We start from the raw sequence: 114,813 nt of genomic DNA, 5'->3' as shown, positions 1-114,813 counted from the left end.
ACCGCGATTTCCCCGCTCTGGTACGCAATCCCGCTGATCGTGGTGGCGCTGATCGGCGGCCTGTCCACGGGAACGACGTCCCTCTACGGAACGGGCCTGGACTTCAGCTCGATCTTCCCCAGACTCTCCCGAGTCCAGGCAACGCTGCTGATCGGCACCCTGAGCGTGGCATTCATCTTCATCGGCAACTTCGCCCTGGACATGGTGTCGAGCATCAACGCGTTCGCGACGCTGATCGTCCTGTGCACCTCCCCCTGGATGGTGATCATGATGATCGGCTTCGTCCAACGCCGGGGCTTCTACGACGTGGAAGACCTCCAGGTGTTCAACGAAGGCCGCCGAGGCGGCCGCTACTGGTTCGCGAGCGGGGTGAACTGGCGCGCAATGGCAGCCTGGATCCCGGCAACAACCTTGGGCCTGCTGTGCGCGAACACCCCGATGATCACGGGCCCTCTGAAGGACATCGCAGGAGGAGTGGACATCAGCCTGCCGGCAACACTGCTGACAGCGGCGATAACGTACCCAGTACTGGTAAAGCTGTTCCCGGAGCCCGCAGAAGTCATCGCGACGTTCCGCACCCCGCCCCCAGCCCCGCTCAAGCTGGGCGGTCATCCCGTCGCCTGAGGCCGCCTCAATCCAGGCGACGGGATGACCACCCAGCGAACCGAGGGGTCATCCCAGAGCCTGCCCGTCCGGCGAGGACAGCTTTTCAGCTACGGTTGGCATCCTTACGCGCCGGTTCCTCCGTACTCAGACGAGAAGCCCACTCGGTAACCCGCCGAGCAACATCCTGAGCAGTCAGCCCGATACGAGCCAGCACCTCATCCCGGCTCCCCAGATCATGGAACGACTGCGGCACAGCAAGATCCCGCAACGGCACGTCACACTCCGCGTCCCGGAACATCGCAGCCAGCGCCGAGCCAAAGCCCCCATGCCGCCCACTGTCCTCGACAGTCACAACAAGCTTGTGCTGCGAAGCTAGAGCAACGAGCTCAGCCGGAACGGGCAACACCCACCGCGGATCCACCACAGTCACCCCGATGCCCTGATCCGCCAGCCGATCCGCAGCCGCCAGACCAAGCGTCGCGAACGCACCCACCGTCACCAGCAGAACGTCCGCACCTTCCGTCGGCCGCCGCAGCACATCAACCGTGCCGATCCGCTCGACAGCAGCGACGTCAGTCCCGACCTTGCCCTTCGAGAACCGCAAAGCCGTCGGCCCATCAGCCACATCGACAGCTTCGTTCAGCTCTTCCCGCAGCGTCGCCGGGTCACGAGGAGCAGCAACCCGCATCCCGGGAACCATCCCGAGCAGAGACAGGTCCCACATCCCGTGGTGACTGGGCCCGTCCGGCCCGGTGATCCCGGCCCGGTCGAGCACCAACGTCACCGGCAGCCGATGCAGCGCCACATCCATCAGCACCTGGTCGAAAGCCCGGTTGAGGAACGTCGAGTAGATCGCGACGACCGGGTGCATCCCACCCATGGCGAGCCCAGCAGCAGAAGTAACCGCGTGCTGCTCGGCGATCCCGACGTCGTACCACCGATCCGGGAACGACTCGGCGAACTTGTCCAGCCCGGTCGACCGCAACATGGCCGCGGTGATCGCGACGACGTCCTCGCGCTCGGCCCCGATCTTCGCGAGCTCCTCACCGAACACCCCGGTCCAGCTGGGCCCCTTGACCGGCGGCAGCCCGGTCTCCGGATCGATCGGATCGGTCTGGTGCATCTGGTCGTGCTCGTTGTTGACCGCGGGCGCGTACCCATGTCCCTTTTCGGTCACCACGTGCACGATCACGGCGCCACCGAACGCCTTGGCGCTCAGGAACGCCTTCTCCAGCGCCACCTGATCGTGCCCGTCAACGGGCCCGAGGTACTTCAACCCCAGATCGGAGAACATCGCCTGCGGGCTGAGCGCATCCTTCAACCCGGCCTTCGCAGCGTGCAGAGCGGCGTAAATCGGTTTGCCGACGACCGGAGTGTGCTTGAGGATCTCCCGCCCACCGTCGAGGAGCCGCTCGTAACCGGGCTGCAAGCGCAACGCGGCGAGGTGATCGGCCAGCCCGCCGATGGTCGGCGAGTACGACCGCCCGTTGTCGTTGATGACGATGACGACCGGCCGGTCCCGGTGGGCAGCGATGTTGTTGAGCGCTTCCCAGCACATCCCCCCGGTCAGCGCGCCGTCCCCGACGACGGCGATCGCGTGCCGCCCCCCGCCGTCCAGCTCGAACGCCTTCGCCAGCCCGTCCACATAGGACAGCCCGGACGACGCGTGACTGCTCTCGACCCAGTCGTGGTCACTCTCCGCGCGCGACGGGTAACCGGTGACACCGCCGGTCTGCCGCAGCAGGTCGAACCCGCCGGCCCGGCCGGTGACGATCTTGTGCACGTAGGCCTGGTGACCGACGTCCCACACGATCGCGTCACGCGGCGAGTCGAACACGCGGTGCAACGCCAGCGTGAGCTCGACGACGCCGAGGTTCGGGCCCAGGTGCCCGCCCGCGCGGCGGACCTTGTCGACGAGGAAGTCCCGGATCTCGGCAGCCAGTTCGCCGAGGTCCTCGACACTCATGCGCTTGAGGTCCGCCGGTCCGCTGAGGGACTCCAGCATCGTCACTCGTCTCCACCTCGCTCGTCTTCGGGCACCCCACGTTCCGGCCAGTCTACGGAGACCCGCCAGGGTGGTTCCGCCCGCCGCGTCCGGCATCACAGGCGGAGAGCGATCGCGTGTCAGCACGCGGGGTGAACCTCGTCTCCCGGCCGTGCTGTGGCGGTCACGCGGCGTGGCCACGAGAATGGTGTCCATGGCGGACTTCTTCATCGGCGGCGACTGGGTGGACGCGGTGGGCGGCGGCCGCCGGGAGATCCGCTGCCCGGCGGACGGTTCCCTGGTCGCGTCGGTCGCGGAGGGCACCGCCAAGGACACCGAGGCGGCCATCGCGGCGGCGCGGCGGGCGTTCGACGCCGGCCCGTGGCCCGGCACACCCGCGCACCTGCGCGGTGACCTGCTGCTGCGCACCGCCGACCTGCTGGATCGCGACGCGGAGGCGTTCGCCCGCGCGGAGTCGCTCGACACCGGCAAGCGCCTGGTCGAGAGCCGCTACGACATGGCCGACATCGCGGCCTGCCTGCGCTACTTCGGCAAGCTCGCGGCGCAGGACGCCGGGCGCGTCGTCGACACCGGCAACCCGGACGCGATCAGCCGGATCGTGCACGAGCCGGTCGGCGTGTGCGGGCTGATCACGCCGTGGAACTACCCGCTGTTGCAGACGGTGTGGAAGATCGCACCGGCGCTGGCGGCGGGCAACACGTTCGTGCTCAAGCCCAGCGAGCTGACGCCGCACACGGCGATCCTGTTCCTGAAGCTGCTCACCGAGGCGGGCCTGCCGCCGGGCGTGGGCAACCTGGTGCTCGGTGCCGGGGCCGAGGTGGGCGCGCCGCTGGCGGCCCACCCGGACGTCGACCTGGTGTCGTTCACCGGCGGCCTGGCCACCGGCAAGGTGATCGCCGCGTCGGCCGCGGCCACGGTCAAGAAAGTGGCCCTCGAGCTGGGCGGCAAGAACCCGAACGTGGTCTTCGCCGACGCCGATTTCGAGACGGCGGTCGACTACGCGCTGACGGCGGTGTTCCTGCACTCGGGCCAGGTCTGCTCGGCGGGCACGCGGCTGATCGTGCAGCGCGAGTGGCACGACGACTTCGTGGCCGAGCTGGTCCGCCGCGCCGAGCGCATCCGCCTGGGCGGCCCGTTCGACTCCCACGCGGAGACGGGCCCGCTGATCTCGGCGGCGCACCGGTCCAAGGTGGAGGCGTACGTGGCGGCGGCGCTGGCGGAGGGCGCGGTGCTGCGCACGGGCGGCCGCTGTCCCGACGACCCGGCGCTGGCCGAGGGCTTCTACTACCTGCCGACCATCCTGGACGAGGTGCGCCAGGGCTCGTCGGCGGTCGTGGAGGAGTCGTTCGGGCCGGTGCTGACGGTCGAGACGTTCACCGACGAGGACGACGCCGTCCGCATCGCCAACGACACGCACTACGGCCTGGCGGGCGCGGTGTTCACGCAGGACGCTTCGCGCGCGCAGCGGGTGGCCGGCCGGCTGCGCCACGGGACGGTGTGGATCAACGACTTCCACCCGTACCTCCCCCAGGCCGAGTGGGGCGGCTACAAGCAGTCCGGCTTCGGCCGCGAGCTGGGCCCGACGGGGCTGGCGGAGTACACCGAGGTCAAGCACGTCTACCAGAACCTGCGCCCGGGCCCGCAGCACTGGTTCGCGGGCTGAGTCGCCCGATCGGGATCATTCGAACGGCCCAGCGTTTTATGCTGCGGGTGTGACGCAGTGGCGCGTGCCGCGAGCGGTGCTGGTGGCGATCGCCGGCCTGGGGGTGATCGCGGGCTTGACCCTGCGCACGGCGGCGGTCCCGGCGGCGCTGCCACCGGGCACCCCGGACCCGGAACTGGCGGTCGGCCTGCGGCTGGTGTGCGCGGCGGCGGTCCTGCTGGCGGGGACGCTCACGTATTTGACCTTCGCCCGGCGCGAGGACGAGCCGCTGGCGATGGCGTGCCTGCCGGGCCTGGTGGTGACGGGCGTGATCCTGCGGCACCTGGTGGTGACCCTGCCGGGGGTGACGCACTTCCAGCCGGCGGCACGGGTGGCACCGGGAGCCGGGGCGTGGGTGCTGCTGGCGTCGGGGGTGGCGATGACGGCCGCGGGCCTGGCGGCGGCGTTCGCGGTGCGACGGGCCAGCTGACCTGCGGCCGGACCGCGCTCAGGACAGCAGCGCCACGCACTCCACGTGGTGCGTCATCGGGAACGCGTCGAACGCCCGCAGATCCGTCAGCGAGTACCCGTGCGAGGCGAACGTGGCCAGATCGCGGGCCAGCGCCGCCGGGTCGCAGGCCACGTACACGATCCGGTCCGGCGCGCCCGCCACGATCGACTCCACGACCGCCTTGCCCGCGCCCTTGCGCGGCGGGTCCAGCACCACGACGTCGACCGGCTTGGCCGCCGACTCCAGCACGTGCTCCACGCGCCCCGCCTGCCACGAGACCTGCGGGAGGTCCGCCAGGTTCCGCTCGCCGTCGGTGACCGCACGGCGGCCCGACTCGATCGCCAGCACCCGCCCCGACGTGCCGACCTGCGAAGCCAGCACCGACGCGAACAGGCCGACCCCGGCGTAGAGGTCCCAAGCCGAGCCGCCCGCCGGTGCCTCCGCCCACTCCGCGACGACCGCCGCGAGCGTGGGGGCCGCCGCCGGGTGGACCTGCCAGAAGCCGTGGGCGTCGAGCTGCCAGTCGCGGCCCGCCGCGTGCTGGACCGCCACGCCGCCGGACAGCTGGCGGGCGCGGACCTTGCCGCGGACCGTCGACAGCTCGCGCACGTGCCGGGTGCCGTCGCCGTCGCTGGTCACCTCCAGCTCGGCGCCCGGGCGCCAGCGGCGGGCGAGGACGTCGTCCAGCGCGCCCGGCACCGCGATGGGGCACTTCTCCAGCGGCACCACGCGGTGGCTGTGGTGGGCGCGCAGGCCCGCGCGCCCGTCCCGGCCGGCGACCAGCCGGACGCGGCTGCGCCAGTCCAGCGACCCGCCCTCCAGCGCCTCCACGACGACCTCGCGCTCGATGCCCGCCAGCCGCTGCAGCTGCTCGGCCACCACGGCGGCCTTCAGCTCGAGCTGGTACGACGGCGCCGCGTGCTGCCAGTCGCACCCGCCGCAACCGCCGGGCACCGCGAGCGGGCAGGGCGGCTCGACCCGCGCCTCGGCCGCCGTCAGCACCTCCACCGCGTCGCCGCGGCAGAACGAACCGCCGTTGTCCTCGGTGACCTCGACGCGGACCCGCTCCCCCGGCAGCGCGTGCCGGACGAACACGACGCGGCCCTCGGCACGCGCCACGCAGTGGCCGCCGTGCGCGACCGGCCCGACCTCGACCTCGAGGACGCGACCCAGCCAGCTCGTCATTCGGCCGGCTCCTTCGGCTTCGGTGCGGCGGCCCGCTTGCCGTTGGGCGAGAACCCGCGCCGGACGTCACCGGCCGCGGGCCGTTCGTTCCGGACGCGCGCGGCCGCCTTGGCCGAGGACTCCAGCTGCCACGGCACGCTCGCCACGATCACGCCGGACTGGAACAGCAACCGGCCCTTGAGCCGCAGCGCGCTCTGGTTGTGCAGCACCTGCTCCCACCAGTGCCCGACCACGTACTCCGGGATGAACACGGTGACCACGTTGCGCGGGTTGTCGCCGCGCACGCGCTTCACGTAGTCGAGCACCGGCTTCGTGATCTCGCGGTAGGGCGATTCGACGACCTTCAGCGGCACCTTGAAGTTGTGCGCGTCCCACTCGGCGGTGAGCCGGCGCGTGTCGGCATCGTCCACGTTGACCGTCACGGCTTCGAGGACGTCCGGGCGCATCGCCTTGGCGTAGGCCAGCGCGCGCAGCGTCGGGCGGTGCAGTTTGGACACCAGGACGATCGCGTGGTTGCGCGACGGCAGCACGGTCGGGGTGTCGCCGAGGTCCTTCAGCTCGTCGGCGACGCGGTCGTAGTGCTTCCGGATCGCCGTCATCAGCACGAAGATCGCCACCATCGCCGCGATCGCGATCCACGCGCCGAGCAGGAACTTCGTGATCAGGACGATCACCAGCACGACGCCGGTGCAGGTGAGACCGACCGCGTTGACCGTCTGCGAGCGCCGCATCCGCCGCCGCTTCGCGGGGTCGGTTTCCTTGGCCAGCAACCGGTTCCAGTGCCGGATCATGCCGGCCTGGCTCACCGTGAAGGACACGAACACGCCCACGATGTAGAGCTGGATGAGCCGGGTGACCTCGGCGTCGAACGCGATGATCAGCACGAGCGCGAACGCCGCGAGGAACAGGATGCCGTTGGAGAACGCCAGCCGGTCGCCGCGGGTGTGCAGCTGCCGCGGGAGGTAACGGTCCTGCGCCAGGATCGAGCCCAGCACCGGGAAGCCGTTGAACGCGGTGTTCGCGGCCAGCAGCAGGATGATGCCGGTGGAGAAGGAGATGTAGTAGAACGCCGGCGGGAAGTCGGCGAACACCGCGTGCGCGATCTGCGCGACGATCGTCTTCTGCTCGTAGCCCGCGGGTGCGCCGGCGAGCTGCTCGGCCGGGTCCTCGGCGAACTTGACGTCGGTGATCGTCGCGAGCGTGATGATGCCGACCAGCATGGTGACCGCGAGCAGGCCCATCATCAGCAGCGTGGTGGCTGCGTTCTTCGACTTGGGCTTCTGGAACGCCGGGACGCCGTTGCTGATCGCCTCGACCCCGGTCAGCGCCGCCGCGCCGGAGGAAAACGCCCGCAGCACCAGGAAGGCGTAAGCGACGCCGGCGAAAGTGCCTTCGGCGTTGAGCGTGAACCCGGCGCTCTCGGCCTTCATCTCGGTGCCGGTGGCCGCCTGCACCAGGCCCCACACGACCATGACCAGGATGCCCAGGATGAAACCGTATGTCGGGATCGCGAAGGCCTTCCCCGACTCCCGGATGCCGCGCAGGTTCAGCGACGTCAGCACGACGACGATGACGATCGACGCGAGGACCTTGTGCTGGGCCACCCACGGGACCGCCGAGCCGATGTTGGCCACACCGGACGAAGTGGACACCGCGACCGTCAGCACGTAGTCGACGAGCAGCGCGCTGGCCACGGTGAGGCCGAACTTGCCGCCGAGGTTGGTGTTGGCGACCTCGTAGTCGCCGCCGCCGCTCGGGTAGGCGTGCACGTTCTGCCGGTAGGACGCGACGACGACCAGCATGACCAGGGCGACCATGATGCCGATCCACGGCGCCAGCGCGTACGCGGAGAGGCCCGCGACGCTCAGCGTCAGGAAGATCTCTTCCGGCGCGTACGCCACGCTCGAGAGCGCGTCGGACGCGAAGATCGGCAGCGCGATGCGCTTCGGGAGGAGCGTGTGAGCGAGCCTGTCACTGCGGAACGGACGTCCGAGGACCAGGCGTTTCAGCACGGTCGGGAACTTCGACACCACGGAAGCGTAGCCGCAGGGGTGCACGGTAGGTTCGGCGCTGGTATGTCGGGGTAGGTACGGACGGGTGAACCCGCCGAAGAGGAGGCAGGGCGTGCACGTGGTGATCATGGGATGCGGCCGGGTAGGCGCGTCCCTGGCCGCTGCGCTGGAGCGGCTCGGCCACGAGGTGGCCGTCATCGACAAGAACCAGCAGGCGTTCCGCAGGCTCGGCAGTGACTTCCACGGCCAGCAGGTCGTCGGCGTCGGCTTCGACCGCAGGGTGCTGGTCGAAGCGGGCATCGAGCGGGCCGGCGCGTTCGCCGCGGTGTCCAGCGGCGACAACTCGAACATCATTTCGGCGCGGGTCGCGCGCGAGAACTTCGGCATCGAGCACGTCGTCGCGCGGATCTACGACCACAAGCGCGCGGCCGTCTACGAGCGGCTGGGGATCCCGACGGTCGCGACCGTGCCCTGGACCACCGACCGGTTCCTGCGGTCGCTGCTGCCGGACGGCGTGGCGTCGGCGTGGCGGGACCCGTCGGGCAACGTGGCGCTGCTGCAGCTGCCGCTGCACGAGGGCTGGGTCGGGCACTCCGTCCGGGCCCTGCAGGAGGCGACGGACGCGCGCGTGGCGTTCATCATGCGGTTCGGCACCGCCGTGCTGCCGGACCACAAGACCGTCGTGCAGGCGGACGACGTCGTGTGGGTGGCCGCGCGCTCCGGCACCGTCAGCGACGTGACCAGTGTGGCCCAGCGCGAACCGGAGGACGAGGCATGAGGGTCGCGATTGCGGGCGCGGGCGCGGTCGGCCGCTCCATCGCCGCCGAGCTGATCGACGGCAGGCACCAGGTGATGCTCATCGAGCGCGAGGCCGACCAGTTCGAGCCGCACGCGGTCGAGCAGGCCGACTGGGTGCTCGGCGACGCGTGCGAGGTGTCGATCCTGGAGGAGTCCGGGATCGAGCAGTGCGACGTGGTCATCGCCGCGACCGGCGACGACAAGGCCAACCTGGTGGTCTCGCTGCTGGCGAAGACGGAGTTCGCGGTCCGGCGCGTGGTGGCCCGGGTGAACAACCCGGCCAACGAGTGGCTGTTCACCGACGCCTGGGGCGTCGACGTGGCGGTCTCGACCCCGCGGATGCTCGCGGCGATGGTCGAGGAGGCGGTCAGCGTCGGCGACCTGGTGCGGCTGATGACGTTCCGCCAGAGCAACGCGAACCTCGTCGAGCTGACCCTGCCGGCCGAGACACCGCTGGCCGGGAAGCCGGTGAGCGAGCTGGCGCTGCCCCGGGACGCGGCGCTGGTGACGATCCTGCGCGGCGACCGGGTGATCGTGCCGCAGCCGGAGGACCCGCTGGAGCCGGGCGACGAGCTGCTGTTCGTCGCGACGGCCGACGTCGAGCCGGAGATCCGGACGGCACTGGGCTACTGAAGACGCGAAGAAGGCCCCCGGCGAGCACGCCGGGGGCCTTCTTCGCAGCTCGATCAGGCTTCGGGGGCCGCGTACTTCTCGCGCAGCCGGGCTTCGACCTCGGCGTCGGTCTCCGGCGCCGGCTCGGTCTCCGCCATCGCCTTCAGGCGCTTGTCCGACCGGCGCACCGCCCACACGACGACCAGCAGGCCCAGCGCGTACAGCGGGTACCCCATCGCGATCTTCGCGAAGGCCAGCCAGCCGGTGTAGTCCTCCTGGTACAGCCAGCGCTGCACCACGAACCGCGCCGCGAAGATCGCGGCCATCGCCAGCGTCGCGACGTCGTAGCCGTAGCGGGACGGCTTGTCCTTGCGCCACGCCTGGCCGGTGCCGTTCAGCATGTTCCAGACGACGCCCGCGATCGGCCAGCGGACCAGCACCGACACCACGAAGACGCCGCAGTAGATCAGGCTCGCGTAGATCCCGAACAGGAAGAAGCCCTTCGCGGACCCCGTGCGGTAGGCGATGAACGCCGCGATCGCCACGCCGAAGAACCCTGAGATCGCCGGCTGCAGCGGTTCCTTGCGGACCAGCCGCAGCACGGTGATGGCCACCGCGCTGCCGATCGAGGTCCAGATGGCCGCGGTCAGGCCGAAGAACGAGTTCGCCAGCACGAAGACGATCACCGGCAGCGACGAGTAGACCAGGCCGGACACGCCGCCCATCTGCTCGAGCAGGGTGGGCTGCGGCTCGTCGCCGTCGTCGGTCTTCTTCTCGCTCGGGGCGGGTTCAGTCACGATGGGTGATCAACTCACTGGGCTCTGGAGCTCGTAATAGGGGTTGTACAGCACCTTCTGGCCGTCACGCTCGGCCATCCGGCCGCGCACCTTGATCGTCCGGCCAGGCTCGATGCCCGGGATCCGGCGGCGGCCGAGCCAGATTAGCGTCACGCCCTGTGTCCCGTCGAACAGCTCGGCCTCCAGGGTGGCGGCCTCGTTCGTCGGGCAGAGCTCCACGCTGCGGAGTCTCCCCATCACGGTGACCTCTTCACCGGACCGGCAGTCACAGGCCCGCTGCGCCCCTTCGGCGCCCGACCTCATCGACATCTCGTCTGCGTCGAGATCCTCGACGTCGCTGGTCAGCTTGCGTACCAGCCGGCTGAAGTAGCCGCCGTCTTTGGCGGACATAGGTGCTCCTGTGCTCCGGGGCCCCCGACAAAATTGCTTGCGGCCCGTGCGATTCCAGCGTACTGCGGTCCCCGCCAGGGAAACGCCTTTGCGCAAAGATCGCAACGTGACGTCCGCGATCAGAGTTCCCGCCGCGGTGCTGCTGCCCGGCACCGGCTCGGACGAGGTGTTCGTCCGGGCCGTCTTCGGAGGGCCCCTGCGCGCCCTCGGTGTCCCGCTCGTCGCGCCACCGCCACCGCGGGGTGCGGCGCTGGCCGACGGCTACCTGGCGGCCCTCGACGCGCTCGCGGACGAACACGGCGAACTGCTCGTAGGCGGCATTTCGTTCGGCGCGCACCTGGCCGCGGAGTGGGCCGTGCGCAACCCGGGCCGTTGCGGGGGCCTGCTGGCCGCCCTCCCGGCCTGGAACGGCGTCCCGGGCCCAGCACCCGCGTCGCTGGCCGCGACGCTGTCGGCGGACCTGGTGGCCGGTTCCGGCGTCGACGTCGCCCTCGCGCAGACCGCGGGCAGCCCGGACTGGCTGCGGGCCGAACTGGACCGGGCGTGGCGCCGCCACGGCGACGGGCTCGCGGCCGGCCTGCGCGTGGCGGCCGGCCGTCCTTCGCCGACCCTGGCCGAGCTCTCGCGGCTGGCCGTCCCGGCCGGGGTCGGCACGTGCACCGACGACCCGATCCACCCGACGAAAGTCGCGTCGGAGTGGGCGAGCGCACTCCCCCGCGCGGCGCTCGGCGAGACGACGCTCACGGCACTCGGCGCCGACCGCGAGTCCCTGGGCCGGGCGACCGTCCTGGCCTTCCTGCGGGCCCTCCGAACGCCGTGAAGGCCACCGTGGGGAAGCACGAGTTCCTCACGGTGGCCTGCACGAACGTCGAGGTCAGCCGCGGTCTGCCAGGCGGGCCCGGACCGCTGCCGCTCGCAGTTCGGCGACGCCCCGCGTAAGGCTCGGCCGCGGTCTGCCGGACGGCTCGGACCGCCGCGGCCCGGGTTCCGTGGGCCGGAAGCCGTGCAGGCCACCGTGGGGGAACCACGGTGGCCTGCACGAACGTCCAGGTCAGCCCTGTTGCTGCTGGGCCGCGATGTGCTCGGCGACCGCCTCGGGCAGCGTGATGGTCAGCGGGGTGCGGACCGGCATCGGGGCGTCGCCGCGGTCGACGATCGTGCGCCGGACGATCTCGCGCAGCACCTCGACGGCCCCCGCGGCCTCCGACTGCGGGCCGGCGATCACGCCGCGCAGCATCCAGCGGGGCCGGTCGACGCCGACGAACCGCAGCGCGACGTCGCCGACGATGGCCGAGATCTCCAGGCCCCACTTGCCGCGGCCGATGTTGACCTTCGCGCCGTCGGCCCGCAGCTGCTCGGCGAGCTCGGTGCTCACCTCGCGCCACAGCCCGCCCGAGCGCGGCGCGGCGTACGCGCTGACCGTGATCTGGCCCTGCTCGGTGACGACGTGCACGGCGCGCACGCCCCCGGTCTCCGGGTCCATCTCGACCTGGACCTGGGAGCCGTCCGGCACCGGCACCTTCACCGATCCGAGGTCGATCCGCGGGACGCCGTCGTCGTCGAAGTCCGCGACGTCGAACGGGCCGTCGGAAACGTCCGAAAGCTCCGAGTCCTCGTCGTCGTAGGCTTCGTCCCCGATCGTGTCGTCGGCATCGGGCGCGGCGTGCCTGCCCGCGGAACCGCCCTCGGTCCGCCGCTTGCGTCCGAAAATCCCCACTACTTCTCCGTTCCTTCCCCCGCGCCGGTGCTCGTCGCGAGCGCCGGTGCTCCCAGTGTGGCGTGTCCGCCGGTGGATCCGTAGCCGCCGGCACCCCGTTCGGTGGTGTCGAGCTCGGCGACCTCGACGAACTCGGCGTGCTCGACCCGCTGCACGACCAGCTGGGCGATGCGGTCGCCGCGCGTGAGCTTCACCGGGTGCACCGGGTCGTGGTTGATCAGGCAGACCTTGATCTCCCCGCGGTAGCCCGCGTCGATCGTGCCGGGGGTGTTCACCACCGAGAGGCCGACCCGGGCGGCCAGGCCCGACCGCGGGTGGACGAACCCCGCGTACCCGGGCGGGAGCGCGATCGCGACACCGGTACCGACCACCCCGCGTTCGCCGGGTTCGAGCACGATATCCGAGGTGGTGACGAGATCGGCGCCCGCGTCGCCCGGTCGGGCGTAGGCGGGCAGCGGGACATCCGGGTCGAGCCGGGAGAGGAGTACCTGAACGCTGGACACGGGCGGCGAGATTACTCTCTACCCGTGGGTGAATCAGCGAAGACGGCCGCTAGCGCCGCGGTCCGGCACTCCGAGCGGCTCTACGTCCCGTGGTGGGGCTGGCCGCTGCCGGTGCTCGGCGCGATCCTGCTGGCGGCCGAGATCGACATGGGTTACCCGGGGATCCGGGCGTGGCTGCCGTACGTGATCGCGTTGCCGGTCGTCGTGGCGCTGCTGGTGTCACTGGGCCGGTCGAAGGTCCGGATCACCGGCGGTGACGAGCCGGAGCTGTGGGTCGGCGACGCCCACCTGCCGCTGCGCTACGCCGGCGAGGTGGAGGTCTTCGACAAGGAAGCCAAGCGCAAGGCGCTCGGGCGCGACGGCGACCCCGCGGCTTACGTGGTGCACCGCGGCTGGGTCGGCCCGGTCGTGCGGGTCCGCTTGACCGACCCCGAAGACCCGACGCCGTACTGGCTGTTCAGCACCCGGCACCCCGAGCGCGTCGCCGAGCTGCTGAAGAGCGCCTGACCTCCGCTCGACCCTCCTCAGGACATGGGAAGGGGGCCGGCCTGCCGGCCGGCCCCCTTGTCCCCAGCGCGCTTCGAGCCTCCCCCTTGGTGCCCTCGAGGCTCTCAGCCGCGTCTGTTCGTCCCCTGAACCCTGTCCGAGATCCCGCGTTCGTCAGGCGCAGTCGCGGCAGATCAGGCGTCCACCGCTTTCCTCGGCCAGCCGGCTGCGGTGGTGCACCAGGAAGCACACGGAGCAGGTGAACTCGTCCGCCTGCTTCGGCACCACCTTCACGGTCATGTCCTCACCGGAAAGCCCGGAAAGGTCGGCACCCGGCAGCTCGAAGTTCTCGGCGGTCGCGTCCTCGTCGACGTCGACGACGCCGGACTGGTTCTCGTTGCGCCGGGCCTTGAGCTCCTCCAACGAGTCTTCGGCCAGCTCGTCGGCTTCGCTGCGGCGCGGAGCGTCGTAGTCGGTAGCCATGTGTCCCTCACCCCTGCGATCAGCTTGTGTAGTCGTTATCCGGACCCCCGGGTCGCCCCGCGAGTCCGCCGTGCCGCTGGTCAACGTTCCAGGGCCCTCGTTTGTGCCCGACGGCCGAAGTGACCGAGGTCTCTTCTTTTCGCGCCTCTTCCTGCGGCCGGAGCCCGGGAAGGGTAGCTCACGCCCGCGACGGTTCTGCAACGAGTCAGACATTGCCGGGGATTCGTCACCCGACAGGGGGAACCCGCAGGTAAGACGCGTTGTCGTCCGTTCGGGTTGCGCGCAGGTGGAGAACCCCACACGCGGCCCGTCTCCGCTTGCCCCGCCCGTCCCGGCCGTGGTGCGATCGCCGCACGGGGATCGGGTGTTCCACCGGGGTGACCCGGGACGGTGCACGCCGGTCGCAGCGCCTAGGCTGATCGGCCACGACGGTGCCGCGTTCGCACGGTCGGGTTCGGTGTTCGGGAAGGGACGGGCAGGTGGCGTCGGGGAACGGCATCGGGGACCGTGGGGCGCGGCCGTATCGCAAGCACAAGCCGCTGCCGGCGCTGATCGTCATCGCCGTGCTCGCCCTCGGCGCGATCATCGTCTGGATCAACGCGGCGGTCGGCAAGGGCGACGTCGACGAGGCCGTGAAGTGCGACCCGCCCGCGAGCCCGCCGCCGGGTGTCACGTTCAGCACGCTGCCCCACGCTTCGCTCGACGACCGCGCGCCGGTCCCGCCGGACAAGGTCGCGGTCAAGGTCCTCAACGCGTCCAGCACGCGCGGCCAGGGCGGCATCGCCACGACGGCGCTGAAGGAGCTGGGCTTCACCGGCACCGGCGAACCGGGCAACGACCCCGCGTACGAAGGCCGCGTGGCCAAGTGCCGCGGCCAGATCCGCTTCGGCGAGAACGGCGTCACCGCGGCGCGGACGCTGAGCCTGGTGGTGCCCTGCGCCGAGCTGGTCCAGGACAACCGCAAGGACGCGAGCGTCGACCTGGTCACGGGCACCCTGTTCGGCGACATCCGGCCGCGCGCGGAGGCCCGGCAGATCCTCACGCAGCTCGCGGACTGGTCCAGGACCCACCAGGGCGGCGGCGGCAACGAGCAGTCGGCGGGCGCCAAGGCCCCGGTGATCGACCAGACGCTGCTGGCTTCCGCCCGCGACGTCGCCTGCTGAGTTCGCTCCCCCGGCGCTCTCCGGGCGGCCTGCGACATCACCTGCCGACCCGGCGGCCGCGGGGGCGCCCCCGTTTTCCACGCTACCGCCGGCCACCGACAGTTCCGGCAGCCCGGCGTCGCGAATGACTCATTCGCGACCTCCCGCTCAGACCTCCGCGGCGCCGCAGCCGGCCAGGAGCTCCCGCAGCGGGTCCGCGATCGACGGCGCCGCCGCGTAGGTCGCGTCCGCGCCCAGCTCCGGCACCGACCCCGGGAGCGACACCGCGGCGCCCGCCTCCGCCGCGATCAGCGCGCCCGCCGCCCAGTCCCACCGGTGCAGGCCGTGCTCCACGTACGCGTCCAGCCAGCCCGCCGCGACCGCGCACAGGTCCAGCGACGCCGCCCCGTTGCGCCGGATGTCCCGCACCCGCCCCAGCAGCTCCGCCGCGAAGCGCGACTGGCGCGTCCGGCGCTCCGCCGCGTACGCGAAACCGGTCCCGACCAACGTCAGCTCCAGCCGCGACGGCGACGACACCGCCAGCCGGCGGCCGTTCAGGTACGCGCCCTGGCCGCGGGCCGCCGTCCAGACGCGGCCGCTCACCGGCTCCACGACCGCGCCCGCGACCGATTCGCCGCCGACCTGCGCCGCCACCGACACCGCGAACCACGGGAGCCCGTAGAGGAAGTTGACCGTGCCGTCGATCGGGTCGACCACCCAGGTCACGCCGTCGCCGGCGACGCCGCCGCCCTCCTCGCCCAGCACCTCGTCGTCCGGGCGCAGCGAAGCCAGCCGGGCGCGCACCAGGCGTTCGGACTCGTGGTCGACCGCGGTCACCACATCCGTGTCCGCGGACTTGGTGCCCACGGCCACCGAACGACCGTTCGCCATCCCGTCCCAGGCTTCCCGGACCAGCTCGGCGGCTTCCGTCGCGACCTGCTCCGCGACGCTTTTCAGCAACGACTCGTCAACTCCCACGTCCGCCATGTCACCACATCCGGTTAAAGTCTCCGAGGCAGGCTTCTGAATCGTGCGAGAAGGGACCACGTCCGTGGTGGAGGCGACCCGCCGAGGTTTCGGCATCGACATCGGCGGCAGCGGGATCAAGGGCGCCTTGGTGGACCTGGACAAGGGCCGGCTCATCGGCGACCGGATCCGGATCGAGACACCGAAGCCGTCCACGCCGTCGGCGGTGGCGGACGTCGTGCACGACATCGTCACGCAGGCGGGCTGGGACGGCCCGGTCGGCGTGACGCTCCCGGCCGTCGTCAAGAAGGGCGTCGCGCACACCGCGGCCAACATCGACAAGCAGTGGATCGGCACCGACGCCGACGCGCTGTTCGCCAAGCGGCTCGGCCGCGGCGTCGACCAGGTCGCGATGCTCAACGACGCCGACGCGGCGGGCATGGCGGAGATCCGCTTCGGCGACCCGGTCGCGTGCAAGGGCGTCACGGCGCTGCTCACCTTCGGCACCGGCATCGGCAGCGCGGTGTTCCAGGACGGCAAGCTCGTCCCGAACACCGAGTTCGGCCACCTCGAGATCGACGGGCACGACGCGGAGAAGCGCGCGGCGGCATCGGTCAAGGACAACGAGGGGCTCTCCTACCCCGAATGGGCCAAGCGGGTGCACCGTTATCTGACCGTGCTCGAGAACCTGATCTGGCCGGACCTGTTCATCGTCGGCGGCGGGGTCAGCAAGAAGTCCGAGAAATGGGTGCCGCTGCTGGACATCCGCACTCCGGTGCTGGTGGCGACGCTGCAGAACAACGCCGGGATCGTCGGCGCCGCGGCCGCCGCGGCCGAGGGCATCCAGCACTGATCCGGCTCTGATCAGGTGCTCGCGACGGGGCTGAGGGTGATCGCTTCGCACCGCATGCGCGTACCGTCGTTACAATGGAACACGGCCCACGGCTGCGGAGGGCAAAACCGCAGGCCGAGGCGTGATCCCCGAATGTGAGGCAGCAATGGCCGCCAGGCCGTTGCTCGTCGTGATCGACCGCTGCGAAAGGGCGTAAGTGGCAGCCGCAAGAACCGCAACCCGAGGCGGGACGAAGACAGCGACCGCAGCCGGCGAGCCGGCCGAAGAGGCAGCCACCGGGACGGCGAAGCCTGCGGCCCGCAAGACCACCACCGCCAAGAAGGCCCCGGCCAAGAAGGCCCCGGCGAAGAAGGCCGTGACCAAGGGCGCAAAGACCGAAGACGGCGACCCGGACGGTCCTGGCGAGATCGACGAAGCCGAACTCGACACGCCGGATCTGTCGGACCTGGAAGAGGTCGAGGTCGACGTCGTGGACGAGACCGTCAACGACGAACCGGACGCCGACACGGCGGACGACGACGATGACGACGACGACGAGGAGACCCCGGCGCAGCGCCGCCGTGGCGCCGCCGCCGACAAGGCCGCCGCCGCCAAGAGCTCCGACAACCCGGACTTCGTCTGGGACGAGGAGGAGTCGGAAGCCCTGCGCCAGGCGCGCAAGGACGCCGAGCTCACCGCGTCGGCCGACTCCGTGCGTGCCTACCTCAAGCAGATCGGCAAGGTCGCGCTGCTGAACGCGGAGGAGGAGGTGGAGCTGGCCAAGCGGATCGAGGCCGGGCTCTACGCCGCCGAGCGCGTGCGCACCGCCGAAGAGGAGGGCGAGAAGCTCGTCACCCAGATGCGCCGCGACCTCAAGTGGATCGTGCGCGACGGTGAGCGGGCGAAGAACCACCTGCTCGAGGCGAACCTCCGGCTCGTGGTCTCGCTGGCCAAGCGCTACACCGGCCGCGGCATGGCGTTCCTGGACCTGATCCAGGAGGGCAACCTCGGCCTGATCCGCGCGGTGGAGAAGTTCGACTACACCAAGGGCTACAAGTTCTCGACGTACGCCACGTGGTGGATCCGCCAGGCGATCACCCGCGCGATGGCCGACCAGGCCCGCACCATCCGCATCCCGGTGCACATGGTGGAGGTCATCAACAAGCTCGGCCGCATACAGCGCGAACTCCTGCAGGACCTCGGCCGCGAGCCGACGCCCGAGGAGCTCGCCAAGGAAATGGACATCTCCCCGGAGAAGGTCCTGGAGATCCAGCAGTACGCGCGTGAGCCGATCTCGCTCGACCAGACGATCGGCGACGAGGGCGACTCGCAGCTCGGTGACTTCATCGAGGACTCCGAAGCGGTCGTCGCGGTGGACGCGGTGTCGTTCACGCTGCTGCAGGACCAGCTCCAGTCGGTGCTGCAGACGCTGTCCGAGCGCGAGGCGGGCGTGGTCCGCCTGCGCTTCGGCCTCACGGACGGCCAGCCGCGCACGCTCGACGAGATCGGCCAGGTGTACGGGGTGACCCGCGAACGCATCCGGCAGATCGAGTCGAAGACGATGTCGAAGCTGCGCCACCCGTCGCGGTCCCAGGTGCTGCGCGACTACCTGGACTGAGTCGCACTCACGGAAGAACCCCGTCACTCCGGTGGCGGGGTTCTTCCGTTTTCAGGCCTGGACCGCGCTCGAGCGCGAGACCAGCCAGAGATTGATTTGCAGGAGCTCTGTTGGACTCGGCTGCCGGACGGAATCCGCTCTCCTGCCGGTTTCGCGGAGCCACTCGCTCACTTCACTCCACAGCCACACACCACCACCGACGAGGTGGTAAGGCTTCGGGAAAGGATGTTCCGTCTCTTCCCTCATCCACTGACTTACAACGTCTTCTGCCACTTCGACGCGATCTGCGACATCGGCGAGGGTCATGAGGTCCTCGCAGCACCGCATGACGTGGATGTCGGAGACCGCCTCCAGATCTCTTACCGTCCGCCTGGCGACATCTACGACATCATCGCCGTCCGCGGTCACCGAGACCACCGTCAATCCGCCGAACGAGGCCGTGAACACAGCAAAATCCTCGTGGATGCGCAACACGGTCTCGTCAGGCAGGTCATTCACGGCAAAGATCAACTCGAACTGACCCATCCTCCGCCTTCCCGACTGCAACGCGGAGATTCAAGTTACCACCGCCGCTCGACCGTCGAGCGGTACGATCACCCGTTCCGGAGCTTGGGTCGCTTGTCCAAAGCGTGGCGACCCGGGCAGTACTTGACCATCCGTCGAACGCGGCTCGCTTCTCCCTCCGGATTCGGAGGTGTGCCGCTGACCGAGATCCTCATACCCAGCCTAGGCGGACACGGGCAGTGGAGGAGAACCGCATGGCCACCCTCCTGCACGGTCCACCCCCGCTCGATCGCGTCCTCGATGGCGCGGTTGATCTCTTTGTGTTTGTGATACTTGGCCACTCAACCCCCTTGAAGTGGGCTGCCCGGGCCCGCTGCGCGACCAAGGAAGAGGCGGCCTTCCCAGGGGGCATCGCCACAGCAGCGGGCACTGATGATGAAAGTGAGGTTCCGAAGCTCGGAGGGGCTAGGACTCGGCACTCTGAGCGTTACCACGGACAGCGCGACCGGCTTTTGTCTCCGGCTTCGTGACCGCTTGGACCGCGCGCGCGATCGATTCCTTGCCGGAGCCCGCGGACATGGTGGCCACCTTGTCCTTGACGATGACCTTGCCGCCGATGCCCTGCCACGCCTCGGAGACGACCCAGTTCACTTCGTTCAATGTGGACCGCGCTGCTGCGATGGCGGGCTCGTCGCCGCGGTAGAACGCCGAGCCAAGACTGGCGAGGGCGACCCGGACCGCGATCGTCCTGATCACCCGTGACCGGTCGGCAAGGACCTCGTGCCCACCGAAGTGAGCAAAAATCTCCCCGAACCAGGTCACCGCGGCCTTGTGCAGCCGGTCAAAGTCGACACCGTCCCAGGAGTCCGTTCGCTTCGACTTCACCAACGCCTGATTCGGGCCAAGGACGATCGCCTTGACCATTTGCTCAGCATGGGTGAGCAGAATCCACTCGCCCAGGTTCTGATGGGTCGCGGTCAGCTGCCGGCCCGTAGTCGCGTATTTGATACCCAGCTCGTCGAAGATCTTCTTCGTCGCGGCGATCCACTTGTTACGGGGATCGATGTTCGCTTTGGTGATGGTGTCGACCGGCGTGCCTTCGTAGTTCAGGTCGACGAACATCTGCGCGGCTTGTTCCTGGCTCACCCCGTGGTAGATCTCGACGGTGACCAGCTGGTTGAGCAACTTGTCCTTCAACGCGACGGAGACGTTCTTGTCGGCGTTGATGTAGAGACAGGCGAGATGACGGCTCTCGCCGTCCGCCAAAGCTCCTCTTCCCAGGTGCCCGTAGTCATAGGTGTACCAAGGGTTGTCCAACCCGTCGACGACGGTCGGGTTCGCCAGTTCTTTCATGCGCTGGGGCCAGATGGAGACGAAGCCAGGAAGAACACCGAACGCCTCCTCTGGGCTGACGGCGAACTGCTCCAGCATGTAGGTACGCAAGGCGCCGCGAGTGTTGTTCATCTTGGCCGTCGGGACGAATCGCTCAACCAGAACCGACTCGCCCGCAACACTGCGTCGCTCGAGCGCCTTCTTCTCGAAGGGACGTTGGATGTCTCGCCGGAACGTGGCCAGCTCCTCCGTATGCGGATCGACCGGGAGTTCGTTGTCGACATCTCGCAGAGTTTGCTCGAGAACGAGACCTGATATGTGCTGTTCCAGGACCCAGCCCAGCGTAGTGACAGTGGTGAAGTGAAATTCGCTTCGACGAATCCCGGTGATCATCTTTCGAACGAGCACAACTCCCGCTTCCCTCAAGTATGCGCGAGATAGTGCCGTACCAGCCTTGTGACGTCAAGCGCTCGAGAGACTCTCGAGAAGCAACTCGAGTCGCACTCTACTTGCACTCGAGTTTCGCACCGGCCAGTTTGCGCAGGTCAGGAGAACCGTTCATCATGCACAGGATTTTCCGAGACATGGGCTCAGACGACCGATTTCCACCCGATCGAGCGAGGGGAAAGCCGAACGCTGGGCGATCGATGGCCGCGTGTCGCGGGGCGCGCACACCCCGTTCAGGGCACGGCCAGCCCGCGCTCCCGCAGCGACTGCTCGACGCGCAGCCGCTCGATCTCGCGGTCCATCCCCTCGGGCAGCTCGGCCAGCCGGTGCGGGACGCCGACCTGGCGGCACGCCTGGGTCAGCAGCTCGTCGTACGCCTGGCGCGTGCCGAACCGCCGGGCGGCGGGCGTGCCGGACGGGTAGTCGACGAGCAGCCGGTGCACGCGCCGCAGGTCGGCGGCGACGCGCTCGATCGGGGGGCCGGCCGGCGCGGGCGCGACCCGCCGCGAGCGGATCCGGTGGATCAAGCGGGGAACGCGCAGCGCGCACCAGAAAAGCACCGTGGGGGCGATGCAGACCACGGCGAAGAGGATCAGGTTGACGACGACGCCGGAGTCGTCCATGCCCCCGATGGTAACGCCGGGACGGCACTTTCCCTATGAAAGTGCCGTCCCGACGGCGTTACGCGAGTTCGGGAGCCTGCTCTTCGAGCAGCCACAGGACGCCCGCCGGCGGGAGCTGGAGCACCGCCGAGGCCGGCTGCCCGTGCCACGGCTCGTCGGTCGCCTCCACGACCCCGAGGTTCCCGACCCCGGAGCCGCCGTACGCTTCCGCGTCGGTGTTGACGACCTCGCGCCAGCGCCCGGCGGCCGGGAGGCCGACCCGGTAGTCGTGGTGCGGGACGCCCGCGAAGTTCGCCACGCACGCCAGCCGCGAGCCGTCGGTGCCGATGCGCAGGAAGCTCAGCACGTTGCCGCTCGAGTCGTTCGCGTCGATCCAGCGGAAGCCGTCCAGGGAGGTGTCCTGGCTGAACAGCGCCGGCGACGACCGGTACACCGAGTTCAGCGACCGCAGCAGGTCCTGGACGCCGCGGTGCAGCGGCTCCTCCAGCAGGTGCCAGTCCAGCGACCGCTGCTCCGACCACTCCGAAGGCTGCCCGAACTCGCCGCCCATGAACAGCAGCTGCTTGCCCGGGTGCGCCCACATGAACGCCAGCAGCGAGCGCAGCCCGGCCGCCTTGTTCCAGGCGTCGCCCGGCATCCGGCCCCACAGGGATCCCTTGCCGTGCACCACTTCGTCGTGCGACAGCGGGAGCACGAAGTTCTCGCTCCACGCGTACACGAGCGAGAACGTCATCTCGTTGTGGTGGTACGCCCGGTGGATCGGCTCGTGCGACAGGTACCGGAGCGTGTCGTGCATCCAGCCCATGTTCCACTTGAAGCCGAACCCCAGCCCGCCCAGGTGCGTCGGGCGCGTGACGCCCGGCCACGCCGTCGACTCCTCGGCCACCATCACGATGCCCGGGTGTCGCTTGTAGACGGTCGCGTTCAGCTCCTGCAGGAACTTCACCGCGTCCAGGTTTTCCCGGCCGCCGTACTGGTTCGGCAGCCACTCCCCTTCGTTGCGGGAGTAGTCGAGGTAGAGCATCGACGCCACCGCGTCCACGCGCAGGCCGTCGAGGTGGAACTCCTCGATCCAGTACAGCGCGTTGGCGACGAGGAAGTTGCGGACCTCGTTGCGGCCGAAGTCGAACACGAGCGTGCCCCAGTCGGGCTGCTCGCCGCGGCGCGGGTCCGCGTGCTCGTACAGCGCGGTGCCGTCGAACTTCGCCAGCGCCCAGCTGTCCTTCGGGAAGTGCGCGGGCACCCAGTCCACCAGGACGCCGATCCCGCGCTGGTGCAGGCGGTCGACGAAGTAGCGGAAGTCGTCGGGCGAGCCGAAGCGGGACGTCGGCGCGTAGTACGACGTCACCTGGTAGCCCCACGAGCCGCCGAACGGGTGCTCCGACACCGGCAGCAGCTCCACGTGCGTGAAGCCGGTCTCGACGAGGTAGTCGCCGAGCTGGTCGGCCAGCTCCCGGTAGTCCAGGCCGGGCCGCCACGAGCCGAGGTGGACCTCGTAGACACTCATCGGCGCCGCGGCCCACTCGGTCGCCTCGCGCTGGGCGACCCACTCGTCGTCGTCCCACAGGTGCCCCGACGCGGTGACGACCGAAGCCGTCGCGGGCGGCTGCTCGGTGGCGAACGCCATCGGGTCGGCCTTCTCCTGCCAGTTGCCGTCGGCGCCGAGGATCCGGAACTTGTAGCAGGTGCCCACGCCGACGCCGGGTACGAACAGCTCCCAGATGCCGGACGAGCCGAGCGAGCGCATCGGGTGCCCGCGCCCGTCCCAGCCGTTGAAGTCGCCGATCACGCGGATGCCGCGCGCGTTCGGCGCCCACACCGCGAACGAAGTGCCCTCGACGACGCCGTTCGGCGTCTCGTACGACCGGACGTGCGCGCCGAGCGCCTCCCACAGCCGTTCGTGCCGGCCTTCGCCGATCAGGTGGAGATCCAGCTCCCCCACCGTCGGCAGCCAGCGGTACGGGTCGTCAGCGGTCGTGGTGTGCCCGTCGTACTCGACTTCCAGCCGGTAGTCGCCGGGGTGCTCCGGGACGGCGACGGCGAAGAGCGCGTCGATCACCGGCTCCATCGGGTACCGGTGCCCGCCCGCGTGCAGCGTGACGGCCTTGGCGCCGGGCAGCAGCGATCGCGCGACGAACCCTTTGCCCGCCGGGTGCACGCCGAGGACGGCGTGCGGGTCGTGGTGGGAACCGGCCAGCAGCCGGTCGATGTCGGCAGCCGGCGGGGCCGCGGCCGGGAGGCCTTCCGGAACGGCGTTCACGGTGTCATCCCCTCTCCGCTCGTGATCCGGGCGATCGAAGCGAGCGGCACGCCGAGCCAGTCGGGCCGGTTCGCGTGCTCGTAACCCACTTCGTAGACCGCCTTGTCCAATTCGAAGGCGCGCAGCAGCTCGCCCTGTTCACGCGGGTCCGGCGCGACCGCGGCGTAGCCCTCGCAGAACGCCGCCCGGTTGCGCTGCGACCACTCCAAGGCCCGCTCGACCAGCGCCGGCTCGTCGGGCTGCCCGACCAGCAGCTGCTGGGCCGCGTAGTCGAACGACCTCAGCATGCCCGCCACGTCGCGCAACGGCGAGCGCAGCGCGTGGCGTTCCTCCACCGGCGCCGCGGGCTCGCCCTCGAAGTCGATCAGCAGCCAGCCGCCGACGGTCCGCAGCACCTGGCCCAGGTGCAGGTCGCCGTGGATGTACTGCATGGTCACCGAGCCCGGGGGCAGCGCCTCCAGCTTCTCGAACGCCGCCCGCAGCGCCGGGGCGTGCGCGGCCAGCTCCGGGACCCGCCCGGCGATCGTGTCCAGCCGGGCGGCCATCGCCTTCGTCGTGCGTTCCAGCTCGCCGGCGTCGACGCTCTCCGTGCCGAGCGCTTCGGCCAGGTCGGCGTGCACCTCGGCGACCGCGCGCCCGAGCCGCTCGGCCTCGCCGGCGAAGTCACCGCCGACCTCCTCGGCGTGCAGCTCCGGCGCGGCCATCAGGTCGCGGACGCTGGTGGTGGCCATCGCCCAGCCGTCGACCGCGTCGGCGACGAAGTGCTGCAGCATGCCGACCGTGGTCGGCTCGCCGCCGAGATCGCCGGTGATCGAGCCGAGCACCGGCGCGATGTGCTTGCTGCCCACCCCCTGCAACGCGCGGTGCAGCAGCAGGTCCTTGTTCTTGCCCGGGGTCAGCTTGCGGAACAGCTTGAGGATGTACTGCCCGCCGTAGACCAGGGAGGTGTTGCTCTGCTCCGAGGAGATCGGCCGCGCCCGCAGGCCGGTCTCCAGCTCCGCGTCCGGCTCGTGCTCGAAGACCAGCGACCCCACGGTGCCCTCGCGGGCCATCAGGTCCAGCAGCACGCCGGTGACGTCGAGGTCGCCGGACGCCTCGTAGGCGTTCAGGTCGCCGACGGCCCCGATCCAGCTGCCCGACGAGATCTCCGGCGGGTGCGTCCGCCGGCCCACCAGCAGCTGGTAGGGCTCGCGCCGATCGTCCTGTTCGACCTCGACGACCACGTGCAGCAGCTGCGGGTCGCCTTCGACCAGCTCGGTCACGCCGAGCACCCGGACGCCGGTCACCGGCCGGTCCTTGCCGGCGAACCAGCGCTGCTCGGGCAGCCAGCGCTTCAGGTCGCCGGTCAGTTCGTCGACCAGCTCACGCGGGTCGGACAAGGGACTCACCTCGTTTCGCCTTCGTCTCCCGGGACCGTCAGCTGGAACCAGTAGAAGCCGTGCCCCGGCAGGGTCAGCAGGTACGACAGGTCCCCGATGCTGGGGAACCGCACGCCGCCGGTGAGCTCCACCGGCGTGCACCCGCGGTGCGCGGACAGGTCCAGCTCCACCGGCTGCGGGAACCGGGAGAGGTTGTTCACGCAGAGCACGACGTCTTCGCCGCCGTCCGGGCGCCGCCACTGGCGCTTGTAGGCCAGCACGCTCGGGTTGGACCCGCCCAGGTCGATGAACTCGCCTTCGGCGAACGCGTGGTGCTCCTTGCGCACCTCGATCATCCGCCGGGTCCAGTTGAGCAGCGAGGACGCGTTGTTCGACTGCGCCTCGACGTTCAGGCCCTGGTAGCCGTACACCGGGTCCATGATCACCGGCAGGTAGATGCGGCCCGGGTCGCAGGAGGAGAACCCGGCGTTGCGGTCCGGGGTCCACTGCATGGGGGTGCGCACCGCGTCGCGGTCGCCGAGCCAGATGTTGTCTCCCATGCCGATCTCGTCACCGTAGTACAGAACGGGCGAGCCCGGCAGGGACAGCAGCATCGCGGTGAAGAGCTCCTGCTGGTTGCGGTCGTTGTCCAGCAGCGGGGCCAGGCGACGGCGGATGCCGATGTTGGCCTTCATGCGCGGGTCCTTGGCGTACTCCGCGTACATGTAGTCGCGCTCTTCGTCGGTGACCATCTCGAGGGTCAGCTCGTCGTGGTTGCGCAGGAAGATGCCCCACTGGGACCCGCTGGGGATGGTCGGGGTCTGGGTGAGGATCTCCGAGATCGGGAACCGCGACTCGCGCCGCACCGCCATGAAGATCCGCGGCATCAGCGGGAAGTGGAACGCCATGTGGCACTCGTCGCCGCCGACCGCCGGGTCGCCGAAGTACTCGACGACGTCCGAGGGCCACTGGTTGGCCTCCGCGAGGAGGATGCGCCCGGGGTACTCGTCGTCGACGACCTTGCGGCAGCGCTTGAGGAACTCGTGCGTGCGCGGCAGGTTCTCGCAGTTGGTGCCCTCCTGCTCGAACAGGTACGGCACGGCGTCGAGGCGGAACCCGTCGATGCCCAGGTCGAGCCAGAACCGCAGGGTGTCGATCATGGCGTTCTGGACGTCGGGGTTCTCGAAGTTGAGGTCCGGCTGGTGGGAGAAGAACCGGTGCCAGTAGAACTGGCCGCGCACCGGGTCGTAGGTCCAGTTCGACGTCTCGGTGTCGACGAAGATGATCCGCGCGTCGGCGTAGCGGGAGTCGTCGTCGCTCCACACGTAGTAGTCGCCGTACGGGCCGTCGGGTTCGTTGCGCGACTGCTGGAACCACGGGTGCGCGTCCGACGTGTGGTTGAGCACCAGGTCGGTGATCACCCGGATGCCGCGCCGGTGCGCCTCGTTCAGCAGGAAGACGAAGTCCTCGACGCTGCCGAACTCCGGCAGCACCGCCCGGAAGTCGCTGATGTCGTAGCCGCCGTCGCGCAACGGCGACGCGTAGAACGGCGGCAGCCACAGGCAGTCGATGCCGAGCCACGCCAGGTAGTCCAGGCGGCCGGCCAGGCCGCGCAGGTCGCCGGTGCCGTCGCCGTTGGAGTCGGCGAACGCGCGCACCAGCACTTCGTAGAAAACCGCGCCCTTGAACCACTCCGGGTTGCTCGGCGCCTGCTGCGCCGAGCGGAAGTCCCCGGCCTGGGGTTCGACCAGCATCCCGTCGGCGGTCATCGCCTCACCGGTGTGCGGCACACCGTCCAGCCCCAGTGCCGCGTCGGGGCGGGCCTCTTCCGCCATGGGTTCCACCTCAGTCCCTCGATCCGTTCCTTCCCTGCTAACCGGCCAGCCGCCGCCGGACCGAGACCACGTGGGCCACGGCCCGCCACGGTTCGAGCCGGACGAAGTTCGCCGGTCCCCAGTCCCAGGTGTCACCGGTGACCTCGTCGTGCGCGATCAGCCGCTCGTGCGCCTCGAACCCGAGCGCCCCGGTGTCGAGCCAGAGCGTGCCCTCCTGGGGCCCGTACGGGTCGAGCGTCACGACCGTGACGACGGTGTCGCCGGTGGCCGGGTCCTGTTTGGAGTAGGCCAGCAGCGCGTCGTTGTCGACGTGGTGGAAGTGCAGGGTGCGCATCTGCTGCAGCGCCGGGTGCGCGCGGCGGACGGCGTTCAGCTTCGCGATCCACGGCTCCAGCGAGCGCCCTTCGGCGAGCGCGCGCTCGAAGTCGCGCGGGCGCAGCTGGTACTTCTCGGAGTCGAGGTACTCCTCGCTCCCGTCGCGGACCGGGACGTGCTCGAACAGCTCGTAGCCGGAGTAGACGCCCCACGTCGGCGAGATCGTCGCGGCGAGCGCGGCCCGCAGCGCGAACATGCCGGGACCGCCGCGCTGCAGCGATTCGTGGAGGATGTCCGGGGTGTTGACGAACAGGTTCGGCCGGCCTTCGGTCCAGTGGTCGCGCAGGTCGACGGCGAAGTCGATCAGTTCCTGCTTGCCGGTCCGCCAGGTGAAGTACGTGTAGCTCTGGGTGAAGCCGAGCCGGGCCAGGCCCCACAGCCGCGCCGGGCGGGTGAACGCCTCGGCCAGGAACAGCACGTCCGGGTGGGCGTCCTTCACCGACTGGATCAGCCAGGCCCAGAAGTCCGGCGGCTTGGTGTGCGGGTTGTCGACCCGGAAGATCTTGACCCCGTGGTCGATCCAGACCGTGATCACCCGGAGCATCTCTTCGTAGACGGCCTTGGGGTCGTTGTCGAAGTTGATCGGGTAGATGTCCTGGTACTTCTTCGGCGGGTTCTCCGCGTAGGCGATCGAGCCGTCCGGGCGGGTGGTGAAGAACTCCGGGTTCTTCAGGACCCACGGGTGGTCGGGCGCGGCCTGCAGCGCGAAGTCGAGCGCGACCTCCATGCCCAGCTCCTCGGAGCGGGCGACGAAGGCGTCGAAGTCCTCGAAGGTGCCGAGGTCCGGGTGGATCGAGTCGTGCCCGCCCTCGTCGGCGCCGATGGCCCACGGCGAGCCGACGTCTTCGGGCTTGGCGTCGAGGGTGTTGTTGGGGCCCTTGCGGTTCACCCGGCCGATCGGGTGGATCGGCGGCAGGTAGACGACGTCGAAGCCCATCTTCGCGACGCGGTCGAGCGCGGCCGCGGCGGTGGTGAAGGTGCCGTGCACCGCCTTGCCCTCGGCGTCGACCCCGCCGGTGGAGCGTGGGAAGAGCTCGTACCAGGAGCCGTACGCGGCGCGGCGCCGGTCGACCCAGACCTTGAACGGCTTGCCCTTGGTGATCAGTTCGCGCACCGGGAACTCGCGCATGAGCTGGCGGATTTCGGGCGACAGCGCGGGCCCGACGCGCTCGGCGAGGGAGCGCTCTTCGTCGCGCAGCGCGGTCACCGCGCCGGTCAGCAGCCCCTTCTCCGCGCGGCGGTCGGGACGGCGGGAGACGCGCTCCAGCAGCCGGGCGCCGTTTTCGATGTCGTTGGCGAGGTCCTCGGGCCCCTGCCCGGCGGCGACCTTCACCTCGACGGCGTGCTCCCACGTCGCCCAGGGGTCGCTCCAGGCGTCGATCCGGAAGGTCCACGCACCGGTGACGTCGGGGACGATCACGGCGGCGAACTCGTCGGGGTGGTCGGGTCCCCGCGGCACCATCCGCGTCTGGCGCGTCAGGCGGTCGCCGGGACCGCGCCACGCGACGGTGGCGGCGACGGCGTCGTGGCCTTCCCGCCAGACGGTCGCGGTGACCGGGATGTGTTCCCCCACAACGGCTTTGGCCGGATACCGGCCGCAGCTCACGCTGGGGGAGACGTCGTCGATGCCGAGCCGGCCGGTCATGGGCAACGCCCCTCGGTGTGTCGGTTGGAAGCGCAGGCGTCGTCAGTCTGCCTGACTCGATCAAGCACGATCGAGTCAGGGCTCCTTTCTTCTTTACCCACCTGGGCGCGACCGAAACGCTTTCGCCGCAACGAATTTCCGGCAGGTGTCCGTCAGGTTAAGCGCGCGCCGGACCCGGCCGGCGGCCCGCGCCGCCGGAGACCCGTACCCGAATGGACGACACCCCGCCCCGGTACCGGTCAGTAGGGCTCCGGCTGCGGGTCGGCCGCCAGCCGCGGGGCCCGCAGCAACAGCAGCGACCGCGACTGCAGCGGCACCCGGCTCTTGGCCTCCAGCACGCCCGGGTTGGCCGGGCTGCCGTCCGCGGTGCTCGTGTCGAGCGTCGGCTTGAACGTCTCGCCGTACTCGCGCCCCGGCAGCACCACCTCCGCCGGCGCGTCGCCCGCGTGCAGCCACAGCAGCCACGAGTGGTCGGGCACCAGCGCGCCGTCGCGGTTGCGGGCCTGGCTGTTCGAGCCGTCGATCCACATGCCGAGCGTGTGGCGCTCCTCGAACCAGTCGGTCTCGCCGAGCTCCTCGCCGTCCGGGCGGAACCAGACCAGGTCGGGCTTGCCGGTCGGGGTGGTCCGGCCTTCGAAGAACTCCGGCTGCCGCAGCGCCGGGCTGTTCGCGCGCAGCCGCACCACCCGGCGGGCGAACGCGAGCATGGCCTCGGCCTCGGGGTCCGCCGGCGTCCAGTCCAGCCAGGACGTTTCGCCGTCGAGGCAGTACGCGTTGTTGTTGCCGTGCTGGGTCCGCCAGAACTCGTCGCCCATGGTGAGCATCGGCGTACCGGTGGACAGCAGCAGCGTGGCGAACATGTTCCGGGCCTGCCGGGTGCGCAGCGCGCGGATCGCCGGGTCGGCGGTCTCCCCCTCGGCGCCGTGGTTCCACGAGCGGTTGTCGTTGGTGCCGTCGCGGTTGTCCTCGCCGTTGGCCTCGTTGTGCTTTTCGTTGTAGGACACCAGGTCCCGCAGCGTGAAGCCGTCGTGCGCGGTGACGAAGTTGATCGACTGCCACGGCCGGCGCAGGTTGTGGTCGTAGAGGTCCGACGAACCGGACAGCCGGTAGGCGAGGTCGCGCACGCCGGTCGCGCCGCGCCAGAAGTCGCGGACGGTGTCGCGGTAGCGGCCGTTCCACTCCGCCCACTGGGCGCCGAAGCCGCCGACGCGGTAGCCCTCGCCGGTGGCGTCCCATGGCTCGGCGATCAGCTTGCAGCGGGACAGCACCGGGTCGGTGGTGATCGCCGTGAGCAGCGTCGACGCCGGGTCGAACGCGCCGCCGCGGGGCCGCCCGAGCGTGCTGGCGAGGTCGAACCGGAAGCCGTCGACGCCCATCTCCTGCGTCCAGTACCGCAGCGAGTCGGTCACCAGCCGCACGACGGTCGGCGAGCCCGCCTCCAGGGTGTTGCCGCAGCCGGTGATGTCGGCCATGTGCCCGCGGTCGGTGTGCAGGTAGTAGACCGGCGCGTTCAGCCCGCGGAAGCTCAGCGTCGGCCCGTCCGGGCCGCCCTCGCAGGTGTGGTTGAACACGACGTCGAGGATCACTTCGATGCCCGCCGCGTGCAGGGCGGCCACCATCAGCCGGAACTCCTCGACCTCGTGGCCGGGCTCGCTGGCGTAGGCGGCGTGCGGCGCGAAGAAGCCGAGCGGCGAGTAGCCCCAGTAGTTGTGCCGCCCGGCGCGGACCAGCGACGGCTCGTCGAGGAACGAGTGCACCGGCAGCAGCTCCACCGACGTGACGCCGAGCCGGGTCAGGTACTCGATCGCGACCGGGTGGGCCAGGCCGAGGTAGGTGCCGCGCAGCGCCTCCGGGATGAACGGGTGCTGCTGGGTGAACCCCTTGACGTGCAGCTCGTAGACGACCGCCTCTTCGAACGGCACCTCCGGCTTGGTCCCGGTGTCCGGCCCGCCCGGTGAGGACACGACCGACAGCGGCACGCCGCCCAGGGAGTCCACAGTGGACATCGGGCCGCGCTCGGGGTCGCCGGTGAAGCCCTGGGCCGCGGCCAGGTCGGTCAGCCCGCCGGTGATCTGCCGGGCGTACGGGTCGACCAGCAGCTTGTGCGGGTTGCACCGCAGGCCGCGGGCGGGGTCGTACGGGCCGTGGATCCGGTAGCCGTAGCGCTGCCCCGGCGTCACCCCGGGCACCAGGCCGTGCCAGACGCCGAAGGTGCGTTCGGTGAGCGCGATCCGGCGTTCCGATCCGTCGGCGTCGATCAGGCACAGCTCGACGGCGTCCGCGACGGCGGACGTGATCGCGAACCGCACACCGCCGGCCTCGGGGTGGGCACCGAGCGGGAAGGGGCGGCCGGCGAGGACGTGGTCGGCGGAAGGTCGTGTGGCCATTCCTGAATCGTCCCAGATACCGGCCGCTTCGCGCGCGATGTGCGGTCCGGTTATCGGGTTTCGACCAGAACGAAACCGTCCGGCGGCAGCTGGGCGGCCCCGCCGCCGGCTTCGGCCCCGCCCCAGGCGAGCAGGGCCGACGTGGCCCCGAGCGGGAGCGTGACCTGGCCGGGACCGAAGTTGACCGCCAGCCGCAGCGTGCCGCGGTGCAGCACCAGCCAGGACCCGTCCGGGGCGCTGTCGATGCGCACGTCCGCGACGCCGGGGTCGGCCAGCGCGGGGTGCTCGCGGCGCAGCTTGATCAGCGAGCGGTACAGCTCCAGCACCTCGCGGTGCCCGGGACGCTCCACTTCGGTCCAGTCGAGCCGCGACCGGTCCACGGTGGCCGCGTCCATCGGGTCGGGCACGTCGGACTCGCCCCAGCCGTGCCGCGAGAACTCGCGACGGCGGCCCGTGCGGACGGCTTCGGCCAGCTCGGGGTCCGGGAAGGAGGCGAAGAACTGCCACGGCGTGCTCGCCGCCCACTCCTCCCCCATGAACACCATCGGCGTGAACGGCGAGCAGAACAGGAGCGCCGCGCCGCAGCCGAGCCGGCCCGGCGAGACCGTCGCCGAGAGCCGGTCACCGGTCGCGCGGTTGCCGATCTGGTCGTGGTTCTGCAGGTAGCCGAGGAAGCGGTGGCCGGGCACGGTCCGCGTGTCGACCGGTCGGCCGTGGGTCCGCTCCCGGAAGGACGACCAGGTGCCCGCGTGGAAGAACACCTCGCGCAGCACCCGCTCGAGCGCGTCCGGCGCGGCGAAGTCGGTGTAGTACCCGCTCGTCTCGCCGGTCAGCTTGACGTGCAGGGCGTGGTGGAAGTCGTCCGACCACTGGGCGTGCAGGCCGTACCCGCCGCGTTCGCGGGGCGTGACGAGCTTCGGGTCGTTGAGGTCGGACTCGGCGATCAGCGTCAGCGGCCGGTTCAGCGCCGCCGACAGCGCGTCGACCTCGGTGGCGAGCTGTTCGAGCAGGTGGACGGCCCGCCGGTCGAGCAGCGCGTGGACGGCGTCCAGGCGCAGCGCGTCGATGTGGAAGTCCCGGAACCAGCTCAGCGCGTTGTCGAGCACGTACCGCCGGACTTCGTCGGAGCCGGCGCCGTCGAGGTTGAGGCCGGGCCCCCACTCGTTCTGGCCGGCGAAGTACGGGCCGAACCGGTCGAGGTAGGCGCCGGAGGGCCCGAGGTGGTTGTAGACGACGTCGAGCACGACCGCCAGGCCGCGCGCGTGGGCGGCGTCGACGAACCGCTTGAGCCCGTCCGGGCCGCCGTAGGGCTCGTGGACCGCGCCCCACAGGACGCCGTCGTAGCCCCAGCCCGCGGTGCCGTCGAAGGAGTTCACCGGCAGCAGCTCGACGTGCGTGATCCCGAGGTCGACGAGGTGGTCGAGCCGGTCGATCGCGGCGTCGAAGGTGCCGCCTTCGGTGAACGTGCCGAGGTGCAGTTCGTAGACGACGGCGCCCGGGAGCTGACGGCCGTGCCAGGCGTCGTCGGTCCACTCGAACTCGCCGTGGTCGTAGACGCGCGACTCGTGGTGGACGCCGTGGGGCTGCCACCGCGACCGCGGGTCCGGCAGCGGCTTCTCGTCGTCGTCGAGCAGGAAGGCGTAGTTGATCCCGTCGGCGTCGGCGTGCCACCAGCCGCCCTCGCCCGCGGTCATCTCGTGCACCTCGGCGTCGACGGACACCCGGGCCCGCTCGGCGGACGGGGCCCAGACACTGAACCTCATGCGTCTCCTCGCACCAGCAACGCGACGGGGTAGCGGTCGAACAGGGTGGCCACGTCCGGCGTGGCGTCGCGGCCGGTGAGGACGTCGGTCCAGACGCCGTCCGGCAGCGGGAGCACGGTGTCGCGCCAGCCACCGGCGGCTTCGAGGCCGACCGGCAGCCGGGTGACCGCGACGGCCAGGTCCGCGCTGCGGGTGTAGGCCAGGCAGTGCTCCGCCGCGACGCCCTCGGCGCGCAGCGGACGGTAGCCGCGGAACAACGCGGGGTGCTCCTGGCGCAGCTTCAGCGCCTTGTGCACGACCAGCAGCTTCGCCGCGCCGGACGCGTCGATCTCCGGCAGCTCGCCGTCGGCGATCCGCGCGAGGAGCTCACGGCGGACCGCGTAGTCGACCGGGCGGCGGTTGTCCGGGTCGACCAGCGAGAAGTCCCACAGCTCGGTGCCCTGGTAGACGTCCGGGACGCCGGGCGCGGTCAGCTGGACGAGCTTCTGGCCGAGCGAGTTGCTCCAGCCCGGCCGTTCGATCCGCGCGACGAACGCGGCCACGTCGGGGTCGTCGACGACGGCATCGGGCCAGGCGGCGACGGCTTCTTCGAAGGCCTCGTCGTGGTCGGTCCAGCTGGTCCGGAGCTTGGCTTCCTTGGCCGCCTTGTCGAGGTAGTCCCGCAGCCGGGCGGGCTCGATCGGCCAGGTCGCGACGAGCGTCTGCCAGGCGAGCAGGTTGAGCGACGGCTCGTCGATCCCGTGGCTCGCGGTCCACCGCCGGACCGCGTCGGCGAACTCGCCCGGCACTTCGGCGAGCACCGCCATCCGGGCGCGGGTGTCCTCGGACCGCTTGGTGTCGTGCGTGGTCAGCGTCGTCATCGCGGCCGGGTACCCGGCTTCGCGCTCGGCGGCCAGCCGGTGGAACTCCTCGACGTCGAGCCCGAAGCGGTCCGGGTTGCCGCCGACCTCGTTGAGCGCGGCGAAGCGGGTGTAGCGGTAGAACGTCGTGTCCTCGGTGCCCTTGGCCACGACCATGCCGGACGTCTGCTGGATCCGGGTGGCCAGCTCGCCGTCCGGCTCGGCGCGGACCTGCGCGTCGAGGGCTTCGAGCGCGCCGGCGAGGTCGGGCCGGGCCTGGCGCGCCCCGGCGATCGCGGCCGCCCAGTGCGCCGCGCCTTCGGGCAGGTAGGAGCGGTAGACCGGGAAGGCGATCATGGTCTCGGCGACCGCCTGCCGGGCCTGCTCGGCGTCGACGTCGCGCAGCAGCGCCGCGATCCGCCGGACCTCGGCGACCAGGATGCGGTCGGTGACCAGGCGCCGGGCCTCGGCTTCGACGCGGTGGTAGCCGGTCTTCACGCCCAGTTCGTTCGCCAGCTCGGTGTAGGCGGGCTCGGCGGCCGGGCCGACGAAGACGCCGGCGATCTCGCGCAGGGCGTCGTAGCCGGTGGTGCCGTCGACCGGCCAGGTCTGCGGCAGCGGCTCGCCCGGGTGCAGGATCTTCTCCGCGACGATCCACGCGCCCGGGGCGTTCTCCCGCAGCCGCCGGAAGTAGCCGCCGGGGTCGGCGAGGCCGTCCGGGTGGTCGACGCGCAGGCCGGTGACGTCGCCGTCGGCGACCCAGCGCAGCACCTCGCCGTGCGTCTCGGCGAACACCGTCGGGTCCTCGACGCGGACCGCGGCCAGGTTCGTGATGTCGAAGAACCGGCGGTAGTTCAGCTCCGCGTTGCCACGGCGCCAGCCGATCAGGCGGTAGTGCTGGCGCTCGTGGACCTCTTGCGGCGTCCCGCTTTCCGTGCCGGGCGCGATCGGGAAGCGGTGGTCGTAGTAGGCGAGCTCGCCGTCCTCGACCGACAGCTCGGCGACGGCTCCATCCTCGCCCAGCACCGGCAGCAGGATCGGGCCGCGGTCCCAGTCGACGTCGAAGAAGGCGGCGTACCGCGAGTCGCGGCCGTGCCGCAGCACGTCCCACCAGAACCGGTTCGCCTTCGGGACCTCGACCGACATGTGGTTGGGCACGATGTCGACGACCAGGCCGAGCCCGGCTTCCTTCAGCTTCGCGCTCAGCTCGCGGCGGGCGTCCTCGCCGCCCAGCTCGGGCCGCGCGCGCGTCGGGTCGACGACGTCGTAGCCGTGCGTCGACCCGGGCGTCGCGTCCAGCACCGGCGACGCGTAGAGCGCGCCGATGCCGAGGTCGCGCAGGTAGCCGGCGAGGCCGGCCGCGTCCGCGAAGGTGAACTCCGGGCGCAGCTGCACCCGGTAGGTCGACTCCGGCACCGTCATTCGGGATCCGTCTCCGTCCGCTGCAGCACGATCAGGGACCGGGCCGGGAGGGTGAGCTGGCCGCCGCCTTCGATCGGCTCCGCGCCGGCGGGTTCCACCTCGCCGGTCGCGGTGTCGACGACGACGGTCCAGTGCTCGCCGTACCCGTTGCCCGGCAGCTTGGCGTCGATGTCTTCGTAGTGCGCGTTGAAGGCCAGCAGGAACGAGTCGTCCTCGACCTTCATGCCGCGCTGGTCGAGGTCCGGGATCGCCTTGCCGTTGAGGAAGACGACGACCGCCTTGCCGAAGCCGTCGTCCCAGTTCTGCTCGGTCATCTCCTCGCCGGCCGGGGTGAACCAGGCGATGTCGCCGAGCTTGTCGCCCTTGCCGACCGGGCCGCCCTGGAAGAACCGGCGGCGGCGGAACACCGGGTGCCGGTGCCGGAGCGCGCTCAGCCCGCCGGTGAACCTGACCAGGTCGGCGTTGTCCTTGGCCAGCTCCCAGTCCATCCAGGACAGTGCGGAGTCCTGGCAGTAGACGTTGTTGTTGCCCTGCTGGGTGCGGCCGAACTCGTCGCCGTGCAGGATCATCGGGACGCCCTGCGACAGCAGCATCGTGGCCAGCATGTTCCGCTGCTGCCGCTCGCGCAGCCCGAGCACCTCGGGGTCGTCGGTCTCGCCCTCGACGCCGCAGTTCCACGAGCGGTTGTCGTCGGCGCCGTCGCGGCCGTCCTCGCCGTTGGCCTCGTTGTGCTTCTCGTTGTAGGACACCAGGTCCCGCAGCGTGAAGCCGTCGTGCGCGGTGACGAAGTTGATCGACGCGAACGGGCGGCGGCCGTCGTCCTGGTAGAGGTCCGACGAGCCGGTGATGCGCGAGGCGAACTCCCCCAGCGTCGAGGGCTCGCCGCGCCAGAAGTCGCGGACGGTGTCGCGGAACTGCCCGTTCCACTCCGTCCACAACGGCGGGAAGTTGCCGACCTGGTAGCCACCGGGCCCGACGTCCCACGGCTCGGCGATCAGCTTCACCTGGCTGACGATCGGGTCCTGCTGCACCAGGTCGAAGAACGTGGACAGCCGGTCGACGTCGTAGAACTCGCGGGCCAGCGCGGAAGCGAGGTCGAACCGGAAGCCGTCGACGTGCATCTCGGTCACCCAGTAGCGCAGCGAATCCATGATCAGCTGCAGGGTGTGCGGGTTGCGGACGTTGAGGGAGTTCCCGGTGCCGGTGTAGTCCATGTAGTACTCGGGCTCCCCCTCCACCAGCCGGTAGTAGGCCTCGTTGTCGATGCCCCGCATCGACAGCGTCGGCCCGAGGTGGTTTCCCTCGGCCGTGTGGTTGTAAACCACGTCCAGGATGACTTCGATGCCGGCCTCGTGGAAGGCCTTCACCATGCCCTTGAACTCCTGGACCTGCCCGCCCTCGCCGGGCATCGCCGCGTACGAGTCGTGCGGCGCGAAGAACCCGATCGTGTTGTAGCCCCAGTAGTTCGTGAGGCCCTTCTCCTCCAGCCCGTGGTCGGAGACGAACTGGTGCACCGGTAGCAGTTCCACGGCGGTGACACCGAGCTTCTGCAGGTGCTCCACGACCGCGGGGTGCGCGAGACCCGCGTACGTGCCCCGCAGCGCCTCGGGCACGAACGGGTGATTCACGGTCATGCCCTTGACGTGGGCTTCGTAGATGACGGTCTCGTTGTACGGCCGCTTCGGCTGGCGGTCGTTGCCCCAGTCGAAGAACGGGTTCGCGACCAGCGAGTACGGCACCCGCCCGGCGGAGTCGGCGTCGTTGCGCTCGTCCGGGTTGTCGAACTGGTAGCCGAACAGCGATTCGTCCCACTTCACGCCGTGCGAGACGGCCTTCGCGTAGGGGTCGATGAGCAGCTTGTTCGGGTTGCAGCGCAGGCCGCGCTTCGGGTCGTACGGGCCGTGCACCCGGAACCCGTACCGCTGCCCGGGCCCGACGTTGAGCAGGTAGCCGTGGTGGACGAAGCCGTCCACCTCTTCGAGCGCGTGCCGCGTCTCGTTGCCCTCGGCGTCGAACAGGCACAGTTCGACCCGCTCGGCCACCTCGGAGAACAGGGCGAAGTTCGTCCCGACTCCGTCGTAGGTGGCGCCGAGCGGGTAGGGCGTTCCTGGCCAGGGCCGCACTGGGGTCTCCTCGAGCTTGGTCGTGCTTGTGCCGTCCGTGGTGACGGACGTGAGTCGTGCGCCGCGCGGTACCCGTTACCCGGGCAAGGGGCGTGCCGCGGCCAGCGGCGCGACCGCGGCGCGGACCCCCTTCGCGGTGAAGAAGCCGTCGACGCTGACGGGAAGGCGAATCCGCCAGTTAGGGTACTGGTCGACGGTTCCGGGCAGATTCGGCTGCCGCACTTGGCCCGCGACGTCGGCCGGCGACGTCAGCACGAGCCGTGACGCGGCCTTCGCGAGCAGCGTGTGCAAGGCGACGACCGGGTCACCGGCAGGAATCCCTTCGCGCGCAACAAGATCCATCAGCGCTTCGCGCTCGGCCGCGGCCGCTTCTTCTTCGGCGTCGGCACCGCGGTCCAGCAGCCCCAGCTCGGCGCGCACCCGGACGTGCTCGCTCTTCAGCCAGCCCGAAACGGTCGGCAGGTCGTGCGTGGAGATGCTGGCCATCGCGTCCGGATCCCAGCTCTCCGGCCGCGTGAACGGCTTGCCCGGCGCGTCCCAGTCGCGTTCGAACCACAGGACGGCGGAGCTGAGCATGCCCCGCTCGTGCATGGTTTCGGTGACGACGTCCTCGACGGTCCCCAGGTCCTCCCCCACGACGACGGCGCCCGCACGGTGCGCCTCGAGCGCGAGCACGCCGACCATCGCCTCGGCGTCGTAGTGCACGTACGTGCCGCGGTGCGCGGGCTCGCCCGGCGGGATCCACCAGAGCCGCCAGAGCCCGGCGATGTGGTCGACGCGGATGCCGTCGGCGTACCGCAGGACGCCCCGGATGACGTCCCGGAACGGCGCGTACCCGGCCTCGGCCAGCTTGTCCGGCCGCCACGGGGGCAGGTTCCAGTCCTGCCCCTGCTGGTTGAACGCGTCCGGCGGCGCGCCCACCCGCACGTCGGCGGCGAAGACGTCCCGCACCGCCCAGGTGTCCGCTCCGCCGGGGTGCACCCCGACCGGCAGGTCGTGCACGATCCCGACGGTCATCCCGGCGTCCCGCGCGGCCTTTCGCGCGGCTTCCAGCTGGACCCGGCACAGGTGCTGCAGCCAGCCGTGGAAGGCCACGCGGTCCTTCAGCTCTTCGCGAGCCTTTTCGACCTCGGCCCCGGCGGGGTCCCGGAGTCCTTCGGGCCAGTCCCGCCAGTCGGCGCCGTGCTGTTCGGCGAGCGCGCAGAAGAGCGCGAACTCCCGCAGGTCAGGGTCTTCGGGCACCTCCTCGGCCCGGTGCGGCCAGAGCAGTTCGAGCGCGGCCCGCTTCGCCGTCCAGACGGCGTCGTAGTCGATCAGGTCGCCTTCCCGGTCCGGCGCCAGCGACTCGACGGCCTCCCGCGTCGCCGCGTCGGCCTTCGCGAACGTCTCGGTGGCGGTGACGCGCAGGTAGACGGGATTGGCGAACCGCCGGCTCGCGGGCGAGTAGGGCGACCGCTCGACGGGGTGCGCGGGACTGATCGCCTGCACGGGGTTGACGAGCAGCACCCCGGCATCCAGCTCGGCGGCCGACCGCGCGGCGAAGGTGGCGAGGTCGGCGTAGTCCCCGATGCCCCACGACCCGGGCGAGTGCAGGGAGTACAGCTGCAGCATCCAGCCCCACGCGGGCTTGACGACCGGCAGCTTCGCGGGCACGACGGCGAGCACGACGTCCTGTTCGGCGGTCACCACCCGGTGCCAGCCGAGCGGCAGGTCACCGGGCAGTTCCCCGTGGGCCGGGCGCCGCGTCCCGTCCTCGAGAACGACCTCGGCGTCCCCGGGCAACGGCCGGGTGGCGCCCTCCTTGACGACGATCGTCGGCGGCAGCGCACCGGTCTCGGCCACGGCTTCGTCGCTGGTGGGATCGACCCCGAACTGCCGGAGAACGGCGGCGACGACCTCGTCGTCCACGTCGACCCAGATCTGATCGGCGTTCTCGTACCGGGTGGCAACGCCATACCGGTCGGCAAGCTCCTGCAGGACACGGCGGGCGGCAATCTCATCGGGCACGGCCCCAGCATTCCGGTACCGGGCCGTCCCCGCCATCCACACGGACGGACGTCACCCCGGCGGCCGGTCGGCGACCGGGGCCGAACCCGGTGTGCGCGCCCCGGCGCCGTGACGCGGCGGGCCGCGCCCCAGGTGTTCGGGCACCCTCGGCCGCGCCGTCCTCTGTGTCCACCGCACTCTCTCCTCTCACTCGGTTCCCGGCCGCGCTCACCTCTCTCCCTCACCCGCTCCCCTTCTTCGCCCGGACCGCGAACAGCACCACCGCCCCGCCGAGGACCATCACCACGCTCGCCGCCACGTGCAGCGAGGGCGGCAGCACGTGCAGCTGGACGAACCAGCTCGGCGAGCCCGCCCCGAGCAGCCGGTTCAGCAAGCCACCCGCGCCCTGGACCACCAGCAGGATCCCGAGCAGCTCGATCACGACCGCACCTCCTCGCGCTTCCCGAACAGCTCTTCCCAGACCGGGCCGGTGACCAGCCAGATCACCGTCACCGTGCCGAGCCGCGGGAACCACCCCCACAGCGGCGCGACCTGCTCCGGCGTGCCGATCGCCCAGATCGCCGCCAGCAGCGCCACCGCCGCGAGCCCGCAGGCCAGCAGGCACTTGAAGAACTCGCGCCACTCGTGCCGCGCCTTCTCCCGCCCTCGCCGTTTCGGTGGTGGTGGCGGCCCGCCGGCGAACCGGTGCGCGAACCGCTCGTCGGCCCAGCGGACCAGGCTCGGCCCGAACACGACGCTGAACCCCAGGTACACCGCCGCGAGGCCGTGGGTGAAGTTCGCCTTCGCCCCGCCCGCCAGGTCGGCGGCCGTCGCCACCAGCACTACGACGTCGATCAGCGGCACCGTCGCCAGCAGCACCGCCGACGCCCGGCGCGCCCGCAGCACGTACCGCACGGCCAGCCCGGCCGCGATGACCACCCAGAACCCGATCTCGCCCGCCGCGATCACGACCGCCATCGGGTTCTCCGCGAAGAACTCCCCAATTCCGTTCACCCCTCCACGCTCTCCCAGGCTGCGGCTCCGACGCGTCGTCGGAAGGGAGGACCGGGCGTCATCACTTCGTAGGACGCGGACCCGGCACCGGGTGTGCTGGGATGATCACATGCAGTTCCCTCGCCTTCGCTCGCTGCCGGTGTGGCAGCAGGACGCCCTGATCGCCCTCGCCACGGGGGCGATCGGCTTCGGCGTCTACGCGGCCGGCATCCACCGGGTGCTGGCGGGGTACGACCACGCCCCGCTGTGGGTGCGGCTGCTGGAGCTCACCGCGCTGTGCGGGCTGGAGCTGCTGCGGCGGTGGGTGCCGGGCGCGCTGCTGCTGGCGACGGCGGTGCTCGCAGCGGACATCTGGCTGGGCCCGTCGCTGCCGGTGCTGATCGTCTACACCGACTTCCTGTACGCGGCGACGCTGTACGGCTCCCGGCGCACCAGCCGGGTGATGATCGGCGTCGCCGCGGTGTCGGTGGTGGGCGTGCTCGCCGCGGTGCTTCTGCTGGCGCAGGAATGGCGCACGGCGGTGCTGGCCGCGGTGAGCGTGCTGCCGTTCGTCGTGACACCGGTGTGGTGGGCGGCGAACGTCCGGCAGCAGCGCGACATCGCCGACACCGAGCGGGCCAACGCGGCGCAGCTGGCGAAGATCGCGGAGCTGGATCGGCGGGCGGCGGTCGCGGCCGAGCGCGGGCGGATGGCGCGCGACCTGCACGACGTGATCGCCGGCCACCTTTCGGCCATCGCGATCCAATCGGAAGCGGCGCTGTCGCTACCGGATCCGAGGCTGGCGAGGACGGTGCTGGAGTCCGTACGGGAAAACAGCGTGAGCGCCCTGGAGGAAATGCGCACGATGATCGGGTTGCTCAAAACCGAGAGCGGGCGCGCGGCGGCGACCGTGCCTTCCCGGCTGGCGGAACTGGCCGGGCTGGTCGAGTCGGCGCGGGCAAGCGGCCTGGACGTCAACCTCGGATCCACTGTGGACACCCAGGTACCCCTGCCGGCGGCGGTCGACCTGACCGCGTACCGGATCACGCAGGAGGCACTGACCAACGCGGTCAAGCACGCCCCGGGCGGGAAGGTCGACGTCGACGTCTGCTACCTCGACGGCGTCCTCGCGGTCGAGGTCCGCAACGACGTCCACCACCCGAAGGACGGCAGCGGCACCGGAACGGGCCTGCTGAACATGCGCGAACGGGCCGACGCCGTGGGCGGCAAGCTCACCGCCGGCCCGGAGGGCGAGGGCTGGCTGGTCCGCGCGGAATTGCCGGTGAGCGATCCCCGATGACCGTCACCGTCCTCATCGCCGACGACCACGACGCGGTCCGGTTCGGCCTCAGCACCATCCTCAACCACGCCGAGGGCATCGAAGTCGTCGGTGAAGCCGCCGACGGCGCGTCCGCCGTGCGGCAGGCCCGCGCCCTCCGCCCGGACGTCACGCTGATGGACGTCCAGATGCCGGGCACCGACGGGATCACTGCCACCCGGCAGCTGGTCGCCGAAGGGCTCACGCAGGTCCTCGTGCTCACCACGTTCGACCTCGAGGAGTACGTGGACGGCGCGCTGCGGGCGGGCGCCGCCGGATTCCTGCTCAAGTCGGTGGCGGCGCCGAGGCTGATCGAGGCCGTGAAGCTCGTCGCGGCCGGGGAAGGCGTGCTCGCCCCGCAGATCACGAGGCGGCTGATCAGCGCCTTCGCCGCGGCCACCCGCGGCCCGGCCCCGGCACCCCAGGGCCTGTGCACCCTCACCGAGCGCGAACGCGAGGTGCTCGCCTGCCTCGGCGAGGGGCTGTCCAACTACCAGATCGGCACCCGGCTGTACATCGGCGAGACCACCGTCAAGACGCACGTCTCGCGTGTGCTGGGCAAGCTCGGCCTGCGCTCCCGGGTCCACGCGGCGATCCTCGCGCAGGAAAACGGGCTGGTCGTTGCCGATCTGCGAAAACCCCCGTGACCTTCTAACTTCTCCTCATGGGTGTGCGGAGAACGCTGAACGTGGACGAGGTCCTGGCCCGCCAGGACTCCGGTGAGCTCAAGCGGCGGCTGCGCGGACGCGACCTGGTCGGGTTCGGCGTCGGGATCATCATCGGCACCGGCATCTTCACCCTCGCGGGCGTCGAGGCGAAGACGCACGCCGGGCCGGCGGTGACGCTGTCGTTCGTGCTCGGCGCGGTCGTCGCCGGGCTCGCGGCGCTGTGCTACGCCGAGCTCGCTTCCAGCGTCCCGACGGCGGGAAGCGCTTACACGTACGCCTTCGCCACCCTCGGGGAGGTGTTCGCCTGGATCATCGGCTGGGACCTCCTGCTGGAGTTCGCGCTCGGCGCCGCCGTGGTGTCGCGGGGCTGGTCGGGGTACCTGGCGAACCTGCTCGGGCTGTCGCCGGAGTGGTTCGGCGAAGACGCGAAGGTCAACGTCGGCGCGGTGCTCATCATCGCCGTGCTGACCGTCGTCGCCGTGCTGGGGATCAAGGAATCGGCCTGGCTGACCAACCTGCTGGTGTGCGTGAAGGTCGCCGTCTGCGTGCTGGTGCTCGCGGTCGGCCTGTTCTTCGTCAAGGGCGCCAACCTGACGCCGTTCATCCCGCCGGCCCAGGCTCCCGAGGCCGGGACGACGGTGCTCGAACAACCCATCGTCCAGGCCGCGCTGGGGCTCGAACAGTCGGTGTACGGCATCGCCGGCATGGTCACCGCCGCGGCGGTCGTGTTCTTCGCCTACACCGGTTTCGAAGCCCTCGCGAACCTCGGCGAGGAGACGCTGAACCCGCGCAAGGACCTCCGGGTCGGCATCCTGGGCGCGCTCGGCGTGTGCGCGCTGCTCTACATCGGCGTGTCGATCGTGCTGACCGGCATGATCCCGTTCACCGACATCGACACGGGCGCGCCGCTGGCGGACGCGTTCGACCGGGTCGGCCAGCACTGGGTGGGCGCGCTGATCTCGCTCGGCGCGGTGACCGGCCTGACGTCGGTGATGATGGTCGAGCTGGTGACGATCGGGCGGATCGGGTTCGCGATGGGCCGTGACGGCCTGCTGCCGAAGGCGCTCGGCCGGACGCACCCGCGCTGGGGCACCCCGCACCGGATGACGATCGGCGGCGCGGCGCTGATCGCCGTGCTGGCCGCGTTCATCCCGATCTCCGAGCTGGCCGACATGGTGAGCATCGGCGCGTTGTCGGCGATGATCATCGTGGCGGTGGCCGTCCCCGTGCTGCGGCGCCGCCGTCCCGACCTGGACCGGCCGTTCTCGGTGCCGTTCTCGCCGGTGATCCCGATCGTGGCCGCGCTGGCGTGCCTGTACCTGATGCTCAACCTCAACGTGCTGACGTGGATCCGGTTCGCCGCGTGGCTGGTGATCGGCCTGGTGATCTACTTCGCCTACGGCCGGCGGCACTCCCGCTTCGCCCCCGAGGCCGCGGCTAGTCCCAAGGAGACGGACTGAGCCCGGCGACGCCCGCCGCCTCGCGCACCACGCCGGCCTGCTCGGCGTCGACGACCACGAGGACGCCGAGCCCGGTCAGCGCCGCCGTCACCCATTCGACCGGCTGGTCGTGGATCCCGTTGTCCCCCAGTGACGCGTAAGTGTCCACAACGGACACCAGGGTGCCTTCGGCGCCGATCCGGACCCCGGCCAGGAGCACGAAGTGGCCGCCGGGCGGGCGCCAGCGGGACGTCCAGAGGGGCGGGACGCCGGTGTCGAGGTAGTCGAGCAGCGCGCGTTCCGGGGTGTCGTGGGCGCCGAGCTCGGCGCCGTCGATCCGGGCGATCACCGCGACGCGCGGGACGTCCCACAGCCCGACCAGCAGGTCGAAGAGCGCCTCGGTGGTCCACACCCCCGTCACCGGCACGGCCGTGAGAGCGCCGCGCGACAGCGAGCCGACGGCCGAGGCCAGCCCGGAGACCCTCGTGCCGGCGGCGGACGGGTCGTCGACGCCCGGCAGCGGCAACCGGAACCCGGCCCGGCCCGCCTCGCCCGGCGGGCGCACGACCGGTCCGCGGACGGTGCCCGCGGCCGCGGCGACGGCGTCCTGGTCGAGCACGTCGAGACCGGCCGCCCGCAGCGCCGCGAGGCCGCAGAACGCCGCGGCCAGGCCGTCCTTCTGGGGCAGCTCCGCCTGGGCCACCGCGGCCAGGCGGGCCCCGCCCGGCAGCCAGCGCACCCCGGACAGGTCGAGCTGCCCGCCGTCGATCCCCGAAGACATCGGTCCCCTCAGTGGCTTCCCGGATTCCGTGGGGTCATCATCCCAGCCTTCAATAACGCCACAGGTGTGCGGCGACGATCTCGTCGGCCGAGCGTTCGGCCGCCCACGCCGCGTCGGACGCCCGGACGGCGCGGAAGGCGCCCAGCAGGTCGTCGCCGAGCACGCCGGCGATCCGCGGCGTGGCGAGCAGCGCGGCGTCCTGTTCGGCGGTGTCGGCCGGCAGCCGCCGCACCCCGCGCGTCTCCCGCTCCCCCGCCGTCCAGCCGCCCGGGTCTTCGGCGATCGGCTCGGGCAGCGCCGGCGCGTCTTCGATGCCCGCCATCCCGGCGGCCAGCACCACCGCCAGCGCGAGGTACGGGTTGGCGGAGGCGTCGGACGTCTTGAGCTCGACGTTCGCGTGGCCGGCGCCGAGCAGCGGCGAGCCGGGGACGTACCGCAGCGACGCTTCGCGGTTTTCGACGCCCCAGAACGCGTACGCGCCCGCGAAGTAGCCGGGCCGCAGCCGCAGGGTGGACGGAACGCTCGGCGCGGTGATCGCCGTCAGCGCCGGCAGGTCGCGCAGCAGCCCGGCGAGGTAGCCGGCCCCGTCGCCGGCGAGGTCGTCGAGCAGGTTCCGCCCCTTCCGCCGGACGGAGGTGTGCAGGTGCCAGCCGTTCCCGGCCGCACCGAGCCCGACAAGCGGCGCGAAGCTGACGACGAGCCCGTGCGCGTGCGCGGCGGCGTGAATGGTCTGCCGCGCGAGCAGCTGATCATCGGCGGCGGCCACCGGATCCGTGGCGGCGAGCGACAGCTCGACCTGCGCGACGCCGTACTCGGCGTGCAGCTGCCCGATCCGCAGCCCGTTGGCGGCGAAGTCGTGCAGCAGGGCGGCGACGAAGCCGTCGAGCCGCACGAGGGCGTGCGGGCTGTAGGCGGGCCCGGGGTGCCCGGGCGTCGTGACGACGTCGGCGCTGCCCGCGGGAGCGACGGCGAATTCGAGCTCGTACCCGGCCCGGAACTCGAGCCCCCGCCGAGCCCCCTCGGCAACCTGCGCTTCGAGCACGGCCCGCTGGCAGTAGGGCCACGGCTCCCCGTCCCGGCCGAGCTGCCGCACGGGCGCCCAGGCGAGCGCGGGCTGCCCGGCGAGCCGCCGCAGCCGCTCGACGACGGGCACGAGCCGGATGTCCCCGGACGGCGTGGCGAGCCCGGCGTGCCCGTAGGTGATGGCGTCATGACTGTCGAAGACGGCGAAGAGCGAGGTGGCCCCGACACCACGGGTGGCAGCGTCGGCGAGCCCGGCGATGGGAACGATCCGCGAGCGCGGAATACCGTTGTTGTCCGCCCAGGCGAGGTGAACACCCCCCACCCCGGCAGCAGCGAAGTCCTTCGCCGCCGCGGACGCCGCCTTGGTCATGGCCACCCGCTCCTTCCGGCCCCGAGTTCCGGCCCAGAGCAGACCCCACCCATCCCGGGGGACGAGCCCCGCTCCAGCGTATCGGGCGGCCCCGACGAAACGGCCCGGAAAGGGGTCTGCCGAGACCGATTGTCCACATCACGGCCGGGCTGTGGACAACTCGGCGGGCACGGTCGGGGGTGTGCTTCGGCAGCCGCGCCGAGGCTGGGGTGGCTGCGGTCCGGCTGGCCTGCCGTGGGTCTCAGCCCAGCGGCTCGTCACGGCCGGTCCGCCGCAACCTCTGTCCGGCGGCTCGCCACGAGCAGCCCGCCGTTACCTCGATCCGAAAGCTCGCCGCGGCCGCCCGACACAACTTCGGCCCGGCGGCTCCCTATGAGCGACCCGCCGCGAACCGAGCCGGACGGCTCGAGAAGAGCGCCCCGCCGCGGACCCGAGTCGAACAGCTAGTCACGGGCGACCGCCACAAACCTGAACCGAACGGCTCGTCATGGCCGGCGCACCGCAGACTCAGCCCGACGGATGTGCCTTCCCCCCGGCCGAGGCAGTGCCCGACTGAGGTGCGCCGGCCGGCGCCAAGCCACCACGACGGCGAGCCCGGCCGCTGAAGGGCTCAGCCCGGTGGCTCCACACTCGACCCGCCAGTGGCTTCACGCCGAACCCGATGGCCCACACTCACCCCGGTGGCTCCACCGCCCGCCCAGTCCCCTCCCGGCCCCGCAGCGCCACCCCAGCCACCACCGCCAACGTCCCCGCCGCCTCCGGCACCGAAGGCACCTGCCCCAGCAGCAGGAACCCCATCACCCCCGCCGTCACCGGCAGCAGCGCCAGCAGCACCGCGAACCGAGCCTGGCCCAAGCGTCGCAAAACCACCTGGTCCAGCGCGTAGGGCACCACCGTCGACAGCACCCCGACCCCCACCCCGAGCAGCACCATCCGCGGCGAAGACCACACCTCCCCCGTCCCCCACGCCAACGGCGACAGCACCACCGTCGCCGCCGCGAAGCCGATCGCCAGGCTGTCGATCCCGTCGCCGTCCACCGCCACCCGCTTGCCCAGCAGGATGTAGCCCGCCCAAGCCGCCGCCGCGGCCAGGGCGAAGGCCACCCCTGCGAACGAGCCCGCGATCCGGACGTCCGCGATCGCCACCACGCCGCACACCACCAGGACCAGCGCCAGCACGTCACGAACCGTCCGCGAGCCGAGGGCGGCCACCAGGACCGGGCCCGCGAACTCCAGGGCCACCGCCGTGCCCAGGGGGAGCCTCGCGATCGCCTCGTAGAAGAGCACGTTCATGCCCGCCGTCACCAAGCCGAACACGATCGCCAGCGCCAGCCTGCGGCCTCGCCAGGCGGCCCGGGACGGGCGGCGCCAGGCCAGGAGGACCACCGCCGCTCCCAGGCAGCGGAGCCAGGCCACTCCCGCCGGGGTCGCGTGGCCGAAAAGGTCGACCGCGACCGCCGCTCCGGCGTACATCGAAATTCCGCTGAGAACGAACAAGAGCGGAGCGGGGACCGCGGAATGCCGTCGGGGGGTTGTCACCGTACTCACGACCCCATGGTGCCTGACCACGGAAAACGTAACTCTCCGGGTAATCGTCTCCTGCATTGCGGGATGCGGTTACGGCATCCGGGGTAAATCGGCGTGACTCAGGTCCCACCGGCGCGGGAACACTTGCGAGCCGCGAAACGTCTGGAAGAGTGGAAGCACGAACACCGCGGAGCCGGAGGCGATCGCCGCCGCCGGGTCAGTCCCGAAGTGGGCGTAGCTGGATCGATGGCACCGGGCAACCGGTGCCGGGACGGAGGGAGACCCCCATGACAACGCCGACGCTCACCCGCCCCGAACTGACCGCCGCCGACCGCTGTGACCGGTGCGGGGCCGCAGCTCAGGTACGCGCCGTCCTCAAGGGCGGCGAGCTTCTCTTCTGCGGGCACCACGCCCGCGAGCACGAGGCCAAGCTCAAGGAACTGTCCGCCGACATCCAGCGGTAACAACGTCAGAACACGCGAAGGCGGCCAGTGCGCACAGGCACTGGCCGCCTTCGCATTTTTGAAACCTGCCCCAGTCTGCAACTTGCAAAGTGCGTGCCCTATGTCACGGTCCGGCCGCGGAATGCCGTGATTGTGGTCACGTAATCGGACAAGAAATCAGACAGAATCCAGCACGACTTCGAACGCCACTTCCGCGGCTCCCAGCAGCTTCACGTCGGCGCCCAGCGCCGAGCTGACGATCCGGGTGCCGCCGACCGCCCGGCTCACCAGGCTGCGCCGCCGCACCTCGGCGCCGACGTGCCGCAGCACCGCCTCCGGCAGCACCGTCAACAGGTCGCCGAGGATCACCAGCTGCGGCCCGAGCAGGTTGACGACGTTGATCAGCCCCAGCGTCAGCCACTCGGCGAACTCCGCGAGCCGCGTCAGCGCCGCCTCCGAGTCCCGGCCGAGCTCGCGCAGCTCGAACAGGATCGCGCCGCGCGGGGTGTCCTCCGGCAGCCCGAGGGCCCGGCACAGCGCCGCTTCGCCGACCTCGGTCTCCCAGCAGCCACTGCTGCCGCAGTAGCAGTCCCGCCCGTCCGGGCGGATCACCATGTGCCCGATTTCGCCGACGTAGCCCGAGCCGCCGCGCAGCGCCGAGCCCTCCGCGATGACGCCGCCGCCGACGCCGACGTCCGCCGAGATGTAGACCACGTCGGACGCCCCGCGGGCCGCGCCGCGCAGGTGCTCGGCGACCGCGCCGAACTCGGCGTCGTTGCCGACCAGGATCGGGATCTGCAGGACGCTGCCGAGCCGCTCGCCGAGCGCGACGTCGGTCCAGCGCAGGTTCGGGGCCTCGTGCACGTACCCGTCGGCGCGCCGGATGACGCCGGGCACCGACACCCCGACCGCCACCGGGGTCACGTCGAGGTCGCCGGCCAGCAGGGACGCCGACTCGATGACGTGCGTGATGACCTCGTCGGGCTGACCCATCCGGCCGCGCAGGTTCCAGCTGTTGCGGCCCAGGATCTGCCCGCCCAGCCCGACCAGCGCGAGCGCGACGTGCTCGACCTGCAGGTCGACCGCGAGCACGACCGCCGCGTGCGGCTGGGGCAGGACCAGGAGCGAGGGGCGGCCCGCCCCTCGTCCCGGCCTCGGCACCTTCTCCTCGACGACGCCGGCTTCGGCGAGCCCGTCGACGAGGGTCTTGATCGTGCTCCGGTTGAGCCCCAGCTCGGAAGCCAGGGTCGCCCGAGTGCTCGGCCCGCCGACGTGCAGCAGGCGGAGCAGAGTAGTGCGGTTGTGCCGGCGCACCTCGTCCGGTCGAGCAACGGGTGAGCTGGACACGGGCTTTATCATTCCATGCTGGTTCAGCGCGCCGACGCAGCCGCGCGGCGCCGGGACAGCGCGTCGACCGTGGCGGCGAGCAGCAGGACCAGACCGGTGACGATGTTGACCACCGCGGCCGGCTGCTTGAGCAGGCCCAGGCCGTTGATGACCACGGCGATCACCAGGCCACCGACGACGGCGTCGGCCACCCGGCCCTTGCCGCCGAACAGCGACGTACCACCGATGACGGCCGCGCCGACCGAGTACAGCAGCGTGTTGAGGCCACCGGACTGCGGGCTGACCGAGCCGACCTTCGACGCGGCGACGATGCCGCCGATGGCCGCGACCGCCGAGCCGATGACGAACACGCTCGCGCGGATCTTCGGCACGTCGATACCGGCGCGACGGGCGGCTTCCTTGTTGCCGCCGACCGCGTACACGTACCGGCCGTACTTGGTCCGGTTGAGCACGTAGGTCCCGGCCACCAGGAGCACCAGCATGATCGGGATGACGTACGGGATGCCCTGGATCGTCACGACCGCCTTGTTCGGCGAGCGGTTGACCGTCAGCAGCCAGGTTCCCAGCGCCGACAGCACGACGAGCGCGCCGACCTTGACCAGCACCAGCGTCGTCGGCTGGACGACCAGGCCGCGCTGGAGCCGCCGGAAGTGGCTGAGCAGCGTGATCACCGCGAACCCGCCGGCGGCCACGAGGAAGAAGATCCAGCTGCCGACGACGTTCAGGTTGCCGTTGGCGATCTTGTACAGGACGTCGGAGTTGGTGATGCCGATCGTGCCGCCTTCACCGATGAACTGCAGCAGGACGCCCTGCCACACGATGAACAGCGCCAGCGTCACGACGAAGGACGGCATGCCGATCTTCGACACCAGGAAGCCGGTGATGCAGCCGATCGCGGTGCCGACGCAGATGGCCAGCAGGATCTCCAGCCAGGCGTTGGCCGGGACGCCGATCGCGACGATCAGCAGGCCGACCAGCGACAGCGCGGCGCCGCCCCAGATCCGCTGGTAGGCCGAGAGCAGCATGGCCGCGGCGAGGACCGCGATGAACGTGACGAACACGCCGGAGCCCAAGGTGCCCAGCAGGTTCCCGGCGTGCACGTAGTGCAGGGCCATCACCGACGCGGCGGTGCCGGAGGCCACACCGGCGGCGAGGTCGATCTCGCCGAGCAGCAGCACGAAGACGATGCCCATCGCGATGATGATCACGCCCGCGCCCTGCGGGAACACGTTGGCGATGTTGGCCAGCGTGAAGAAGTTGTCCGACAGTGCGCTGAACAGGATCACCAGCACGAGCAGGCCGAACAACGACGGCAGGGAGCCGAGCTCACCGGCCCGGAGGCGGGCGAAGTAGTCACGCAGCGCTTCGCCGGTTGACATCGATGTCGTGTCGATGCCGAAGTCGGTGATCGCCGCGGTCGGGTTCTGGGTCTGCGCGAGCGCTTCCGCGGCCGGGGTGTCGACCTCGTGCTTCGCAGGGGTTTCAGTCATTTCCGGTTCTTTCTTCCCGCTCACAGGACCACGGCTTCGGGCCGGGCCAGGCCGAGGTCACCGGAGCGACCCGCGGTGATCAGTTCCACGATCTGGCCGTGGCTGACGTCCTTCGTGTGCACCTCGGCGACGAGCCGGCCGAGGTAGAGGACGGAGATGCGGTCGGCGACCTCGAACACGTCGGCCATGTTGTGGCTGATCAGCACGACCCCGAGCCCCTGCTCGGCCAGGCGGCGGACGAGGTCCAGCACCTGCCGGGTCTGGGCGACGCCGAGGGCGGCGGTCGGCTCGTCCAGGACGACGACCTTGCTGTTCCACAGGACCGACTTGGCGATGGCCACCGTCTGGCGCTGGCCACCGGAGAGCGAGGAGACCGGCGTCCGGACCGACTTCACGGTCCGCACCGAAAGGGAGGCCAGCGTCTCGCGCGCGGCCTTCTCCATGCTGGCTTCGTCCAGCTTCCAGCTGCTCCCGCGCTCACGGCCGAGGAACATGTTCTGCACGATGTCGAGGTTGTCGGCGAGCGCGAGGTCCTGGTAGACGACCTCGATGCCGAGGTCGGCGGCGTCCTTCGGCCCCCGGATGTGGGCGTCCTGCCCGTTGAACCGCACGGCCCCCGAGTCGTACGGGTGGATGCCGGCGATGCACTTGACGAGGGTCGACTTGCCGGCGCCGTTGTCGCCGACCAGGGCGGTCACTTCGCCCGCACGCACGTCGAAGTCCACGTCGTGGAGGACGTGGACGGGGCCGAAGCTCTTGTTCAGGCCCTTGATCTCGAGGATGGGCTCACTCATGGCTGGCTTTACTCCTGGGTGGGGACCGGGCCGGGACGCGCCGTCGGGGTGCGCGTCCCGGCCCGGCTGTTCATGGGTAGAGCGGGCGGCTCAGGAGATGCCGAGCGAGGTGCACTTGGCGGCGAGGTCGCCACCGCAGATCTCGGCGGCCTTCACGTAGCCCTGGGTGACGACGGTCTTGACGTCCTTCTCCAGGATCGTCGTCGGGGTGAGCAGCACGGACTTGATGTCGCGGTTGTTCTTCGGGTCGTGCAGCTTCGCCGTCGCGATCGCGTCCGCACCGGCCGTGTCACCCTTGGCGAGGGCGGCGGCCAGCTTGGCGGTGGCCTCGGCCTCTTCCTTGATCGGCTTGAAGACCGTCATGTACTGGTCGCCGCGCATGACCGCCATCAGGCCGTCGGCGGTCGCGTCCTGGCCGGTGACCGGGACCTTCCCGTTGAGGCCGTTCTTCTTCAGGATGGTGATGACCGCGCCGGCCAGGCCGTCGTTCGCCGCGACGACGCCGTCGACCTTGCCGCCGTTGGCGGTGAAGATCTGCTCGAACGTCGTGCCGCCGAGCTGGTTGTCCCAGTCGTTGATCGGCTGCTTCTGGATCCGCTTCAGCGTGCCGGCCGTGTTCAGCGGGTCGAGGACGGAGTCCTGGCCCTTGGTGAACAGCGTGGCGTTGTTGTCGGTCGGGGCGCCCTCGATCTGGACGAAACCCGCACCCGGCTTGGCCTTCAGCGCGTCGGCCATGGCCTGGCCCTGCAGCTGGCCGACCTTCTCGTTGTCGAACGAGACGTAGTAGTCGGCGGAGCCGCCGAGGCTCGGGCGGTCGTAGTCGATGACCGGGATGCCCGCGGTCTTCGCCTTGGCCTCGACCGCGGCACCGACGGCCGGGTCACCGGGGGCGATGACCAGGACCTTGACGCCGGAGCTGATGAAGCCGTCGGCCAGGGTGGCGAACTTCTGGTTGTCGCCCTGGGCGTTCTGGACGTCGACCTCGAAGCCCTGCGCCGTCAGCGCGGCCGTCAGCATCGGCTTGTCGAAAGCCTCCCAGCGCGCCGAGGTGGCGGTCTCCGGGAGGATGACGCCGACCTTGCCGCTGGCGCCGCCGGCGGCGGCCGGCGCGGACGAGGAAGCGGAGTTGCTCCCCGTGCCCCCGCTGTCTGAACTGTTGGCACCGCAAGCGGTGAGCACCAGGCCGGTGCTCACCGTGGCGGCGAGGAGGGTAAGGGTTCTGCTGCGCATCCTCGTTCCTTCCGGATCCAAGCATTGGTGACGAGCGGCCGTCGACGGTTGCTGTCTCGGGCCTGCGGGGCGGTGATCCGGAGGGTCCCGGCGCACCGTCGCGCATATGTTGTGGGCGACAACATATGCCGCTGAGCGGCTGCGGGGAAGATAGCTGGATCGATTAAATGACACCAATTGGACACGGTTCGGCAACACGAGCTGAACCTCGCCCGGAAAGAGCAGATCCGCTGACGATGTGATCGCCGGCACTCACCCTCTGTTACATCCAGGTTTCTTGACGCCGTGAAGGTACTCCTTCGGCGTGCACTGTGGGCAACCCGTGGCGAACCCACGCGACCGGGCGGTGATTGGTCGCCGACTTGCGGAATTCCGCGTGGATCGTGCCCGGGGAACCGCCTGCCGGGGGACGCACGGGCAGGTGATGGGTAACCGGGGACGCACTGAGCGTCACAAAGCGACTGGTACTGACCAGGAACGGACGGTGACCGCCGAGTTCAACCGCTCGGGCGACATCGGGGCCGCCCGGCGGCGCGGGTGAGGATCTCGTGGCGGGCCCGGCCCGGGCGCGGGAAAACCGCGGCCGGGTCACCAGGACCGCAGGGTGACGATCCGCTCCTCGAGCTGTTCGACGGTCGCCATCGCGGTCACCGGGCCGCCGCAGACCCGGCGCAGCTCGTTGTGGATCGCGCCGTGCGGCTTCTTGGTCCGGTGGTGGTACATGCCCACCAGCGCGTTCAGCTCCTTGCGCAACGCGCCGAGCCGCTCGCTCACCGACTGCGGACGGGCCGCCGGCGGCGGGGCCTCTTCCTTGCCCGGCTTGCGGCGCTTCTCGTCGGCGATCTGCGCTTCCTGCCGCTTGCGCAGCAGGGCGCGGACCTGGTCGGGTTCCAGGAGCCCGGGCAGGCCCAGGTACTCCTGCTCCTCGTCCGAGCCGGAGAACACCGCCGTGCCGAACGAGTTGCCGTCGTAGATGACCTGGTCGAGCTCGGCGGAGGCGCCCAGCGAGGTGAACGCCTTCTCCTCCTCGCCCGGCTCGTCCTCGGTGCGGTTGGCCTGGGCGAGGAGCTCGTCCTCCCAGCCTTCCTTCTCCCGGTGCGGCTTGCCCAGCACGTGGTCGCGCTGCGCCTCCAGCTCGCTGGCCAGCTCCAGCAGCACCGGGACGGACGGCAGGAAGACGCTCGCCGTCTCGCCCTTCTTCCGGGCGCGCACGTACCGGCCGATCGCCTGGGCGAAGAACAGCGGGGTCGACGCGCTCGTGGCGTACACGCCCACGGCCAGGCGCGGGACGTCGACGCCTTCGGAGACCATCCGGACCGCGATGATCCAGCGCTCGTTGGTCTCCGAGAACTCCTTGATCCGGCCCGACGCCTTGGGGTCGTCCGAGAGCACCAGCGTCGGCGCCTCGCCGGAGATACGCTCGAGGATCTTCGCGTACGCCCGCGCCGTCTCCTGGTCGGTGGCGATGACCAGGCCGCCCGCGTCCGGCACGCCCTGGCGGACCTGCGACAGCCGCGTGTCGGCGGCCTGCAGCACCGCCGGGATCCACTCGCCGGACGGGTCGAGCGCCGTGCGCCACGCCCGCGCGTTCTGCTCCGCGGTCAGCGGCTCGCCTAGGCGGGCGGTGAACTCCTCCCCCGCGCTCGTGCGCCAGGAGGCCTCGCCCGAGTAGGCCAGGAAGACGACCGGCCGGACCACGCCGTCGGCGAGCGCGTCCGCGTAGCCGTACGAGTGGTCGGCCTTGCTGCGCTGGAACCCGCCGGAGTCCGGCTCGTAGGAGACGAACGGGATGGCCGAGTCGTCGGACCGGAACGGCGTGCCGGTCAGCGAGAGGCGCCGGACGGCCGGGGTGAAGGCCTCGCGGATCGCGTCGCCCCAGGACTTCGCGTCGCCGCCGTGGTGGATCTCGTCGAGGATCACCAGGGTCTTGCGGTTCTCCGTGCGCACCCGGTGCAGCGTCGGGTGCGCCGCGACCTGCGCGTACGTCAGCGCGACGCCGTTGTAGTCCGACGAAGTGACGCCGGTGGTGTTGCGGAAGTTCGAGTCGATGGCGATGCCGGCCGCCGCGGCCGAGGCCGCCCACTGGTGCTTGAGGTGCTCGGTCGGGGTCACGATGGTGACCGCCTCGATCGTGCGGTCGCTCAGCAGCTCCGCGGCGATCCGCAGGCCGAACACGGTCTTGCCGGCGCCGGGCGTCGCCACCGCGAGGAAGTCCTTCGGCTTCCGCGTCAGGTACTTCGTGAGCGCCCGCCGCTGCCACGCCCGCAGCGGGCGCGCGGTCGAGTCCTTCTCCGCGGGAGGCGCCCCGAGCTGCGTCTCCGTCATGCCGGTCCCCCCTCGCTCAAGTGCTGTGACGTGCGAAAACCCTCACTGTGGTACCGGCTGCTGCCGCGTTGGGCGGCCGGCGACTTGCGGTGAGGGCACTGGAGCGAGTCTACCGGCCGGGTCCGACAGTTCCGGGCACCGGCACGGGTGATGTCCCCCGACACGCCCGGCCGCAGGGGGTGTGACGAGCCAAATCAGCACCGATGGACCATGCTGGACACGTCATGGGTGAGGTGCAGCCGTCCGCAGCGACGAAGGTGGCCCGCAAGGGGCCGTGGCGCCTCCTCACGCGCACGCTCGGGAAGGCCTGGGAGGGCAACATCTTCTCCGAGGCCGCCGAAGCGGCCTTCTGGCAGACGCTGTCGCTCCCGCCGCTGCTGCTCGGCCTGCTCGGCAGCCTGGGCTTCGTCGGCGAGTGGTTCGGCCAGGACGTCGTCGCGCAGGTCCACGACCGGATCATCGGCTTCTGCAAGACGATCTTCAGCGCCAACGCCGTCCACGACATCATCGAACCGACCGTGAACAGCATCCTCACCGTCGGCAAGGGCGAGATCGTCTCGGTGGGCTTCCTGATCTCGCTGTGGGCGGGGTCGTCGGCGATGTCGTCGTTCGTGGACGCGATCACCGTCGCGCACGACCAGTACGGCGTCCGCAACGACGTCTGGCAGCGGATCTTCGCGCTCCTGCTGTACCTGTGCGGCCTGGTGATCCTGGTGGTCGGGCTGCCGCTGCTGGCGATCGGCCCCGACCTGCTGCCCGAGTTCTTCCCCGGCGACTGGCGCCCGACCGTGACGTCGTGGGTGAGCGCGCTGTACTTCCCGACCCTCGGGGTGGTGATCACCCTGGCGCTGACCACGCTGTACAAGCTGGCGCTGCCGCGGAAGCTGCCGTGGCACCGCGGGCTGCCCGGCGCGGTGCTCGCCATGGTCGTTTTCCTGCTCTCCTCGGTCGGCCTGCGCGTCTACCTGAACTGGATCACCAAGACCGGCTACACCTACGGCGCGCTGGCCGCGCCGATCGCGTTCCTGCTGCTGATGTTCTTCATCGGGCTGGCCGTGGTCGGCGGGGCCTACTTCAACAGCGCGATCCAGGAGCTGTGGCCGGCGAAGGCGACCCGGCGGCAGCGGCGCAAGTGGCGGCGGCTGGAGATGGAACGCGCGTCCGAGCGGCTGCGCTCGGAAGACGGCCGCAAGCTGTGGGAGCGCACGACCACGCCGATGAAGCGCCCGCGCGCCGAAGACGTCTCCGGCAACGGCGACGCTCCGTCCGAAGAGGACACCTCGTCACCGAGCGCGCCGGAACCGGCACCCAGCGCTCCTCAGGGTCGGGTGTCCTCCCAAGGGACGACCCGGAATCCACCCTCAGACTGAGTCGCTCCTCAGGTCGGGCGTGGGACGCTCTCCGGGTCACTGACGCCGGCGTCGGTCGCCGCGTCGTTCCCGAGGGGGTTCCCAGAGTCATGTCCGTGCTGGCCAGATTGAGCCTGCGCAACCGAAGCCTGATCGGCCTGCTCGCGCTCGTCGTCGTCGGGTTCGGGGCGTTCGCGCTGCCGCAGATCAAGCAGCAGCTGTTCCCGTCCCTGCAGTTCCCGCAGGCCCAGATCGTCACCGCGTACGCGGGCGCTTCGCCGGACGCGGTCGACCGGCAGGTCACCGAGCCGCTGGAAGGCGCGCTCCAGGGGCTGAAGGGGCTCGAGGAGGTCAACTCCACGTCCTCCGACGGCGTTTCGCGCGTGGTCGCCCAGTTCGAGTTCGGCACGGACATCGACGGCGCCGTCCAGCAGATCCAGCAGGTGGTGAACCAGGTCCGGACGCGGCTGCCGCAGAACTCCGAACCCGCCGTGTCCGCCGGCAGCACCGACGACCTGCCGGTGGTGCTGGTCGCCGCGGGCACCGCCGGTGACCCGCAGGCGCTCGCGCCCGCGCTGACCGACCAGGTCGCCCCGGAGCTGCGGAAGATCGAGGGCGTCCGCACGGTGACCGTCACGGGCGTGCAGCAGCCGCGCGTCACGATCACCCTCGACTACGCGAAGCTGGCCGCCGCGGGCGTCGACCCGGCGTCGATCGCCACCTCGTTGCAGACGGCGGGGGCCGCGGTCCCGGCGGGCACGCTGACCGAAGGCGGCAAGACGCTGAGCGTCCAGGTCGGTGGCGGGCAGACCACTGTGGACTCGCTCCGCAACCTCTACCTCACGCCGAGTGCGGCCGCTTCGCCGTCGCGGCCGGGCACCCCGGCGCGCGGGCCGGTGAAGCTGGGTGACGTCGCCGACGTCCAGGCCGGCTTCGCGCCGCCGACGTCGATCACGCGCACCAACGGCAAGCCGAGCCTCGGCCTCTCGATCACCATGGTGGACAACGGGAACGCCGTCGCGATCTCCGACGCCGTGCGCGACAAGCTGCCGGAGCTGGCGAAGAAGACCGGCGCCGAGATGAACGTCGTGTTCGACCAGGGCACCCCGGTCAAGGACGCGATCAGCGGCCTGACCACCGAAGGCCTGCTGGGCCTGGCGTTCGCCGTCGTCGTCATCCTGCTGTTCCTGCTGTCGGTGCGCTCGACGCTGGTGACCGCGGTGTCGATCCCGCTGTCGGTGGTGGTCGCGCTGCTGGCGCTGTGGACCGGCGACCTGTCGCTCAACCTGCTCACCCTCGGCGCGCTGACCATCGCGATCGGCCGGGTGGTCGACGACTCGATCGTCGTGCTGGAGAACATCAAGCGACATCTGGCTTACGGCGAGGAAAAGCAGCGCGCGGTGCTCGACGGCGTCCGCGAGGTGGCCGGCGCGGTGACGTCGTCCACGCTGACGACCGTCGCGGTGTTCCTGCCGATCGCGTTCGTCGGCGGGTTCGTCGGCGAGCTGTTCTCGCCGTTCGCGATCACGGTGACGGTGGCGCTGCTGGCGTCGCTGCTCGTGTCGCTGACCGTGGTTCCGGTGCTGGCGTACTGGTTCCTGAAGCAGCCCGCGATCCCGGCGGACGCCATCGAGGCCGAGCGGGCGCGCGAAGCCGCCGTCGAGAAGGAGCGCCGCGGCCTGCTGCAGCGCGCCTACCTGCCGGTGATCCGGTTCGCCACCCAGCGGCGGCTGACCGTCGTGCTGCTGGCGCTGCTGATCTTCGCCGGCACGGTCGGGCTCGCGACGCGCCTGAACACGAACTTCCTCGACCAGTCCGGCGGCACCACGCTGAACATGACGCAGAAGCTGCCCGCGGGCACCAGCGTCGAGGCCAAGGAGAAGGCCGCCACCTCGGTCGAGCAGGCGCTGGCGGCGGAGTCCGCGGTGCGGACCTACCAGGTCAGCGTCGGCGGGGGCGGGGCGTTCGGCTTCGGCGGCGGGACGAACACGAGCATCTCGGTCACGGTCGCGAAGGACACCGACCTCGACGCGCTCTCGGACCGGCTGCGCGCGAAGCTGGCGTCCCGGCCGGAGCTGGGCGAGATCAAGATCGGCGCGGACGCGTCCGGCTTCAACTCCGACCAGGTGTCGGTGACGGTGACCGCGCCGTCGGAGGCCGCGCTCAAGCCGGCGTCCGACCAGGTCGTGCAGGCGCTGGGCGGGGTGTCCGGGCTGACCGAGGTGACCAGCGACCTGGCCGTCGGTTCGCCGCGGGTGCAGGTCGAGGTGGACGACGCCGCGGCCGCCGCGCGCGGGCTGTCGGCGAGCACCATCGGCCAGGTCGCCAACCAGGCGATCGCCGGCCGCACGGTGACGCAGCTGCCGGTCGGCGGGCAGCGCACGGACGTCGTGCTGCGCGCCGGCACCGCGCCGGTCACGGTCGACCAGGTGAAGGGCCTGCCGATCCCGGGTCCCACCGGCGTCGTCCGGCTCGACGAGGTCGCGAAGGTGTCCACTGTGGACGGCCCGGCGTCGGTGCACCGCACCGGCGGCGACCTTTCGACCACGGTGACGGCGAAGAACACCGGCGACAACCTGAGCAAGACCACGGCGGACATCAAGTCCAAGCTGGACGGGCTGACGTTCACCGGCGGCGCGTCGTACTCGCTCGGCGGGGTCAGCCAGGACCAGCAGGAGGCTTTCTCGAACCTGTTCCTGGCGCTGCTGGCGGCGATCGCGATCGTGTTCCTGATCATGGTGGCGACGTTCCGCAGCCTGATCCAGCCGCTGATCCTGCTGGTGTCGATCCCGTTCGCGGCGACCGGCGCGATCGGCCTGCTGCTGGCGACCGGCACCGCGCTCGGCCTCCCGGCGCTGATCGGCATGCTGATGCTGGTGGGCATCGTGGTGACCAACGCGATCGTCCTGATCGACCTGATCAACCAGTACCGGGCCGAGGGGATGAGCGTCGCGGACGCGGTCACCGAGGGCGGCCGGCGGCGGTTGCGGCCGATCCTGATGACGGCGGCGGCGACGATCTTCGCGCTGGTCCCGATGGCGCTGGGCATCACCGGCCAGGGCGGCTTCATCGGCCAGCCACTGGCGATCGTGGTGATCGGCGGCCTGGTCAGCTCTACGTTGCTGACCCTGGTGCTGGTCCCGACGCTGTACACGATGGTCGAGACCCGCAAGGAACGCCGCCACGCCCGCCGCGAGGCTCGCCGTCACCCGGCGAAGGCCCCGGAGTCGGAGTCCCTGGACCCGGCCCCGACAGCCTGACGGTCCCGACCGCAGGACGAAGGCCCGCACTTTCACGTGAAAGTGCGGGCCTTCGTCGTCGTCACTCGCCGGCGCACGCACCGCGGAGCATCCGGCGCCGCCATCCGACGACGCCGGCCTGAACCCACCCCGCGACGCGCTCGGGGCGTTCGGCGCGGCCCGACGGCGCGACCGGCGAGGGCCGCGTCGAGCACGCGCCCGGCGCGGAGCAGAACCGCAGAGCAGAACTCGGACAGCCGGCCGGCACCGATCACGCGCCAAGCCGTCAGCGTGAAGTGCCGACGCCCGGACCTCCGCGCACGTCGCACGCCGGTCCGAACCCGCCCCGCCGTGCGGTCGCGGCATTCGGCTCGGCCGCGACCGATGAGGGCCGCGCGGGGTCAGGACTCGGACAGCCGCCCGGCACCGATCAGGTGCCGGGCGGCCACCGTCGTCACTGCTTGAAGCGGTACGTCATCGAATCGAACAGGATGCAGATGCTCGGCGACATCACGATCACCCGCAGCGTGTTGTCCCGCTCGTCGAAGTCGATCCCCTCGACCTCGAAGTTGCCGCCGCAACCGCTCCGCAGCGGCAGCTGACCCAGCGACGTCACGTGCCCGACGACGTCCGAACCGGACAGTGCGCCGGCCAGATCGACCTGCAGCAGCGGCTTCGTCGTCCCGAAGAGGCTGCCGTCCGGGTCGTCGGATGCGCAGAGCAGGCGGGTGGCCGTCTGGAAGTCGCAGCCCTGGACGTCGCGAACCGGGTGGTCGAGCCGGATCGCCGAGGCGTACGGGAGGTTTTGTGCCGGGTTCGTGACCACCGTGCCCGGCATCGGGTGGACCAGGAGGCGGTCCATCGTCCCCCACTCCCCCGCCACCATCCAGCGGGCGTCGGGCGAGACCGCGGCGAAGGAGTTGTTGTTCGCTTCCCACGACTCGAGGTTGTGCTTGTAGTTCGCCCACGAGCCGTCCGGGGCCTGGACGCGGAAGAGCTTCGCGCCGCGGTCGTCACGCTGGTAGGGCTCCACATACCAGCCCTGGGCCGAGCCCGGGTCGCCGACGTGGCTCCAGCCCTGCGAGTTCAGGTCCGCCGGGATGGTGCCGATCCCGGTGTAGCGGATGGTGGTGCCCGACGGCCGCACGATCGTCGCGAGGCCCTGGCTCTCGTCGAGGGCTCTGGCCTGGTCGCGGCCGACCTCCGACCAGCCGGTGACGGCCTGGGCCAGCGCGGGCGAGACCACGGCCAGCAGGGCGGCGAGGGTGAGCACGATCCCGGTTCTGCGCATGTGCGACTCCGGTGGGTGAGGGGACCTGGCCTGCTGGATCTACCAGGACACCGGCACCCGGCACACCCGCCGAATGAAGGTTTTTCACGTTTGTTCGCCGATTCGTGCGCTTCCGGACCGCGACCCGACAGCGATCCGGACAGCGAAAATCCCCGGCGGGTCGGCCCCGCCGGGGGATTCAGGCCGGGGTCACTCCCCCGGGCGCAGCCCGTCGAAGATCTCCTTGCACGCCGGGCAGACCGGCGAGCCGGGCTTCGGCGACTTCGTGACCGGGAAGACCTCGCCGCACAGCGCCACCACGAAGTTGCCCATGACCGCGCTCTCGGCGATCTTGTTCTTCTTCACGTAGTGGAACATCTTGGGCGTGTCGTCGTCGGTGGTGTCCGTGCCCTCGGGCGTGGTTTCCGGCTTCGTCAGCGTCTCGGTGCTCACCCGGCCATTGTGCCCGAGTCCCCGCGCGGGAGGTCCCCGGCCTGGCAGGATCCACGGCATGTTCCAGAAGGTGCTCGCGACGTTCGGCTCCGGCGGGGCGCGGATCGACGCCCGGCTGCTCGAGGCGGCCGCTGCCCCCGGCCGTCCGCTGCACGGCGAGGTCCTGCTGCTCGGCGGCGAAGTCGACCAGGAGATCAAGGGCCTCTCGGTGACGCTGCTGGCGCGCGTCCAGGTGCCCGGCGAGGACAAGACCGAAGACCTCCCGTTCGGCACGCAGCAGCTGGCCGGGCGCGAAACCATCCGCGCCGGCCAGCAGGTCCGGGTGCCGTTCGAGGTGCCGTTGCCCTGGGAGACGCCGGTGACCAGCGTCTACGCCAAGCCGCTGACCGGGATGGCGGTCGGCGTCCGGGCCGAGCTCGACCTGGCCGCCGCGGTGAGCGACCCCTTCGACGCCGACGCCGTCGCGATCGAGCCGCTCCCGGCCCAGAAGCGGGTGCTCGACGCGCTCAGCCGGACCGGCTTCACCTTCCGCGAAGCGATCCTCGAACAGGGCCGTGTCGACGGCGCCCAGCAGCAGCTGCCGTTCTTCCAGGAGATCCGCTTCGCGCCCTCGCCGCGCTTCGCGAGCATCTTCTCGCAGGTCGCGGTCACCTTCCTGACCTCGGCCGAGCGCACCGACGTCGTCCTGGAGGTCACCAAGCGGGTCCGCGTGAGCAAGAGCGGCGGCTTCGGCGGGCGCGGGCAGGACTTCCTCGGGAAGTTCACCATGAAGCCGGACGTGAACTGGGAGAAGCAGCTCGAGGACTGGTTCGACCAGCTGGCCCGTCCCCGCGGGATCTTCGACTGATGGAGTGGCCCGACGCCGTCGAGGCGCTGGGCGGCGAGGCCGGGTCCTGGCCGCGGCTCGAAGCGCGCTACGCCGAGCCCCACCGCCGCTACCACACGCTCGAGCACGCGGCGGCCGTCGTCCGCGACTCGGCCTGGCTCGCCGGCGACCTCGGCGAGACCGAACGCGCGGTGCTCGCCGTCGCCGCCTGGGCGCACGACGTCGTGTACGACGCGAAGCCCGGCGAAGACGAACGGGCCAGCGCGGCCTGGGCCCGCGAGGCCCTCGGGGGAGCCGCCGAAGCGCACGTCGAGCGGGTCGAAGGCCTGATCCTCGCCACGATCACGCACGACGCGCCGCCGTCCGACCACCTCGCGACCGCCCTGCTCGACGCCGATCTCGGCATCCTCGGCGCGCCGCCCGACCGGTACGCCGTCTACGCGAAGAACGTGCGCGAGGAGTACGCGAAGTACCCCGACGACGTCTGGCGCGAAGGCCGCATCGCCGTCCTCGAAGGCATGCTGAGCCGCGAGCTGTACCGCAGCGGAACCGCGCGGGCACGCTGGGCGAGCACCGCGGAAAAGAACCTCGCGGCCGAGCTGACCCGCTGGCGCGGCGAGCGGACCGATCACCGATGATGGTTCCTCGTGACCACCCCACTCCACCTGCACGAAGAGATCGCCTCGGCGCTGCGTGACGGGCACCCCGTCGTCGCGCTGGAGAGCACCATCCTGTCCCACGGCCTCCCCGCCGGCCGCAACCTCGACGTCGCCCGCCGCCTCGAGCGCGTGGTCCGCGACGGCGGGGCCGTCCCGGCCACGATCGCGGTGCTCGACGGCCGGGTCGTCGTCGGCCTCTCCCCCGCCGAGCTGGAGCGGGTCTGCGCGCCGGACGCCGGGCTGGACAAGCTGTCGCTGCGCGACCTCGGATCCGCCGTCGGGCTCGGCCGCTCGGGCGCGACGACCGTGGCGAGCACGTCGGCGCTGGCCGCCGCCGCGGGGATCGGGATGTTCGCCACCGGCGGGCTCGGCGGCGTGCACGTCGGCGCCGCGCAGTCGTGGGACGTCTCGGCGGACCTCGGCGTGCTGGCGAAGGTGCCGACCGTGGTCGTCTGCTCCGGCGTGAAGTCGGTGCTCGACATCCCGGCGACCCTCGAGGTGCTGGAGACGAACTCGGTGCCGGTGCTGGGGTACCGCACGGACGACTTCCCGGCGTTCTACCTGCGCTCGTCCGGGCACGCGGTCGGCTGGCGGGTCGACGACCCGAAGCAGGCCGCCGCCGTGGTCGCCGCGCACCGCGCGTACGCGGGTTCCGGCGTGCTGCTGGCGAACCCCATCCCCGAAGCGTCCGAAATGGACAAGGCGCTGCACGACCGGCTGCTCGCCGAGGGCCTCGCGCTGGTCGCGGAGCGCGGCGTGCACGGCGCCGACGTCACGCCGGTGCTGCTGGAGCACTTCCACACCGCCAGCGGCGGCGTGAGCATCGACGCGAACGAAGCGCTGGTGCTCAACAACGCGAAGCTGGCCACCGAGGTCGCGGTGGCGCTGGCATGAGCGGCATCGTGGTGGTCGGCGACGCGGCCCTGGACGTGATCGCCCGGCACGACAAGCCGTTGCCGCACGGCGGCGACGCGCGCGCGAAGATCCGGTTCACCGGCGGCGGCTCGGGCGCGAACACCGCGCTGTGGCTGCGTTCCCTCGGCGCGGAGACGACGCTGGTCGCGCGGATCGGGAACGACCCGGGCGGCCGGCTGATCCGCGCGGAGCTGGAAGCGGCGGGCGTGCGGTGCGCGTTCGCCGTCGACGACGACGCGCCGACGTGCTGCGTCGTGGTGATGGTCGACGCCGCCGGGCAGCGCAGCATGCTGGCCGACCGCGGCGCGAACCAGCGCTTCGCCCCCGAGGACGTCACGCCCGAGGCCCTGGCCGGCGCGAGCCACCTGCACCTGTCCGGGTACGTGCTGCTCGACCCGCCGTCCCGGGCGGCCGGGCTGGCGGCGCTGGCCGCCGCCCGCGAAGCCGGGTTGACCACCTCGGTCGATCCCCAGGCGGCCGCGCACATCACCGACCCGGCGGCCTTCCTCGACGACGTCCGCGGCGTCGACCTGCTGATGCCGAACACCGAGGAGCTGGTCGCGCTGACCGGCTCGGCGGACCCGGCGGCGGCGAAGGAGCTGCTGGACGCGGTCGGCGCGGTGGTCGTGACGGCCGGGCTGGACGGCGCCAGCTGGGTCGACGGGGGCGGCGTGACGAGCGTGCCCGCGGTCGAGGCCGAGTGCCTCGACTCGACCGGCGCGGGTGACGCGTTCGACGCCGGCGTGCTCACCGGCTGGCTGGCCGGCGAGTCCACTGTGGACGTGCTGCGGCACGGGACGCGGCTGGGCGCGCTGGCCGTCGGCAAGGTGGGCCCCCAGCCGGCCTAAGCCGGAACTTTCCTGGGGAAAGTGCGGCCCCGACCCGCCGGACACGCATCTTTCCCTGGGAAAGTGCCGCTTCAGCCCGGCCGGAAACGCATCTTTCCCTACGAAAGTGACGCTCTCAGCCGTCGATGACGCGGTGGCTCGTGCCTTCGATCGCCTTCGGCTCCCGCTCGTAGCGGTTGACGTCCTCGGCCTTGCGGGGCGGGCGGTCGTTGGCGATGAGCACCGCGATCCACGGCAGCGGCACCGAGATCGCGAGGAACCCCAGTGCCAGCCACCACACGTGGTAGGTGAGCCCGGCCGCGATCAGGCACGGGATCCGGCACGCCATCATGATCACGTACTTGCGCTTGCGCGACGCGAGCTGTTCTTCGTACGACCTGGCCGCCCCGGTGATCAGCACCGGGTCCGAGCCGCTGGCGGGCGTGGTCACTGCACCACCTCCACGATCCATCGTCCCACCTGCGGCGCTCATGCGACACCTGGGTGGGACAACCGGCTCAACGCGGCGGCGACGAGCGTCTCGATCCCGGTGCGCAGGGTCGGGTGCAGCACCGGGGCGAACCGCGGCGAGTGGTTGGACGGGACGTCGCGCTCGAAGCGGCCCTCGGTCATCGCGGTGATCACCGTCTCCGGGTCGAACCCGCCGACCAGCCAGAACACCGAGGGTGCGCCGGCCGCGCGGCCGAACTCGCTGAAGTCCTCGCTGCCGGTGACCAGCGGGGCCGGCAGCACCACGTCGGCGCCGAAGCGGGCGCGGAAGACCTCGGTGAGGGCGTCGTTGGCGGCCTCGTCGTTCTCGGTGATCGGGTAGGCGCCGGACCGCTCGACGGTCGGCGGCTTCGGCGCCCCCGCCGTGGCCGCCTCGCCGTTGACGATCCGCTCGACCGCGGCCAGCACCCGCTCGCGGACGGCCTGGTCGAAGGACCGGACGTTGACCTCCAGGACGGCGTCGTCGGCGATCACGTTGCTCGCGGTGCCCACGTGCAGCGAGCCGACGGTGACCACGGCGGAGTCGGTGGCGGCGATCTCGCGCGAGACGATCGTCTGCAGCTTGAGCACCACCGACGCGGCCAGCACGGCCGGGTCGACGGTCGTTTCCGGGCGCGAGCCGTGCCCGCCGCGGCCGTGCAGGGTGATGCGCAGCGTGTCGGTCGCGGCCATGATCACCCCGGGCCGGGTGAGCACCCAGCCCGCCGGGCCGGGCACCAGGTGCTGGCCGAACACGACGTCGGGCTTGCCCGCGATGTCGAACAGGCCGTCGGCCACCATCGCCGACGCGCCGCCCGCGCTCTCCTCCCCGGGCTGGAACACCACCAGCAGCGTGCCCGACCACGTGTCCCGTCCCTTGGCCAGCAGCGCGGCGGCCCCGGAGAGCCAGGTCGCGTGCATGTCGTGGCCGCACGCGTGCATGACCGGGACGTCCTTGCCGTGCTCGTCGGTGCCGCGGGCGGTGCTGGCGTAGGACAGCCCGGTCTTCTCCTCGACCGGCAGCGCGTCGATGTCGGCCCGCAGCTGCACGGTGGGCCCCTCGCCGTTGCGCAGCACGCCCAAAACCCCGGTCCCGGCGATGCCGGTGTGCACCTCGTAGCCGTCGCGCTCCAGCCGCCGGGCGAGCTCGGCCGCCGTCCGGGTCTCGGCGAAGGAGAGCTCGGGGTGGCGGTGCAGGTCGATGTACAGCGCTTCGAGCTCGGGAAGCGCCGCGTCGAGCGGGGCGAGGACGTGTTCAAGGGTCACGGGAGCCATCGTGGCAGCATTACCCACCGTGAGCACGCGAAGCGTACTGCCCGACCTGAACGACGACGTCTGCGCGCGGCTGCGCGAAGCCTTCCGCCGCACCGGCTACGACGCCGACGGCGTGGTGGCCGCCCTCGGCGGGGCCGCGCACGCCGCGCTGGGCCGCGGGGAGCCGGTGCCCGCCGAGCGCGCCAGCCGCGACGCCGGCGAACTCGGCACGCTGATCCGGCTGTTCCTGCTCGGCGGCACCGAGCCGGAGACCGCGGTCAAGGCCGCGTTCGCGCCGCTGGCCCCCGAAGACGCCGTCGCCGCGGGGTTGCTGACCGCGGTCGCCGACGGGTACCGCGCCGGGCTCGACGTCCGCCCGCACGGCGACGAAGAGGGCTCCTGGTGGGTGGTCTCCGACCTCGACGCCGACGTCCTCGGCAGCACCGTGCCCGAGGACCACGTGCTCGGCGTCGGCCACGCGTCGCTGTCGCTGATCCGCGCGACCAGCCGCAACCCCGTCGGCACCCTGCTCGACCTCGGCACCGGCAACGGCGTGCAGGCGCTGCACGCGGCCCGGCACGCCCGGCGCGTCACCGCGACGGACCTCTCCGAGCGGGCGCTGGCGCTCGCCGCGGCGACGTTCCGGCTGAACGAGCTGGACGTCGAGCTGCTGCGCGGCGAGTGGTTCGCGCCGGTGGCGCGGCGGAAGTTCGACCAGGTCGTCTGCAATCCGCCGTTCGTGGTCGGCCCGGCGCGGGTGGACTACACCTACCGCGACTCGGGGCTGGCCGGCGACGACGCGAGCGCGCTGGTCGTGCGGCAGCTGCCGGGCTTCCTGAACGACGGCGGCGTCGGCCACCTGCTGGCTTCGTGGCTGCACACCGGCAAAGAGGACTGGGCCGACCGGGTGAGCCGCTGGCTGCCCGCCGAGACCGACGCGTGGTTCGTGCAACGCGACGTCGCCGACCCGGCGCTCTACGTCGGCACCTGGCTGCGGGACGCGGGCCTCGACCCGCGCTCGCCGGAGGGCCGGGCGAAGGCGGCGGCCTGGCTCGACTGGTTCGCGGCGAACGACGTCCGCGGCATCGGGTTCGGCTTCGTCACGCTGCGGCGGGCGGCCGGGGTGGGCTCCCCCACGGTGGTCTGCGAGGACCTGCGGCAGGCCTACGACGACCCGCTGGGGCCGGAGGCGGCGGGCTGGCTGGACCGGGTGGAATGGCTGCGCGAATCGGGTGATTCATTACTTGATGTCCGTTTTGTGGTGCCCGGCACGGTTTTGCTGGAAAGCGTCGAGGAACCCGGCGACGAAGGCTGGGCGACGTCGATCCGGCGCCTCCACCGCACCGACGGACCGGGCTGGCAGCACGAAGTCGACGAACTGGCGACACGGCTCCTGGCGGGGTGCCGCGGCATGCTGCCACTGGAGGACCTGATCGAGCTCCTCGCGGCCGCGCAAGGGCTCGAAGCTTCGGAGCTCGCGGCGGCCGCGTTGCCCGTCGTCCGCGAGCTCGTCCGGCACGGGATGCTCGTCCCGGCGGGGAAGTGAGGGCCGTCGCGGCCCGCGTGACCCGGGCCGACGTCACCGTCGAGGGCGAGGTCGTCGGCGCGATCGACGAGCCGGGTTTGCTGGTGCTGCTGGGAATCCACGTCGACGACGACGCGGCGAAGGCCGTGACCATGGCGCGGAAATTGCACGAGCTGCGCGTACTCCGTGACGAGGAATCATGCGCCACCGCGAATGCGCCGCTGCTCGTGGTGAGCCAGTTCACGCTCTACGGCGACACGAAGAAAGGGCGGCGGCCGTCCTGGACGCGGGCCGCCCGCCCGGAGGTCGCCGGACCGTTGGTGGACGCCGTCGTGGCCGAGCTGCGCGGCCGCGGCGCCACGGTGGCCACCGGGCGGTTCGGGGCGATGATGGCGGTCTCGAGCGTCAATGACGGGCCGTACACGGTTCTCGTAGAGGTCTAGACCATCCAGAATCGGGGCTGTGGCGCGCAGCGCCTCCGTCGAGGGCGGCGGCGGGGGCATGGATGGAGGTTCAGATCCTGACGTGATTCACATGGGATTCTCAGGTTTCCCGGTCACGGAACGTTCTCAGCAAAAGCTCAGCAATGGTCGAGCAACCGGAGCGCGCCGGCAGCCGTCTCCTTTTCAGCGAGCCGGGAACGTTTTGGATACCCGGAGCGTTGTGCCAGATGTCCAGCCAAGCCGGCCGGACCGGCGTACCGGGATCCACAGGCCCCGGTCCGCGGGGCCGAACCGGCGGGACCACCGCAGCAGCACGTTCAGCCCGTGACCGGGGAGGCAGAATGTCAGTCCAGACTCTCGAACGCGAGTCGCGCGGGATTCGCGAGCGTATCCCGGCTCAGGTGTCCGAGGAGCCGGTGAGCGTGGGGGCGCTCGCCGACGGCGACCTCGACGCCCCGAGCCCCGCCGCCGACCTCGTCCGCGTCTACCTGAACGGCATCGGCAAGACGGCCCTGCTCAGCGCGGCCGACGAAGTCGAGCTGGCCAAGCGCATCGAAGCCGGCGTCTTCGCCCAGCACATGCTGGACACCGGGGAGAACCTCACCCCGAAGCGCCGCAAGGAGCTTTCCGCCCTGGTGCGCGACGGTCACGTGGCGAAGAACCACCTCCTGGAGGCCAACCTCCGCCTGGTGGTCTCGCTCGCCAAGCGCTACACCGGCCGGGGGATGCCGCTGCTCGACCTGATCCAGGAGGGGAACCTGGGTCTGATCCGCGCGGTGGAGAAGTTCGACTACTCCAAGGGGTTCAAGTTTTCGACCTACGCCACCTGGTGGATCCGCCAGGCCATCACCAGGGGGATGGCCGACCAGGGACGCACGATCCGACTCCCGGTCCACCTGGTGGAACAGGTGAACAAGCTGGCCCGCATCAAGCGCGACCTGCACCAGCAGCTCGGGCGCGACGCGACCCACGAGGAGCTGGCCGCCGAGTCGGGCATCCCGGCGCACAAGATCTCGGACCTGCTCGACCACTCGCGTGACCCGGTAAGCCTGGACATGCCGGTCGGCACCGAGGAAGACGCTCCGCTGGGCGACTTCATCGAGGACTCCGAGGCGACCGACGCCGAGAGCGCCGTCATCTCCAGCCTCCTGCAGGACGACCTGCGCCGGGTGCTCTCGACGCTGGACGACCGCGAGCAGCAGGTCATCCGCCTCCGCTACGGCCTCGACGACGGCCAGCCCCGCACGCTCGACCAGATCGGCAAGCACTTCGGGCTCTCCCGCGAGCGCGTCCGCCAGATCGAGCGCGAGGTCATGTCGAAGCTCCGCCAGGGCGAGCGCGCGGACCGGCTCCGCGCCTACGCCAGCTGACCCGACCGTCTCCAGGGCGGGCGCACTCCGTGCGCCCGCCCTCTTTTTTTGGGCGTGGGCCCAAGCCGACGACCAGGCATTCCGCGCGGTGCGAAAATTTTCCACGAAAACCGCGTTTTGCCTTCGACGAGCCTGGGTAGCAATCTTCCGCCGGCACCCGTTCGGCCGCGTTGACTTATGACTTCGGTCACGCCACATTCGTGGAGCGGCTTCGAGCACCGGCATCGGCCTCGCGACCGGGTGTGCACGCATCCGGGAGCTTCCCCCGGGAGGTCGGGTCCGTCGGGGTGGACCCGGCCTCCCGACCAGCTCCCGCAAACACACGCCGACGAAGCTCCCGCGAACGCACCGGGGCGGCACACGCGCACCCCCTCCAGCCAGACCTCCCCGCAACCCCGATCCGAAGCCAGAACACGGCCGGCAGCGCCGGGTCAAGGCACGCTTTCCCGCCTTGACGCGGCACTGCCGGCCGTAGTCACAATCGGGCTTCGGGGTTGTAGGGACACCGAGCCCAGGGTTGGGAGAACACCGAGCCCCCAGCCGAACGCAAACCGCGTGGGGTGGCCCACAGTGACCGCATGCCTCTTCGGCGTGCCCTCCCCCGCCGCATAAGCTGACCGGATCCCGGAGCTGGCAAAGGAGCCTGGCAGTGCCGTCCACCACGTTTCAGCACACCGAAGTCCTCCCGCTGGGCAAGGACACCACCACCGAATACCGGCTGGTCACCGACCAGGGCGTCGAGACCGTCGAAGCCGCCGGGCGGACCTTCCTCAAGATCGAGCCGGAAGCGCTCACCACCCTCGCGCGCACCGCCATCACCGACATCCAGCACCTGTTGCGCACGTCACATCTGAAGCAGCTGCGCGCCATCGTCGATGACCCCGAAGCCTCCGGGAACGACCGGTTCGTCGCCATGGACCTGCTGCGCAACGCCGCCATCTCGGCCGGTGGGGTGCTGCCCATGTGCCAGGACACCGGGACCGCCATCGTCGTCGGCAAGCGCGGTGAGGGCGTCCTGACCGGCGGGGACGACGAGCGCGCGCTCTCGCAGGGCATCTTCGACGCCTACCAGCAGCTCAACCTGCGCTACTCGCAGATGGCGCCGGTCACCTTCTGGGACGAGCGCAACACGGGCACCAACCTCCCCGCCCAGATCGAGCTCTACCACAAGGAGGGCGACGCCTCCTACGAGTTCCTCTTCATGGCCAAGGGCGGCGGCAGCGCCAACAAGACGTTCCTGTACCAGGAAACCAAGGCCGTCCTGAACCCGAAGCGGCTCGCCCGGTTCCTCGACGAGAAGCTGCGCAGCCTCGGCACCGCGGCCTGCCCGCCGTACCACCTCGCGATCGTCGTGGGCGGGATGTCGGCCGAGTTCAACCTCAAGGTCGCGAAGCTCGCCTCCGCGCGCTACCTCGACAACCTGCCGACCGAGGGCTCGGAGCTGGGGCACGCCTTCCGCGACCCGAGCCTGGAGCAGCAGGTCCTGGAGATGACCCGGCAGTTCGGCATCGGCGCGCAGTTCGGCGGCAAGTACTTCTGCCACGACGTCCGCGTCGTCCGGCTCCCCCGCCACGGCGCGTCCTGCCCCGTCGGCATCGCCGTCTCCTGCTCCGCCGACCGGCAGGCCAAGGCCAAGATCACCGCCGACGGCGTGTTCATCGAACAGCTCGAGCGCGACCCGGCGCAGTTCCTCCCCGAGGTCACCGAAGAGGACCTCTCCGACGACGTCGTGAGCGTCGACCTCAACCGGCCGATGGCCGAGATCCGCGCGCAGCTCTCGCAGCTGCCGGTCAAGACGCGGCTTTCGCTCACCGGGCCGCTGGTCGTCGCGCGCGACATCGCGCACGCCAAGATCGTCGAGCGCCTCGACGCCGGTGAGGGGATGCCGGACTACCTGAAGAACCACCCGGTCTACTACGCCGGCCCGGCGAAGACGCCCGAGGGCTACGCGTCCGGCTCGTTCGGGCCGACCACGGCCGGGCGGATGGACTCCTACGTCGAGCAGTTCCAGGCCGCCGGCGGCTCGCTCGTCATGCTGGCCAAGGGAAACCGCTCGAAGCAGGTGACGGCCGCGTGCCAGGCGCACGGCGGCTTCTACCTCGGCTCGATCGGCGGCCCGGCGGCGCGGCTCGCGCAGGACTGCATCAAGAAGGTCGACGTCCTCGAGTACGCCGAGCTCGGCATGGAAGCCGTGTGGAAGATCGAGGTCGAGGACTTCCCGGCGTTCATCGTCATCGACGACAAGGGCAACGACTTCTTCGCCAGCACCGGCGACCCGGTGCTGCAGATCAGCTTCCGTTAGCACGCAGGGGAAGGGGACACCGGCCCGCCGCCGGTGCCCCCTTTCTTCCCTGCTCCCTCAGCCGACGCGCTCGATCCGCGCGCGCCGGATGAGGAACTTTCCGGGCTCCCGAACCTGTTCGAAGGCCGCGTTGTTGAGCAGCGTGCAGCTGCCCGACACCGACGTGACTTCCACCGTGGTGGACTTCGAGTTGTCCAGGTTCGTCACCTTCAGCCGGGTCCCCGCCGGGAACTGGTTGCTCGACGCGGCCGGTGAGCCGCCTTCGCCCGAGAGCGTCACGGTCGACCCCGCGCACACGACGTCGCCGACGGCGCCGGTGTCCACTCCGGACTGGACCGGCGGCTGGTTCTGTTGCTGCGGCTCGCCTTGCTGCGCCGGGGCCTGCTGGGCCGGTGCTTGGGCAGCCGGGGCCTGCGCGCCTTGGCCGTTGCCCGCCACGACGTTCGCCGTGCACTCCGCGACCTGACGCCGCTGCTGGATCAGGTCGACCACCGCCTGCCGGTTGGCGATGCGCGCCGTCGACTGCGCGTCCGGGTTCGCCTGCTGGCCCGCGATGAAGTTCAGGTTGTTCTGCAGTGCGGTGTCGAGTCCTGCGCAGTTCTCCTTGGGAGCTTCGGCCGCGTTGCTCGCCGGGCTGCTCAGCGCGATCGCGGTCGCGGTGATGCCGGAAACGCCCAGCAACGCGGCCAGCCCGATGGTCGCCTGCTTGCGGTGCCGACCACTACTCAACCGGGGCATGCGCCCCTCCTCTCTGATCACCACCTCACTCTGGGACACGGCCCGACAACGAAGGCGGTTCACCGGATCCGCGAAATTTTCGACGGCTTCGACGGCGGAGTTCAGCCGACCGGTACGCCGTGGTCCGAACCATTGACGCGCGCGGCCGTGGCCAGCGCCCAGCGTCCGGTGGTGAGCAGGCCCAGCGCGAACACCAGCGCCCCGCAGACCGCGACGATCACCCAGGCCACCCGGTCCGCCGCGGGCGTCGCCGCCGCGACGACCGCGCCGATCACCGCCACGCCCAGGGAAGCCCCGACCTGGCGGCTCGTCGACGCCACCGCCGCCGCGAGACCCGCGCGTTCCCGCGGCATCCCCGACACCGCGGCGTTGGTGATCGGCGCGTTGAGCATGCCGAACCCGGCGCCGAAGCACACGTAACCCAGCACCAGCACCGGAATCGGCGTCGCCGGGCCGATCCCGGCGAGCACGAAACCGGACACGGCGATCCCGGCGCCGGCGACCAGCAGCGGCAGCCGCGGCCCGCGGGCGGCGACCACCCGGCCCGACAGCGGCGCGCACACCGCCGTCACCGCGGCCATCGGCAACGTCAGCAAACCCGCGTGCAGCGCGGAAAACCCGCGGGTGTCCTGCAGGTACAGCGAGTTGAGGAAGAGGAACCCGGACAGCGCCGCGAAGCCGGTGACGGCGGTGAGCGTCGCGCCGGAGAACGGGACGCTGCGGAAGAACCTCAGTTCCAGCAACGGATCCGTGCGCCGCCGCTCGTACGGGAGCAGGACGGCCAGCGCGATCGCGGCCACGGCGAAGCACCCGATGATCTCCGGCGACGTCCAGCCCGCGCCGCGGCCTTCGATGATCGCGTAGGTAAGCGTGGCCAGCAGCACGATGACCAGCAGCTGCCCGACCGGGTCGAGGCGGCGCGGGTGCGGCGAACGGGATTCGGGCACGAAGAACGCCGTCAGCACGATCGCGGCGACGCCGACCGGGACGTTGATCCAGAAGATCGAGCGCCAGCCCGCCCAGCCGACGAGCGCGCCGCCGACCACCGGCCCGACCGCCATGCTCAGCCCGACCACCCCGGCCCACACGCCGATCGCGCGGGCGCGCTCGCGGGGTTCGGTGAAGACGTTGGTGACGATGGACAGCGCGACCGGGTTCAGCATCGACCCGCCGATGGCCTGCAGCGCGCGGAACGCGATCAGCGTCCCGACATTGGGGGCGACGCCGCACAGCAGCGAGCCGAGGCTGAACAGCGCGAGCCCGGTCTGGAACGTGCGGCGCCGCCCGATCCGGTCGGCGGTCGAGCCGGACAGCATGAGCAGGCTCGCCAGCACGAGCGTGTAGGCGTCGATCGTCCACTGCAGACTCGAGACGGACGCGCCCAGGTCTTCGCGGATCGCCGGCAGGGCGAGGTTCACGATCGTGTTGTCGAGCCCGACGATGAACAAGCTCAGGCAGCAGACGGCCAGGACGACCCGGGGCCGGACGGGCTGGGGCACCGCACCCTCGCAAGTAGTTGCACGGACAATATTAAGCACTGTACAACTAATTGGGTGCGGCCCTCGTCAGGCCGGGAACAGCTCCGTGAGCCGGGCGAGGGTCTTCTCGATGCCCTCGGCGTTCTTGCGCGGGAACGGGCTGAGCGTGATGGCCAGCGGGAACTTCGCCGTCGACCAGTCGAAGGTCTCGGTGACCTCGGTGCGGCCGCCGTCGAGGGGTTCGAGGCGCCAGCGCCAGCGGTGGCCGTTGAAGTGCCGCCACGCGATCAGGCGGCCCTCTTCGAATTCGACCACGGTGTTGAGGATCTTGTAGGACGGGCCCAGCTTCATGTCCATGCCGAACGTGGCGCCGAGCGAGAGCCGGTCCGGACCGCCCGGCTGGGCGGCCCGGACCGTGCCGGATCCGTCGATGAGCGGGTGCTGGGCCGGATCGGCCAGAAGCCCGAAGATCTTCTCCGGGGTCGTGGCGACGATCGCGGTGCGTGAGACCTGGCGGCTTCCCATCACCCGAGCCTAGGCCAGGGTGATCACTTCGGCGGCGTGGTCTTCAGCACCACGGTGCGCTGGTCCAGCGGCGCGGCCAGCGCGACCGAGATCACCGGGTACCGGATGTCCATCGTGCACATCTGGCCGGTCTGGGCCTTGGTCTCGCTGAGGTTGACGACGACGTGGTCGCCCCCCTGCTCCGTCGCCTCGCCGAGGGCGTGCCCGCACCCGCCCTCCTGGGCGCGGATGTTGAGCACGGTGCCCCCGTTGGCCGTCCACACCTCGTGCGGGAAGCCACTGGGCAAGGCGGTCGCATCGACCTTGGCCGGCGGCACCGGCGTACTGCCTTCGGGCACGGTGAGCCGCGGCTTGCCCGGCGGGTTCGCCGACGGCGTCCCGGGCAGCACCGACTCACTGGGCGACGTCGAAACGCTCCCGGTCGGCGCGGCGGAATCACCCCCGGCAGCGGGCTGGCTGGTGGGCATGTCCTGGCCGGCGCAGGCCGTCGCCATCAGCAGGAACGCGCCTGTCCCGACCACCTTCGCTAAGTACCTCATGCCCCGAAGACGGAACGGGTGCGGTGCGGGGTTGCACGGAAGATCGATCCGGTCCGGTCCGGCGGCGAGCGAGGTGAGGCGGAGCTTTCACGTGAAAGCTCCGCCTCCGGAGAGCGGGATGTGGTCTGGGAGGACCGTCCCGGGCTCCCCGGGGTGGCCCTCCCAGCGTCCGGGCGGGGTCAGCCCTGGCGGAGCACCACCGTGCGCGTGCCGAGCGGCTCGGCCAGCGCCAGCGGGACGGTGATCTCCCGGATGTAGTCCGGGCACATCTGCCCCTTCTTCGCCGCGCTGACGGCGATGAGCACCACCACCTGCTGCGGCGTCTGCTCGCCGACCCGGGCCGAGATGTGGCGGCAGCCGCCCTCCTCCGCCTGGAGGATCACCGTCTTGCCGTCGAGGCTGCGGGTGAGGCTGCGCGGGAAGCCCTCGGGCAGGGCGCGCGCGTCGACCTGGGACTCCGCGATCACGTCGTCGCCCGGGGCGATGCCCTGGGTCGGGCGGCCGACCGTCTGGGACGGAGGCGGTGGGGCCGGCACCGAAGACGACGACGACGAAGAAGGCAACGGCGCCGGCCCGGCCGCGCCGGAGTCCGAACGGGCTCCGCACGCGGTCAGCGTCAGGAGCAGCAGGACCGTACCCAGCAGTGTGCGCATACCTGCCAGACGGACCGGACGCCGAAACGGTTGCACCTACCGGTGCGCCGCGCGGCCGCGGACCAGGCCCAGCAGGATCACCCCCGCGCCGGTCACGGCCAGCAGCAGGACCGTCGCCGCCGAGGCGAGGAACACCTGGCCGCGGTCGGTCAGGGCGAAGATGCTCGCCGGGAGCGTGCGCCAGTCCGGTGGGTACAGCATCATCGTCGCGCCCAGCTCACCCATCGACATCGCCAGCGCGAGGCTCGCCGACGCCGTCATCGCCGGGAGCAGCACCGGGACGCGCACCCGCAACAACACCCGCACGGGTGAGGCCCCGAGGGACGCCGCCGCCTGCGCGAGCTGCGGGTCGACGCGGGCGAGTGCCGCCGAGACCGTGCTGAACGCGAACGGCAGCAGGATCAGCAGGTGGCCGAGCAGCACGATCCAGCGGGTCCCGTTGAACGCCAGCGGCGGCCGGCTGAACGCCACCAGCAGCGCCAGCCCCAGCACCACCGACGGCACCGCGATCGGCAGGTGGAACAGCGTGCCGGCGAGCCGCCGCAGCCGGGGCGACGCCGTTTCCGCGGCCAGCGCCGCCCACGTGCCGAGCAGAACCGCCACCGCGCCCGCGACGACCCCGGTCTGGATGCTGACCGACAGGCTCGCGAACGTCTCCCCCGCCAGCGCGTCCGCGTAGTGGCCGAGGGTGAACCCGCCCGGCAGCACGCCCGTCCAGTGCCCGGCGAACGACGCGAGCACGATCATCACCAGCGGGGCCGCGACGACGATCGCGAACACCACGCCGAACACCAGCCACAGCAGCACCTTGCTACGCAGCGTCCACAGCAGCACCGCGACCCCTTCCCGCGAGAACCCGGTAACACCCGTACAACAGCAGCGAAAGCACGACGTCGACCAGCGCGACGACGCTCGCGGCCGGGAAGTCGAACGTGACGATCCCCTTGCCGTACACCAGCATCGGCAGCGTCGTGACGCCCTTCGCGCCGAGGAACAGCACGATGCCGAACTCGTTGAGCGCGAGCAGCAGCGTCAGGCACGCGCCCGAAGCCAGCGACGGCAGCGCCGCGGGCAGCACCACCCGCGCGAGCACCTGGCCCGGCCGCGCGCCCAGCGATGCGGCGACGTCCAGGTGCACGCCGGGGACCTGCCCGAACGCCGCCAGCGCCGGCCGCAGCACGAACGGCGTGTAGAACGTGATCTCGGCCAGCAGCACACCCCACGGCGAGTACAGGAACCCGCCGGCGCCGAACACGCCCGCGCTGCCGTACAGGAACGTGAACGCCAGCGCGATCAGGAACGACGGGAACGCGAGCACCGTGTCGGCCAGCCGCGACAGCGTCCGCGCGCCGGGGAACGGGACGAACGCGATCACCAGCGCGAGGAACGTGCCGAGCACGACGCAGCCGGCGGTGGCGCCCAGCGCGAGCAGCACCGTCTGGAACGCCGCGTCGCGGAACTCCGCCGAGCCGAGCACCCCGGCCCAGACGCCCAGGCCGAACCCGCTGTCCGTGGTCAGCGACTGCCCGGCCACCAGCACCAGCGGGTAACCGAAGAACACGGCCACGACCACCAGCGGCGGCAGCACCCACAGCGAACCCCGTCGTGAGCGGGGAACGGGGTGGGAACGCTGTTCCTCACCCACGAGGGCCACGGCGGTCACGAGGCGGTCCCGACCAGCGGGCAGCCGTCGGGGATGGACACCCCGACCGCCGCGCCGACCGCGAACGCCTCGGGCACTTCGGCCCGGATCGTCGTGCCGGTCGCCAGCACCAGGTCCAGCCGGTAGCCGGTGCCGCGCCACTGCACGGCCTTGACCAGCGCCGGGAGCGTGCCCGCGCCCGGCTCGCCGACGCCGACGCGGTGCGGGCGCACGCCGAGCGCGAGCGGGCCCGGGCCGAGCGCGCCGGTCGGCTCGGCGGTCAGTTCGCGCTCGCCGAGGCGGACGGTCGCCGGGGGCCCGGCGCGGACCAGGTCGACCGGGATCAGGTTGGCCGCGCCGAGGAAGCTCGCGGTGAACGCGGACGCGGGCCGCCGGAAGAGCTGTTCGCACGGCCCGGTTTCGACGAGCCGCGAGTCGCGCATGACGGCGATCCGGTCGGCCAGCGCGAGCGCTTCGCCCTGGTCGTGGGTGACGTAGACGAGCGTCGTGTCCGGCAGTTCGGCGCGCAGCCGCAGCAGCTCCGCGATCATGTCCTCGCGCAGGGCGGCGTCCAAAGCGGACAGCGGCTCGTCGAGCAGCAGCACGTCCGGCCGGATGGCCAGTGCCCTGGCCAGCGCGACGCGCTGCTGCTGGCCACCGGAAAGCTCGCGCGGGAACCGGCGGGCGTAGGCCCCCATCCCGACCAGGTCGAGGACCTCGGCGACCCGCCGGGTCACGTCCGCCCGCGGCCGGCGGCGGGCCTTGAGGCCGAACGCGACGTTGTCGCCGACGCGCATGTGCGGGAACAGCGCGTAGCTCTGCACGACGACACCCAGACCGCGCCGGTGCGGCGGCAGGTCCGTGACGTCCTCGCCGTTCAGGAACACCCGGCCCGCGCTGGGCCGCACGAACCCGGCGAGCGCCTTGAGCGCCGTCGACTTGCCGGAGCCGGACGGCCCGAGCAGGGCGAGGGTTTCGCCGCGGCCGACCGCGAGGTCGAGGGAGTCCAGCGCGGTGGTCCGTCCGAACCGGACGGACACCCCGCGGAACTCGACGGACGGCGTCACCGGCCGACGGCCTTCTTGTACGCGGCCAGGTCGGCGTCGAGCTTGCCGAGCACCGCGGTCCAGTCCGGGTGCCAGATCTCGACGCCGTCGAGCGCGGCCTTGATCTTCGCCGCGTTCGCCCCGGTGGCGGTGACGTCGGCGCGGGCCGGGATGCCGTACGCGTCGGCGGCCTTGGCCTGGACTTCCGGCGAGAACAGGAAGTCGAGGAGCTTTTTGCCCTCCTCCGAGTGCGGCGCGTTCGTCACGAGCCCGGCGTAGTACGGCAGCGCGAAGGTCGAGCGCTTGCCCTGCGCGTCGGCCGGGAAGAACACCTCGAAGCCGCCGCTCTTGGCGATCTCGGCGAGGTTCATCTGGACGTCGCCGTTGGCCACCAGCAGTTCTCCCTTGGCCACCTTCGGCTGCAGCTTGCCGGTCGAGGACGACGGCCCGGCGTTGTTCGCCTCCAGCTTGGCGAGGTAGCCGAGCGCGCCCTGCTCGCCGAGGACGTGCTGCAGCTGCAGGAGCACCGCGGTGCCGTCGCCCGCCTCGCCGGGCGTCGAGTACTGGACCTTGCCCTTGAGCTTCGGGTCGAGCAGGTCGTCCCAGGTCTTCGGGGTGGCACCCGGGTTGCGGATGAAGCTGAGGTAGTTGTTCATGATCGCGGCGAACCGGCCCTGCGAGTCCTTTTCGGACACCTGGTCCGCGCCCTTCGGCGCGTAGGGCTGCAGGAGGCCGGCGACGCGCTGGATGAACGGCGGCAGCGTGACGAGGACGTCGGCCTGGGTGTTGGCCTTTTCCTTCTCCACGCGGGAAGCGACCTCGCCGGAACCGGCGGTGACGGCCTGCACCGTGATGCCGGTCTGCGCCTGGAATTCGGCGAACCGCGCGGTGTACCAGTCTTCCAGTCCGTCCACTGTGTACACGGTGACGGTCTTGCCGCCGGCGGTCGCGGCGCCGGTGCCACCGCAGGCGGAGAGCAGGGCGGTCAGCACCACCGCGAGGACGGCGGCCAGTGTCTTCTTCATCGGGTTTCTCCTTCGAGCACGGCGGGGAGGGCGGAGACGGAGTCGAGGACGTGGGTGGCTTCGGCGAGGTCTTCGCGGCGGCCGGCGCCGGTGAGCACGCCCGCGACGACGGACGCGCCCGAGCGGAGGCCGCACAGGACGTCCGAAGCGGTGTCGCCGACGACGGCGATCCGCCGCACGTCGGTGACTTCGAGCCGCATCGCGGCGGTGAGGACGAGGTCGGGGAACGGGCGGCCGCGGACGCCGTCGCCGGGCGCGAGCGCGAGGTCGGCGAGGTCGCGCCAGCCGAGGGCGTCGAGGATGGCCTGCTGGGTGGCGGGTGCGAAGCCGGTGGTGAACGCGACCTTGACGCCGGTCTCGCGCAGGCCGCGGACGACGGCTTCGGCCCCCGGGACCGGCTTGCTCTCCCCCGCCGCCACCAGGTCCCCGTAGGCGGCTTCGAAGGCCGCGTTCGCTCGCCGGGCGAGGTCTTCGTCGCCGAGCAGGGCCCGGAAGACGACGATCTTCGACTGGCCCATGGTGTCGAGGACGTACCGCAGCATCCGCGGGTACTCCTCGTCGGGCACGCCGGCGGCGCGGATGGCTTCGGTGAAGGCCGTCACGACCAGGCCGTCGTCGGCGACGGTCGTGCCGGCCATGTCGAGCACGACGAGTTCGGGGGTCACAGGTCCAGCTCCTCGGCGGTGTCTTCGGCGATGGCGGGCGAGCAGGTCATGCCGCGCCCGCCCGGCCCGGTGACCAGGAAGGCGTTGTCCGCGACGCGCGCGCGGTGCACGATCCGGCCGGGGTCGGTGGTCTGCGCGTACACCCCGGCCCAGCGGCGGCGGATCCGCGGCAGCGGGCGCCCGAGCAGGGTCCCGGCGACCTCGGCGAGGTGCTCGTACGGGTCTTCGGTGACGTCGAACCCGAACGGCTCGTCGTACTCGTGGGTGTCGCCGACGGTCAGCGAGCCGTCGAGCCGCTGGACGAGCAGCAGCTGCATGCGGTGGGCGGCCGCGACGGCGCCCTGGGGCTGGGTTGCGGCCAGCGCGTCGAGCGCGGGGCCGCGGTAGGCCGGGTAGTAGCGGAAGCTGTCGCCGTCGGCGACGCTCGTGGTGAGCTCCTCGCCGAGCGGCTCGGTCTGGGCCATCTGCAGCCGTACGCGCCGCACCGGCGGGTCGCCGGCCAGCTCGCGCACGAGGCCACCGGTCCAGGCGCCGGTGCAGAACACGACGACGTCGCCCTCGTGCCGCTCGCCGCGGTCGTCGACGACGCCGGTGGCGCTCAGGTGCCGGACCTCGCGGCCGGGCCGCCAGGCGTAGCGGCCGGTTTTCCCCAGCTCGGCCCGCAGCGCGGGCTGAGCGGTCCGCGGCTCGACGGCGGCGTCGCGCTCGCACCGGAGCGCACCGCGGAAATCGCCGCGGAGAGCCGGGTTCAGCGCCCGCGTCTCGGCGGCGTCGAGGAGCTGGTACCCGCGCTCGGCGGCTTCGGGTCCTTCGGCGACTTCGCGCGCGACGTCGAGCTCGGCCTCGGTCCGGACGACGGTCAGCGAGCCGTTGGCGCGGAAACCGAGCGCCGGGACGCGCTCGCCGATCCGCTCCCACAGGCGCCGGGCCCGCCCGGCGGTCTCGAGTTCGGCGCCGGACGCGCGGCCGCCGACCCAGACCAGGCCGAAGTTGCGCACGGACGCGCCCCGGGCCTCGGGTTCGCGTTCGAGCTGGACGACGTCGTGGCCGCGCTCGACGGCCTGCCAGGCGTGCAGCGTGCCGAGCACGCCACCACCCACGATGAGGATTCGCACGCCGCACACGCTCGCTGCCGCGCGCCAACGAAAGCTGTCCCGACGGCTAACGCAGCGTGAAGCGCCCTCGAATATTGGACCGGATGAGTTATTGTTCCGTTACCAAGGCGGCCAGGCAAGCGGAGCGGGAGCCGGGCGCGAGGAGGGGTCAGTCCGTGCGGCCCAGGCGGGTCGAGAAGCTCAGCCGGTCACCGCGGTACAGCGAGCGCACGCGCTCGAACGGCACCCCGTCCGGCCCCCACGAAACGCGGTGCAGCAGCAGCATCGGCAGGGCCGGGTTGGTCCCGATCAGCAGCGCTTCCCGCGGGGTCGCCAGCACGGTCTCGACCCGCTCCTCGGCGCCGTCGAACACGACCCCGAGCCGCTCGCTCAGGCACGCGTACAGCGACTGCTCCGGGTCGAAGACGTCCAGCAGGTCCGGGAACCGCTCGACGAGGAGATATGTCGACTCCAGCCCGACGCGTTCCTCGTCGGCCAGCAGCACCCGCTCGAGGTGGAACACCTCGGCGTCCGACGTCACTTGAAGATCGGCCGCGAGCGCGCTGCCGGCCAGGCGCTTCTCCAGCGTGATGACGTTGCGGCCCGGCCGGATGCCCTGGCGCCGCAGCCCTTCGGTGTAGCTGACCAGGGCCAGCGGCTGGACCAGCTTCGGGCCGGCGACGTACGTGCCGCTCCCCTGGCGGCGGCTGAGCTTGCCTTCGAGGACCAGTTCGCTCACCGCCTGGCGCACGGTCGCCCGGGACACCTCGAACCGTTCGCACAATTCCCGTTCGGTGGGCAGCACCGCGCCTTCGCCGAGTTCCGCGATCACCGCCAGCAGTTCGACTTTCACCGCGTAGTAGCGCGGGACGCGGCCGTGCGCGGGAATCCCGTCGAGCACGGGACCGTCGGCGGACAGGCGGGAATGGCGCGAAGGGGCGGGCACGGAATCGACCCTATTCGGTTCCCCGCGCCCGGTGGTTCGCTGTGGCACGCAACACGGCCGTTACCCGGAGGATCACCCGGATGCGTTCGGCGCGATTTCCGCCGGTCCGGCGTTCACGGACGGGAAACAGCCGGTGAATTCCGGGGGCGCCGCGCCCGGAACCGGACGCCGGGTACGCCGCCGGTGAGAAATCACCCAACCGCCCGAAAGATCCGAAGAAAGTCGGTTGTCCCGGTCTGTGACCACCTGGTGTAGTCATGGGGCCGCTCTCGAGCTCGGCTTCCACAGTGGACACTGGAAGGACTGATCCCCTTGGCTCCCAAGCGCTGGTTCACCCTGCTCAGAAACGTCACCACCGCGGTGGCCGCGGTCGCCGCGGCGGCTTCGTTCGCCACCCCGGCGATCGCCGCCCAGCCGCCGTCCACCGACGTCGTCGGCGGGACGCGGGCCGCACAGGGCGAGTTCCCGTTCATGGTCCGGCTTTCCATGGGCTGCGGCGGGGCGCTGTACACCAACCAGATCGTGCTGACCGCCGCCCACTGCGTCAGCCGGACGGGGTCGAACACCTCGATCACGGCGACCGTCGGCGTCGTCGACCTGCAGAGCACGAGCGCCAAGAAGATCAAGTCGACCTACGTCTACCAGTCGCCCACCTACGGCACCTCGACCGGTGGCGACTGGGCGCTGATCAAGCTCGCGAGCCCGGTCACCGGCCTCTCGACGCTGCCGATCGCGACGACGTCGACCTACAACACCGGCACGTTCACCGTGGCCGGCTGGGGCGCGGCGACCGAGGGCGGCTCGCAGCAGCGGTACCTGCTGAAGGCGACCGTCCCGTTCGTTTCCGACTCCACCTGCCAGGCCCAGGGCGGCAGCTACCCCGACCTGATCCCGAGCGCGGAGATCTGCGCCGGCAACCTGACCGCGGGCGGGGTCGACACCTGCCAGGGCGACTCGGGCGGCCCGATGTTCCGCCGGGACAACAACAACGCCTGGATCCAGGTCGGCATCGTGTCCTGGGGTGACGGCTGCGCCCGGCCGCACGCCCCCGGCGTCTACACCGAGGTGAGCACGTTCGCGTCGAAGATCGCCGCGGCCGCCGCTTCGCTGTAACCGCTTCCGCCGCGACGAGGGGGCCCGCCGCGGCGGGCCCCCTTCAGCGCGTCTTGTCCAACCGGGACAGTGCTTCTTCGTAGCCGTTCACCAGGTCGGCGACGACGTCGGCGACCGGGCGGACCGCGTTCATCCGGCCCACGATCTGCCCGACCGGCATCGACACCACGCTCGGGTCGTTCGCCGCGTGGATCCGGTTGTGGGCGTGGGAAACCAGCAGGTTCTGCAGCGGCATCGGCAACGGCTCGGGCGCGTCCGCCGCGGCCCACGCCTCGGTCCAGCGGGTCTTGAGCAGCCGCGCGGGCTTGCCGGTGTAGATCCGCGTCCGCACGGTGTCCGCCGAGGACGCCGCGACGAGCGCCTGCTGCATCGCCACCGACTCGCCCATCGTCTGCAGGTACTCCTCGGTGGCGAGCCACATCGAGCCCATCCAGACGCCGGACGCGCCGAGCGCGAGCGCCGCGGCCACCTGCCGCCCGGAACCGATTCCGCCGGCGGCGAGCACCGGCACGTCGACGGCGTCGACGATTTCCGGCACCAGCACCATGGACGCGATTTCCCCGGTGTGCCCGCCGGCTTCGTAGCCCTGGGCCACCACGAAGTCGACGCCGTTTTCGACGTGCCGCACCGCGTGCTCGGCCTTGCCCGCCAGCGCCGCCACCGGCACCCCGCGGTCGTGGCACTGGGCGATGACGTCGGCCGGCGGCGAGCCGAGCGCGTTGGCGATCAGCTTGATCGGGTGGTTGAGCGCGACCTCGACGTGCGAGCGGGCGACCGAGTGCAGCCAGCCGAGCACCCCCGCGCGTTCGTCGGTGTCGTCCGGCAGCGGCGGCACCGACAGGTCGCGCAGCACCTTGTCGACGAACGCGCGGTGGCCGTCCGGGATGTGCTTCGAGAGGTCGACCTGGGTGCCCTCGGCGGGGATCTTCGCCGGCATCACGATGTCGACGCCGTAGGGCTTGCCGCCGGTGTTCTCGTCCATCCAGGTCAGCACCCGGTCGAGCTCGGCCGCGTCGTTGAACCGGACGCAGCCGAGCACGCCGAGCCCGCCGGCGCGGCTGAGCGCCGCGGCGACGTGCTCCGAGGGCGTGAACCCGATGATCGGCAGGTCGATGCCGAGCCGGTCGCACAGGGGTGTCCGCACTTCTGGTGTCCTCCTCAGACGGGCTGGGCCGTCGCCGGTTCGTGCTCGGCGGCGTAGCGCTGGGCCCACGGGTAGTCCGGCTTGCCGCTGGGCGAACGGCCGATCTCGGCGGCCAGCCAGACCGTGCGCGGCACCTTGTACCCGGCGATTTCGCCCCGCACGTGCTCCTCGAGCGCGGGCAGGTCCGGCTCGGCGCCTTCGCGGAGCTGGACGACGGCGGCGACGCGCTGGCCGAGCCGTTCGTCCGGGATGCCGATGACCAGGGCGTCGAAGACGTCGGGGTGCGACTTGAGCGCCCCTTCGACCTCCTCCGGGTAGACCTTCTCGCCGCCGGTGTTGACGCACTGGGAGCCGCGGCCGAGCAGCGTGACCGTGCCGTCCTCCTCGTAGCGGGCGTAGTCGCCCGGCACGACGTACCGGACGCCCCCGACCTCGACGAAGATCTTCTTGCTCTTTTCGGGATCGCCGTAGTAGCCGAGCGGGACGTGCCCGCGGCGCGCGATCAGGCCGACCGCGCCGGGCGCCGGCTCGACGAGCTCGCCGTCGTCGTCGACCAGGATCGCGTCCTTGCCGAAGCTGACCCGGGGGCCGGCGCTGTGGTCGGAGCCCTTGCCGACCATGCCGATCCCGGTGAAGCCGCTTTCCGACGAGCCGATGGCGTCGGTGATCACGGCGTTCGGGACCAGTTCGACGAATTCCTGCTTCACCGACTGCGAGAACAGCGCGGCGTGGCTCGACACGGCGACGAGCGACGAAGCGTCGTAATCACCCTCGCGGTAGGCCTCGATCAGCGGCCGCGCCATCGCGTCGCCGACGATCGTGAGGACCTGGACCTTGTTGTCCTGCACGGCTTTCCAGACCTCGTGCGCGTCGAAACGCGGCACGAAGACCACCGGGCTGCCGGTGAACAGCGCCCCGAACGCGGCCCACTGCGCGGCGCCGTGGATCAGCGGCGCGGCGGGCAGCCGGGTCAGGCTCCCGGCCTTGCCCTGCTCGGCGAGCGTCCACTCGTCCGGGACGTATTCGCCGGTGACGAAGTTGATGCCGCCGCCGAGCGCGCGCCAGACGTCCTCCTGCCGCCAGAGCACGCCCTTCGGGTAGCCGGTGGTGCCGCCGGTGTAGAGGATGTAGAGGTCGTCGTTGCTGCGTTCCCCGAAGTCGCGTTCGGGGCTCTGCGCCTCGAGCGCGGTTTCGTAGTCGACGCCGCCGTAGCTCCCGTAATCGCCGCCACTGCCGTCGTCGATCACGACAACGTGTTTCAGTTTCGGCGTTTCGGGCAGGACGGCGGCGACCTTGTCGGCGTAGCTGCGTTCGTGCACGAGTGCGACGAGCTCGGCGTCGGTGAAGAGGTAGACGAGCTCGCCGTGCACGTAGCGGTAGTTGACGTTGACGGCGATCGCGCGCAGCTTGTACGCCGCGATCATCGCCTCCAAGGCCTCGATCGAGTTGCGGGAATAGACCCCGATGTGGGACCCGCGTCCCACGCCGTGCGCGGCGAGGTGGTGGGCGAGCCGGTTGGCCCGCGCCTCCAGTTCGGCGAAGGTGACCCGCCGGTCGCCGCACACGACCGCGACGCGCTCCGGCACGGCGTCGACGGCGTGCTCCAGAAGATCCGCGATGTTGAGTGCCACGCCCTCAAAGTAGAACATGTTATCGTTCTGGGCAATGGCACTGCTCCTTCAGGAGGTCTTCCGTGGGTGAACCGCACGCGCTGGTTTCGCAGGAGGGGCAGACCCTCGTCGTCACGATGAACCGGCCCGAGGCGCGCAACGCGATCACCGGCGAGATGATGGCGATCATGGTCGAGGCCTGGGACCGGGTCGATTCGGACGACTCGATCCGCAGCTGCGTCCTGACCGGCGCGGGCGGCGCGTTCTGCGCGGGCGCGGACCTGAAGTCGATGTCCCGCAACTCCCCTTCGGAGTCGTTCGCCTCGGGCAAGTTCAACCCCGCGCACATCCCGGGCCTCCTGAAGGGCCGCCGCCTGACGAAGCCGCTGATCGCGGCGGTCGAAGGCCCGGCGATCGCGGGCGGGACGGAGATCCTCCAGGGAACGGACATCCGGGTGGCGGGCGAGTCCGCCCGGTTCGGGGTGTCGGAGGCCCGGTGGGGCCTGTTCCCGATGGGCGGGTCGGCGGTGCGGCTGCCGCGCCAGATCCCGTACACGGTGGCCGCGGACATCCTGCTGACCGGCCGCCACCTGACCGCCGCCGAGGCGTTGGCGATCGGCCTGATCGGGCACGTGGTGCCGGACGGGACCGCACTCGCGAAGGCCCTGGAGCTGGCTTCTTTGGTGAACGCGAACGGACCGGTCGCCGTGCGGGCGATCCTGCGGACGATCCGGGACGTCGAAGGCCTGCACGAGGAGGAGGCCTTCAAGCTCGACTCGCAGTACGGGATCGAGGTCTTCGCGTCGGAGGACGCGAAGGAAGGACCACGGGCGTTCAGCGAGAAGCGCAAGCCCGAGTTCCGCGGCCGCTGACATGGAACACGTTCTCCTAGAATCAAAGCACCACGTGGAGGGACCTTGTCGGTAGAACAAGAACGTGTTTCACTCAAGGGTGTGACCGAGACACCACTGGCGGCACCCCTCAACGTCGGCTTCGACTACACGCGCTCGACCGGGCCCGTACTGGGCCGGTTCGTCAACGGCCTTCGCGAGCACCGGATCGAAGGCATCCGCGGGAGCGACGGGCGCGTGCACGTGCCGCCGGTCGAATACGATCCCGTGACCGCCGAACAGCTCGGCGAGTTCGTCCCGGTGAGCGAAGAGGGCACCGTCGTTTCGTGGTCATGGTGCGCCGAACCCCTGGACGGGCAGCCGTTGCGCCGGCCGTTCGCCTGGGCGCTGGTCAAGCTGGACGGCGCCGACACCGCCATGCTGCACGCCGTGGACGCCGGCTCGCCGTCGAAGATCCACAGTGGACAGCGGGTGCGCGTGCGGTGGGCCGAGGAGGCCGTCGGGCACATCCGGGACATCGCCTACTTCCTGCCCGTGGACGCCGCGGACACCACGCCGACCGAGCCCGCTCCCCCGGTCGCCGCCCGGGAAGAGGGTGCGCCGGTCAGCGTCGTCATCACGCCCGTGCACCTGAAGTACATGCACTCCGCGTCACCCGAGGAAAGCCGTTACCTGCGCGGGCTCGCCGAGGGCAAGCTGATCGGGCAGCGCTGCCCCGCGTGCGAAAAGGTCTACATCCCGCCGCGCGGGGCCTGCCCGACCGACGGCGTGCCGACCACCGAAGAGGTCGAACTCCCCGACACCGGCATCGTGACGACGTTCTGCATCGTCAACGTCCCGTTCCTCGGCCAGCGGCTCAAGCCGCCGTACGTGGCCGCGTACATCCTGCTCGACGGCGCCGACATCGCGTTCCTGCACCTCGTGCTGGGGTGCGACGCCCAGGACGTCAAGATGGGCATGCGCGTGCGGGCGGCGTGGAAACCCCGCGAAGAGTGGTGGACGTCGCTGGAGAACATCAGCCACTTCGAGCCGACCGGCGAGCCGGACGCGGCCTACGAAACCTTCGCCCACCACCTGTGAGGTCCTGATGCCAGACGTCGCCATCGCGGGCTTCGCCAAGGCCCCCAACGTCCGGGAGACCGAGGGAACCACCAACGGCGTCGAAATGCTCGTCCCGATCTTCGCCGAGGTCTTCGAAAGGACCGGCCTGTCCAAAGAGGACATCGGCTTCTGGTGTTCCGGCTCGTCGGACTACCTGGCCGGGCGCGCGTTCTCGTTCATCGCCGCGGTCGACGCGATCGGCGCGTTCCCGCCGATCCACGAGTCCCACGTCGAAATGGACGCCGCCTGGGCGCTCTACGAGGCCTGGCTGAAGATCAGGATGGGCGAGGTCGAGACCGCGCTCGTCTACGGCTTCGGCAAGTCCAGCGCCGGGCAGCTGCGCCGGGTGCTCGCCCTGCAGCTCGACCCCTACGTCGTCACTCCGTTGTGGCCGGACTCGGTTTCGATCGCCGGGATCCAGGCGCGACTGGGCCTGGAGGCCGGGCTGTGGTCCGAAAAGGACCTGGCCGAAGTCGCCGCCCGAGGCACCGCGAAGGACGTCAGCGAACTGCTCGACACGCCGTACGTCGCGGATCCCTTGCGCAAGCACGACATCGCGCCGGTCACCGACGGCGCCGCCGTGATCGTCCTGTCCACTGTGGAACGGGCACGGGACATCGTCGAGCGGCCCGCGGTGCTCGCCGGGATCGAGCACCGCGTCGACTCCCCCGTGCTCGGCGCCCGCGACCTGACGCGCTCGCCGTCCACCGAAGCGGCGGCGAAGGCCCTCGACCTGGACGGCGTCGACCTCGCCGAGCTGCACGCGCCGTTCACGCACCAGGAGCTGATCCTGCGGACCGCGCTCGGGCTCGGCGACGGCGTCGACGTCAACCCTTCCGGGGGCGCGCTGGCCGCGAACCCGATGTTCTCCGCCGGGCTCGCCCGGATCGGCGAGGCCGCGGCCCGGATCCACCGCGGCGAATCCCGCAAGGCCGTGGCGCACGCGACGAGCGGCCCCGCCCTGCAACAGAACCTGGTGACCGTGCTGGAGGCCCGATGACCAAGCAGCTCACCGCCGTGCTCGGCACCGGCCAGACGCACCACCGCGCCAAGCGCGCGGACGTCTCGATGCCGGGCCTGCTGCGCGAGGCGATCGACCGCGCGATGACCGACGCCCAGGTGGGGTGGGCCGACATCGACGCCGTCGTGCTCGGCAAGGCCCCGGACCTGTTCGAGGGCGTGATGATGCCCGAGCTGTTCCTAGCCGACGCACTGGGCGCGACCGGGAAACCGTTGCTGCGCGTGCACACCGCCGGTTCGGTCGGCGGGTCGACGGCGCTGGTCGCGGCCTCGCTCGTCCAGTCCGGCGTGCACCGCCGCGTGCTCACCGTGGCGTACGAGAAGCAGTCCGAGTCGAACGCGATGTGGGGCCTGTCGATCCTGCCGCCGTTCCAGATGCCGGTCGGCGCGGGCGCGGGCGGCTACTTCGCGCCGCACGTGCGCTCCTACATCCGGCGCTCCGGCGCGCCCGACCACGTCGGGGCGATCGTCGCGGCGAAGGACCGCCGCAACGGGGCGCTGAACCCGTTCGCGCACCTGCGGCAGCCCGATATCACGGTCGAGTCGGTGCGGGCGTCGCAGATGCTGTGGGACCCGATCCGCTACGACGAAACGTGCCCGTCGTCCGACGGCGCCTGCGCGATGGTGCTCGGCGACGAGGCCGCCGGGGACGCCGTCGAGGGCGGGGCGGCCTGGATCCACGCGACGGCGATGCGCACCGAGCCGACCACGTTCGCCGGCCGCGACCAGGTGAACCCCCAGGCCGGGCGGGACGCGGCGGCCGCGCTGTGGGCCGAGGCCGGCATCACCGACCCGATGTCCGAAGTGGACGTCGCCGAGATCTACGTGCCGTTCTCGTGGTTCGAGCCGATGTGGCTGGAGAACCTGGGGTTCGCGCCCGAGGGCGAGGGCTGGAAGGTGACCGAGAAGGGCGAGACGGCGCTGGGCGGCCGGCTGCCGGTCAACCCGTCCGGCGGGGTGCTCTCGTCCAACCCGATCGGCGCGTCGGGCATGCTCCGGTTCTCCGAAGCGGCCAAGCAGGTCATGGGCCGCGCCGGCGACTACCAGGTGGACGGCGCGCGCCGCGCACTCGGCCACGCCTACGGCGGCGGCTCCCAGTACTTCTCGATGTGGCTGGTCGGCTCCGAGAAGCCCGGTTCCTGAACCGCACTTTCACGTGAAAGTGCGGCTTTGCGATGCAAAGCGGAGCTTTCCCTACGAAAGTGCGGCTTTGCGATGCAAAGCGGAGCTTTCCCTAGGAAAGTGCGGGGTCAGCGGCGGGAGCGGCGCCAGCGCAGGGCCAGGAGGGTGCCGACCACGCCGGTGAGCACGCCGACCGTGGCCGGCACCGCGATCGGCGGGTCGACCACGACCACCGGGTTCAGCTCCACCGGCGCCGGCGGCTGGACCGGCGTCGGCGGCGCGTCGGAGCCGGTCGCGGTCCACGCCGTGACGTAGACGAGCAGCCGCGCCACCAGCGAGATGAAGAAGATGAGGCCGATCACCGAGCCGAACGCGATGCCGGTCGGCGAGTCGCCGATCAGCCGGAGGTAGAACCCGCCGGCCAGCTTGAGCGCCTCGAACCCGAGGGCCAGCGCGATCGCGCCGCGGACCGCGCTGCGCACGCCGACCTTCTGCCGCGGCAGCCGGGTCAGCACCCACAGGAACACCAGCCAGTCGGCGGCCAGCGACAGCGGCACCGAGGACGCCGAGACGAGCTGGTGCCCCCAGCTCGTGTCGTCGAAGCCGGCCAGCCGCAGCAGGTAGCCGCCGAGCGCGGTGCCGGAGATGGTGAGCGTGAACGACACCAGCAGCGCCGCGCTCAAGCCCACCAGCGCGAGCAGGTCGACGGCGATGAGCCGCAGGAGCGGCTGGTCGGAGCGGTTCTGCCCCCACAACGCGGTCAGCGAGTCCCGCAGCGCGTTCATCCAGTTCCAGCCCGAGTAGGCGCCGATCACCAGACCGAAGGCCCCGACGCTCGTCCGCTGTTCGACGAACCCGGTGAGCAGGTCGGTGGCCTTGTCGCCGAGCCCGCCGGGCAGCGTCGAGACGATCGCGTGGACCAGCGTGTCGAGCAGGTGCGGCTGGCTGGCCAGCACGAACCCGGCGACCGACGAGGCGACCATCAGCAGCGGCACCAGCGACAGCAGGCTGAAGTAGGTGATCGAGGCGACGTAGTGGTACCCGCCGCACTCGATGTAGCGGTTGGTCGCGCGGGCGATGTGGTCCAGCCACCGGTACCGGGCACGTGCCCGGGCCCAGGGGCTCGGCGCCTTGGGGGAACTCTTCACCAGGACTGTCTACCCAGCCGGAGCCCTCCTTGCGCAGGCAACACGCGGGTTCGGCCCGGGAAGTGGCTCACCCGAGCGCCACCAGCTCCGCCCAGTGGTCCTCGGGCAGCGCCGCGTCCGTCGTCGCGAACACCGTGCTGCCCAGGAAGTCGAGCTCGCAGCCGAGGGTGGCGAGGAACGACGTGTCCGCGGCGTCGCGGCCGGTGGAGATGCGGAGCATGGTCTGGCGCGGCGCCAGGTGGGTGGCGTCGAAGACGTACCAGCGCCCGGCGATGCCGGCCTCGAAGACCGCGTGGAAGTCCATCGGCGACAGGCCGGGCGCGTAGACGCCGACGTAGCGCGCGGGGATGTCGAGGACCCGGCACAGCGCGATGCAGACGTGCGCGAAGTCGCGGCAGACGCCGGCGCCGGCCAGCAGGGTGTCGATCGCGTCGTCGGTCACGCGGCCCGAGCCGACCACATAGGACAGTCTCTCATGGACGTACCGGACGATCGCGTCGACCTGTTTCTTCGTGCTGTTCAAGGCGAACAGCTCGGGTGGCACCAGCCCGGCGATCCGGTCGGACGGGCAGTACCGGCTCGGCCGGGTGAACACGGCGGCGTCGGCGAGCGTGACCGGCTCGGGTTCGGGCTCACCCAAGACGCGCTCGGCGTGGTAGGCGACGCGGTGCTCCCCGACGGGCAGCTCGAAGACTTCGGCACGGGTCCCGTGCTCGAACTCGACGGACTCGCTCTCCCCGTGCCACGACACGGTCAGCTCGTCGGTGTCGGCGCGCGCCGCGGCGACCGAGATCGCCACCGGCCCGGGTTCGGTGACGCGGAAGGAGAGCTCGACGTCGACCGTCGCTCGAGGGGCCATCGCCCCATGATGTCACCCTCGGGCACGATTGCCGGATGAGCGACGTCGTGGTTTTCCACTCGGTGCTGGGGCTGCGGCCCGTCGAACTCGGCTTCGCCGACCGGCTGCGGGCGGCCGGGCACGCCGTCACGACCCCGGACCTCTACGACGGCCGCACCGCGCCCGACATCGAAGCCGGATTCGCGCTGAAGGACGCCGTCGGCTGGGAGACCATCACCCGGCGAGCCCGAGACGCGGTGCGCGACCTGCCCCCGGCGACGGTGCTGGTGGGCGTGTCGATGGGCGCGGGCGTCGTCGAGACGGTGCTGCCGCACCGGCCGGCCACCGCCGGGGTCCTGCTGCTGCACGCGCTGGGGAACCTGCCCGCCGCGGCCCGCCCCGGCCTGCCGGTCGAGGTGCACGTGGCCGACCCCGACCCGATCGCACCCCCGGCCCAGGTCGCGGCCTGGCGTGCGGCCACGGCCCGGGTGGGCGCCGACGCCCGGGTGCACACGTACCCGGGCATCGGCCACTTCTACACCGACCCGGACGGCCCCGACCACGACGAAGCCGCGGCGGAGCGCACCTGGGAGCGGGTCCTGGAGTTCCTCAGGCGTACCGAACCGGGTAGTGCTTGATCCCGTTGAGCCAGCTGGAGCGCAGCCGCACCGGCGGTGCCGCCTCCGTGATGCCCGGCATGACGTCGGCGATCGCGTTGAAGATCAGGTCGATCTCCAGGCGGGCCAGGTTCGCGCCGATGCAGTAGTGCGAGCCCGTGCCGCCGAAGCCGACGTGCGGGTTGTCCTCGCGGAGGATGTCGAACTTCTCCGGGTCGCCGAAGACCTCGTGGTCGAAGTTGGCCGAGCTGTAGAACATGCCGACGCGGTCGCCCTTGCGGATCTGCGCGCCGCCGAGCTCGGTGTCGCGGGTAGCGGTGCGCTGGAAGGCGACCACCGGGGTGGCCCAGCGGACGATCTCGTCCGGCGCCGTCTTCGGCCGCTGCTCCTTGAACAGCTCCCACTGGTCCGGGTGGTCCAGGAGCGCCTTCATGCCGTGGGTGATGGCGTTGCGCGTCGTCTCGTTGCCGGCCACGGCGAGCAGGATGACGAAGAAGCCGAACTCGTCCGAGCCGAGTGCTTCGCCGTCGACGTCGGCCTGGATCAGCTTCGTGACGATGTCGTCCATCGGGCACTTGCGGCGGTCCTCGGCCATGTTCCACGCGTAGCCGATGAGCTGCGCGGACGCCTCCAGCGGGGCGACCTCGTACTCCGGGTCGTCGTAGGCGACCATCTGGTTGGACCAGTCGAAGATCTTGAGCCGGTCCTCCTGCGGGATGCCGATCAGCTCGGCGATCGCCTGCAGCGGCAGCTCGCACGCGACGTCGGTGACGAAGTCGCCGGTCCCCTTCTTGCGGGCCTCGTGGGCGATCCGTTCCGCGCGGTCGCGCAGGGTGTCCTCGAGCTTCGAGATCGACCGCGGGGTGAAGCCCTTCGACACGATCCGCCGCAGCTTGGTGTGCTGCGGGGCGTCCATGTTGAGCAGCACCAGGCGGTTCGCGTCGAGGTTGTCCTCGGTCATGTTCTCGTCGAAGCGGATGATGGCGGTCTTTTCCCGCGACGAGTACAGCGTGCTGTCGCGGGAGACCTCCTTGACGTCCGCGTGGCGCGAGACGACCCAGTAGCCGTCGTCGCGGAAACCCGCGGTGTTGTGCTTCTGGGGGTTCCACCACACCGGTGCCGTCCGCCGCAGCTCGGCGAACTCGTCCACCGGGAGTCGTTGCGCCAGGAGATCGGGATCGGTGAAGTCGAACCCTGCCGGGATGAGCGGAGCGGCCACGTTGCCTCCCACGGTTCGGCTTGGAACACGTTCTAGGTTGGATTGAAGCATACGGTGTTAACCAACGGAAGACCGTTAGTGAAACCCGTTAACTTGACCGATGAGGGCAGGTGAGCATGCGCTCACCCGCGAAAGATCAACATAGGGCCGCGCCTGGGGTGGGTTGCACTAAACAATAACTTGTTCTAGTTTTTGGATCAGTGAACAGTGTTTCCCGACGAAAGGGACGACATGGGCGTGCCGGTCATCGCCGAAGCCGTGCGGACCCCCATCGGCAAGCGGGGCGGGCTGCTGGCCGGCCTGCACGCGGCCGAGCTGCTCGGCGCCGCGCAGCTCGCGCTGACCGAGCGCGCCGGGATCGACCCGGCGCTGGTCGAGCAGCTGATCGGCGGCTGCGTCACGCAGGCGGGCGAGCAGTCGAACAACGTCACGCGCACGGCGTGGCTGCACGCGGGCCTGCCCGAGACGGCGGGCGCGACGACGATCGACGCCCAGTGCGGCTCGGCGCAGCAGGCCACCCACCTGGTCGCCGGCCTGATCGCGGCGGGCGCCATCGAGGTCGGCGTCGCGTGCGGGGTCGAGGCGATGAGCCGCGTCCCGCTGGGCACCAACCGCGCCGGCGCGTCCCCGCGGCCGTCGTCGTGGACGATCGACCTGCCGAACCAGTACGGCGCGGCCGAGCGCATCGCCGTCCGGCGCGGACTGACGCGCGAAGACGTCGACGCGTTCGGCACGGCGTCACAGGCCAAGGCGGCGGCCGCGTGGGCGGCCGGGCACTTCGACCGCGAAGTCGTGCCAGTGAAGGCGCCGGTCCTGTCCTCCGAGGGATCCCCCACCGGCGAAACCCGGCTGGTCGCCCGCGACCAGGGTCTGCGCGAGACGACGGTCGAGGGCCTGGCACGGCTGAAGCCGGTGGTCGAGGACGGCATCCACACGGCGGGCACGTCCTCCCAGATCTCCGACGGCGCGGCGGCACTGCTCCTGGTGGATTCCGACCGGGCTTCGGCGCTGGGCCTGCGTCCCCGGGCGCGGATCTTGGCACAGGCGCTGGTCGGCGCCGAGCCGTACTACCACCTGGATGGCCCCATCCGCGCGACCGAACGGGTGTTGTCCCGCACCGGGATGACGGTGGGTGACGTGGACCTGTTCGAGGTGAACGAGGCGTTCGCGTCGGTCGCACTGTCCTGGCAGCAGGTCGTGGGCCCCGATCCGGCGCGGGTCAACGTGAACGGCGGCGCGATCGCCCTCGGCCACCCGGTGGGCAGCACGGGCGCACGATTGCTGACGACGGCGTTGCACGAGCTGGAGCGCCGCGACGCGTCGACGGCGCTGGTGACGATGTGCGCCGGCGGCGCTCTGGCGACGGCGACCATCATCGAACGGCTCTAGCGCGGCAGGTGGGCGTCCACCTCGATCTCGATCTTCATGCGCGGGTCCGCCAGGCCGCACTCCAGCATCGTGGCGGCCGGGCGGACTTCCGCGAACGCCTTGCGCAGCACCGGCCAGCAGGGCTCGAAGTCCGCGCGGGAAGGCAGCAGGTAGCGGACCCGGACGACGTCGGACAGTGTGCAGCCCGCCTCCGTCAGTGCCGCTTCGATGTTGCGGACGCATTGAGCCGCCTGCTCGACGACGTCGTCGGAGATCGTCATCGCCGCGTAGTCGAAGCCCGTCGTGCCCGAGACGTACACGCGGTCGCCGTGGACGACCGCGCGGGCGTAGCCGATCTGTTCCTCGAAGGTGGAGCCGCTCAGGATCGCTCGACGTTCGGTCATGCCGCGCACATTAGCTTGTGGCCCTTGTGCTTCACTTCGATGCATGATCTCGGAGAGCCGCTGCCCGGTTCCGGACGGGGAGCTCCTCGTCCGCCGCGGTGGCGAGGGCCCGGCGCTGCTGCTGATCCCGGGCGGCACCGGGGCGGGTGACTCCTACCGCGCGCTGGCGAAGCAGCTCTACGCGGACTACACCGTGATCACCTACGACCGCCGCGGCCACTTCGGCAGCACGGACACCACCACCGGCCCGGTCCCGGTGTCGCTGCAGGCCGACGACGCGCTCGCGGTGCTGGACCACGCGACCGACGGCCCGGCACTGGCGTTCGGCACGAGCGCGGGCGCGCTGATCGGCCTCGACCTGGTCGCCCGCCACCCGGACCGCGTCACGGCCCTGGTCGCCCACGAACCCCCGGCGGTGCACCTGATGCCGGACGCGGGCAGCTGGCTCGAAGCGGCGGCGGAGCAGGTCCGCCTGGCCCGCGCGGGCCAGCTGATGACCGCGGTGACGCGCTTCGCGGACGCGATCGCGGGAGCGGCCCTGCCCGACCTGCCCAACCTGCGGCTGCCGCACGAGGCCGACTGGATCCGCCTGTTCGACCGCGAGCTGACGGAGTTCTTCGACTACCTCCCGGACCTGCGCGCCCTCCGCCGCGCGAGCACGGAGATCTTCCCGGTGGCGGGCGAGGGCAGCCGGGGGCGCTACCACTACCAGCCGGCGAAGATCCTGGCCCTGGAACTGGGTTTGCCGTTCTCGGAGGTCCCGGGGGCGCACCTGGCGCCGCAGCGGAACCCGGCGAAGTTCGCGGCCGCGGTGAAGGATCTGCTCAGCCCGGAGCTTTGAGCCTCGCTGTAACACCCCCTCCGGCTGGGGCGACTCGGAAGGCGTCGCAAGTCGGGCTCGCCAGGACCGGTGGGCCCCCGGAGCAGGGAGTCGAATGGCGCAGGCCGCCCAGATGCACCTCAACCAGGCTCTGATGCGGATCCACCGCCGCGCGGAAAGCGCCGATCGGTCGACGCTGGCGGCCACTTACGTCACCGCCGGATCCTTCTCAGCCATGATCAACTCGGCTGATCACCAAATCCTCTTCGGCCGACGCGGCACGGGCAAGACCCACGGACTGCTGCACCTCCACGATCTCATCGAGCAGACCGGCGACGTGGCGATCTATCTCGACTTGCGCACGATCGGGTCAACCGGCGGGCTTTACGCCAATGAGGCTTTGAGCCCGGCCCAACGCGGTACCCAGCTCCTGGTGGACACGCTCGAGGCGGTCCACGACCAGCTCGTCACTTTGGCCATCGACGGTCAGAACTTCGACCAAGACCGGTTGATGCGGGGACTTGACGATTGGGCTGCCGCGGCAACCGACATCGAAGTCGTCGGGGAGATCGAGCAAGAGCAAACCCGTAGTGACGCCGACGAACAAGCTGGCGGCTTCGAAGCGTCACTAGGCCGAACGAGCGGGATCAAAGCGAATCTGCACCACAAAGCTTCCACGAAAGCCTCGAGCCGCAGGAAAAGCACGGGCATCGAACAGCACCGCGTCATGTTCGGTCCGCTCAGCAGGGCGATCCAGACTGTCGCCGACGGGATACAGCCGGCGAGGTTGTGGTTACTGCTCGACGAATGGAGCAGCGTACCGCTCGACCTGCAGCCATTCCTCGCCGACCTGCTGCGACGCAGCGTCTTGCCGATACGCGGCATCACGGTGAAGATTGCCGCCATCGAACACCGCGCACGCTTCTTCGTTCCCGTGCATGATGATTACCTGGGCATCGAGGTAGGCTCGGATGCTGCCTCGACAGTGAGCCTCGACGACGCGTTGGTTTTCGATCAGTCACGAAAACAAGCCCAGGCCTTCTTTCGACAACTGTTTTACAACCACGTCCGACCAGTTCTCGCGACGATGTTGCGGACGGACACCCCGGACATCGATGAGTTCACGGAGGGCACCTTCCACGAAGGGGCTCTGGCCGAACTCGTCAGGGCTGCCGAAGGCGTGCCCCGTGACGCGATCAACATAGCCGCGTTCGCTGCCCAGTACGCACACGCCAGCAAGATCAATGTCTCACACGTGCGCCGGGCTGCCAAGGATTGGTACCTACGGGACAAGAAGATCGCACTGAGCCGGTACGAGAACGCCGACCAAGTCCTTGCTGGCCTGGTCGACGAGGTCGTGGGACGACGCAAGTCCCGTACGTTTCTTCTGGCCTCGGCGGACCGCCCAGCGACGATCGACGCGCTGTGCGACGCGCGCCTGCTCCACGTCCTGCGCCGGGGCGTGGTCGACCCGCGCCACCCCGGCCGAGCGTACGACGGTTTCGCGATCGACTACGGCTGTTACGTCTCGCTGCTGACCGATGACACCAAACCGGTCCCCGCCGACGTCTTCCACTTCGACAAAGCCGTCGTCGACCTCTCCCGGTTGGGCAGCTAGACCACCCGGATGCCGTCCTTCCAGACCTCGCGGATGTTCGAGGCCAGGGCCGGGAAGTCGTACGGGTCGCCCGCCACCACCACGACGTCCGCGCGCAGGCCCGGCTCCAGGCGGCCCAGCTCGCCGTCCAGGCCCATCAAGCGGGCCGCCGACGACGTCGTCGCCTCGAGGACGTCCGCCGGGGGCATGCCGCACGCGGCCATCAGGGCCAGTTCCTCGAGGTTCGTCCCGTGCGGGCCCACGCCGCTGTCCGTGCCCATCGCGATGCGGACGCCCGCCGCGTACGCGCGGCGGACCGAATCGCGGTGGACCTCCACCACCTCGCGGGCCTTCGCCACCACCGCCGACGGGAGGTCGACGCCCGCCTCGGCCGCGCGGACCACGTTGACCGGGGCGATCAGGGTCGGGACCAGCCAGGTGCCGTGGCCGAGCATCAGCTCGATCGCCTCGTCGTCGAGGTAGATGCCGTGCTCGATGGAGCGGACGCCCGCGCGGACCGCGTTCTTGATGCCCGCCGCGCCCTGGGCGTGCGCCATCACCGGGCGGCCCTGCATCGACGCCTCGGCGACCAGTACCTCCAGCTCCGCCGGGGTGAACTGCGAGTGCCGCGGGTCGTCACGCGGGGAAAGCACGCCGCCGGTCGTGCAGACCTTGAGGACGTCGGCGCCCGCGCGCAGCAGCGTCCTGGCCACCCGGCGCATCTCGTCGGGGCCGTCGACCGTCGCGTCCGGGCGGCCCGGGTGCGGCACCAGCAGCGGCACGCACAGCCCGGACGGGTTCCAGCTGTCGCCGTGGCCGCCGGTCTGGCTGATCAGCCCGATCGAGATCTGCAGCCGCGGCCCGGGGATCAGCCCGTCGTCGACCGCCTGCTTGATGCCGAGGTCCGCGCCCGAGGCGTCGCGGACCGTCGTGATGCCCAGCCCGAGCGTCGCCCACAGGTTCCGCGCGGCTTCGTAGAACTGGTAGGAGAACGGCTTCTGCACGCGCGCCAGCAGCCCGATGTCCGACACCGTGACGTGCACGTGGCAGTCGAACAGCCCGGGCAGCAGCACCGCGCCCGAGCAGTCGACGCTTTCGTCGCCGTCCAGGTCCGTGCCCACGTCGACGATCCGGCCGTGCTCGACGACGACGTCCGCCGCCGCCGGCTCGGCGCCGGTGCCGTCGAAGACCGAACCGCCGGTGAAAACCGTCCGCGTCACGCCGCCTCCACGGGAGAAGTCTGCCGCCGCGCGACGAGCGCGGCGAGGGTCAGCACGACGACGTTGACGCCGAGCCCGATCAGGCCCACGTTGACGGTGCCGACGAGGTGGGTGTCCACAAAGGTCAGCCAGACGACGACGAGCTCGCCGGCGACCAGCCCGGCGAACACCGGGCCCTTGCCGACGGGGACCCGCCGCAGGAACCCCAGCAGGTTCGCCGGGGCCAGCTGGACCGACCCCGAATAGGTCAGCAGCAGCAGGTTGGCCAGCAGGTCCGGCCGGAAGATGCCGAGCACGAGGGCAAGGGTACTCGCGAGCACAACCGTGCCGTGGTTGATCCAGAACTGCTTGCGGCCACTGCGGACGCGGACTATGTTGCGCGCCACCAGCGACGAGATGCCGATCAGGATCCCGGCGGCCGGGACCATCGCGGTGGCCGTCGCGGCGACCACGATGATGCCGGTCACCCAGCCGGGCAACGCGTCCTTCGACAGCGTCAGCAGTACGCCGTTCGGGTCACTCCCCTTCGGCACCACGAGGATCGCGGCGAAGCCCACGACCATCGGCAGCAGCAGGCACAGCTCGTACACCGGCATCCAGGCGTAGTTGCGCCGCAGCACCTTCGGGTCGCGCGCGGACATCAGCGCCGGCCACGAGTGCGGCAGCGTCATCAGCCCGACGCCGATCGCGCTGACCAGCATGCTCGTCACGAACCAGACGTGGTCGTTCGCTCCACTGTGGACGATCAGCTTCTCCGGGTGCAGCTGCTCGATCTTGTGGAACACGCCCGCGATGCCGCCCGCGAAGTGCGTCGGCATCGCGATGATCAGCACGACCAGGGCGACCAGCATGATCCCGTCCTTGAAGTAGGACGTCGCCGCGACGCCGCGCAGGCCGGCCCACAGCACGAACGCGACGACCAGCACGCTGCCGGCGACCATGCTCAGCGTCCCGGAGGCGCTGTCGCCGGTGACCAGCCGGACGATCAGGCCCAGTCCGGTGATCTGCAGCTGCAGGTACGGCAGCACGAACACCACGCCGAGGACCGCCGACAGCGTCCCGAGCGCCCGGCTGGAGTAGCGGTCCTCGAGGAAGTCGCCCTGGGTGAGGTAGCCGCGCTCCTTCCCCAGCGTCCACAGGCGTTTCGCGAGGAAGAACAGCACGACGTAGGCGATCGGCACGTACGGCAGCGCGTACATCGCGGCGACGCCGCCGGAGAAGGCCAGGCCCGCCATGCCGAGGAAGGTGAAGGTGGTGAACACCTCCCCCGCCTGGAGGAACCACATCGTCACGGCGCCGAAGCGGCGGCCGCCGACGGTCCATTCGGCCAGGTCCGCGGCCGGGCGGCGGCGGCCGACGAAGCCGAGCACACCGATCAGCAGGATGCCGGCGAGGGTGAAGGCCAGGATCATCCTTCGTCCTCCGTCCCGCGCATCAGGCGTTCGGAGAGCAGCAGCGCCGGGGTGAACATCAGGCACCAGAACGCGCCCCACACGACCATCCGCGGCAGTCCGAGCCACAGCCCGGTGGTGTTCACGAACGGCAGGAACGGCATCAGGACCAGTGCGACGACCGGGAGCAGCGGGGGCCAGTGGTAGCTGCGCACGCCGGTCACCTCGCCAGGAGCCCGAGCCGGCGGACGGCGAGCTCGGCCAGCAGCGCGGCGCCGTCGCCCAGGACACCGTCGTCGAAGCGGGCGCGCGGGGAATGGTTGTCCGGCGAGGATTCCGGGTCGCCCGGACAGGCGCCGAGGAAGAGGTACGCGCCGGGAACCCGTTCCAGCACGCGGGAGAAGTCCTCCGAACCGGTGATCGGATCGGCCATCTCGGTGAACCGCTCCTCGCCGAAGACGTCGCGGATCGTGTCGGCGACGAAGTCGTACGCGGCGGCGTCGTTGACCGTCGCCGGGTATTCCGGTTCGTAGGTGACTTCGACGTCGAGGCCGTGCGCCTGCGCGATGCCGCGGCACACCTGGACCGCGCGCTCCCCCACCCGGGCCGCGACCTCCGGCGAGAACGACCGCAGCGTCGCCTCGAACACCGCGTCGTCCGGGATGATGTTGCGCCGGGTGCCGGCGTGGAACGTGCCGACCGTGACGACCACCGGGTCGAAGACGTCGAAGGTGCGCGTGACCATCGTCTGCAGCGCGGTCACCATCTCGCAGGCGGCCGGGATCGGGTCGAGGGCGTCGTGCGGGGACGAGCCGTGGCCGCCGGAGCCGAGCACGCGGACGGCGAGGGCGCCGGACGCGGCCATCAGCGTCCCGGGCCGGGCGACGAAGTGGCCCTTCGCGTAGCTCGAGGCCGAGACGTGCAGGCCGTACGCGGCGTCGACGTGCTTGCCGGAGGCGGTCAGCACGCCTTCCTCGATCATGTGGCCGGCGCCGTCCCAGCCCTCTTCGCCGGGCTGGAACATGAAGACGACGTCGCCGGGCAGGTCGTCCTTGCGGGCGGCGAGCAGCCGGGCCGTGCCGACCAGGCCCGCGGTGTGCAGGTCGTGGCCGCAGGCGTGCATCGCACCGTCGTGGGCCGAGCTGAACTCCTCGCCGCTGGCCTCGGTGACCGGGAGCGCGTCCATGTCGCCCCGCAGCAGCACGGTGCCGCCGGGCTTGCCGCCGCGCAGGACGGCGGTGATCGAGGACAGGTTCTTGCCGAGGCTCACTTCGAGGGGCAGGCCGTCCAGCGCCGCGAGCACCCGTTCCTGGGTGCGGGGCAGGTGGAGGCCGATCTCGGGGATGCGGTGCAGGTCGCGGCGGAGGGCGACCAGATCGTCGAGCAGGGCGGCGGCGTCCGAGCGCAGGGTCATCCGCAGATCATGCAAGTGTCGAGCACAATGGCCGGGGAAAAACACCGGAACCACCGATGCGGGGCCCGATGAGCGAAGAATCCGCCATGTTGGCCGAGCAGGACCTCAAACTGGTCGACGCGCTCCAAGCCGCGCCGCGGGCGTCGTGGTCGACGCTCGGCCAGGCGCTGGGCCTGGGCGCGGTGACGGCGGCACGGCGCTGGGACGCGCTGGTCGAGCGCGGGGACGCGTGGCTCACCGCGTACGTCGGCGGCGAGCTGACCGCGCAGCTGGCGCTGGCCTTCGTCGAGATCGACTGCGAACCGGGCACCGCGCTCCGGGTGGCGTCCGCGCTGGCCGAGGACCCGCACGTGGTCACCGTCGAGTACCTGGCCGGGCCGTGCGACCTGCTCGTCCACGTCGTCGCGCCGACCCTGCGCGAACTCGGCGCGCACGTGCCCGCGGTGCCCGGCGTGGTGCGGGCGCGGACGGTGCTGTCGCCGCGGATGTTCACCGAGGGCAGCCGGTGGCGGGTCCGGGCGATCTCGCCGGGCCAGCGCGAGGCCCTTTCGGCGAAGCCGGCGAGGAACCGCGCGCCCCTGCGCTTCGGCGACGCGGACCGGGCGCTGATCTTGGCTCTGGGCGCGGACGCCCGCGCGTCGGCGGCGGCGCTGGCGGCTTCGCTGGGCGTCGGGGCGACCACGGTCCGGCGCCGCCTGGACGCCCTGCTCGGCCGCGGCGCGATCCGCATCCGGTGCGAAATCGCCCGTTCGGCGTCGCCGGCGCCGGTCACGGTGACGCTGTGGCTGCGGGTCCCGCCGGACAAGCTGGAGACGACCGCGCGATCGCTGGCGATGTTGCCGGAGGTCCGCATGTGCGCGGCACTGACGGGGGCGGCGAACCTGATGCTGGTGCTGTGGCTGCCGTCCCAGCACGACACGGTGGCGGTGGAGGCGCTGCTCGCGGCGAAGCTCCCGTGGCTGGAGATCACCGCCCGGGCGGTGACGCTGCGGAGCGTGAAGCTGATGGGCCGCCTGCTCGACGCGTCCGGACGCGGAGTGGGACGGGTGCCGCTGGACTTCTGGGCCGCGGTCCCCGTGCCGGAGCACGGGGACCGCAGCGGGGACCGGTCCGGGGGATGAGGGGGTGAGGTGGAGGGAAGCATCCACCGGACCGGGACTGGGGGAACCGGGAGCCGCCTGGGCCGAGGGGCGGCGGTCGACCGGTGCCGCGGAGTTCGGGCTGCTCTCGCCGGCTGGGGTTCGCTGGCCGAGGGGCGGAGTTCACTTGGCCGGCGGGGGGAGGATCTCGCGGGGCGGAGGCGGAGTTCACGTTGCGGGACGGGGATCTCGCTCGCCAGGGCGGGGCTCACGGGACTGAGGGGCGGATTCACGCTGCCGGGGGGATCTCGCGGGCCGGAGGCGGAGTTCACGTTGCGGGGCGGGAATCTCGCTCGCCGGGGCGGATTCGCGGGACTGAGGGACGGATTCGCGTTGCGGGCCGAAATCTTGCTTGCCGGGGCCTGAGGCTCACGTCGCTCACACCGCCGGCGGTGAAGCTCGCTTGCGGAGAAAGGGATTCGCGAGCCGGAGTTCTTGTTGATGGAGTTGGATTTCGCCTGTCGGAGACGAAGCTCGCCGACCGGGGCGGGGCTCGCGAGCCGAGGTGCGGAGTTCGTGAGCCGGGTGGTGGAGCGGTGCTCGCGTCCACATTGGGTCGTTGCTACTGCGGAAGGTCGAGTCCCGGCGCCGGTGGACGTGGGGGTGAGGTGGAGGGAAGACGTCCACCGGGCCGGAACTCGCGGGGCGGGAAGTGGCTCCCGCCGGTTCCTCCTTCGCTGACCCGGCTGGCGCCCGGTCGGGGTGGGGGTGGGGAATCCCGGCCCGGTGGACTGGGGGGTGAGGTGGAGGGAAAGCGTCCACCGGACCGGGGCTCGGGGCGGCGGAACCAAGCGGTTCCGCGGCTTTTCGAGGGGTGGTGCCACCGCCCCGGCGGACCGAAAGGGGGGTGAGGTGGAGGAAGGGTCCGCCGGGCCGGGGTTCGTGGGCGGGTCGGTGCCCGCCGGGTGGAAAGACTGTCGCGAGTGGACTGGACCGCACTCACCGGGGATGCCCGGTGAGTGCGGGACGTCCTACTCGGCGCAGGCCTTGCCGGAGTTGACGCAGTTGACCAGGCGGCCCATGATCTGCTTGCTCATCACGTTCGCGAAGTCGTCGTGGTCGGAGCGCGGGTTGTGCTTCTCCTGGGCGAACGCGTCCACTTTGTACTGGCCGTTCTGCTGGACGTCCTGCGGGACGTCGTAGACCAGCGTCACCTGCAGCTGCGGCACGTTCTTGAAGCCCTTGGGGCACTTGCCCTGCTGGTCGGCGAACACGATGTGCGTGCGGTGGTTGGCGCTGTCGGTGTTCTTGCCGTCCCAGCAGTTCGGGAAGTTGTGGATGCGCTCGACCTTGCTGCCCTGCGGGCAGATCGGGTACAGGTCGGTCAGCCGGTCCTCGAACCCGGTGCACGTCCAGCTGGGCCGGGCGTTCGCCGGGCCGTTGGTGCTCTGCTTGGCGTCGCCGTAGAGGACGCGCAGGCCGAGCGGCATCGCGACGACGTTCTGGGCGCCGCCGCCGATGAACTTCAGGGTCGCGGACTCCGGCTCGATGATCTCGCCGTCGTTGTCGCCGACCTCTTCGTTCTCGCCCTGCGGACCACCCAGCTCCTCGGCCGGCGGTGCCGCGGCAGTGCTGCTCTGGTTGCCGTTCTGGCCGCCGTTCTGCTGGCCGTTCTGGTTGTTCTGGTCCTGGTTGCGCTGACGGCGCTGGCGATCCTGCTGCCCGTCGCGGTTCTGGTCCTGGCCGTCCTGCTGCTGGGCGTTCTGGCCGTCGTTGCGCCCGGCGCTCGTGCGGCCACCGCCGCGGCCGTCGCGCTGACGCTGGTCCTGCTCCTGTGCGGCCTGGGCGTCCTGGCCGCTCTGGTCCTGCTGGACGTCGCCGGTCTTGCCCTGCTGCTTCTGCTGGGCCTGCTGGTTTTCGCTCGCGTTGGCCGCGTCGTCTTCGCGGTCGACGCGGATGACCGGCCAGAAGTAGGCGGACTGGTCACCGTTCTTGCAGGTGGTGTCGCCGGCGAGCAGGCTCTTCAGGCTCGAATCGGCGTCGGTGGTCACGTTCCCGACGTAGTCGTGCAGGTGCTGGGCACCGTTCTTGATCCCGGGCTGCGCGATGAAGTTGTCCGGGTTGTGGTGCGCGCCGTCCGCGTTCGTTCCACAGTCGACGGTGAAGGAGCCCTGGGCGCCCTTCTTCTTCAAGGCCGCGTTCACGTTGTTGCCGGCGGGAACCTTGTTGATGTCGATGAAGAACGACGGGTCCGCCGGGTCCGCGCTGGCCTCGCCCGTGCGGCCCGCGCTGACCGCGACCGCGAGTGCGCCGACGGCGATCGCCAGGCCGATCGCACCCATCGCGATCTTGGTTCGGCGGGCAACGCGGTGCTTGCCCGTCACGGGGGACCGAGAATTCCGGGCCATAGACTAGTTCACCTCGTTCGTTATTCCGGGCGCGCGCCGGTGGCGCGGCGGCCCGGGCAAGAACTACCGTTTGTTTGACGTCGAAATCGCGCGGAACCGGGGGGTCGGGTGGTGCGGTTCCGCCGCGTCGATCTGCATCGGGGGATGCATTGGGGGATACGGGCCCCAGCGCCATGAGGTTCAAAAGCGACCGGTCCGTTATCTGTTCGTTATCTACCGGAACGCAACCGGGCAGCATTCATCCAGGTCATCGCGTTTTCGGGAAGAAAAGATTCAGCGCTGCACGGAAACGAGGACCGAGCCGTCGTCACCGCGGACTTCGAAGCGGCCGATCTGGTCCATCGCGAGGGAGATGGTTCCCTGCAGCCGCAACGGTTCGGGCGAACCCGGGATGCCGAACCCCTTGGGCGGCACCGCCCAGCTGGAGACCACGCGCTCGTCGCCCGCCGTCGAGATGGCGACCAGCTGGCACTTGACCGGGCCGACGATGCCGCGCAGCTCGAGGTCGACGCGGCTGCCCCACTCCACCGGCGAGACCGTCACGAGGGCGTTGACCGCGGACCCGCCGCTGCCGCGCCCGTAGGTCTGACCGCCGCCGGGCTGGACCGCACCGGAGGCGGGTGGCGGCACGCTCGTCGCCAGGACGCTCGTAGCCGGCGGCGCCTGCTTGGTACTCGGGGCGGACAGCGACGCGGGCGGGACGGCGTCGGCGGGCCGGACCGCCAGCGTCACGAGCGGGCCGGCCACGACGAGGGCGGCGGCCGCGGCGCCGGCCAGGAGACCGAGGCGCTTGCGGCGGCGGCGCTTCACCGTGGCCTCTTCCATCAGGCCGCGCAGGACGCGCGGCCCGGGCGCGAGGGTGCGCGGGCTCGGCGCGGGCATCGGGGGTTCCGGCCAGCTGCGCTTGACGAGGTCGAGGACGTCCGGCAGCTGGTAGAGCTCGATCAGGTCGAGCTGGCAGTGCGGGCAGTTCATCAGGTGGGCTTCGAACTGGGAGTTCTCGGCCTCGCTGAGGACGCCGAGCACGTACGCGGCGACATCGGTGTGTGCGGACGCGGCCACCCTCAGCTCACCCCCGCTCACGCAGGGCCCGGCGCAGGGCGCGGACGGCGTGGTGGATGCGGGACTTGACGGTGCCGGGCGGTACGCCGAGCGTCGCCGCGACCTCGTTCACGGTCCGGTCGCGCAGGTAGGTCTGCTGGATGGCCTCCCGCTGCTCGGGCGATAGGCCCTGCAGCGCCTCGTAAACGATCATCGCGGCGAGCGTCCGGTCCGATTCGTCGGACACCGTGATCGCGTCGGATTCGATCTCCTCGAGCTCCTGGGGTCGGACACTGCGGCTGCGCCAGCCGTCGATGACGATCCGCCGGGCCACCGTGAACAACCAGGCACGCAGCATCTCCGGCCGGCGGTCGAGCTTGTCCGCGTTCCGCCACGCCTTGATCAGCGTCTCCTGCACGACGTCTTCGGCCCACTGCCGGTCGTGACCGGTCAGCCGCAGCGCGAACGCCATCAGCGACCCGCCGAACTCCTGGTAGAGCGCCTTCGCCAGATCATCGGAGGCGTCGTTGAGCTCGGCAACGACTTCCTGATCTTGAGCGGGTCTCAGCGCTCGGGTGTGCCGTCCCACGCGGGACATCCTGGTGCTCCGGACGGCCCAAGTCCAGTACCAAACGGTCCCGAAACTTTTTTGAACCGTTTCCGTACCGTGTCCGTATCCCCTACCGAAGACCCCCGACAACGCGTTGTCCCCCGCAACGCTCCGCATCCACCCCGGACCAAATGTCCACTGTGGATCCTTCGCGCGCTTTTCCGTTGCACCTCACGGTACAGCGCGTAGTCATGCCCTCCGGAGGAGCAGTGATCCGCATTCCCCGAACGGCGGTCCCCGCCGCCGTGTGCCTCACCGCACTCGCCCTGCTCACCGCCTGTACCGCCGGCGCCGCCACCACCTCGGCCGGCGGGTACGCCGGCGGCGGCGCCGGGATGCAGATGCCCGGTATGCAGCAGGCCCCGATGACCATCGCGATGCCGCAGCCCATCACCGCCACGCCGAACGACCCGGCGAAGAGCCAGCTCAGGGCCGCGAAGACGTTCGACCTCGGTCCCATGCTCGTCGACGGGACCGGGTTCGCCATCTACCGCTACGACAAGGACACGACCGACCCTTCGCGCTCGAACTGCACCGGTGCGTGCGCGGCCAAGTGGATCCCGGTCAAGGCCGGCGGCACCCTGCCCCCGATCGACGTCGACCAGGCGCTGATCGGCCAGATCACCCGCGACGACGGCACCCAGCAGCTCACCCTGGCCGGCTGGCCGCTGTACCACTTCGCCGGCGACAGCGAACCGGCCGACACGTCCGGCCAGGGCGCGGACCAGGCCTGGTGGCCGATGGCCCCGGACGGCTCCAAGATCACGCTGACCCAGGACCAGTGGAGGCAAAATGCTTTCGGCGTCTGAGTTCGCCGGGCCGGACTTCGCGCTCCGGCCCGACGGCGACCGCTCCCGGCCCCTGGTCCGGGTCATGTTCGTGCTGGTCGCGGTGCTGACCCTGCTCGCGTCGGTGGCCGTGACCTCGACCGCCCAGACCGGCACGGTGTCCGACACCGACGCGGTGCTGCTGACCAAGGTCCGCCAGGCCGGTCTCTGGGAGATGCCCTCGGGCATGATGGCGATGGAGAAGGGCAGCCCGCTCGTCCAGTCCGTCGGCTTCGCGATCATGATGGACCACGGCCGCCTCGACGTGGCCACGCGCGCGCTGTCGGCGAAGCTGAACTCGCCGGTCCCCGACCAGCCCTCCGCCGAACAGCTCGGCTGGCTCGCCGAAGAGATGAACGCGTCGCCGGGGCCGGAGTTCGACCGCATCTTCGCCAACCGGCTGCGTGCGGCGCACGGCCAGGTGTTCGCGGTCCTCGCGCAGCTGCGCGCCGGCACCCGCAACGACGACGTCCGGGCGTTCGCGACCGTCGGCAACCAGGCCGTCATGCGGCACATGACGATGCTCGAAAGCACCGGGATGGTCGACTACACGGCGCTGCCCACGCCGGCCGTTTCCACCACCGCGGCGCCGGTCGGGCAGCCGCTCGGCCTCGACACGTCCCAGATCGCCGTGGTGGGAGCGCTGTTCCTGCTCGTCGGCGGCGGCCTGTTCTACGTGCTGCGCCAGATCAAGGGCAACCGCGGCCGGGCCCGGGCGTCGCGCCGGCCGGCCGCCGTGAGAACCGGGGGCAGCCATGGTTGAGACCTGGCACGAAGCGACGATCTTCGTCACGCAGCAGTTCCAGCCGAAGACGGACCCGGCAGCCCGCGGGCTCGCCGCGTTCGCCGCCCGTGCGTCCTACGCCGCCATGATGCTGACCCTCACCTGGGGGGTGCTCACCGCCACCGGCTGGGTGCGCACGGTCACCGGCCGCAAGGCGCTGCGCAGCTCGCACATGGTCCTGGCGACCGGGACGCTGATCTTCGGCGGCATCCACGCGCTCGGCTTCTTCTACCTGACCATCCAGCCCTACAGCCTGCAGTACCTCTTCCTCCCGTTCCTCGGCGGCCAGGAAGGCAGGCACATCGCCGGCATCGTCGGCTTCGAGGTCATGCTCGCCATCGCGCTCACCGCGGGCCTGCAGCGGTTCACCTCCTACCGCCGCTGGCTGTGGCTGCACCGCTGCGCGTACCCGGCGGTGGCGCTGACCGCGCTGCACGCCTGGTTCGGCTCGATCGCCAACGGCCACCTCGCCGTCGTCTGGCTGGGCGGCATCACGCTGCTCGTCCCGGCGGTCACGGTGTCGCTGCTGCGGTTCATGCCCGCGCGCACCCTCGAACGCATCGGACTAGTGGAAGAGCAGGTGGCGTGATGCCCTTCCGTCTGCCCGGCAGCGGGCCCCGGATCAGCGTCGACAACGACCGGTGCGAGCTCTACGGCATCTGCGCCATGGAGGCACCGGACGTGTTCGACCTCGGCCAGGACGGCCGCCTGCGCTTCCACACGCGGCTGCTGGACGAAACCACCATGGAACAGGCGAAGATGGCCGCTCGCTGCTGCCCGATGCAGGCGGTCGTGATGAGAGGGGACCTCGATGGCTGACGGCGACCGGATCGTCATCGTCGGCGCGGGCGTCGCCGGGCTGCGTGCCGCGGAACGCCTGCGGGAACAGAACTTCGACGGCGAGATCGTGCTCATCGGCGACGAAGCGCGCCGCCCGTACCACCGGCCGATGGTGTCGAAGGCGCTGGTGATGGGGACCGAACGGCCCAGCGACGTGGGCCTTTCGCACTACCTGCCCGACCTCGACGTGCACTGGCGCCTCGGCGCGCGCGTGACGCACCTGGACACCACCGAGCGGGTCGTGCACCTGCCCGGCGGCGAATCCCTCTGGTACGACGGCCTGATCGCCGCCACCGGCGTCTACCCGCGGCACCTGCCCGGGTCACCGCGGCACGACCCGCGCGTGCGGATCCTGCGCACGGTCGAGGACTCGATGGCCGTGCGGCGCTGCCTCAACGCCAGCAAGAAGCCGGCCGTCGTGATCGGCGCCGGCCTGATCGGCAACGAGTTCGCCGCGAGCATGCGGCACATCGGCCGGGACGTCACCCTGGTCGGGCACGCGAAGGCGCCGCTGCACCGCTTCGGCGACCGCGTCTCCAGCGGCGTCGTCGAGGCGCACCACGAGCACCGCGCGAACCTGGCGATGAAGAGCGAAGTCCGGCACTGGATCAGCACGAAGGACACCGTCGGGCTGCACCTGACGAACAACCAGCTGCTGGTCGCCAGCGTCGTCGTGCTCGCCATCGGCAGCGTCCCGTCGGTCGACTGGATGCGCGGCTCCGGCCTCGACATCAGCGACGGCGTGCTCTGCGACTCGAAGCTGTTCGCCGAGGGGGCTTCCGACGTCGTCATCGCCGGCGACATCGCGCGCTGGCCGAACCTGCGCTTCGACGAGACCCCGCGGCGGGTCGAGCACTGGATCAACGCCGTCGAGTCGGCCCGGCACGCGGCGGACAACCTGCTGCTGGGCCAGTCGAGCGCGAAGCCGTTCACCCCGCTCCCCCGCGCCTGGTCGACGTTGTACGACACCCGGCTGCAGATGTGCGGGATGCCGTCGCTGGCCGAGGACACCGTGACGCTCGCGGACGGCATCACCGGCTTCATCCGCGACGGCAGGCTCGTCGGCATCTCCGCGTGGGACAAGCCGAGGGCGATGCTCGACTGGATGGCCGAGCTCGACCGCCGGCTGCCCGCACCCGACTACGTGCCCGAGCCGGAACCCGCGCCCGTCGCGGAGGTCCCGGTCGTCGAGCCGTCGGTCGCCGCGCTGGCGGCCGAGGTGCCGCCGGAGTTCGACAGCGGCTTCGACCACCAGGCCTTCGAGCGCGAGTTCGAAAGCGAGTTCGCCAACGACATCCCCACGACGGCGTTCCCCGCGCAGGCCCTGCCGACCCCGCCGACCACGGCGTTCGCCGCGCAGCCCGGAGCGGCGCTGCCGACGATGGCCATCCCGATGGGGAGGTAGTGAGAGCCGGGGCGGGGCTGCGCGCGGCGGCCCTGTCCCTTGCCGGTCACCACGCCCCCTCCGCGGCTGGGCGGTGTGGTGACCGGCCCCAACGTCCCCCTGCCCGCCTCGCGTCGACAGAACCGCGAACGTCCGGCGGGCCGGAGAGGACCATCCCGAGGGAACCCGACGCCCCCGGGGTGGTCTTCTTCCGGCGCACCGGGCGGGGGCCCGGGGTCGATCGCCGTGACGGGGTTTCCCGGCGCGGCAACGGAACCGTGGGGGTCTTCGCGGTGGAAGGGTATGCCGCCGCGAAGGCCGTCACGGCTCCGGTCGGGGTTGCACCGGTGCACGGCCGTCCCGGGGGAACGGGAACCCCCGGGACGGTCTCCGCCACCAGGCTCCCCCGGCGACCAGCGCGCCGAGGACCAGCACGGCGACCCCGGCCACGCGCAGCCCGGCGTCCGTGCCGGCGACGAACGCCGTGACGACGTCCTGGGCGTGCCCGGTCCTGGCCAGCGCTTCGGCCACGGTGTGGGAACCGCGGGCGTCCGGCGGAAGTGCGGCGGCGAACCGGGCGGTCATGACCGTGCCGATCACGGCGACGCCGAGCGCGCTGCCGAATTCGCGGGTGGTGGCCTGCAGCCCGGTGCCGACGCCGGCCTGGGCGGGCGGCAGCGAGCCGGCGATCACGCCGGACAGCGTCGGCAGCGCCAGCGTCACGCCGATCCCGGTCAGCACCAGCCAAGCCGCGTACTCCGCGTACGGCGTCCGCGCGTCGCTCGTGGACAGCCCGAGCAGACCGCCGCCGACGAACGCGAAGGCGAGCGCCACCGTGGCGTCGAGGCCGGCGCGCCGGGCCAGGCGCCCCACGTGCCGGCCGCCGAGGATGATCGGGATCGTCAGCGGGACGATCCCCAGCCCGGTCCCCAGCACGCCGAACCCCTTGGCGTACTGGAGGAACGACGCGTTGACGTAGAACAACGCGAACATGCCGAAGAAGACCGTGGTCATGCCGAGGCAGGCGCTGCGCAGGCCCGCGATCCGGAACAGCCGGGGGTCCAGCAGTGGGTGCCCGGCCCTGAGCTCCCGCAGCGTCCAAGCGGTGAACAGCACCGCGGCACCGGCGAAGCCGAACACGACGACCGGGCTTCCCCACCCCGCTTCCGGGCCTTGGACGATCCCGACGAGCAGCGCGACCGACGCGCCGACGAGCAGCAGCGCGGCCAGCGGGTCGAGCGGGCGGTCGTGGCGCGAGGACACCGGCGCGCTCCGGGCCACCAGCGCGGCCGCGGTGAGGGCGACCGGGACAGCGGCGGCGAACAGCCACCGCCACGAACCGGCGGTCAGCACCAGCCCGCCGCCGACGTTGCCGGCGACGCCGCCGATGCCGGTCATCGACGCCCAGGTGGCGATGGTGGCGGCCCGCCGCTCCGCGGGCACGGCGTGCAGCAGGACGGCGAGCGAGTTGGGCAGCACCGCCGCCGCGCCGACGCCGGTGAGCGCCCGGCCGGCGAGCAGCACCACGACGTCCGGGGCGAGCGCCGACACCAGCGCGCCCGCCGCGAAGAGGACGAGGCCGGCCAGCAGGACGCCCTTGCGGCCGAACCGGTCACCCGCGGCGCCGCCGGGGATGACCAGGCAGGCGAACACGACGACGTAGGTGTCGACGATCCAGACGAGCGCCGACGCGGACGGGTGCAGCGCGCTCGCGGCGAGCATCGGGACGGCGAGGTTGACGGCCGCGACCATCCCGACGACGAGCACGACGCACGCGCACATCAGGGTGACCAGGTGCTTGAACTCCATGGGCCCGACGCTAAGGACGTCGTGGGGTGTCGTGCCACGCAACTTCGTCAAGGCAGGTTTGCGTACAGTGCAACCGTGGACCTGAACCTCCTGCGCGTGTTCGACGCGCTGCTGCGGGACGGGAGCGTCACGGCGGCGGCCGAGCGCCTGAACCTGTCGATCCCGGCGACGAGCCGCGCGCTGGGCCGCCTGCGGCGGGCGATGAACGACCCGATCCTGGTGCGCGCCGGTCGCGGGATGGCCCCGACGCCGTTCGCGCTGCGCACCGCCCCGCGCGTGCGCTCGCTGCTGGAGGAGGCATCGGCGCTGATCAGCACCGAGGTGGCGATCGCCGACCTCGAGCGCACGTTCACGATCCGCATCAACGACGGCGTGGCGGCCACCCTGGCCACCGCGGCGGCCGAAGCGACGGCGGCGGCCGCGCCGGGGGTCACGCTGCGGTTCGTGGCGGAGGGGACGGAAAGCGCGGAGGCGCTGCGCGACGGCTCGATCGACCTGGACATCGGCGTGGGCGAGCACGCGGCCCCGGACATCCACAGCACGGTGCTCTACCGCGAACGCCTGGTCGCGGCGGTGCGCGCGGACAGCCCGCTGGGCAGGCACCGCCGCCCGACGCTGGCGCAGCTGTGCCGCTACCCGCACGTGTCGGCGTCCCGGCGGGGACGGGCGCGCGGCCCGTTGGACGAGGTCCTGGCGGCGGCGGGGTTGCAGCGCCGGGTGGCGGCGGTGGTGCCGACGTCGGCGGTGGCGGCGCTGGTGGTGTCGTCGAGCGAGTACGTGGGGCTGCTGCCGCAGCGGCTGGCCGAGCAGCACGGCCCGGCGCTGGGCCTGCGGTGGTTCCCGGTGCCGGCGGAGCTGCCGGAGGTGGAGGTGCGGCTGTCGTGGCACGCACGGCTGGACGCGGACCCGCCGCAACGCTGGCTGCGGGAGACGATCGCCGAAGCACTCCGCTGACCCGGGCGCGTGTGGCCGTGGTCCGGATGGCATGAACGACCCTTTCACGACGTCCGGCGCCGTGAAAGGGTCGTTCATGGCATCCCGGACCGGCACGGACGGGGCGGGCTCGGGCCGACGCGGGCGGGCTCCGACGTCAGGGGCCCCGGCAAAGTCGGATCGGAGCGGTCGGCCCGGCGGCCCGTACCGTCATGAACGAGTCGTTCATGTCATCCGGCGCCGTGAAAGGGTCGTTCATGGCGTCGCGACCGGGCCGCGCCGGGGTCCGATCCGCTCCGCTCGCGCCGTCCGGTGTGGCACGATTCCCTCGTGACCAGCACCGCCGCCTCGGCGCAGTACCTGCGCGACCTCGCGCTGCTTCGCCGTGTCCGGGACCGGATCGATCGCGAGTACGCGCAGCCGCTCGACGTCGAAGCGCTCGCGAGCGGGGTGAACATGTCGGCCGGGCACCTCAGCCGGCAGTTCCGGAAAGCCTACGGAGAGTCACCGTACTCGTACCTCATGACGCGGCGGATCGAACGGGCGATGGCGTTGCTGCGGACCGGGGAGCTGAGCGTCACCGAGGTCTGCTTCACCGTCGGCTTCTCCTCGCTCGGCACCTTCAGCACCCGGTTCGCCGAGCTGGTGGGCGTGCCGCCGAGCGTCTACCGCGAGCAGCAGGCCGAGGCGACCGTCGGGATGCCGCCGTGCGTGGCCAAACAGGTCACCAGACCGATCAGGAATCGAGAAGCGCGACCGCAGGCGCACACATAGTGTGACGGCCATGGACGTCACCATTCACGCGAGCTTCCTGCCGCACACCGACCCGGAAGCGTCGCTCGCCTTCTACCGCGACCTGCTCGGCTTCGAGGTCCGC

At 71.2% G+C, this 114,813-nt stretch carries 103 protein-coding genes (2 of these 103 only partly in view); 42 read left to right on the top strand and 61 right to left on the bottom strand.

The annotated features are described in order from the left end of the window. Positions 1-624, top strand: partial view of a cytosine permease gene (locus tag AB0B33_RS05430; protein ID WP_360767157.1) — the 3' portion only. Its footprint begins 837 nt before the window's first position; 624 of the gene's 1,461 nt are visible here — the last part of the coding sequence; the start codon falls outside the window, past its left edge; its stop codon occupies positions 622-624. Between the two features lie 85 nt (positions 625-709). Here the strand turns inward: AB0B33_RS05430 and dxs are convergent, their stop codons facing one another. Next, positions 710-2,617, bottom strand: coding sequence for a 1-deoxy-D-xylulose-5-phosphate synthase (gene dxs, locus AB0B33_RS05425; RefSeq protein WP_247011805.1), 1,908 nt, complete (start codon positions 2,615-2,617; stop codon positions 710-712). A 187-nt stretch (positions 2,618-2,804) separates the two neighbouring features. Between dxs and AB0B33_RS05420 the strand changes: the two genes are divergently transcribed. Together AB0B33_RS05420 and AB0B33_RS05415 are read left to right on the top strand one after the other, a co-directional pair. Next, positions 2,805-4,274, top strand: coding sequence for an aldehyde dehydrogenase family protein (locus tag AB0B33_RS05420; protein ID WP_360767153.1), 1,470 nt, complete (start codon positions 2,805-2,807; stop codon positions 4,272-4,274). A 49-nt stretch (positions 4,275-4,323) separates the two neighbouring features. Further along, positions 4,324-4,743 (top strand): hypothetical protein, encoded by a 420-nt coding sequence (locus AB0B33_RS05415; protein ID WP_360767150.1) that lies wholly within the window; start codon positions 4,324-4,326, stop codon positions 4,741-4,743. 18 nt (positions 4,744-4,761) lie between these two features. Here AB0B33_RS05415 and AB0B33_RS05410 read toward each other — a convergent pair whose 3' ends face one another. Both AB0B33_RS05410 and AB0B33_RS05405 read right to left on the bottom strand, forming a co-directional pair. Continuing rightward, complete coding sequence (locus AB0B33_RS05410; protein WP_360767147.1) at positions 4,762-5,949, bottom strand: TRAM domain-containing protein; 1,188 nt, start codon at positions 5,947-5,949, stop codon at positions 4,762-4,764. Then, the gene (locus AB0B33_RS05405; RefSeq protein ID WP_247011809.1) at positions 5,946-7,979 is read right to left on the bottom strand and encodes an APC family permease; all 2,034 of its coding nucleotides are present in this window, start codon (positions 7,977-7,979) and stop codon (positions 5,946-5,948) included. Before AB0B33_RS05405 ends, AB0B33_RS05410 begins: the two co-directional genes overlap by 4 nt. Positions 7,980-8,046: 67 nt before the next feature. Here AB0B33_RS05405 and AB0B33_RS05400 point away from each other — a divergent pair, with 67 nt between their 5' ends. Together AB0B33_RS05400 and AB0B33_RS05395 are read left to right on the top strand one after the other, a co-directional pair. Continuing rightward, entirely contained in the window at positions 8,047-8,739 is a 693-nt protein-coding gene (locus AB0B33_RS05400) for a TrkA family potassium uptake protein (RefSeq protein WP_281506175.1), read from the top strand. Then, positions 8,736-9,392, top strand: coding sequence for a TrkA family potassium uptake protein (locus AB0B33_RS05395; protein WP_247011811.1), 657 nt, complete (start codon positions 8,736-8,738; stop codon positions 9,390-9,392). The genes AB0B33_RS05400 and AB0B33_RS05395 overlap by 4 nt, the downstream gene beginning before the upstream one ends. A 53-nt stretch (positions 9,393-9,445) precedes the next feature. Here the strand turns inward: AB0B33_RS05395 and AB0B33_RS05390 are convergent, their stop codons facing one another. Together AB0B33_RS05390 and AB0B33_RS05385 are read right to left on the bottom strand one after the other, a co-directional pair. Then, on the bottom strand, positions 9,446-10,168 hold the full coding sequence (locus AB0B33_RS05390) for a DUF3159 domain-containing protein (protein WP_247011813.1): 723 nt from the start codon (positions 10,166-10,168) through the stop codon (positions 9,446-9,448). 9 nt (positions 10,169-10,177) lie between these two features. Beyond that, positions 10,178-10,558, bottom strand: a complete 381-nt coding sequence (locus AB0B33_RS05385; RefSeq protein ID WP_003074944.1) for an OB-fold nucleic acid binding domain-containing protein — start codon at positions 10,556-10,558, stop codon at positions 10,178-10,180. A gap of 136 nt (positions 10,559-10,694) precedes the next feature. Between AB0B33_RS05385 and AB0B33_RS05380 the strand changes: the two genes are divergently transcribed. Then, a complete protein-coding gene (locus tag AB0B33_RS05380) occupies positions 10,695-11,378 on the top strand; it encodes an alpha/beta hydrolase (RefSeq protein WP_360767460.1) in 684 nt (227 codons plus the stop codon). Positions 11,379-11,609: 231 nt separating this feature from the next. On the opposite strand, the gene AB0B33_RS05375 is transcribed toward AB0B33_RS05380, so the two are convergent. Together AB0B33_RS05375 and dut are read right to left on the bottom strand one after the other, a co-directional pair. Then, positions 11,610-12,275, bottom strand: a complete 666-nt coding sequence (locus AB0B33_RS05375) for a DUF3710 domain-containing protein (RefSeq protein ID WP_247011814.1) — start codon at positions 12,273-12,275, stop codon at positions 11,610-11,612. Continuing rightward, positions 12,275-12,778 (bottom strand): dUTP diphosphatase, encoded by a 504-nt coding sequence (gene dut, locus AB0B33_RS05370; RefSeq protein ID WP_247011815.1) that lies wholly within the window; start codon positions 12,776-12,778, stop codon positions 12,275-12,277. Before dut ends, AB0B33_RS05375 begins: the two co-directional genes overlap by 1 nt. A gap of 24 nt (positions 12,779-12,802) precedes the next feature. Between dut and AB0B33_RS05365 the strand changes: the two genes are divergently transcribed. Continuing rightward, positions 12,803-13,285 carry a DUF3093 domain-containing protein gene (locus AB0B33_RS05365; RefSeq protein ID WP_360767142.1) on the top strand — a complete coding sequence of 161 codons (483 nt, stop codon included), beginning with the start codon at positions 12,803-12,805 and terminating at the stop codon, positions 13,283-13,285. A 153-nt stretch (positions 13,286-13,438) separates the two neighbouring features. Here AB0B33_RS05365 and AB0B33_RS05360 read toward each other — a convergent pair whose 3' ends face one another. After that, on the bottom strand, positions 13,439-13,747 hold the full coding sequence (locus tag AB0B33_RS05360) for a DUF4193 domain-containing protein (RefSeq protein WP_086676737.1): 309 nt from the start codon (positions 13,745-13,747) through the stop codon (positions 13,439-13,441). Between the two features lie 479 nt (positions 13,748-14,226). Between AB0B33_RS05360 and cei the strand changes: the two genes are divergently transcribed. Next, positions 14,227-14,910, top strand: a complete 684-nt coding sequence (gene cei, locus AB0B33_RS05355) for an envelope integrity protein Cei (protein WP_247011817.1) — start codon at positions 14,227-14,229, stop codon at positions 14,908-14,910. A gap of 147 nt (positions 14,911-15,057) precedes the next feature. Here the strand turns inward: cei and AB0B33_RS05350 are convergent, their stop codons facing one another. Beyond that, the gene (locus AB0B33_RS05350) at positions 15,058-15,876 is read right to left on the bottom strand and encodes an inositol monophosphatase family protein (RefSeq protein WP_360767139.1); all 819 of its coding nucleotides are present in this window, start codon (positions 15,874-15,876) and stop codon (positions 15,058-15,060) included. A gap of 67 nt (positions 15,877-15,943) precedes the next feature. Between AB0B33_RS05350 and ppgK the strand changes: the two genes are divergently transcribed. Beyond that, a complete protein-coding gene (ppgK, locus tag AB0B33_RS05345) occupies positions 15,944-16,708 on the top strand; it encodes a polyphosphate--glucose phosphotransferase (RefSeq protein WP_360767457.1) in 765 nt (254 codons plus the stop codon). 196 nt (positions 16,709-16,904) lie between these two features. After that, entirely contained in the window at positions 16,905-18,305 is a 1,401-nt protein-coding gene (locus AB0B33_RS05340) for an RNA polymerase sigma factor (RefSeq protein ID WP_247011819.1), read from the top strand. Between the two features lie 51 nt (positions 18,306-18,356). On the opposite strand, the gene AB0B33_RS05335 is transcribed toward AB0B33_RS05340, so the two are convergent. From AB0B33_RS05335 to AB0B33_RS05270, 14 genes are all read right to left on the bottom strand, one after another. Further along, the gene (locus tag AB0B33_RS05335) at positions 18,357-18,830 is read right to left on the bottom strand and encodes a hypothetical protein (protein ID WP_360767136.1); all 474 of its coding nucleotides are present in this window, start codon (positions 18,828-18,830) and stop codon (positions 18,357-18,359) included. Positions 18,831-19,274: 444 nt separating this feature from the next. Further along, the gene (locus AB0B33_RS05330; RefSeq protein WP_360767133.1) at positions 19,275-20,534 is read right to left on the bottom strand and encodes a hypothetical protein; all 1,260 of its coding nucleotides are present in this window, start codon (positions 20,532-20,534) and stop codon (positions 19,275-19,277) included. Positions 20,535-20,821: 287 nt separating this feature from the next. Then, positions 20,822-21,211 (bottom strand): hypothetical protein, encoded by a 390-nt coding sequence (locus AB0B33_RS05325; protein ID WP_360767130.1) that lies wholly within the window; start codon positions 21,209-21,211, stop codon positions 20,822-20,824. A 58-nt stretch (positions 21,212-21,269) separates the two neighbouring features. Beyond that, positions 21,270-23,471, bottom strand: coding sequence for a 1,4-alpha-glucan branching protein GlgB (gene glgB, locus AB0B33_RS05320; RefSeq protein WP_360767127.1), 2,202 nt, complete (start codon positions 23,469-23,471; stop codon positions 21,270-21,272). After that, positions 23,468-24,850 (bottom strand): phosphotransferase, encoded by a 1,383-nt coding sequence (locus tag AB0B33_RS05315; RefSeq protein ID WP_360767124.1) that lies wholly within the window; start codon positions 24,848-24,850, stop codon positions 23,468-23,470. The genes glgB and AB0B33_RS05315 overlap by 4 nt, the downstream gene beginning before the upstream one ends. A gap of 5 nt (positions 24,851-24,855) precedes the next feature. Then, positions 24,856-26,664, bottom strand: coding sequence for a maltose alpha-D-glucosyltransferase (gene treS, locus AB0B33_RS05310; protein WP_360767121.1), 1,809 nt, complete (start codon positions 26,662-26,664; stop codon positions 24,856-24,858). A 37-nt stretch (positions 26,665-26,701) separates the two neighbouring features. Continuing rightward, positions 26,702-28,684, bottom strand: a complete 1,983-nt coding sequence (locus tag AB0B33_RS05305) for a maltotransferase domain-containing protein (RefSeq protein ID WP_247011825.1) — start codon at positions 28,682-28,684, stop codon at positions 26,702-26,704. Positions 28,685-28,923: 239 nt separating this feature from the next. After that, entirely contained in the window at positions 28,924-31,071 is a 2,148-nt protein-coding gene (gene glgX / locus AB0B33_RS05300; protein ID WP_360767119.1) for a glycogen debranching protein GlgX, read from the bottom strand. Between the two features lie 50 nt (positions 31,072-31,121). Continuing rightward, positions 31,122-32,834 (bottom strand): malto-oligosyltrehalose trehalohydrolase, encoded by a 1,713-nt coding sequence (treZ, locus tag AB0B33_RS05295; RefSeq protein WP_360767116.1) that lies wholly within the window; start codon positions 32,832-32,834, stop codon positions 31,122-31,124. Next, the gene (gene treY / locus AB0B33_RS05290; protein ID WP_360767113.1) at positions 32,831-35,095 is read right to left on the bottom strand and encodes a malto-oligosyltrehalose synthase; all 2,265 of its coding nucleotides are present in this window, start codon (positions 35,093-35,095) and stop codon (positions 32,831-32,833) included. The genes treZ and treY overlap by 4 nt, the downstream gene beginning before the upstream one ends. Continuing rightward, positions 35,092-37,218 carry a glycogen debranching protein GlgX gene (gene glgX, locus AB0B33_RS05285; RefSeq protein ID WP_360767110.1) on the bottom strand — a complete coding sequence of 709 codons (2,127 nt, stop codon included), beginning with the start codon at positions 37,216-37,218 and terminating at the stop codon, positions 35,092-35,094. The genes treY and glgX (AB0B33_RS05285) overlap by 4 nt, the downstream gene beginning before the upstream one ends. A 75-nt stretch (positions 37,219-37,293) precedes the next feature. Then, entirely contained in the window at positions 37,294-39,225 is a 1,932-nt protein-coding gene (malQ, locus tag AB0B33_RS05280; protein WP_360767108.1) for a 4-alpha-glucanotransferase, read from the bottom strand. Between the two features lie 220 nt (positions 39,226-39,445). After that, positions 39,446-39,646, bottom strand: coding sequence for a hypothetical protein (locus AB0B33_RS05275; protein WP_360767105.1), 201 nt, complete (start codon positions 39,644-39,646; stop codon positions 39,446-39,448). Continuing rightward, positions 39,643-40,218: a hypothetical protein gene (locus AB0B33_RS05270; protein WP_360767102.1), complete on the bottom strand. Its 576-nt coding sequence runs from the start codon at positions 40,216-40,218 to the stop codon at positions 39,643-39,645. Before AB0B33_RS05270 ends, AB0B33_RS05275 begins: the two co-directional genes overlap by 4 nt. A 109-nt stretch (positions 40,219-40,327) precedes the next feature. On the opposite strand from AB0B33_RS05270, the gene AB0B33_RS05265 reads away from it, so the two are divergent. From AB0B33_RS05265 to AB0B33_RS05255, 3 genes are read left to right on the top strand one after another with little or no spacing between them, the layout of a single operon-like run. Further along, positions 40,328-41,497 (top strand): histidine kinase, encoded by a 1,170-nt coding sequence (locus tag AB0B33_RS05265; protein WP_247011838.1) that lies wholly within the window; start codon positions 40,328-40,330, stop codon positions 41,495-41,497. Next, positions 41,494-42,162 (top strand): response regulator transcription factor, encoded by a 669-nt coding sequence (locus tag AB0B33_RS05260; protein ID WP_247011840.1) that lies wholly within the window; start codon positions 41,494-41,496, stop codon positions 42,160-42,162. Before AB0B33_RS05265 ends, AB0B33_RS05260 begins: the two co-directional genes overlap by 4 nt. Before the next feature lie 17 nt (positions 42,163-42,179). Further along, a complete protein-coding gene (locus AB0B33_RS05255) occupies positions 42,180-43,643 on the top strand; it encodes an amino acid permease (protein WP_360767097.1) in 1,464 nt (487 codons plus the stop codon). On the opposite strand, the gene AB0B33_RS05250 is transcribed toward AB0B33_RS05255, so the two are convergent. The 3 genes from AB0B33_RS05250 to AB0B33_RS05240 all read right to left on the bottom strand — a co-directional run bounded on the left by AB0B33_RS05250 (position 43,621) and on the right by AB0B33_RS05240 (position 47,269). Continuing rightward, on the bottom strand, positions 43,621-44,403 hold the full coding sequence (locus tag AB0B33_RS05250; protein WP_360767094.1) for a hypothetical protein: 783 nt from the start codon (positions 44,401-44,403) through the stop codon (positions 43,621-43,623). The two genes, AB0B33_RS05255 and AB0B33_RS05250, sit on opposite strands and share 23 nt — an antisense overlap. 49 nt (positions 44,404-44,452) lie before the next feature. Continuing rightward, complete coding sequence (locus AB0B33_RS05245) at positions 44,453-45,796, bottom strand: glutamine synthetase family protein (protein ID WP_360767092.1); 1,344 nt, start codon at positions 45,794-45,796, stop codon at positions 44,453-44,455. A gap of 672 nt (positions 45,797-46,468) precedes the next feature. Then, a complete protein-coding gene (locus AB0B33_RS05240) occupies positions 46,469-47,269 on the bottom strand; it encodes an EamA family transporter (protein ID WP_360767089.1) in 801 nt (266 codons plus the stop codon). 341 nt (positions 47,270-47,610) lie between these two features. On the opposite strand from AB0B33_RS05240, the gene AB0B33_RS05235 reads away from it, so the two are divergent. Beyond that, on the top strand, positions 47,611-47,787 hold the full coding sequence (locus AB0B33_RS05235; RefSeq protein ID WP_247011850.1) for a hypothetical protein: 177 nt from the start codon (positions 47,611-47,613) through the stop codon (positions 47,785-47,787). 156 nt (positions 47,788-47,943) lie between these two features. Here AB0B33_RS05235 and AB0B33_RS05230 read toward each other — a convergent pair whose 3' ends face one another. From AB0B33_RS05230 to AB0B33_RS05210, 5 genes are all read right to left on the bottom strand, one after another. Continuing rightward, positions 47,944-49,125 carry an ROK family transcriptional regulator gene (locus tag AB0B33_RS05230; protein ID WP_247011852.1) on the bottom strand — a complete coding sequence of 394 codons (1,182 nt, stop codon included), beginning with the start codon at positions 49,123-49,125 and terminating at the stop codon, positions 47,944-47,946. A gap of 11 nt (positions 49,126-49,136) precedes the next feature. After that, the gene (locus AB0B33_RS05225) at positions 49,137-50,603 is read right to left on the bottom strand and encodes an ABC transporter permease (protein WP_360767086.1); all 1,467 of its coding nucleotides are present in this window, start codon (positions 50,601-50,603) and stop codon (positions 49,137-49,139) included. A gap of 20 nt (positions 50,604-50,623) precedes the next feature. Further along, a complete protein-coding gene (locus tag AB0B33_RS05220; RefSeq protein WP_086862680.1) occupies positions 50,624-51,397 on the bottom strand; it encodes an ATP-binding cassette domain-containing protein in 774 nt (257 codons plus the stop codon). A 90-nt stretch (positions 51,398-51,487) separates the two neighbouring features. Further along, positions 51,488-52,627, bottom strand: coding sequence for a substrate-binding domain-containing protein (locus AB0B33_RS05215; RefSeq protein ID WP_247011857.1), 1,140 nt, complete (start codon positions 52,625-52,627; stop codon positions 51,488-51,490). Positions 52,628-53,215: 588 nt separating this feature from the next. Further along, a complete protein-coding gene (locus tag AB0B33_RS05210; protein WP_247011859.1) occupies positions 53,216-54,952 on the bottom strand; it encodes a DEAD/DEAH box helicase in 1,737 nt (578 codons plus the stop codon). Positions 54,953-55,176: 224 nt separating this feature from the next. Between AB0B33_RS05210 and AB0B33_RS05205 the strand changes: the two genes are divergently transcribed. Continuing rightward, positions 55,177-56,322 carry a YihY/virulence factor BrkB family protein gene (locus AB0B33_RS05205; protein ID WP_360767081.1) on the top strand — a complete coding sequence of 382 codons (1,146 nt, stop codon included), beginning with the start codon at positions 55,177-55,179 and terminating at the stop codon, positions 56,320-56,322. An 89-nt stretch (positions 56,323-56,411) separates the two neighbouring features. Next, positions 56,412-59,561, top strand: a complete 3,150-nt coding sequence (locus tag AB0B33_RS05200) for an efflux RND transporter permease subunit (protein WP_360767078.1) — start codon at positions 56,412-56,414, stop codon at positions 59,559-59,561. A 433-nt stretch (positions 59,562-59,994) separates the two neighbouring features. Here AB0B33_RS05200 and AB0B33_RS05195 read toward each other — a convergent pair whose 3' ends face one another. Continuing rightward, a complete protein-coding gene (locus AB0B33_RS05195) occupies positions 59,995-60,831 on the bottom strand; it encodes a hypothetical protein (protein WP_360767075.1) in 837 nt (278 codons plus the stop codon). Between the two features lie 189 nt (positions 60,832-61,020). Then, the gene (locus tag AB0B33_RS05190) at positions 61,021-61,263 is read right to left on the bottom strand and encodes a DUF3039 domain-containing protein (RefSeq protein WP_360767072.1); all 243 of its coding nucleotides are present in this window, start codon (positions 61,261-61,263) and stop codon (positions 61,021-61,023) included. Positions 61,264-61,321: 58 nt separating this feature from the next. Here AB0B33_RS05190 and AB0B33_RS05185 point away from each other — a divergent pair, with 58 nt between their 5' ends. The 4 genes from AB0B33_RS05185 to AB0B33_RS05170 are packed head-to-tail and all read left to right on the top strand — an operon-like array spanning position 61,322 to position 64,511. After that, a complete protein-coding gene (locus tag AB0B33_RS05185) occupies positions 61,322-62,110 on the top strand; it encodes a sporulation protein (protein ID WP_360767069.1) in 789 nt (262 codons plus the stop codon). After that, positions 62,110-62,727, top strand: coding sequence for a hypothetical protein (locus AB0B33_RS05180; RefSeq protein WP_360767066.1), 618 nt, complete (start codon positions 62,110-62,112; stop codon positions 62,725-62,727). Before AB0B33_RS05185 ends, AB0B33_RS05180 begins: the two co-directional genes overlap by 1 nt. Positions 62,728-62,736: 9 nt before the next feature. Continuing rightward, positions 62,737-63,642 (top strand): pseudouridine-5'-phosphate glycosidase, encoded by a 906-nt coding sequence (locus AB0B33_RS05175; protein ID WP_360767063.1) that lies wholly within the window; start codon positions 62,737-62,739, stop codon positions 63,640-63,642. Then, complete coding sequence (locus tag AB0B33_RS05170; protein WP_360767060.1) at positions 63,639-64,511, top strand: carbohydrate kinase family protein; 873 nt, start codon at positions 63,639-63,641, stop codon at positions 64,509-64,511. Before AB0B33_RS05175 ends, AB0B33_RS05170 begins: the two co-directional genes overlap by 4 nt. Before the next feature lie 115 nt (positions 64,512-64,626). On the opposite strand, the gene AB0B33_RS05165 is transcribed toward AB0B33_RS05170, so the two are convergent. Both AB0B33_RS05165 and AB0B33_RS05160 read right to left on the bottom strand, forming a co-directional pair. Next, entirely contained in the window at positions 64,627-64,962 is a 336-nt protein-coding gene (locus tag AB0B33_RS05165; RefSeq protein WP_247011875.1) for a DUF3099 domain-containing protein, read from the bottom strand. Positions 64,963-64,979: 17 nt separating this feature from the next. Then, positions 64,980-66,245, bottom strand: coding sequence for an amidohydrolase (locus tag AB0B33_RS05160; protein ID WP_360767057.1), 1,266 nt, complete (start codon positions 66,243-66,245; stop codon positions 64,980-64,982). A gap of 28 nt (positions 66,246-66,273) precedes the next feature. On the opposite strand from AB0B33_RS05160, the gene AB0B33_RS05155 reads away from it, so the two are divergent. From AB0B33_RS05155 to AB0B33_RS05140, 4 genes are all read left to right on the top strand, one after another. Continuing rightward, positions 66,274-67,779, top strand: coding sequence for a class I SAM-dependent methyltransferase (locus AB0B33_RS05155; RefSeq protein WP_360767054.1), 1,506 nt, complete (start codon positions 66,274-66,276; stop codon positions 67,777-67,779). Continuing rightward, positions 67,776-68,201, top strand: a complete 426-nt coding sequence (gene dtd / locus AB0B33_RS05150) for a D-aminoacyl-tRNA deacylase (RefSeq protein WP_360767052.1) — start codon at positions 67,776-67,778, stop codon at positions 68,199-68,201. Before AB0B33_RS05155 ends, dtd begins: the two co-directional genes overlap by 4 nt. A gap of 341 nt (positions 68,202-68,542) precedes the next feature. Beyond that, positions 68,543-69,571, top strand: coding sequence for a sigma-70 family RNA polymerase sigma factor (locus tag AB0B33_RS05145; protein ID WP_155542247.1), 1,029 nt, complete (start codon positions 68,543-68,545; stop codon positions 69,569-69,571). Positions 69,572-70,220: 649 nt separating this feature from the next. Next, a complete protein-coding gene (locus AB0B33_RS05140; protein ID WP_360767049.1) occupies positions 70,221-71,873 on the top strand; it encodes a fumarate hydratase in 1,653 nt (550 codons plus the stop codon). Between the two features lie 57 nt (positions 71,874-71,930). Here AB0B33_RS05140 and AB0B33_RS05135 read toward each other — a convergent pair whose 3' ends face one another. From AB0B33_RS05135 to AB0B33_RS05080, 12 genes are all read right to left on the bottom strand, one after another. Then, the gene (locus AB0B33_RS05135; protein ID WP_360767046.1) at positions 71,931-72,611 is read right to left on the bottom strand and encodes a hypothetical protein; all 681 of its coding nucleotides are present in this window, start codon (positions 72,609-72,611) and stop codon (positions 71,931-71,933) included. A gap of 101 nt (positions 72,612-72,712) precedes the next feature. Beyond that, positions 72,713-74,110, bottom strand: a complete 1,398-nt coding sequence (locus AB0B33_RS05130) for an MFS transporter (protein WP_360767043.1) — start codon at positions 74,108-74,110, stop codon at positions 72,713-72,715. 66 nt (positions 74,111-74,176) lie between these two features. Continuing rightward, positions 74,177-74,614, bottom strand: a complete 438-nt coding sequence (locus AB0B33_RS05125) for an SRPBCC family protein (RefSeq protein ID WP_360767040.1) — start codon at positions 74,612-74,614, stop codon at positions 74,177-74,179. 23 nt (positions 74,615-74,637) lie between these two features. After that, entirely contained in the window at positions 74,638-75,135 is a 498-nt protein-coding gene (locus tag AB0B33_RS05120; protein WP_315863292.1) for a hypothetical protein, read from the bottom strand. Between the two features lie 197 nt (positions 75,136-75,332). Next, positions 75,333-75,806 (bottom strand): hypothetical protein, encoded by a 474-nt coding sequence (locus AB0B33_RS05115; RefSeq protein WP_360767038.1) that lies wholly within the window; start codon positions 75,804-75,806, stop codon positions 75,333-75,335. A gap of 36 nt (positions 75,807-75,842) precedes the next feature. Then, complete coding sequence (locus AB0B33_RS05110) at positions 75,843-76,640, bottom strand: ABC transporter permease subunit (protein WP_360767035.1); 798 nt, start codon at positions 76,638-76,640, stop codon at positions 75,843-75,845. Continuing rightward, positions 76,618-77,451, bottom strand: a complete 834-nt coding sequence (locus tag AB0B33_RS05105) for a 2-aminoethylphosphonate ABC transporter permease subunit (protein WP_360767453.1) — start codon at positions 77,449-77,451, stop codon at positions 76,618-76,620. Before AB0B33_RS05105 ends, AB0B33_RS05110 begins: the two co-directional genes overlap by 23 nt. 14 nt (positions 77,452-77,465) lie before the next feature. Continuing rightward, positions 77,466-78,515: an ABC transporter ATP-binding protein gene (locus tag AB0B33_RS05100; RefSeq protein ID WP_360767032.1), complete on the bottom strand. Its 1,050-nt coding sequence runs from the start codon at positions 78,513-78,515 to the stop codon at positions 77,466-77,468. Next, on the bottom strand, positions 78,512-79,519 hold the full coding sequence (locus AB0B33_RS05095; protein ID WP_360767029.1) for a 2-aminoethylphosphonate ABC transporter substrate-binding protein: 1,008 nt from the start codon (positions 79,517-79,519) through the stop codon (positions 78,512-78,514). The genes AB0B33_RS05100 and AB0B33_RS05095 overlap by 4 nt, the downstream gene beginning before the upstream one ends. Further along, the gene (locus AB0B33_RS05090) at positions 79,516-80,184 is read right to left on the bottom strand and encodes a phosphonatase-like hydrolase (protein WP_360767027.1); all 669 of its coding nucleotides are present in this window, start codon (positions 80,182-80,184) and stop codon (positions 79,516-79,518) included. The genes AB0B33_RS05095 and AB0B33_RS05090 overlap by 4 nt, the downstream gene beginning before the upstream one ends. Beyond that, a complete protein-coding gene (locus tag AB0B33_RS05085) occupies positions 80,181-81,299 on the bottom strand; it encodes a TIGR03364 family FAD-dependent oxidoreductase (protein WP_360767024.1) in 1,119 nt (372 codons plus the stop codon). The genes AB0B33_RS05090 and AB0B33_RS05085 overlap by 4 nt, the downstream gene beginning before the upstream one ends. Positions 81,300-81,447: 148 nt before the next feature. After that, on the bottom strand, positions 81,448-82,224 hold the full coding sequence (locus AB0B33_RS05080; RefSeq protein WP_360767021.1) for a GntR family transcriptional regulator: 777 nt from the start codon (positions 82,222-82,224) through the stop codon (positions 81,448-81,450). 312 nt (positions 82,225-82,536) lie between these two features. Between AB0B33_RS05080 and AB0B33_RS05075 the strand changes: the two genes are divergently transcribed. Continuing rightward, positions 82,537-83,337 (top strand): serine protease, encoded by an 801-nt coding sequence (locus tag AB0B33_RS05075; RefSeq protein WP_360767018.1) that lies wholly within the window; start codon positions 82,537-82,539, stop codon positions 83,335-83,337. A gap of 43 nt (positions 83,338-83,380) precedes the next feature. Here AB0B33_RS05075 and AB0B33_RS05070 read toward each other — a convergent pair whose 3' ends face one another. Further along, a complete protein-coding gene (locus AB0B33_RS05070; RefSeq protein WP_360767015.1) occupies positions 83,381-84,481 on the bottom strand; it encodes a nitronate monooxygenase family protein in 1,101 nt (366 codons plus the stop codon). 14 nt (positions 84,482-84,495) lie between these two features. Continuing rightward, positions 84,496-86,112 (bottom strand): acyl-CoA synthetase, encoded by a 1,617-nt coding sequence (locus AB0B33_RS05065; RefSeq protein ID WP_360767012.1) that lies wholly within the window; start codon positions 86,110-86,112, stop codon positions 84,496-84,498. Between the two features lie 62 nt (positions 86,113-86,174). Here AB0B33_RS05065 and AB0B33_RS05060 point away from each other — a divergent pair, with 62 nt between their 5' ends. The 4 genes from AB0B33_RS05060 to AB0B33_RS05045 all read left to right on the top strand — a co-directional run bounded on the left by AB0B33_RS05060 (position 86,175) and on the right by AB0B33_RS05045 (position 90,206). Further along, a complete protein-coding gene (locus tag AB0B33_RS05060) occupies positions 86,175-86,963 on the top strand; it encodes a crotonase/enoyl-CoA hydratase family protein (RefSeq protein ID WP_360767009.1) in 789 nt (262 codons plus the stop codon). Positions 86,964-87,044: 81 nt separating this feature from the next. Beyond that, entirely contained in the window at positions 87,045-88,022 is a 978-nt protein-coding gene (locus AB0B33_RS05055) for an OB-fold domain-containing protein (RefSeq protein ID WP_360767006.1), read from the top strand. Positions 88,023-88,029: 7 nt separating this feature from the next. Next, positions 88,030-89,043, top strand: a complete 1,014-nt coding sequence (locus AB0B33_RS05050; protein ID WP_360767003.1) for a thiolase domain-containing protein — start codon at positions 88,030-88,032, stop codon at positions 89,041-89,043. Then, on the top strand, positions 89,040-90,206 hold the full coding sequence (locus AB0B33_RS05045; protein WP_360767000.1) for a thiolase domain-containing protein: 1,167 nt from the start codon (positions 89,040-89,042) through the stop codon (positions 90,204-90,206). The genes AB0B33_RS05050 and AB0B33_RS05045 overlap by 4 nt, the downstream gene beginning before the upstream one ends. A 107-nt stretch (positions 90,207-90,313) precedes the next feature. Here AB0B33_RS05045 and AB0B33_RS05040 read toward each other — a convergent pair whose 3' ends face one another. Beyond that, entirely contained in the window at positions 90,314-91,336 is a 1,023-nt protein-coding gene (locus AB0B33_RS05040) for a YhjD/YihY/BrkB family envelope integrity protein (protein WP_360767450.1), read from the bottom strand. Between the two features lie 64 nt (positions 91,337-91,400). Beyond that, a complete protein-coding gene (locus tag AB0B33_RS05035) occupies positions 91,401-92,192 on the bottom strand; it encodes a transglutaminase family protein (RefSeq protein WP_360766998.1) in 792 nt (263 codons plus the stop codon). Positions 92,193-92,227: 35 nt separating this feature from the next. Here AB0B33_RS05035 and AB0B33_RS05030 point away from each other — a divergent pair, with 35 nt between their 5' ends. Next, a complete protein-coding gene (locus tag AB0B33_RS05030) occupies positions 92,228-92,809 on the top strand; it encodes a dienelactone hydrolase family protein (RefSeq protein ID WP_360766995.1) in 582 nt (193 codons plus the stop codon). Here AB0B33_RS05030 and AB0B33_RS05025 read toward each other — a convergent pair. Further along, positions 92,781-94,007 (bottom strand): cytochrome P450, encoded by a 1,227-nt coding sequence (locus tag AB0B33_RS05025; protein WP_247011916.1) that lies wholly within the window; start codon positions 94,005-94,007, stop codon positions 92,781-92,783. The genes AB0B33_RS05030 and AB0B33_RS05025 overlap by 29 nt on opposite strands. A 231-nt stretch (positions 94,008-94,238) precedes the next feature. On the opposite strand from AB0B33_RS05025, the gene AB0B33_RS05020 reads away from it, so the two are divergent. After that, complete coding sequence (locus AB0B33_RS05020; protein ID WP_360766991.1) at positions 94,239-95,396, top strand: steroid 3-ketoacyl-CoA thiolase; 1,158 nt, start codon at positions 94,239-94,241, stop codon at positions 95,394-95,396. Here AB0B33_RS05020 and AB0B33_RS05015 read toward each other — a convergent pair. After that, a complete protein-coding gene (locus AB0B33_RS05015; RefSeq protein WP_360766988.1) occupies positions 95,393-95,779 on the bottom strand; it encodes a RidA family protein in 387 nt (128 codons plus the stop codon). The genes AB0B33_RS05020 and AB0B33_RS05015 overlap by 4 nt on opposite strands. A 43-nt stretch (positions 95,780-95,822) precedes the next feature. Here AB0B33_RS05015 and AB0B33_RS05010 point away from each other — a divergent pair, with 43 nt between their 5' ends. Continuing rightward, the gene (locus AB0B33_RS05010; protein ID WP_360766986.1) at positions 95,823-96,620 is read left to right on the top strand and encodes an alpha/beta hydrolase; all 798 of its coding nucleotides are present in this window, start codon (positions 95,823-95,825) and stop codon (positions 96,618-96,620) included. A gap of 94 nt (positions 96,621-96,714) precedes the next feature. After that, entirely contained in the window at positions 96,715-98,217 is a 1,503-nt protein-coding gene (locus AB0B33_RS05005) for a hypothetical protein (RefSeq protein WP_360766983.1), read from the top strand. Here AB0B33_RS05005 and AB0B33_RS05000 read toward each other — a convergent pair. The 4 genes from AB0B33_RS05000 to AB0B33_RS04985 are packed head-to-tail and all read right to left on the bottom strand — an operon-like array spanning position 98,214 to position 102,221. Beyond that, positions 98,214-99,416 (bottom strand): amidohydrolase family protein, encoded by a 1,203-nt coding sequence (locus AB0B33_RS05000; RefSeq protein WP_360766980.1) that lies wholly within the window; start codon positions 99,414-99,416, stop codon positions 98,214-98,216. The two genes, AB0B33_RS05005 and AB0B33_RS05000, sit on opposite strands and share 4 nt — an antisense overlap. Further along, entirely contained in the window at positions 99,413-100,828 is a 1,416-nt protein-coding gene (locus AB0B33_RS04995) for a sodium:solute symporter family protein (protein WP_360766977.1), read from the bottom strand. The genes AB0B33_RS05000 and AB0B33_RS04995 overlap by 4 nt, the downstream gene beginning before the upstream one ends. Further along, a complete protein-coding gene (locus AB0B33_RS04990; protein ID WP_247011933.1) occupies positions 100,825-101,022 on the bottom strand; it encodes a hypothetical protein in 198 nt (65 codons plus the stop codon). The genes AB0B33_RS04995 and AB0B33_RS04990 overlap by 4 nt, the downstream gene beginning before the upstream one ends. Before the next feature lie 5 nt (positions 101,023-101,027). Beyond that, complete coding sequence (locus AB0B33_RS04985; RefSeq protein ID WP_360766975.1) at positions 101,028-102,221, bottom strand: M20 family metallopeptidase; 1,194 nt, start codon at positions 102,219-102,221, stop codon at positions 101,028-101,030. 68 nt (positions 102,222-102,289) lie between these two features. Here AB0B33_RS04985 and AB0B33_RS04980 point away from each other — a divergent pair, with 68 nt between their 5' ends. Continuing rightward, positions 102,290-103,342: an AsnC family transcriptional regulator gene (locus tag AB0B33_RS04980; RefSeq protein WP_360766973.1), complete on the top strand. Its 1,053-nt coding sequence runs from the start codon at positions 102,290-102,292 to the stop codon at positions 103,340-103,342. A gap of 989 nt (positions 103,343-104,331) precedes the next feature. Here the strand turns inward: AB0B33_RS04980 and AB0B33_RS04975 are convergent. From AB0B33_RS04975 to AB0B33_RS04965, 3 genes are all read right to left on the bottom strand, one after another. After that, complete coding sequence (locus AB0B33_RS04975; protein WP_360766970.1) at positions 104,332-105,708, bottom strand: DUF1996 domain-containing protein; 1,377 nt, start codon at positions 105,706-105,708, stop codon at positions 104,332-104,334. A gap of 273 nt (positions 105,709-105,981) precedes the next feature. Next, positions 105,982-106,770, bottom strand: a complete 789-nt coding sequence (locus AB0B33_RS04970; protein WP_360766967.1) for a zf-HC2 domain-containing protein — start codon at positions 106,768-106,770, stop codon at positions 105,982-105,984. Positions 106,771-106,777: 7 nt separating this feature from the next. Further along, positions 106,778-107,338 (bottom strand): sigma-70 family RNA polymerase sigma factor, encoded by a 561-nt coding sequence (locus AB0B33_RS04965; protein WP_360766964.1) that lies wholly within the window; start codon positions 107,336-107,338, stop codon positions 106,778-106,780. A 230-nt stretch (positions 107,339-107,568) separates the two neighbouring features. Between AB0B33_RS04965 and AB0B33_RS04960 the strand changes: the two genes are divergently transcribed. Genes AB0B33_RS04960 through AB0B33_RS04940 form a run of 5 tightly spaced genes read left to right on the top strand, consistent with a single transcriptional unit; the run spans position 107,569 to position 111,215 of the window. Next, positions 107,569-108,168 carry a hypothetical protein gene (locus AB0B33_RS04960; RefSeq protein WP_360766962.1) on the top strand — a complete coding sequence of 200 codons (600 nt, stop codon included), beginning with the start codon at positions 107,569-107,571 and terminating at the stop codon, positions 108,166-108,168. Then, complete coding sequence (locus AB0B33_RS04955) at positions 108,152-108,949, top strand: DUF4142 domain-containing protein (RefSeq protein ID WP_360766960.1); 798 nt, start codon at positions 108,152-108,154, stop codon at positions 108,947-108,949. The genes AB0B33_RS04960 and AB0B33_RS04955 overlap by 17 nt, the downstream gene beginning before the upstream one ends. Continuing rightward, positions 108,942-109,559, top strand: a complete 618-nt coding sequence (locus AB0B33_RS04950; RefSeq protein WP_247011950.1) for a ferric reductase-like transmembrane domain-containing protein — start codon at positions 108,942-108,944, stop codon at positions 109,557-109,559. Before AB0B33_RS04955 ends, AB0B33_RS04950 begins: the two co-directional genes overlap by 8 nt. Next, positions 109,559-109,789, top strand: a complete 231-nt coding sequence (locus AB0B33_RS04945; RefSeq protein ID WP_086865695.1) for a ferredoxin — start codon at positions 109,559-109,561, stop codon at positions 109,787-109,789. The genes AB0B33_RS04950 and AB0B33_RS04945 overlap by 1 nt, the downstream gene beginning before the upstream one ends. Continuing rightward, positions 109,782-111,215 (top strand): FAD/NAD(P)-binding oxidoreductase, encoded by a 1,434-nt coding sequence (locus AB0B33_RS04940; RefSeq protein ID WP_247011952.1) that lies wholly within the window; start codon positions 109,782-109,784, stop codon positions 111,213-111,215. The genes AB0B33_RS04945 and AB0B33_RS04940 overlap by 8 nt, the downstream gene beginning before the upstream one ends. Positions 111,216-111,515: 300 nt before the next feature. On the opposite strand, the gene AB0B33_RS04935 is transcribed toward AB0B33_RS04940, so the two are convergent. Beyond that, complete coding sequence (locus AB0B33_RS04935; RefSeq protein WP_360767447.1) at positions 111,516-112,976, bottom strand: MFS transporter; 1,461 nt, start codon at positions 112,974-112,976, stop codon at positions 111,516-111,518. Between the two features lie 102 nt (positions 112,977-113,078). Between AB0B33_RS04935 and AB0B33_RS04930 the strand changes: the two genes are divergently transcribed. From AB0B33_RS04930 to AB0B33_RS04920, 3 genes are all read left to right on the top strand, one after another. Then, complete coding sequence (locus AB0B33_RS04930; RefSeq protein ID WP_360766955.1) at positions 113,079-113,957, top strand: LysR family transcriptional regulator; 879 nt, start codon at positions 113,079-113,081, stop codon at positions 113,955-113,957. A gap of 309 nt (positions 113,958-114,266) precedes the next feature. Further along, positions 114,267-114,710 (top strand): helix-turn-helix transcriptional regulator, encoded by a 444-nt coding sequence (locus AB0B33_RS04925; protein WP_247011959.1) that lies wholly within the window; start codon positions 114,267-114,269, stop codon positions 114,708-114,710. A 10-nt stretch (positions 114,711-114,720) separates the two neighbouring features. Then, a protein-coding gene (locus AB0B33_RS04920; protein WP_247011961.1) for a VOC family protein crosses the window boundary here: on the top strand, positions 114,721-114,813 show its beginning. Its footprint extends 318 nt past the window's final position; only the first 93 of its 411 coding nucleotides appear in the window; it begins with the start codon at positions 114,721-114,723; the stop codon falls past the right edge of the window.

The sequence above is a fragment of the Amycolatopsis sp. NPDC049159 genome (assembly GCF_040648295.1).
GTDB classification, from domain to species: domain Bacteria; phylum Actinomycetota; class Actinomycetes; order Mycobacteriales; family Pseudonocardiaceae; genus Amycolatopsis; species Amycolatopsis pretoriensis_A.
This window is presented reverse-complemented; position numbering and strand designations above follow the sequence as displayed.

Excerpts from the sequence above, each read along its gene's own strand:
- AB0B33_RS05420 (WP_360767153.1), top strand. The coding sequence starts at position 2,805 with ATGGCGGACTTCTTCATCGGCGGCGACTGGGTGGACGCGGTGGGCGGC.
- AB0B33_RS05410 (WP_360767147.1), bottom strand. The coding sequence starts at position 5,949 with ATGACGAGCTGGCTGGGTCGCGTCCTCGAGGTCGAGGTCGGGCCGGTC.
- AB0B33_RS05395 (WP_247011811.1), top strand. The coding sequence starts at position 8,736 with ATGAGGGTCGCGATTGCGGGCGCGGGCGCGGTCGGCCGCTCCATCGCC.
- AB0B33_RS05385 (WP_003074944.1), bottom strand. The coding sequence starts at position 10,558 with ATGTCCGCCAAAGACGGCGGCTACTTCAGCCGGCTGGTACGCAAGCTG.
- AB0B33_RS05360 (WP_086676737.1), bottom strand. The coding sequence starts at position 13,747 with ATGGCTACCGACTACGACGCTCCGCGCCGCAGCGAAGCCGACGAGCTG.
- AB0B33_RS05350 (WP_360767139.1), bottom strand. The coding sequence starts at position 15,876 with ATGGCGGACGTGGGAGTTGACGAGTCGTTGCTGAAAAGCGTCGCGGAG.
- AB0B33_RS05335 (WP_360767136.1), bottom strand. The coding sequence starts at position 18,830 with ATGGGTCAGTTCGAGTTGATCTTTGCCGTGAATGACCTGCCTGACGAG.
- AB0B33_RS05330 (WP_360767133.1), bottom strand. The coding sequence starts at position 20,534 with ATGATCACCGGGATTCGTCGAAGCGAATTTCACTTCACCACTGTCACT.
- AB0B33_RS05325 (WP_360767130.1), bottom strand. The coding sequence starts at position 21,211 with ATGGACGACTCCGGCGTCGTCGTCAACCTGATCCTCTTCGCCGTGGTC.
- treS (WP_360767121.1), bottom strand. The coding sequence starts at position 26,664 with ATGGCGGAAGAGGCCCGCCCCGACGCGGCACTGGGGCTGGACGGTGTG.
- AB0B33_RS05305 (WP_247011825.1), bottom strand. The coding sequence starts at position 28,684 with ATGACCGGCCGGCTCGGCATCGACGACGTCTCCCCCAGCGTGAGCTGC.
- glgX (WP_360767119.1), bottom strand. The coding sequence starts at position 31,071 with ATGGCCACACGACCTTCCGCCGACCACGTCCTCGCCGGCCGCCCCTTC.
- treZ (WP_360767116.1), bottom strand. The coding sequence starts at position 32,834 with ATGAGGTTCAGTGTCTGGGCCCCGTCCGCCGAGCGGGCCCGGGTGTCC.
- treY (WP_360767113.1), bottom strand. The coding sequence starts at position 35,095 with ATGACGGTGCCGGAGTCGACCTACCGGGTGCAGCTGCGCCCGGAGTTC.
- AB0B33_RS05265 (WP_247011838.1), top strand. The coding sequence starts at position 40,328 with ATGCAGTTCCCTCGCCTTCGCTCGCTGCCGGTGTGGCAGCAGGACGCC.
- AB0B33_RS05260 (WP_247011840.1), top strand. The coding sequence starts at position 41,494 with ATGACCGTCACCGTCCTCATCGCCGACGACCACGACGCGGTCCGGTTC.
- AB0B33_RS05255 (WP_360767097.1), top strand. The coding sequence starts at position 42,180 with ATGGGTGTGCGGAGAACGCTGAACGTGGACGAGGTCCTGGCCCGCCAG.
- AB0B33_RS05250 (WP_360767094.1), bottom strand. The coding sequence starts at position 44,403 with ATGTCTTCGGGGATCGACGGCGGGCAGCTCGACCTGTCCGGGGTGCGC.
- AB0B33_RS05245 (WP_360767092.1), bottom strand. The coding sequence starts at position 45,796 with ATGACCAAGGCGGCGTCCGCGGCGGCGAAGGACTTCGCTGCTGCCGGG.
- AB0B33_RS05240 (WP_360767089.1), bottom strand. The coding sequence starts at position 47,269 with ATGTACGCCGGAGCGGCGGTCGCGGTCGACCTTTTCGGCCACGCGACC.
- AB0B33_RS05235 (WP_247011850.1), top strand. The coding sequence starts at position 47,611 with ATGACAACGCCGACGCTCACCCGCCCCGAACTGACCGCCGCCGACCGC.
- AB0B33_RS05230 (WP_247011852.1), bottom strand. The coding sequence starts at position 49,125 with ATGATAAAGCCCGTGTCCAGCTCACCCGTTGCTCGACCGGACGAGGTG.
- AB0B33_RS05225 (WP_360767086.1), bottom strand. The coding sequence starts at position 50,603 with ATGACTGAAACCCCTGCGAAGCACGAGGTCGACACCCCGGCCGCGGAA.
- AB0B33_RS05220 (WP_086862680.1), bottom strand. The coding sequence starts at position 51,397 with ATGAGTGAGCCCATCCTCGAGATCAAGGGCCTGAACAAGAGCTTCGGC.
- AB0B33_RS05215 (WP_247011857.1), bottom strand. The coding sequence starts at position 52,627 with ATGCGCAGCAGAACCCTTACCCTCCTCGCCGCCACGGTGAGCACCGGC.
- AB0B33_RS05210 (WP_247011859.1), bottom strand. The coding sequence starts at position 54,952 with ATGACGGAGACGCAGCTCGGGGCGCCTCCCGCGGAGAAGGACTCGACC.
- AB0B33_RS05205 (WP_360767081.1), top strand. The coding sequence starts at position 55,177 with ATGGGTGAGGTGCAGCCGTCCGCAGCGACGAAGGTGGCCCGCAAGGGG.
- AB0B33_RS05200 (WP_360767078.1), top strand. The coding sequence starts at position 56,412 with ATGTCCGTGCTGGCCAGATTGAGCCTGCGCAACCGAAGCCTGATCGGC.
- AB0B33_RS05195 (WP_360767075.1), bottom strand. The coding sequence starts at position 60,831 with ATGCGCAGAACCGGGATCGTGCTCACCCTCGCCGCCCTGCTGGCCGTG.
- AB0B33_RS05185 (WP_360767069.1), top strand. The coding sequence starts at position 61,322 with ATGTTCCAGAAGGTGCTCGCGACGTTCGGCTCCGGCGGGGCGCGGATC.
- AB0B33_RS05180 (WP_360767066.1), top strand. The coding sequence starts at position 62,110 with ATGGAGTGGCCCGACGCCGTCGAGGCGCTGGGCGGCGAGGCCGGGTCC.
- AB0B33_RS05170 (WP_360767060.1), top strand. The coding sequence starts at position 63,639 with ATGAGCGGCATCGTGGTGGTCGGCGACGCGGCCCTGGACGTGATCGCC.
- AB0B33_RS05165 (WP_247011875.1), bottom strand. The coding sequence starts at position 64,962 with ATGGATCGTGGAGGTGGTGCAGTGACCACGCCCGCCAGCGGCTCGGAC.
- AB0B33_RS05145 (WP_155542247.1), top strand. The coding sequence starts at position 68,543 with ATGTCAGTCCAGACTCTCGAACGCGAGTCGCGCGGGATTCGCGAGCGT.
- AB0B33_RS05135 (WP_360767046.1), bottom strand. The coding sequence starts at position 72,611 with ATGCCCCGGTTGAGTAGTGGTCGGCACCGCAAGCAGGCGACCATCGGG.
- AB0B33_RS05125 (WP_360767040.1), bottom strand. The coding sequence starts at position 74,614 with ATGGGAAGCCGCCAGGTCTCACGCACCGCGATCGTCGCCACGACCCCG.
- AB0B33_RS05115 (WP_360767038.1), bottom strand. The coding sequence starts at position 75,806 with ATGCGCACACTGCTGGGTACGGTCCTGCTGCTCCTGACGCTGACCGCG.
- AB0B33_RS05095 (WP_360767029.1), bottom strand. The coding sequence starts at position 79,519 with ATGAAGAAGACACTGGCCGCCGTCCTCGCGGTGGTGCTGACCGCCCTG.
- AB0B33_RS05050 (WP_360767003.1), top strand. The coding sequence starts at position 88,030 with ATGCCAGACGTCGCCATCGCGGGCTTCGCCAAGGCCCCCAACGTCCGG.
- AB0B33_RS05045 (WP_360767000.1), top strand. The coding sequence starts at position 89,040 with ATGACCAAGCAGCTCACCGCCGTGCTCGGCACCGGCCAGACGCACCAC.
- AB0B33_RS05035 (WP_360766998.1), bottom strand. The coding sequence starts at position 92,192 with ATGGCCCCTCGAGCGACGGTCGACGTCGAGCTCTCCTTCCGCGTCACC.
- AB0B33_RS05030 (WP_360766995.1), top strand. The coding sequence starts at position 92,228 with ATGAGCGACGTCGTGGTTTTCCACTCGGTGCTGGGGCTGCGGCCCGTC.
- AB0B33_RS05020 (WP_360766991.1), top strand. The coding sequence starts at position 94,239 with ATGGGCGTGCCGGTCATCGCCGAAGCCGTGCGGACCCCCATCGGCAAG.
- AB0B33_RS05015 (WP_360766988.1), bottom strand. The coding sequence starts at position 95,779 with ATGACCGAACGTCGAGCGATCCTGAGCGGCTCCACCTTCGAGGAACAG.
- AB0B33_RS05010 (WP_360766986.1), top strand. The coding sequence starts at position 95,823 with ATGATCTCGGAGAGCCGCTGCCCGGTTCCGGACGGGGAGCTCCTCGTC.
- AB0B33_RS05005 (WP_360766983.1), top strand. The coding sequence starts at position 96,715 with ATGGCGCAGGCCGCCCAGATGCACCTCAACCAGGCTCTGATGCGGATC.
- AB0B33_RS04995 (WP_360766977.1), bottom strand. The coding sequence starts at position 100,828 with ATGATCCTGGCCTTCACCCTCGCCGGCATCCTGCTGATCGGTGTGCTC.
- AB0B33_RS04985 (WP_360766975.1), bottom strand. The coding sequence starts at position 102,221 with ATGACCCTGCGCTCGGACGCCGCCGCCCTGCTCGACGATCTGGTCGCC.
- AB0B33_RS04980 (WP_360766973.1), top strand. The coding sequence starts at position 102,290 with ATGAGCGAAGAATCCGCCATGTTGGCCGAGCAGGACCTCAAACTGGTC.
- AB0B33_RS04975 (WP_360766970.1), bottom strand. The coding sequence starts at position 105,708 with ATGGCCCGGAATTCTCGGTCCCCCGTGACGGGCAAGCACCGCGTTGCC.
- AB0B33_RS04955 (WP_360766960.1), top strand. The coding sequence starts at position 108,152 with ATGCTTTCGGCGTCTGAGTTCGCCGGGCCGGACTTCGCGCTCCGGCCC.
- AB0B33_RS04950 (WP_247011950.1), top strand. The coding sequence starts at position 108,942 with ATGGTTGAGACCTGGCACGAAGCGACGATCTTCGTCACGCAGCAGTTC.
- AB0B33_RS04945 (WP_086865695.1), top strand. The coding sequence starts at position 109,559 with ATGCCCTTCCGTCTGCCCGGCAGCGGGCCCCGGATCAGCGTCGACAAC.
- AB0B33_RS04940 (WP_247011952.1), top strand. The coding sequence starts at position 109,782 with ATGGCTGACGGCGACCGGATCGTCATCGTCGGCGCGGGCGTCGCCGGG.
- AB0B33_RS04935 (WP_360767447.1), bottom strand. The coding sequence starts at position 112,976 with ATGTGCGCGTGCGTCGTGCTCGTCGTCGGGATGGTCGCGGCCGTCAAC.